Here is a 90,663-nt window from a genome sequence, read left to right as displayed (position 1 = left end):
TGAGCCTTCTGAACCAGCTGAGCCTTCTGAACCAGCTGAGCCTTCTGAACCAGCTGAGCCTTCAGAACCTGCAGAGCCTGCAGAGCCAGCTCAACCTGTACAAACTCATGAAACAGTCCAGCAGTCTCACAAGAAACTTGCTTACACTGGTTCACATGTAACAGGTCTTGCTCTATCAGCCCTCTTTATGACTGCAGCAGGCGGAGTGCTCATTGCTCGCTCACGTCGTCAAACTCGCTCATAAAATCTAAGCGTTAAGGCATAAAAGTAAAGAGCCCTTGTTGTGATGAACATAAATGTTCATCACAACAAGGGCTCTTAAGTATCCGTTATACAGTTCTTCTAAAATGTACTTGCAGAACCAGCAACGTCACCGGTTGAAACCACAAAATCCCACGGATCAGTATTTAGCTCAGAAACATAGAAAGAGATACTATACCCCTGATTAGCTAATCTCTGCTGAAGGAGTTCTCCAGCGCCTTTCAACCAAAGACTCTCACTAGCGTAGTGAGAACAATCAATAAGGTACGGTGTGCCCCCTGATAAAGATGCACCCTCACGGAATTCTGATGCTGGATGATGCCTCAAATCAGCAGTAATGTACACATCAGCCTCATGTTTGAGAACCTCACCTAACAGAGAATCCCCAGCACCAGTACACAACGCAATTTTTTGTACTTGTGCCGTCTTCGGCCCAGCTACACGTAAACCACCTGCCGTTGCAGGAAGAAAATGAGCAATACGACAGGACAGTTCCTCTAAAGTAACAGGTTCTGATAACTCTCCCACACGGCCAATCCCCACTGAATGTTCGTGTCCATCAATATTGATATTTTGAGAGTCGCTCAGTACTTTTGCCTCGTTGATTCCTAGCAATTTCATAAAAACGTCATTCGTTCCCAGCGGAGAAGAATCAACATTTGTATGTGCTCCCAATAAAGCACATTGACCCTCGATAAGAGTCTGTAAGACTTCTCCTTTATACGTATCATCCGCTATAAAATGCACAGGTCGTAACAGCAAAGGATGATGAGTGATCAACACATCTGCTTTACGCTGTACAGCTTCTTGAGCCACAGCAACAGTAGCATCTACAGCAAGCCCAATAGAACGAACCGGTTGTTTCAACCTTCCCGTAATGAGGCCGCTAGCATCCCAACTTTCAGATAGTTGAGGAGGAAAAATCTCATGAAAAGTACGAACCACATGTTCTAGCGAAGGTATTTTTTGCTCTGTCATATCTTCATCGTCTCATGAGTTCCTCTGATGCCGAAATAACGTCCCTAAGAAACCTCAGAATCATATTTCTGTCTCCGGCGCTACACTAGAGTGTAAGCATTCGATTTAAGGTGGTAACTTTGCAAACTCTCGTTCTTGGTGGCGGTTGTTTCTGGTGTTTAGAAGCAGTTTTAAGAAATTTCCGAGGAATTACCGATTGCGTTGTTGGATACACAGGCGGAGAATTGCCTTCTCCCACATATCCTCAAGTATGTGACGGGAATACTGGGCATATTGAAGTAGTCAAAGTACATTTTGACCCTCAGATAATTCCAGCAGATATTATCCTTGATATTTTCATGGCTTCTCATAACCCAACCAGTTGGGATCAGCAAGGAGCAGATGTTGGTTCACAATACCGTTCTGCGCTATTTTATTCGACAGATGAAGAATATCAGCTAATAAGTCAGGCTATCCAACGGGCACAAGGCTTCTGGGATTTACCTATCGTCACAGTTGTTGAACCCTTAGGAGTCTTTTGGGAGGCAGAAGACTACCATCAAAATTATTATGCGAAGAACCCAGAACAAGGGTATTGCTCAGCCGTTATTAATCCAAAAGTATCTAAAGCTCGACAAGCATTTTCCTTATATCTCAAAGACCAATAATAACGTTACGATATGTTTCATAGTTGATATAAATCTATGAGTCACCCCGTAAAGTGATACATACGTGATAGAACTTCTCAAGAAAACCAGAAGAGGACCTATGTCGAAGATATACCAGAACGTTACAGAAATTATTGGTGGCACTCCCCTCATCAAACTTAACCGTCTTGATGCAGATTTACCAGGCAATGTTGCTGTCAAACTCGAATTCTATAACCCTGCAAATTCTGTAAAAGACCGTATCGGCAAAGCAATTATTGATGCTGCAGAAAAATCTGGGCAACTGCAACCTGGCGGTACCATTGTTGAAGGTACTTCTGGTAATACAGGTATTGCTCTGGCAATGGTTGGTGCAGCTCGCGGGTACAAGGTTATCCTCACCATGCCAGAGACCATGTCTAATGAACGCCGCGTTATGCTTCGTGCCTATGGTGCAGAAATTATTTTGACACCTGGTGCTGACGGTATGCGTGGAGCGGTGGAAAAAGCTCAAGAAATTGTTGAACAAACAGAGAACGCAATTCTTGCTTCGCAGTTCTCAAATAGCGCTAATCCTGAAATTCATTACAATACAACCGGCCCTGAAATTTGGGAAGACACCGCAGGAAAAGTCGATATCTTTGTTGCTGGAGTTGGAACAGGAGGAACTGTCTCTGGTACAGGAAAGTTTCTGAAAGAGAAGAACCCCAATATTCAGGTTGTAGCTGTTGAACCAGAAGATTCTGCACTCTTATCCGGTGGTACTGCTGGACCTCATAAGATTCAAGGTCTTGGAGCGAACTTTGTTCCTGATACTCTAAACCGCGATATTTATGACCGAGTTGTTCCGGTAAGCACTCACAATGCAGTTTCTACATCACGAGCGCTTGGAACACAAGAAGGCATTCTTGGTGGTATCTCTGCTGGTGCAGCTGTCTGGGCGGCGTTAGAAGAGGCGAAAAAATCTGAAAACCAAGATAAGCTTATTGTTGCTGTAGTTCCAGACTTTGGTGAACGCTATATCTCCACCATCTTATATGAGGACATCCGTAGCTAATATAAAGCTCCTCTAAAATAGCCTATCTGCAGGGAATCATATGTTTGGCGGTTCCCTCAGGTAGGCTATTTTTGTGGAATATCCTAAAAATATTAGTCTTGGGGAATAACCTGTTATAGTACAACAGTTGTACTGAACGTACATATTTCATCATTTCCAGAAAGACGTTCATTGAGCTTTATCAAACGGCTACAAGAAGATATACAAACAGTGCGCACACATGACCCTGCAGCACGCAATACCTTAGACATTATCCTTAACTATTCAGGGATGCACGCAGTGTGGTTTTATCGTATTGCTCATCGTCTCTGGCAAAAAGAACATACTAAGTTAGTAGCTCGTACACTCTCCCAGTTTGCACGGTTTCTTACCGGTGTTGAGATACACCCTGGTGCTACTATTGGGCGTCGTTTCTTCATTGATCACGGCATGGGCATTGTTATTGGAGAAACAACTGAAATTGGTGACGACGTGATGCTTTATCACCAAGTAACTTTAGGGGGACGTTCGTTAGAGAAGACTAAGCGTCACCCAACGATTGGTCACAGAGTCACTATTGGAGCTGGAGCAAAAGTTCTTGGCCCTATTTATATTGGTGATGATTCTGCTATTGGTGGTAATGCGGTAGTTGTTCACGACCACCCAGCAGATTCCATCATTACGGGTATTCCCGCACGTTCTAAGCCTCGTACTCCAGAGAAGAAGAAACCTTTAGTTGACCCTGTAGAGTACATTGATCCTGCTATGTGGATCTAGATACCTGTTATAGAAAAGTTAAGTTTAAATGTCTGAGGTTCCGCACCATTTGATGGTGCGGAACCTCAGACGTTTTTCAGGTTATATGCCTGAACTTTGTGAAGGTTTGATAATACCTAATGGGTATGGGAGTCAGCTGCGTTAATCTCAGAACGGTCGCCGCTCCATAGAGTGTGCCACATGCCTTCACTGTCTACTCGGGCGTAAGTATGTGCCCCAAAGAAGTCTCGCTGCCCTTGAATGAGAGCTGCAGGTAGGCGGTCTCGTCGTAGTCCATCATAGTATGAAAGTGATGAGGCAAAGACTGGGACGGGGATGCCTAACGCCGTTGCCTTAGAGACGACCCGACGCCACGATGGGAGCAAGGACTCCATGAGAGATTTGAACCCTGGTGCCAAGAGCATGTTAACGGGCTGTTGTTCTTGAGAGTATGCTTGCATAATCTCACCAAGTAGCTCTGCACGAATAATGCAACCAGCACGCCATAAGCTAGCGATTTTATCGAGTTGAAGATCCCAGCCGTATTCTTTTCCGGCGGCAACAATTTGGTCTAGACCTTGAGCGTAAGATACCAGTTTTGATGCAAAGAGCGCTTTACGAACGTCTTCGATAAATTCAGGGTCTCCAGCAGCGATTCCTGTTGTGCTGATAAGCCCTGCAGGAAGTTCTCTCTGTGCTTCTTGACGTGCTTGAGTGTTAGAAGAAGAAAGTGCACGTGCAAAAACAGATTCTGCGATGCCAGTAACAGGTGAGCCGAGGTCTAGAGCGGCTTGAACAGTCCAACGTCCTGTTCCTTTCTGACCAGCTTCATCAACAATAACGTCAACTAGAGGTTTACCTGTCTTAGCATCAACCTGAGCTAGAACTTCAGAAGTAATTTCAATGAGGTAGGAGTTTAATTCAGTGTTATTCCATGATTTGAAAATTTCTGCTTGTTCTGCAGGTTCTACTCCCGCTACTGAGCGGAGGAGGTCATAGGCCTCTCCGATAACCTGCATATCGGCATATTCGATACCGTTATGAACCATTTTCACAAAGTGGCCGGCACCATCGGTAGAAATCCAAGAACAGCAAGGGGTCCCGTCAGGAGCTTTTGCTGCGATACTTTCAAGTAGCGGGCCGACAGATTCATAGGATTTAGCAGAACCACCAGGCATGATAGAAGGCCCGAGAAGTGCCCCTTCTTCACCGCCAGAGACACCAACACCAACAAAGTGTAGACCTTTTTCAGCAAGTTCTCGTTCACGACGCATAGTATCGGGGAAATGGGAGTTACCGCCATCAATAATAATGTCGTCTTGATCTAGGAGTGGAACAAGTTGGGCGATAACCGCATCAACAGGAGCACCTGCTTTAACCATGATGAGGATGCGACGCGGAGATTCCAAGGAGTCAACGAGTTCTTGCAAGGTTTCTGTTCTGATGAATGAACCCTCGTCACCATGTTCTTGAAGAAGTGCGTCAGTTTTTTCAACAGAGCGGTTGTGCAAAGCCACAGTATATCCGTGGCGAGCAAGGTTTCGAGCAAGATTTGCGCCCATCACAGCAAGACCTGTGACGCCGATTTGTGCCTTCTGTGCAGCATTTTTTTCAGTCATAGCTTAACTCTAAGCTCTCGACGGTGCAGATGGGTACTTATTGACTTCACTTTTTTGCAAGCGAACACTGTTACCCCTATGTCAGCACTCTACATGCACAAATTTTTGAGAGTGTTATCACTCTATCCGGTCGGTCAGTAGCACCCAGAAAGATAAGACGCACCAGAGGGCGGAGAATACTGCAAACATTGACCACATGGCCGTGTAGGTATCTTGAGTAAGAAAGTATAGGGAGATAAGAAGCCACACGAGGCTCATGATAACGGCACTGAGATGACGTGGTTTATAGGAGTTCACAGCATGTTCCTTAAGATACAAAAAAGACCCTGCTATAAGCAGGGTCTTGATTTTGTGGGTCCTACCGGGATCGAACCGATGACATCCACGGTGTAAACGTGGCGCTCTACCAGCTGAGCTAAAGACCCTTATCACTACGATTTCTTATCTCTCGCGGCGACATATAAAACTATACACAGAAAGATCCTTAGGGTGCAACTCAAAACAGCATGTTCTAGCTCACATTTACCCAAGTGTCCTTAAAACACTGTTCCACAAGCCAAAACAATCGATTCTTTAAACAAGAGCGAGGCAGGCGCTTCCTCAGCGCAACTACCTCGCTCACCAATAAAATCTAATGCCGCCTCGCAACCAAGCGCGTAGCAATCCAATCAGGCCCAACCGTAACACTAGACGTCGGGCGCAAACCAGCAATTCCGCTCAAAGGCCGAATCTCCGCCGGATTGAGATGCCCCTCTCTGCCAGGTTTAAGAGTGAGAAGCCAAACGACTCCCCCTTCATCTAGGTTCACTAACGTATCAACGAGGGCGTCACTTAAAGACAAGTCACCGAAGCGTTCTTCGCGCCACCAAACGAGAATCCCATCAACAACATCTTGATCATCCTCATCAAGAAGATCCGAGCCAATATGATCCATCAACGCATCTCGTAGATCAAAGTCCACGTCATCGTCATACCCAAATTCTTGGATGAGATCCCCATCCTTGAAACCAAGTTGGACAACTGCTTGTTCCGCAGCGGTCTTGGTCTCGTTCACTGACATCCTCCTGAAAATAAACCGGACACATATCCGTCATGTACTTATCAGAATCAGCTCAATATAGTCGAAACATATACCACCAATTCCTAAACACAACTGAACACGGCAACGAACAAATAAGCAACTAAACACGCTAATTTTCGCCACATTTCTTAGAATCAAGCAACGATGTGACTTAAACTACCCAGCGTTTTAGTGGAAGTATCCCCCCACAATGGCTAAAAAACGGTGCAGGTGTGACAACATAGAAGAAGAAAGTATCAGACCTTCGAGAACTCGAGAGTCTGTGCCGAGGAAGGCAGGAACTGTGCTAACAGTTCACACGCCACACCCTATAAACATCAACAAAGAGAGGTTGACTAGTGGGACCCTCCAATACAAACGACCATGTCTTAAGCGCACTCACCAATAGCTTCAAAGACACCGACGCCGAAGAGACAGCCGAGTGGCTAGAATCTTTCGACGAACTGGTAGAAACCCAAGGCACTGAACGTGCACAGTTCATCGTTCGCTCTCTATTGCAGCGAGCAGGCAGCCGCAGTGTCGAGGTGCCAATGGTCACTACTACTGACTACATCAACACCATCCCCGTTGACCAAGAGCCTGAATACCCTGGCGACGAACAGATGGAACGCCGATACCGCGCATACCTACGCTGGAACGCAGCAATCATGGTTCAGCGCGCGCAAAAATCAACTATCGGCGTTGGCGGACACATTTCATCCTATGCTGGCATCGCAACCCTATACGAAGTTGGTCTTAACAACTTCTTCCGCGGACCAGAACACCCCGGCGGAGGCGACCAAATCTTCTGGCAGGGACACTCATCCCCTGGTAACTACGCGCGAGCATTCCTCGAAGGACGCATCACCGAAGAGCACCTCGACGGATTCCGCCAAGAAAAAACCAAGGGCGATAAAGGTATCCCTTCATACCCACACCCCCGTTGCATGCCAGAATTCTGGCAGTTCCCAACCGTTTCACTCGGTCTAGGTCCTATCAACGCTATCTGGCAGGCACAGTTTAACCACTACCTCCACGACCGCGGCGTCAAAGACACCTCAGAACAGCATGTCTGGGCATTCCTCGGTGACGGCGAACTCGACGAAGTCGAATCACGTGGCGCACTACAGGTTGCGGCAAACAACAAGTTGGACAACCTCACCTTCGTTGTCAACTGTAACCTCCAGCGTCTTGACGGCCCTGTGCGCGGTAACGGAAAGATTATCCAAGAGCTTGAGTCCTTCTTCCGTGGCGCAGGCTGGCATGTCATCAAAGTTATTTGGGGTCGTGAGTGGGATTCACTCCTCCAAAAAGATAAGAGTGGTGAACTCGTTCGCATTATGAACGAAACCCTCGACGGTGACTACCAGACCTATAAGGCAGAAGACGGTGGCTTCGTTCGTGAGCACTTCTTCGGCAAGACACCCGAAACCAAAGAACTCGTTGCTGATATGACCGACGATGAGATCTGGGCACTCAAGCGAGGCGCACACGATTATCAGAAGGTCTACTCCGCATACAAGGCCGCTTTGGAGACCAAGGGTAAGCCCACCGTTATTTTGGCTCAGGGCATTAAGGGATACGGTCTCGGTACTCACTTTGAAGGCCGTAACGCAACCCACCAGATGAAGAAGCTCACGATGGAAGATCTCAAAGCTTTCCGTGACCACCTTCGCATCCCCATCTCTGATGAAGAACTTGAAAAAGATCTTTACAACCCTCCTTACTACCACCCTGGTATGGACGCCCCCGAAATTCAGTACATGCTCAAGCGTCGCCAAGAGCTAGGCGGTTTCTTGCCAGCACGTCGCCAGATTCAGCCAGAGATTGAACTCCCTGGTGAAAAGGCATACAAGGGCGCCAAGAAGGGCTCCGGTAAGCAGATGGCTGCTTCCACCATGGCTTTTGTTCGCTTGATGAAAGACCTCATGCGCGAAAAAGACTTTGGTAAGCGCATCGTGCCGATTGTTCCTGATGAGGCACGTACCTTTGGTATGGATTCTTTCTTCCCCTCTGCAAAGATTTACAACCCCTTGGGTCAGAACTATCTTGCAGTAGACCGTGAGCTTATGCTTGCATACAAGGAATCTCCTGCCGGTCAGATTCAGCACGTTGGCATTAACGAAGCCGGCGGCGTTGCTGCATTGACAGCGGCGGGCTCCTCATATGACACCCATGGTGTTCCTATGGTTCCGATTTACATCTACTACTCGATGTTCGGTTTCCAGCGCACTGGTGACGCATTCTGGGCAGCAGCTGACCAGCTTGTTCGTGGCTTTATCGTCGGCGGTACGGCAGGTCGTACGACCCTTACCGGTGAGGGCCTACAGCACATGGACGGGCAGTCACCTATCTTGGCGTCACAGAACCCATCTGTGATTCATTATGACCCAGCATATGGCTACGAAATTGCACACATCGTTGAGCGCGGTATCGAGCATATGTACGGTCAAAAAGATGAAGACCATGACGTCATGTACTACCTCACCGTCTACAACGAACCCATTATTCAGCCTGCAGAGCCTGAGAATGTTGACGTTGAAGGCATCATCGGTGGTATCTACCGAGTCAAAGAAAGCCAGCTTGAAGGACCTCGAGCACAACTACTAGCTTCTGGTGTTGGCGTTCCTTGGGCGATGAAAGCATCTGAGCTTTTGGCTGAAGACTGGGGAGTTTCTGCAGACGTTTGGTCTGTCACTTCTTGGACTAACCTCCGCCGTGACGGTATCGAAGCAGAGCGTGAAGCGTTCCTCAGCGGAAAAGAACCTCGCGTACCATTCGTTGCGCAGCAGCTTGATGGTGCGACTGGCCCTATTGTTGCAGTGTCTGACTACAACTCTGATTTGATGGATGGCATTCGCCAGTATGTTCCTAACGATTTCGCAACCCTAGGAACAGACGGCTTCGGTTTCTCTGATACCCGTGCTGGCGCACGTCGTTTCTTCAACGTTGACGCAGAGTCCATTGTTGTACGCACACTACAAATGCTTGCAAAGCGTGGAGAAGTTCCTGCAGAAGCTCCAGCTCAGGCCTTTGCTAAGTATCAGCTCGACGTTAATGCCCCAGCAACGCTGGCACAAAACGCTGAGTAACAGTGAACAGGTGTTAAAGGTTCATTTCTTTGAGACCTTAGTTCATTAGTCAAGGCGGGCTGTTCTCTATCGTGTTCAGGTAGAGAACAGCCCGCCTTTTATCATTTTTTATCTCTGACATCGTTCTTTATGAGCTTCCTTCACCATGACCTTTCAAAGGCTTTAGTTGAACGGTGAGTCTAAAGAGCTTAAAAAATATCCATCAGAATACGAAATATCTTGCTTTTATACAGGTAATAGGCACTCTTTTGTTCATATAACATGGGTAGGATTTTGATGAGAGCGTGTTGAACATTTTCTTGTATCAACACAGATTTTTAGAGGAAAGGGACTCCATGATTGCAGTTCTCTGCCCCGGACAGGGCTCACAAAAACCAGGCTTTCTTCAACCATGGCTAGAACTTCCTGGGGTGCAAAACCATCTTGAGAAACTTTCTGACGCTGCAGAACTCGACCTCATCCATTACGGAACGGTCGCTGACGAACAAACCATTAAAGATACTGCTATCGCCCAGCCTCTTATTGTTGCTGCTGGCATTATTGCTGGCACACGTTACCTAGAAGCCACATCTAACCTTCAAAAAAATATCGTTTTTGCAGGTCACTCCGTTGGAGAGATTACAGCTGCAACCCTCAGCGGCGTTCTGACAGAAGAAGAAGCAATGGCTTTTACTCGAGTACGCGCGCAAGGTATGGCTCAGGCTGCCGCCGAAGAAAAAACAGGCATGGCAGCGGTTCTCGGCTCAGACGAGAAAAGCATCACTGAAGCCATTAAGGAAGCATCATTGTATGTTGCTAATATGAACGGTGCCGGACAAATCGTTGCCGCTGGTGCAGAAGAACATCTGCAAAATTTAGCGCAGAATCCACCAGCAAAGACCCGTGTTATTACGCTCAAGGTCGCCGGAGCATTCCACACCCCCTATATGGAGCCAGCACAAACACCGCTCAACGAATACGCACAGACTATTAGCCCGTCAGCCCCACAAGGAATCCTTATCTCAAATTACGATGGGTCAACCTTAGACACCGGAACAGAATGTATCGAGCGTCTTATCAGACAAGTAACAGCTCCTGTTCGGTGGGATTTGTGCATGGAAACCCTTAAAAAGTGTGGTGTTCAAACAGCTGTTGAGCTGTCTCCGGCAGGAACACTTCTTGGTCTAGTACGTAGAACTATTCCTCAGGTTTCTCGCGTAACGTTGAACACCCCAGAAGAATTAAAACTATTCGTAGAGGCTTCACAGTCCTAAAGCAGCATAGGTGCAAAAACTTTTATGACAACTCTTAACCAGTACCAACCACAACAATTTTCGCGCATTCTTGGTTACGGAGCTTTTCGCCCTGACCTATCGGTACCCAATAGTGAACTTGTTGAAGCCATCGACTCTTCAGATGAATGGATTAAACAGCGCACCGGCATCTGCACACGTCAACGAGCCAGCGAAGCAATCTCAGTACAAGACATGGCTTGTGGCGCAGCAGCTGACGCTCTTAAAAATGCACAGGTCGCGGGAGAAGACATTGATACTGTTATTGTTTCAACTATTTCGCATCCTTATGCAACTCCCTCATTAGCAACTCTTGTAGCCGATAGCGTAGGTTCAAAAGCACCTGCCTATGATATTTCAGCTGCTTGTGCAGGGTTTTGTTATGGTGTTGCACAGGCAGATGCTCTCGTCCGTTCGGGGATGGCACGAAACGTCCTCGTCGTTGGTGTCGAAAAATTGACTGACTTTATCGATAACACGGACAGATCTATTTCTTTTCTCTTAGGAGATGGTGCAGGAGCAGCCGTTATCGGCCGTAGCGACGTTGCAGGGATTGCGCCCACTATTTGGGGTTCAGATGGTTCCCGATGGGGAACCGTCGGAATGACACATTCTCTACTCGAATTGCGTAACCGAGATTTTGTGAAAAACCCTATACAAGAGGGCGAAAAAATTTGGCCAACCCTCCGACAGGACGGTCCATCAGTCTTCAGATGGGCAGTCTGGGAAATGGCAAAAGTTGCGCAAGAAGCAGTCAAAGCTGCAGGGATTACCCCAGAAGATTTAGGCGCTCTTATCGCTCACCAAGCAAATGAACGCATTCTCGATCAGCTCGCAAAGACTCTTAAACTTCCCGAACACGTCATCGTTGCTAAAGACATTGTCGAAGCAGGAAATACTTCTGCGGCTTCAGTTCCGTTAGCAGCTCATCGGCTTCTCTCCGAACAACCAGAGCTCTCTGGAAAGTTTGCGTTACAGATCGGCTTTGGTGCAGGTTTAGCCTTTGCAGCTCAGGTTGTTATCCTCCCCTAGCCCCCATAGTTTTCGTATGCGCTACGGTGCAGACGATGTTATTCCCTACATCAGGGAGAAAACCGCATTCATGATTACCATGATTGCCTACCAATAGTAAAAGGAGCCACCATGGCTAACACAGAAGAGATTCTCGCAGGTCTTGCAGAAATTGTTAACGAAGAAACCGGTGTTGAGGTCGCTGATGTACAGCGTGAAAAGTCCTTCACCGAAGATCTCGATATCGACTCCATCTCTATGATGACCATCGTTGTCAACGCTGAAGAAAAATTCGGTGTTACTATCCCCGATGAAGAAGTACAGAACCTCGTTACCGTAGGCGATGCTGTTGATTTCATCGCGAACGCAAGCTAATTAGCTCATATCAAAAGATGGACGCGGTTCGTCCTCAGGTGATGTTCCGCGTCCGTCTTTTTCTATGAACTATCCAATTCTAGAAGAAAGTATGCACATGTCTCGAAAAATCGTGGTCACCGGTTTAGGTGCGACCACTCCCATCGGCGGAGATGTTAGCACCACTTGGAACAACGCTCTCAATGGGGTTTCGGGTATTAAACAGCTTGATAAAGATTGGGTAGAACGCTATGAACTGCCTGTCTATATTGCTGGACAAGCTGCAACAGCTCCCCTCGATTCAGGACGTTTGACGAAAGTTGAAGCAAAACGTCAAGACCCATCTGCACAATTTGCTCTTGTTGCGGCTCGAGAAGCCTGGGAGGACGCAGGCTTTAGTGCAGAGAACACAGCAGACGCCCCCGAACTTGACCCCGAACGTGTTGGAGTTGCCTTTGGTACCGGAATCGGCGGAGTCTGGACTCTTCTTGATTCTTGGGACATTCTCCGTGAAAAAGGCCCTCGTCGAGTATTGCCGTTAACCGTTCCTATGCTTATGCCTAATAGTTGCGCGGCAGCAGTTTCTATGGCGTTAAACGCTAGAGCAGCAGCACAAACGGTAGTTTCTGCGTGTGCTTCTTCGACCGAAGCGATGAGCCTTGCTATCGAAATGATTCGCAGTGGAAAAGTTGATGTTGTCATTGCCGGCGGTGCAGAAGCAGCTATTCATCCGCTTCCTTTGGCAGCTTTCGCTAAGATGCAGGCTCTTTCCACTCGCAATGATGATCCGGCTGCTGCTTCACGTCCTTATGATGTGGATCGTGATGGTTTTGTGATGGGTGAAGGTGGGGCAGCTCTGATTCTTGAATCAGAAGAACATGCCCGTGCCCGCGGAGCACGTATTTATGCTGAGCTAGCGGGAACCGGTGTTTCTGCTGATTCGTATCATATTACGTCTCCTGATCCAGAGGCTCTGGGCGCAGTCCGAGCGTTGAATCAAGCGTTAACAGACGGCAATATTACTCCTGAACAAGTCGTTCATGTCAACGCTCATGCAACGTCTACCCCTGTAGGAGACGTTCCGGAGTCTTCTGCTTTACACCAAGTTTTTGGTGAGCATACGCAACGTATCGCAGTCTCTGCAACAAAGTCTATGACAGGGCATCTACTTGGAGCTGCTGGCGCATTAGAAGCTGTTTTGACGGTATTAGCAGTTTTCCACCGTAAGGCACCATGCACTATTAATCTTGAGCATCAAGACCCTCAGATTAACTTAGATATTGTGACTGATGCACGTGATTTGCCAGCTGGTGAGATTACAGCTCTTTCTAATTCGTTTGGGTTTGGTGGTCATAACGCGGTAGTTGCGTTCCGATCTGTTGAGGCATAAAGTCTTATCCTCATAAAAGTACGCCGGTTCTTTAGTAGCTGTTCTATGATGCATAGACGCTAAAGAACCGGCGTATTTTTGTACTCTTTTCTTCGACAGAAGAATCTACATATTGATACGTCGTTCTAGGATGATAGGTTGTTGAAGGTCTGCAGTGCTTTCCCGAAGCGGTTCAAGTTCGTTATTCCATGGTTCACCGAGTGCTTGGGAGAAGAGTTGTAAGAGTTCGTCTGGTTCTCCACCACTTTGTTCATAGATAGAACGTACACGGTCTTCGCTAATGAGAAAGTTTCCGGAAGTATCAGTAGGTGCATAGAAAGTTCCGTGTTCGGGAGTGTGCATCCACCAGCTTGGTAATTCTTGCTCATCACCGTAGAAGCTCAGTTCAAACCAGATTTTTTTGAGAGGGATAAGAGCTGAGATGATTTGTGCAGCTCGTTCTTCTGAGCCTTTCCATTCTAGGGTGGCACAGTAGTGCTCGGGTTTTTGAGTTTGTTCGTCCCACGTGACGGATGAGATACCTTCGATAAGGTTTTCTAAAGACCATTTTAGGTGTGGCATAGCCACAGCAGGTACAGCATGGATATAGAGTATTCCCCCGCTTGTCATCGGACACTTCCCGTAGACGGTATTTCGTTTAGTAACAGTAGTAGAGTACCTCAGTTTATGAGCGAGGGTGCGCTTTTTCGTAGATTGCTGTAAGTCTTTCCATGGAGACATGCGTATAAATCTGTGTGGTAGCTAAAGAGCTATGCCCTAAAAGTTCTTGCACTGTGCGAATATCAGCTCCAGCATCAACCATATGTGTTGCTGCACTATGGCGAAAAACGTGTGCACCACGAGCATTGGTGTTTTCTAAAAGATCTAAAAGCTGGTTAATGCATTCGCGTAGTTGTCGAGGATTTGCGCGAGCACCTTGCGGCCCGATAAAAAGGGCTTCTTCGATGGGTGCTTTTGAATTTTTGAGCCATTGTGGACGCCCGTAACGTATCCATTGTTCGATGGCTTCTAGTGCGGGTTTCCCGAAGGGGACAATTCGTTCTTTGTTGCCTTTACCGATGACTCTTAGGGTGCGTTGTGTTCTATCGATACTCGAGAGGTTGATGCTGCATAGTTCGAAAATTCGTAGGCCGCTAGCGTAAAGGAGTTCAACAACGGCGTGGGTTCTTAGCGTATGCGGGTCATGGGGGTTTTGTGCCAGTCGTTCTTCTATTTTGTTGAAGAGTGTTTGAAGGTGTTCTTTGGTGAGGACGGTGGGAAGTCGGTGTTCTTTTTTAGCAGTGGCTATAGCGAGTGTGGGGTTCTGTTGAATGTATTTTTCTTCTTGTGCCCATGAGAAAAATACTCTCAGGGTAGATAATCTTCGGGCAGTAGAGTTACGGGATTGGCTACGTTCGTGTTGGTGAGAGAGCCACGAGCGGAGGAATGTGAGGTCTATGTCGTTGATGTTGTGTAGGCGTTGTTCTTGGACATATGTGAAGAAGGCTTTGAGGTCGCTTCGGTAAGAGTTGATGGTGTTTTCGGAACGAAATTTTTCGTAGCGTAGGTATCGGGTGAAGTTCTCAATCAGTTGTGAGAAGATTTGTTCTTCTAAATGTGCAGAGTGTTCCAGAGGTAGGGTTTCCGCTGTTTCAATGGGTTTAGTCTTCTCCATGTGCGGGGTTCCTTTCCTGTTGGGTGTCTTCTGTTGATTCTACCGTTTCTTTTTACGCCAGAGTTGATTGGTGTTTTCGGCGAGGTGGTGGTGGCTGAGGTAGCCGAGTGCGCTCATAATATTTCGTGGGTTTGTCCCGATGAGTGTGCTAATTTTTTCGATGTCTATTCCTTGGTGTAGTGGTAGTACATCCCAGATTCGTTGGTGGAGTTCGGTCAGTAGCAGGTTTTCTACCGGTGGTGTTTCGTCGGTGTTGCAGTCGGTGTTGAGGTTTTCTAGGTGTAAGTCATCAATGATGTCTTGGGCGCAGCTGATAGGTTGTGCTAGTCCTTCGCGTAGTAGTCTGTGACAGCCTTGTGAGGTGGGGCTAAAGATTGATCCTGGTACGGCTCGTAGCTCCCGACCTAGTTCTAGGGCATGGTGGGCGGTGTTTAGCGCGCCTGAACGCCAGCGTGCTTCGACGATGACGGTGAGTTCGCTAAGTGCAGCAATCATGCGATTCCGCTGAAGAAACCGCCATCGTGTGGGTGGTGTTCCTAGGGATACTTCGCTCAGGAGTAGTCCTCGGTTGATGATGTGTTCAAGAAGTTGTTGATGTTGTTTGGGGTATGGACGGTCTACTCCGCAAGCCATCAGTGCGACAGTGGGTAAGTTGCTCGGTGAGGTTTCTAGGGCTGTGCGGTGCGCGATGCCGTCTATTCCTAGTGCTCCCCCAGAGATAATAGGTGTTTGTGTGGGTGCGAGGTCTTGAACGAGGTGGCTAGTTACACTATGCCCGTATTGAGTTGGTTCTCTGGAACCAACGATGGAGATGGCAGGTGTGTGTTGTAGTTCTTGTAGTCGTTCGCGGTCGCCTCGTCCCCATAGTGCGTAGGGACGTGAAGTGTCTAGGTCGTTGAGGGTTTCGGGCCAGTCTTCGTCTTCAGGTATGCATATCCAGCTGTTGAGACTTTGTGCAGAGCGGTGTTCTTGTTCGGGGCTAAGGGTTTCGGCTCGCTGAGACCAGCGCTGAATTCTTTCTTGTAATGCTAGGTATGTTTCTTCGGCGCTTTTGTTGAGTGTTTCACTAATAGATGAGGGATTTGTTCGGAGGGCTTGTTTCCATTCTTTAAAATCTAGCGATTTTTTACCGCTGAGGATGTGTGCTGTTTGAGGAGCTCCTAAGACTTCAAGAGCGTGGTGGATATGGGGGTCTTGTGGTTCTGCAATGCGCAGGATTTGGGCGTAAGCGTAGTGGTATTCCATCAGTAATTTCCTTGGTCGGTATTCTATGCGTTGAGGTGTTCTTGGCTGAGGTGTCGGAAGTATAGTGCGGTGTCAATATGGTGTGTTGTGGGGCTGCTGGTGCCGTCAAGGTCTGCTAGAGTCCATGCTGTTCTGAGGATTCGGTCGTATCCGCGAGCGCTCAGATTGCCTTGGTCCATAGCACGGTTAAGTCCGCTGGTGAGTCGGGTATTAAGTTTGAAGGTGCCGCGGAGTAGTTGGCCGTTCATGTCAGCGTTGGTGAGTAGCCCATAAGGTGCTAAGCGTTCTTTTTGAAGGTTGCGTGCTTGTTGTACTCGTGCGCAGATAGTTGCACTGTCTTCAGGTTTTTGGTGGTGGTCTAATTCGTGGGAGAGGACTTTAGGTATGGTGATGTGTATGTCTATTCGGTCAAGTAGTGGTCCCGAGAGTTTTCCGAAGTAGTTTCTTCGTTCTTTAGAGGTACATCTGCACTCTAGTCCTTGTCCAACGTTGTGGCCGCAGGGGCAGGGGTTTGCAGCGAGAATGAGTTGGAAACGTGCGGGGTAGGTTGCTGTTGCTGTTGCACGGTGTAGGGTGATTTCGCCAGATTCTAGTGGTTGTCGGAGGGCATCGAGGACTGTTCTTTTAAATTCGGGGGTTTCGTCGAGGAAGAGCACTCCCCTATGTGCTTTAGAGATACTTCCGGGGCGTGGTATTCCGCTGCCTCCACCTAGTATTGATGCTGCTGATGCCGTATGGTGTGGTGCTTGGAAAGGTGGTGTTCGGATGAGTTCTTGGCAGGGTTGTTCTCCCATATCTAAAGAATGTATAGCGGTAACTTCCATAGCGCTGATGTCATCTAGTGGAGGCAGGATGGTTGTTAGCCGTTCAGCGAGCATTGTTTTGCCAGAGCCTGGCGGTCCTTTGAGGAGTAGATGGTGTCCACCTGCAGCTGCAATTTCTAAGGCAAGACGGCCTTCTGCTTGTCCTGCGATATCTGCCATATCTGCTGTGAGCTGGGGTTTTTCTGTGGTGTTGGGGCGTTCTTTGGGCGGTGTTGGTGGTGTTTCTTTAAGTGTTGTAGGGTCTGCTCCTAGGAGTGCGAGAACTTGTGCAAGGGAACGGCATGCGGTGATGTGAGCGCCTGGGATAAGTTGGGCTTCTTGGGCATTTTCTTCGGGAACGACGACGTGGGAGAAGCCTGCTTCTATTGCGGCTTTAACAGATGGGAGAACTCCAGGTATTCTTCGGAGCCTACCGTCTAGTCCGAGTTCGCCAAGGAATACAGTATCGGAGATATGACGTATTTTTTGGTCTGCGGTTAGTGCTGCTATGGCCATGGCTAGGTCAAATGCTGATCCACGTTTAGGTAAAGTTGCGGGGCTGAGGTTTACCGTTATCTTTCGTTGTGCTAGTGACATTCCCGAGTTTTTGACAGCAGAGCGTATTCTGTCTTTCGCTTCGTTTAAAGAGTTATCGGGTAAGCCTAAAAGGACGAAGGCAGGCAAGGCTTGGGAGATGTCAGCCTCAACTTCGATGAGGTGTCCGTTGATTCCTACTAATGCAACAGAATAGGTTTTTGCGTATGCCATCAGCTGACCTTTTTGAGGTGTTCGAAGGTGAACTTTTCTGGGGTGCCAGTGATGGCTACGGCGTCTAACTGAATATGTGCGATATCGTGCATTTCGTGGGTGGCGCACCAGTGGTAGGCAAGCTGTTTGAGCTTTTTTGTTTTGCCGTGGTGAATCGCTTCAAAGGGGTGCCCGTAGTGTTGTGTGGTACGGGTTTTTACTTCGAGGAAGATGAGGTTTGTTTCGGTGTCGAGTAGAACGGCGTCTATTTCTCCACGTAGTGGTGGTTCTCCGGGAAGGGGCTGTGGCCGCCAGTTTTTCTCGAGAAGGGTGTAGCCTTGGCAGGTGAGTATTTCAAGGGCAAGACGTTCGCCCCATGCTCCGGTGAGTAGGTGCTGTGTCATGAAGTATCTGGTATCCGTTCATTGCAGGTATGTTTTCTTGGATACCAGCATGCAATAGTAGATACTCTTACAGCGTTAACAACAAGATTTTGGGGATAAGAGAGCCTTCGATAGGGGTTGAGGAGTTTCTCCACAGCCTTATGGTGTGTGGTTTTATCGTAGTTTTAGACCGCGATACGGGGTACTATTCTTCACCAAAACCAGGGATGTGTGGAACAACAAGCTCAGCATCCGCAAGACGCTCTTCAACATTTACGTCTTTGAAAGAATAAACGTGTACATTTTTGACGAAACGTGATGATCGGAAAAAATCCCATACCCATACGTCGTTCATCATCACCTCAAAGTAGACGCTTCCCTGTTGTATATGTGGGGTAACTTCTACGCTATTAGCTAGATAGAAACGACGGTCGGTCTCGACAACATAGCGGAAGAGTTCAAAAACTTTCTGGTATTCCTCATATAAGGCTAGTTGTGCCTGAGTTTCGTATTTTTCGAGATCTTCTGCACTCATAATGTTTCTACCATTCGTTGTATATATGCCTCTTTGAGTTGTTGCGGTTCAAGGCCTAAGTTCCAGCTAAGCCGATGATGAGCACTTGCCCCGTATGCAGCTAATGCTTCACGATGTGCTTTTGAACCATAACCTTTGTTCTTGTCCCAACCATACGAGGTGTTTTCTTGTGCTAGTTTTTCCATGAGATGGTCACGATGAACTTTCGCTATTACTGATGCAGCTGCAATACATGCGCAACGGTAGTCACCTTTAACAATTGTTGTGACCGGTATGTTCCAAGGCTGTTGGTTTGGATATTTTGAGGCGACGTGTTCGTTCCAGTTCTCGTCAGCAAGTTCTTGGTAGAGCTGATGTGCTTCATCTAATGCACTCAGTAAGTCAGGCGGGTGAGGAGTAAACCAGTTATGAGAACCGTCTAAAAGAATTTGCGAGGGGAAAGAGCTAACTCGTGGGTCAAGAAGAGCCTGAGATAAAGCTCGTTGCCCCGCTAGGCGTAAGGCCAGCGTCATGCCCATCGCATCAATCTCTTGAGCAGAAGAATATCCAAGACCGGTAGCACACCAGTTTTTGATGATAGGTACGAGAGCTTCTCTTTTTTTGGCGCTGAGGGCTTTAGAGTCAGTTAGCCCTTCTACGATATGGTGTTGTTGAGCTGAAAGAAGTGCAACACCAACACCAACCGGCCCAGCTAGAGAACCTCTACCGACTTCGTCCATACCCACGATGAATTGAACACCTTCAGAGAAATATTCTTGTTCAATATCGAGTGAGGCAGTTTGCGGGATAACACTCACTTTTCTGAAGCTTTATTTCCGGGGACGTCTGCAAAGACATCATGTGCTCCGCCAATAAATTCGAAGCGGTTAAGCGGCCATGCACGCACAAAGACTTTGCCTTCAACGTCGCTATCGCTAATAAATTCATGACCATCTTCGATGTGGTATCGAGAGTCTGCTGAATTATTGCGGTGATCGCCAAGAACAAAATATGAGTTTTCAGGGACGATGACGTCAAATGGAATGTCAGAAGGCTTTGCACCTGGATAAAGGTATGTTTCGTCGATAGCTACACCATTGACCATGATTCTGCCATTTGCAGAGCAACAGACAACATGGTCACCTCCAACACCAATGACACGTTTGACAAGATATTTATCGGAGCTATCAGGAAGGAGACCGACGAAGGATAGTGCATCGGCAATGGGGTTAGAACGATGAGGAGAGGATTCAATCCACCCTTGAGTGTCTTTGAACACGATAATATCGCCTCGTTCAGCTTGGCTAAACATTGAACCAGCAACATTTACAAAGACACGGTCGTTGATTTCGAGGGTATTTTCCATTGATCCAGAAGGAATGTAGAACCCTCGAGTAACGAATGTTTTGAGAATGAAAGCAATCACCAAAGCATAGAGTATAACTGTAGCGAATTCTTTGACTTGTCCGATGAATCCGGTGTGCCCTGCAGGGGGAACGTTCTTATGTAAGAGTGATGCATCGACATTACCCTCTGCATTGTTCTGCGGTTGAGATTCTTCATGGTCTGGAGACTGAGACATACCGTTCTTTCTGCCTTCTATAAGATTATTAAAATTAAGGATACGGGAAAACTCTTGGGCAATAGGCCCATATTTAGAAGGATATTTACTGAAAATCCGCTGTATATATTGGGTTAATGAGTTGCTATGTGTTCAAGAGCTCCAAAATGTTGGAGGGGAAGAATACGGTAAATGGGTTTACCGATAATTTTTTCTTCCCGAATCATACCTCCGCCCGGTGCCGCTAACAAAGCACGAGAATCTTCTGATACTGAACGGTGGTCCCCCATCACCCAGATACGCCCCGATGGCACAATAACATCAAAGTTGACGGTGGAAGGGTCATCTCCGGGAAAAAGATAGGGTTCTTCAAGTTCTTGACCGTTAAGCAACAAAGTACCAGTATCTGAACAACAAGTTATTCTATCTCCGGCAACACCCACTACACGTTTAACGTAAATAGTTTGGGAGCCTTTCAAACCAACCCATTGCCCTAAAGTTCCTAGAGGGTCATGTAGCCAAGGATTTGTTCCACGATAGGGGTCGAAAGAGCCTGTTCCATCGAAAACAACGAGGTCTCCTCGTTGGACTGATGTATCGAGTCTGCTGACGAGAATACGATCACCAGGTTCTAGAGTCGGTTCCATCGATGAGGAAGGTATATAAAAAACATCGAAGAGGAAGGCTCTGATAAGAATGACGCAGAGAATCGCTATCGAAAAAATAACAGCGAACAGGCGCCGCCACCCATAACGGATGGGGCGCCTGTTCGTTGGTTGTGACCTTAAAGTATGGTCCATCCGTGAAAGATTACGCGGTCTTTTCGCGCTTTTCGCGGATACGTGCAGCTTTACCGTGGCGATCACGCATGTAGTAGAGCTTTGCACGGCGAACGTCACCGCGGGTAACAACCTCAATTTTGTCGATAACCGGGGAGTGTACTGGGAAGGTACGCTCAACACCAACACCGAAGGATACCTTGCGGACGGTGAAGGTTTCGCGAACGCCAGCACCCTGACGGCCTACAACGAATCCCTTGAAGATCTGAACACGAGAGCGGTTACCTTCAACGATGTTAACGTGAACGTTGAGGGTGTCGCCGGGGCCGAATTCGGGGATGTCGTTACGAAGTGACTTGTTGTCAATGAAGTCAAGAGTCTGCATTGAGTTCTCCATGAGCTACCAGCCGTAGGTCTAATAGTCTCGTGATACTTCTGTCTACTATCTACATATCTGAAGTGACAGAGTTCCAAAATACGTAGACACCGTTAGGTGGAGTCTACGGTTCATTTTGTTATGGTCGCTCATCCCCCTACGGCAGGGGCGTACCCAAAATGAACACGAAAAATAATTATGACATAAATACGGCTCTACGACCAGAACTTTAGAGGATTAACATATCAAGAGCTCATAAAAGATTTTTTAGTTTTGCTCTCGTAATTTTTGGAGTAAGGATAAATCCTGTGTATCTAATTGTTCTTCGGACAACGACTCAATCATGTCATATCGGCGGGTAAATGTCCGTCTTAGTTGTTCATCTCTGCGCCACCGAGCGATCATCGCATGATTACCAGATAATAAAACATCTGGAATATCATGCCCACGCCATTGAGCAGGTTTTGTGTACACGGGGTACTCTAGCAATCCGCCTGTATGTGATTCTTCTTCTAACGATTGGGGGTTGCCCATTGCCCCAGGGAGCAGACGAGTAATCGCTTCAATCATCGTAAGAACAGCAACTTCTCCCCCATACAGCACATAGTCTCCAAGGGATACTGGCATTACGTCGAAGGAGGTTTTTGCCCAGTCAAAGACTCTCTCATCAATCCCCTCATAGCGGGCAGGGGCAAACACGAGGTGCTCACGCTCTGAAAGTTCTTCAGCTAAACGCTGGTTAAAAACTACTCCAGCAGGAGATGGCACTAACAGCAGAGGACGCTCTTGTGACGTTTTTGTTGTTAAAACATCTTCTAAAGCTAATGCCCAAGGTTCTGCTTTCATGACCATCCCGGCACCACCACCGTAAGGGGTATCATCTACAGTTTTGTGGCGGTCAAAGGCGTAGTCACGAAGATGGTGAATACGTATATCGACAATTCCCTGTTCTTGAGCCTTGCCCAGAAGTGATAAGCGTAGAGGCTCAAGGTATTCAGGGAAAATGGTGACAACATCATAACGCATTCTATTGATCCTCTGATTCTTCACTGCCTAGGGTTAAAAGACCTTCTGGCGGATCAATCAAAACAAATCCTTCTTCGATATCCACTTCAGGAACAATCTGTTCAACGAAAGGAATCATTGTTTCTTCGCCATTGTGTAATCGTACTAAGAGTAAATCTTGAGCTGGCATTGTTTGTAATCCGGTAACAGTGCCAATGCCTTCACCTTCGGGAAGTTCCCCCTCAGGAATGTCATGATATAAGTAGACGGGTAAATCTACTACATCATGTTCGTAGTATCCTTCTGAAGAATCTACCTCAGAAGCATCAAAAGTTAACCGTGTATTTCGTAGGGTTTCAGCTTGGTTGCGTGAAGTAACCTCTTCAAAACGAACAACCAGAATTTTCTTATTCCACCGGCTTTGAGCCACCGTCAAAACCCCTTCAGGTGCGATAGCTCCTACGGGAGTTTCAGGCTGATAATTTTCAATACTCAATTGCTCTCCGCGAGCAAAACGTTCTTGAGGAGAATCAGTAAAAAGTTCTACGGTTACTTCTCCGCGGATGCCGTGTGGCTTACCGATACGCGCAACTAAAATTTGCATGAGGTTCTCCTCGAATGGTCTGCTCAATAGCGGTGAGCGTTAAAGTGTCAGTTCTTGGGTTCTAGTCTATCGTGTTTGAGCTATAACAGCTCTACGCAAAGGAGTCCCAAGCCTAGTTCAGGCTTGGGACTCCCCGATAAACATGCTTTGTTTATAAAATTTTTAGCGTTGGCGATCAGTATCGACGACGTCCACACGAATGTGGTCGCCATCGTTGATTGCGTCAATAACGGTGCGAATATTATTCGCGGTGCGTCCTTGACGCCCAATCACACGACCTAGATCATCAGGGTTAACCCGAACCTCTAGGAAGTCACCACGACGACCGCTACGAGAACGAACTTTAACGTCGTCGGGGTTGCTGACTATTCCTCGAACGAGGTGCTCAAGGGCATCGGCCAACATAATTACTCAGCTGCTTCCTCAGTAGCTTCTTCAGCTACCTGAGCTTCTTCTTCCTTAGCTTCAGCCTTGGGGGTGATAGCTTCAGGGAGAATGACGGAGCCCTTTTCAGGGACAACGAACTCAGGCTTAGCGTCTACAGGCTTTACAGCAGATTCTGCTTTTTCACCCTTGAATGCTGCTAGGTCACCGGTGAGCTTGAGCAATGCGCGTACCTGTTCGGTTGGCTGTGCGCCAACAGATAGCCAGTACTGAGCACGCTCAGAATCAATCTGGATAAAGGAAGGGTTCTCGGTCGGATGGTATAGACCGATTTCTTCAATCGCACGACCGTCACGCTTAGTACGTGAGTCCATAACGACAACACGGTAACGAGGATCGCGGATCTTACCCATACGCTTCAGACGAATTTTAACAGCCACTGTAGTGGACTCTCCTGTTTCTTTGTTTCAGGCGAAATTGTATTTCTGCTCCGGTGGGGCCGGCCGTCCATACAATCTCTAAAATGAACACAATACGATGCGGTGAGAGGCCCGCACCTATCGGGTACCTGTGCAAGTATGCCAGAGCTGTGAACGTTAATCCAGAACTTCGCAGGTATTTTCACGATGTTATTGATAAAGTCACAAACTATTTCTGTTCTTTTTTCAAAAGAACTTGCTTCCACGTAGCGGCACTGCCCGAACGCATCACTTGATGACGATAAATCTTGGCACCCCACAACGTCATACCCCACGTCGCTACCAGCGCAAACACCAAAGACAATATTGGCTCCCAGAAAAAGACGTCTTCTCGCAGCATCCTCATGGGCATTGCAATAGAAGAAGCAATAGGAAGATAGGAGACAACAGTTAGGATAACCCCCGAAGAGTAAATACCAGCAAAAAATGCAGCCATCAGAATAATCGTCAAAGGAGAAGCTAACGAACCGATATCTTCCACGCGCGAAGACATTGCACCAACAGCAGCCCATATCGTCGCAACTGCCGCAAAACCGACCACGTAGAACACCGCAAACCAACCGGCAGAGGGAAGAATCCACGCATATTCCTGAGCAATACCAAAGATGTTCAGACCCGTTAGAGCAACAACTCCGTAGAGCAGCATTTGCCCAACTGCAAGAATAACGTTACCAAGAACTTTTCCCGCCAAAAGTTGAGAAATAGGAATTGCCGTAGCAATAATCTCAACTATACGATTCTGTTTCTCCTCAACCACGCTCATGGCAATCAACTGACCAAAAATCAGTGACGACATATAGAAAACCATGGCAAAGATAACGCCAACCAGCAAAGCAATACCGTGATTATCGGATTCCTTAAGCATGGAAACTTTCAGCGAGGTCCCCTGCTGTAACTCTTGCCAAGAGATACCGGCTTGAGCAGCATTCTGTTCTATTTGTTGCGTAAAAACAGTATCTTCAAGAACACGCGTCAACGTATTCTGCGCAGAATCCTTATAGACCAATTCCCATCCCTGTTCAGAGGAAAGCTCTTTGAGGTACGCATCAACATCATCATCTTCTACCGCATGCTGAGCTAACTGTTCAGAGTCAAAAAGCTGAGCAGTTAAAGAACCGTCAGGGTCTTGGTCCTGAATAACTTTCGTAGAACTTTCCACTAATTGTTGAGCTTTTTGGCTAGTAACAGCAACAGTGTAGTGACTATTTTTCTGCCCTAACCATATGTTAAGACCCATGCTGAGGACAATAATCACGACAGAAAAAAGCGTACTAATGATAAAAGTTTTATCTCGAAGCTTTGTGCTTATTTCACGAACCATAACAATGCGCCACGGCGCAACGGACTTATTCATTGTTCAGTTACTCCTCGATAGATATCCCCTAATGTTGGCAATATACGCGAAAACTCCGTCATCCCTCGTTCTATAGCATGACGAAGCAACTCAGGACGCACCTGTTCAATAGGATGTATAAACTCTAAAAGGGCCTGAGTTCCTTGGAAATCAAGCACATGGACGCCTTCATAATCTCGAAGCCAGCCCAACTCTGTTGTTGCCTGCATCTTAAAACGTTTCGGGGTGTCTTCACGCAGTTGCTGAGCATCGCCCGCAGCACGGATAGTCCCCTGATGCAAAATCACAACTTCTTCACATAATCTGTCGATCAAATCTAGCTGATGTGAAGAGAACATTACTGGAACACCAGAGCGAGCGATTTTATACAATAGCTGAACCATATTTTCTACGCCCTGCGGGTCAAGGCCAGAGAATGGCTCATCGAGAATTAAAGCCTGCGGATGATGCAGGATGGAGGCAATAATTTGTACACGCTGTTGATTGCCCAATGAAAGAGATTCAAGTTTGCTATTGAGATGCTCTCCTAATCCCATAAATTCAAGGTAATCGGTAGCTTCGCTCTTTGCCGTGCTAACATCCATTCCGTGCAATTGTCCCAAGTACACCAGCTGAGACAGAAGAGGCTGTTTAGGGTATAGACCACGTTCTTCTGGCATATAACCAAACGTTTTACGGTGCTGGCTGGTCATCTTCTCGCCACGATAAAGAATTTCACCTTGAGAAGGCTCTAGAAGCCCCATGATGATACGCATCGTTGTTGTTTTACCAGAGCCGTTCGCTCCCAAGAAACCGGTAAGAACGCCAGCATTAATGGTGAAATTAATGTCTTCTAGTACTTTTTTCTCTCCAAAACTTTTACTCACATGAGAAATTTCAAGAGATCCATTAGGCGGTATATGAGTGCCTAAATATTCGACCATAGTGAACCTTTCGTTGTGCCATCAGTAGCTTTCACAAGAAGCCACATCTGATGTGACTAATCACTATTAGTCTAAAAACTTCCGTCACGGAAGAACTCCCCCATCAGACTGATTTATTGAGGGGATTTACTGTTGTATTACTCCACGAGACCGGTACGATACGCAAAAATAACCGCGTTAACTCTATCTCGAGAATGAGTTTTTGCCAGAATATTAGACACATGGGTTTTAACGGTGGAGGCCCCTAAAAACATTTGTTCTGCAATCTCTGCATTTGTCATACCTTTTGCTAAATAGTTCAGGGTTTCCCGTTCACGAGTTGTCAAAGACTCAATGCATAATTGGTCTTCTGCAGAACATTCTGGTGACGACACAATAGAACCAGCTACAGCCCCTGAACGCGTACTTGATGTTGAAGGTTCAGCAGCGGCAATAATCTTTTGAATTACCGGTAAAGTCACCTCTGGGCTGAGCAAAGCTAAACCTCCGTGAACTTGTTCAATAGCTTCTATCAGTTTTTCTGCAGTGCAGGTTTTCAGCAAAAAGCCACTCGCCCCAGCATTAAGCGCCCCAAAAAGATAGTCATCACGATCGAAAGTCGTCAAAACAAGGACTTTTGAATCAGTCCGCTGAACAATCTGTGAGGTTGCGCTGATACCGTCAAGGACAGGCATCTGCACATCCATTAACACGACATCAGGTTTGAGCTGAAGGCACAAGTCTAAAGCTTCTTGACCGTTGTGAGCCTCCCCCACCACCTGAATATTCTCTTCGACAGAAAGAATCATCGAAAAACCATTACGGACAAGGTCTTGATCATCTGCTAAAAGCACTCGAATAGTATCTACACTCATGTGTTCTCACTATGTCTTTCTGGTATACGAATGTACACGAACCAACCCTGAGCATTAGTGCGGTGTCCGTAAGTTGCTGAGCCACCTAAGGCTTCAGCGCGTTCTTTAATACCACGTAGCCCATAACGTGAAGAAGGTATATCGGTATGTTCCTTCTTCAAACATCCATCGTCAATGATTTCTATTTCGATCCACACTCGATAATTGACCTCGACAGAACGAACAATGACGTGCACTGTACGAGCAAGAGAGTGACGACGTACGTTGTTTAGAGATTCTTGAATCATCCGGTAGATGGAGCTCTGTGTGCCCTGCGGAATTTTTGTTAAAGACTTTTCCTGATGTTCGGACGTTAAATACTCTACGTGAATCCCCGAGGCTTCAACTTCGATAAAAAGTTGTTGCAATTGTTCTAGCGTCGGTTCATTATAGGTCAGGTTTCCTTCAGCCTGTGAATGTTCCCCATCATGACGTAGGAGACGCACGATAGAGCGCATCTCTGTGATGGCTGTACTGGCGCTTTGTTCAACGTTCTGTAATGCTTCAGTGGCTTTATCAGGATATTTATGGAGCAGGCACCGAGCAGCACCAGATTGAAGTGAAATAACAGATATATGGTGACCTACCGAATCATGAAGTTCGCGTGCTACACGTAAACGTTCACGAACAACTCTATCTTGTGCGAGTTGTTCGCTTTGTTGTTCTAGCTCATGACGCTGATTTTCTAATATTTCACTTTGGTAAGCTCGAATCCATGAGATACGCCCCAAAGCAATACCTGAACCAAAGTACAGCCCATTATTTATGCATAAGGTCAGCAACGTGGCAAGTGAAGTATCGATAGGCCCGTTCTGCGCCATCTCGTTGACGTTAAAAAGTGCAACGCCCTGAAGAGTCCACGCAATAGTAATCCACACAATCGTCAAGAAAATCACGATGTAGACAGACATCCACACAAGTTTTCGGTCTTGTCCCCATGCAATCACCGTATATAGCAGGAATAAGTAGGTTCCTTGAAAAATTAACGTGAAATATATCGGTGGTGAAACCGTTAACGACGGTGGAACAAAGAATATCAACGTTGCAACAGCAAAGGCCGTCAAAGGGTAGCGTCGTCGAACGGTCAAGGGTAGCACCATCAGCTGAGCCAAGATATAAGACCACAAAATTTCTTGATGGTTATCACCAAAAAGACCTAAACTCTGATAGCTAATAGACGACACAAAAGCCAATAATGAGGTAGCAAGGCACAGCCAGATGTCGTAGCGTAACGACCTTTGGGACGGAGTGGGACGTTGCCAATCAGGATCAATATCGATGCTCTTTCGAACATACTGAGAAATGCTGTGTTCCATCAGTTCTCCGACGATCGTGAACGTACGGAACGGAATATTTTTTTATTAATATATTGTTTCGCCCCTGACAGTTGGTTCTGTTTTTTCTCCTGACGCTGTTTTTCGACCTCAAGAGCGTATTCTCGTAGTTCTTCGAGAACAGATTTTTGAGGTTGAGACACCTCATCATCCTGCTTTGACTTCTGCCGGTCTAATTCTTTCTGCTGTAGGTACTTCTGCCCCCAAAGAAGTTCCGCTGTGCCCACCCCAGCACCGGCTAAGGAAGCTAACATTTTCAGAGGTGCAGAGCCCCCATGTTTCTTGTCACGATAAGCTAAAATTCCGAGAATTGCTGAAATGCTCAATGTCAGAGCAGCATCTGCCCGTAGTATCCAAGGGTTCTGTTGAAGTATCTCAAACACATCTTTTTCTTCGATGTCTTCTTCCGGCTCCGAAGAAGATTCAGATTCAGCTGGCGAATCCTGAATCAAAAGAGAAAGAGACTCAACTATTTTTTGAGTCTCTAACTCATTCATCGGTTCAGCCATCACCAGAATTGCTTGTTGAGAGTCCTCTACCGTTGGTGTTCTCTCATGTTGATGTTCATGAGCACTAAAAAATGTTGCATCAGATATCTCGCGAAAGAACTCTTGCAATTCTGCTGGAGCGCATAAAAGTTGTATCACTGATTCAGCACTCAGCAAAGACCCATAATCTTGTAAATATAGGTGAAGACGGTGCATAAAATTCTCATCAACATGGTATGCCCACATGAATTGTTCAAGATGCTCTAAGATACGTTGTTCTTGAAAAGAATCAGGAAGAACACCAGACAGTCGTTGTACCATCTCCGCTAAGAAAGTACCCCTCGCATACAAAGATTCTGGAAGATGAGGGTTAATAGTTTTCGACGGCCCCCAGAAGAAGTCAACTAAGTGCCCTTCTGTCGTATCAATGAGTGGAAGAGGCATTTTAAAACCGTCACGCAGTTTCTCAATCCACGTATCCCATAGCTGATTATGCCAATCATGGTTTTCCTTTTGTTCAGGAATAAAACACGCCATATGTACCCCATGGGCAGATGAGGTTACCATGATTGCCGGATACTGTAACTGACGTATCAGTTGAGCAATCAGAAAAGAATTTCCCCATACGATAGACCAACCAGATTCGCAGTCTTTAACTTCAAGCTGTTCTGTTGCTGAGAGCAGACGTATCTGTTCTTGAAGAATCTCAGAAGATATTGGAAAAGTAGCAGCCGTACCTACCGCAAAAGTGTTAATATCTAGGGTCTCTCCTAAAGAAGTTAGCTCTATGGAATAGTCACGGTCTCGAGGTAAAACGATGCTCATCATATCAGCCTCGATACGTTCTTGGATTTTTTGAGCGTAGTTCTCAAGGGTTTCTCCCCGTAAGAATACCCCATCTTGTTGAGGTACTAGTACACGAAGAACGTCAGTATTTTCAGAATCATCGGGTGTACACAGTACGTGGGCAACTACTGCCGTAACAGTTTTTTCATAGACAATGATTTCTGGCAGGTCCCCCAGAATATTGGTGAGTTGTTGAAGAATTTCTTCATCAGCATAGAAGAGGTCTTCGTCTTCTGTTGTGTTCTCGGCGCCATCTTGCTCACGTTGTTGTTCTATTTCTTGTGATGAAAGCTGTTCAGCGTCAGGAATTTTGACCTCATCACATTTTAAGGAGAAGAGTTCGGTGAGTTCTTCATAGGTTATTCCGGCGTCGATAGGACCGTTTTGGTCGATACCATATTCTCTCTCGCCATCAAGGGCTACACAGTAGCTGAGATGAATTTCTGCCCATATAGCGTTCTCTCGTCCCCAAGGCACGTTTTCTTCTGAATTTTCAGGGAAATTGTTCGACATCATCACGTCCTTTCTACGCACACCTGTGATGGCTAAAGCACCTTCTGATAAGGATACCGTGAGAACATAGCTTCTACGAATCTTCAGAACTCAGTTCAATCATCTCTCCAGATTCTAAAGCCTCATAACAGGTACGAAGGCGGTCTGCTAAAGAATGTTTAAAATATTGTGAAGCATCTTCTAATGCCACCCAACGGTACCCTAAAAGTTCTTCCGACTGCACGTTGATAGGAGTATCAGAGTCAATGACACCACCATCATAGAAATAATATGAAGAATCACCCCACACACCCATTTGCAGTCCATGAAAAATGACCAGTAAACGCCCTGGCTCAAGTTCTAAACCGACTTCTTCAAGAACTTCACGGAAACAACCTCGTTGAGGGGCTTCTCCCGTTTCAATAGTGCCGCCAGGAAGAGCCCATCCGTCACGGTAATTGGGTTGTACAGCAAGAAACTCATTCTTCTCATTACGAATTAACGCGCCAGCAGCCATACGCCGTGTCGGTAAAGTCGCAATAAATTGGATGAGTTCTTCTTCAGAAAGATAAGTATCAGCCATCATCTTCTCCTGACCCTTAGCCATAAAAACCCTCACGTGAGTTTTTATCGGTATCTATGTCTTAGGCATAACACTACAGGGATTCTCCCTAAGCTCTCTTGTTTTATCACAAGAATAACGATTCTTATTTTTCTGGTGTACCCCAAGAAACCAAAGAGTACGATGTCACGCCATACGTAGTGTTGAGGCAACAGGAAAAAGCACAGAAGTCTTTAGTGCTTGATAACCGCACACAATGATTTTTGAGCGCTAAAGACTTCTGTACGAGCTACGTAACCGTAGCTCACATATGGTCAAGAAACTTTATTTATCTGAACCTAAGAACTTCTCAAAACCTTTAGGAAGGTTCAGCTCTGAGGCGTCAAAATCTTGTCCGGTGTTTCCAAAGGCAGAACCAGCAGGTGCACTCTGTTTCTTCTGAGCTGCCGCTAATTGCTGTTCGCGCTTTGCGGGATTACCAGAACGAGCCTTCTTCGCATTCTTGCCCTTCTTCTTATTCGCTTTACGTGCAGCGCCGGCAGCAGCTGCCATTCCAGGCATTTGCATTCCACCGGGCAGACCTGCCATATTGCCGGAGGCAAGTTTCTTCATCATCTTTTGAGCTTGAGCAAAACGCTCCATGAGCTGATTGACTTCAGAAACAGTGACGCCTGCACCGCGAGCAATACGAGCCCGTCGTGAACCGTTAATAATTTTGGGGGCAACACGTTCATGCGGGGTCATCGAACGGACGATTGCCTCAACACGATCAATTTCACGTTCGTCAAATGCGTCGAGTTGCTGACGAATCTGAGCAGCACCAGGCATCATCATCAACAGCTTTTTCATAGAACCCATTTTGCGAATCTGCTGCATCTGAGCGAGGAAGTCTTCAAAGGTGAAGTCCTCTTGGTCAGCAAATTTTTGGGCCATGCGGTCAGCTTCAGCCTTATCCCAGCTGGCTTCTGCTTGCTCAATGAGAGTGAGCACATCGCCCATATCCAAGATACGAGATGCCATACGGTCAGGATGGAACTGTTCAAACTCGTCAAGGTTCTCACCAGTTGAAGCAAACATAATGGGTTTGCCCGTTACCGATGCAACAGAAAGTGCCGCACCACCACGTGCGTCACCATCAAGTTTTGAAAGGACAACACCCGTAAAGTCGACGCCCTCGTTAAAGGCAAGTGCGGTGTTTACAGCATCTTGACCAATCATCGCATCAATGACAAAAAGAACCTCATCCGGTTCAATCGCGTTGCGGATGTCTCGTGCCTGTTGCATCAATTCAGCATCGACGCCGAGACGACCTGCGGTATCGACAATGACCACGTCATGCAATTTTGCGCGGGCCTCTGCCACACCATCGCGAGCAACTTGTACAGGGTCGCCAGTGGGTACATCAAATTCAGAAGTGACACCGGGATGTGGAGCATAAACAGGAACTCCAGCGCGTTCACCAACAACTTTTAGCTGGTTAACGGCGTTAGGGCGCTGAAGGTCAGAAGCCACCAACATGGGTGTGTGTCCTTGGCTTTTGAGCCAGTGAGATAGCTTCCCCGAGAGAGTGGTTTTACCAGCACCTTGAAGACCGGCAAGCATAATGATGGTAGGCCCAGACTTCGCCATATTGATTCGACGAGTCTGACCGCCCAAAATGTTGACGAGTTCTTCGTTAACAATTTTGACGATTTGCTGGCTGGGGTTAAGCGCTTCAGAGACTTCTTGACCCAGTGCACGTTCTTTAACGTGAGCGGTGAACTCTCGTACCACCGGCACTGCAACGTCAGCGTCCAAGAGCGCACGACGGATTTCCCGTACGGTAGCGTCAATATCGGCTTCGGAGAGGCGACCTTTGCCGCGGAGGTTTTTGAAGGTTGCTGTCAACCGGTCAGAGAGTGAATTGAACACGAGTCGTGAACCACTTTCGCTATTTGGGTAGATCGAGGAGGACCTCGTAATTTTTCTGAATCAACTTCTAAGGATAACGCACTTAGAGAGGATGTGCCCTCTCATCATTCATATTCTGGTGAAGAACTTATACCAGATAGCAAAGAATCTTCACTACCTCATACGGTAGTGAAGATTCTTTGTCTTAGATAAACCGAGTTTTAATCTAAGAGTGCGTTGACGAATTCTTGTGCGTCGAAGGGGGCAAGATCGTCGGGGCCTTCGCCCAATCCAACAAGTTTGACAGGAACGCCAAGCTCTTCTTGAATAGCGACCACGATGCCACCTTTAGCGGAGCCATCTAATTTAGTCAGCACAATACCGGTGATATCAACAACGTCGGAGAAGACTTTTGCTTGCATCATACCGTTTTGTCCGGTTGTTGCATCAATAACGAGTAGCACCTCCGTTACGGGTGCTTCTTTTTCGACAACTCGTTTAATTTTACCGAGTTGATCCATCAGTCCAGCTTTATTTTGTAGACGTCCAGCCGTATCAATCATCACGGTATCTACGGCACGAGAAACGCCCTCACGGATTGCTTCATAAGCTACTGAAGCAGGGTCGGCACCATCTTTTTCAGAACGTATCGTCTCGACGCCAACTCTATCTCCCCACGTTTGCAGCTGGTCGGCAGCCGCTGCACGGAAGGTATCAGCAGCACCCAATAAGAGTTTTTTCTCTTCAGCGACCATCACACGAGAGAGCTTTCCGACAGTGGTCGTTTTGCCAACACCGTTGACTCCCACCACAAGAACTACACCGGGTTTACCGTTTTCTCCTGTGGTCTGTAGAGAGCGGTCAGTATCAACACCAACAATCTTTAGCAGTTCTTCGTTGAGCATCTGCTTGACCTGTGCAGGGTTTTCGGTACCTTCAATGCGTACGCGCTGCTGCAGGTTTTCAACGAGTCGTCCGGCGGCGTCAGCTCCTAGATCTGCAAGAAGTAAAGTTTCTTCTACTTCATCCCACACGTCTTGATCAATTTTGTCACGTGAAAGAAGAGAAAGAAGACCTTTTCCAAGGAGGTTATTAGAGCGAGCCAGACGGGCACGTAACCGTACGAGACGTCCAGCAACTGGTGCCGGACGGTCAATAGTAGGTTGTCCGCTAGTGTCTGCAGGTTCAAGGTCGTTCACGTCTCGTGTGGAATCGTAGCCTTCTGGTGGGGCCTTTGGCCCACGCAGTAATACCGCTAAAACACCGGCGAGGACAAGAACACCGAGGACTATGTACAAGATAAGAGTCAGGGTATCGTTCACCCTTCTAGCTTCTCACATGTGCCCCATCCATCGGAAAACTTCACCATAAGTTTTCATAAAAAATATTGGGAGGGGCATAGCCCTGTCACGGTATCTCACAGTTTTTATCGGCCGGTGTACCCAGTTTCAGCGAGTTCTTTCGGGAAACGTGGAGAACGCCAAGGTAACCATCCAAGCATCATCACCAGCAATAGTGCACCCGAGATACCAAATGCCCAGTTATATCCCCAATGGTCGGCAATCCATCCTGCAAGTAGTGGCCCGACAATTTGTCCAAGGTCGGCGAACATCTGATAGGTTGCAAGGACTGTACCGCCAGAGCGTTCATTACCGACGATATCGGCGACAGCGGCCTGTAACGATGGTCCGAGCACTCCCGTGCCGATACCCGTGGTGATAGAGAAGATGATAAAGAGTACGGGGGAACCAGAAAGTCCCACTAAAATCGTAGAAACTCCGGCAAGAAGTAGACCATAGAAAATGAGGTTTCGGCGGCCGTGTTTATCAGAAAAACGCCCCGAAATATTTTGGGTGATGGCGTTACCGCCAGCATAAAATGCCATAGCCAAACCGGCAAGAACAATTCCGCCATGATCAGGGTCGTAATGTTCTCCCTGATGGTAACTCGTTAAAAGGGCTACAGCAGCAAGAGGCATTAACGCCACCCGCAAACCTAACGCCGCCCACCCGATGGCAAAGTTTGTGCCTAGACCAGCACGAAAGTTCGTGAACTTCCACGCATCTTTGAGGGATAGCTCGGGTTGTGTTTTAGGCGGAATGGAACCAGCATATTGGGCTTCTTTAAGGTAGAAAAACACCAGAATACAGGCGATGAATAGCACGACCGCATAGATAACGAAGGGCAGACGCATTCCTAGTCCGACCATAAGAGAACCTACTACTGGCCCTAAGATGTTACCGATGAGGAAGGCGGTTGCGTAGTAACCAGAAATTTTTCCGCGCAGATGAGCAGGAGAATAACGTACAAGCAGTCCCATGGCAGAGACGGTAAACATGACAGAGCCGATACCGCCCAATGCACGAAATGCCATCAGAACGGGGTAACTCCACGAGATGGCAACGCCCAGTGAGCCTAAGGCAACGATGATAAGACCCGCCATATAGATGGGCCGCTCCCCCCAACGAGAAACAAGTTTTCCAGATGCTGGAGCGAATAATAGACGAGTTGCAGCGAACATGCTCACCACAGCAGAAGCTGCTTGTACACCCACATCAAAGCTTGCCGCGTATCGAGGAAGTACTGGGGCGATGAGTCCAAAACCTAACGCAATCACAAACGCAGCGAGAATAAGAACTTTCAAAGGCCCCGGGATGGGAGTTTTTGAACGTTTCTGAGAAGTGCTAGTTTCAGAAAGATTTTGATATTGGCGAGCTGCTGTAGGGTGCGCCGCCGTGATAGGAATTGCACCAGTATCAAGATGATTATTACGTTGGTAGGAATCAGACATGGTTCTTTATCTTACTCTCCTTAAAAATATTTAGGACGATGTGAAGTGTATAAGGCGGCGGCTCTTCACTCTCTAGGATTCTAAAGCATTGCGAATCGCTTGAGCATCTTGGCTTATCACATTACTGATGCCTTGGAACATGGTGATACCGTAGAGGGTTTGGGCAATTTCCATGGTACGAGGTTTATGCGTAATAATGAGCAGTTGGCTTTTCTGACCTAGACGTTCAAAAACGGGTAGTACGCGTGAGAGGTTACGGTCATCTAAAGCAGCTTCTACTTCGTCAAGAACGTAAAACGGTGCAGGTCTAGCCTCAAAAATTGCGGTGACTAATGCCAAAGAGGCTAGCGCCCGTTCCCCTCCAGAGAGCAGGGAGAGTCTTTGCACTTTTTTATCGGCAGGGCGTGCATGAATCTCTATTCCACAGTTAAGTAAGTCTTCGTCGTCGGTGAGAGCTAAGGTGCCTTCACCACCGGGGAATAATTCTGCAAAAATCCTTTCAAAGGCGTCTTTTGTTTGTTCGAAGGCTTCGACAAAGGCGGTTTTCATGTGACGGTTTAGCTCTGCAATGAGAGAGCGCATTGCTGCTCTCGACTTTTTCATATCAGTAATTTGTGTGTGCAGGTATTGTTGACGTTCGTCTAAGGCTTGGTATTCTTCCAAAGCCAGAGGGTTGACGGTTCCTAGTGCTTTGAGACGTTGTTGTTCTTGGTGCAGGTTCTTCTCAAGTTCTGAGGTTTCGGGTGCATGATGGGCAAGGTAGTCGTGGTGGGTTTCGATGAGTTCTTCAAGGGTGCAGCCGAGTTCTTCTCCGATACGTTGATTGAGATTTTCATAGCGAATACTACTTTGAGCTTGTGTGAGGGTGAGTTTTTGTAAGGTATTGCTCAACGTTTGATGTTGGTGTGTAATATCTGCTAACTGGTCTTCAACGTTTTGGCAGGTGTGGGTGAGAGCTTTGAGCTCTTCGGTGATAGCACGGTATTTTTGCTCTTGATTGTTGCGTTCTTGGGTGAGTTTTTCTAAGAGTTTTTGGGCGCATCGTGCCACGGTATGCGCTCGTTGTTGTTGGAGTAGGCGTTGTTGTTCGTGGTGTTGTTCTTGTGCGGTGTGTTTTTGAAGTGTGTTGAGGTGTGTTTCTAGCTCTTGGCGTTTCTCGCGGTTCAGCAGCAGATACCGTTGGGTGTGGCTGAGTGAGTTTTGAGCAATGGTCCGTTCTTGGGTGAGGTGTTCGAGCTCTTCTTTGAGGGTGTTTTGCTCTTCGAGTTGTTGCGGGTTGTCAGTAGGTTGTTGTTTTTGTAGTGCAGCAATGTTGTGGTTGAGTTGTTCTAGTAATTGTGCGTGTTCTTGTTCTTCAACACGGTATCGTGCAAGTTTTTTCTGCTGGTATTGGTATTGTTCTTGTTCGTGCTGGTGTTGTGTGGTGAGCTGAGCCTGTTCTGTTTCTAAGCGGTGAATAGTTTTTTGGGTGTTTCCGAGACGTCGTGCAAGCTCGTGTTCTTGCTCTTTGAGTTGAGTAAGTTTTTGGGTGTGGGCGCGGTGTTGTTTTTGGGCTTCTTCTTCTAGTATTTCTGCTTCTTTGAGTTCTTGTGTGAGTGTTGTAACCCGTGCTGCTATTTCGAGGTGATTATCTTCTAGCTCAGCGGTGTTGTAGCTGTAGTTACTGTAGCGTCGCCCACGAATATCGTAGATGGTGATGTGCGGGTGTTCTTCTAGCAGTTGTTGATTTTCTGTGGTGAACTCTTCGGTGAGGTAGATATTAGCTAGTGCTTGTTGGAGTACGTGTTGTGCGGTGGTATTTTCTGTGGTCACGTATTGTATGGCAGGTGTTAGCCCCTTGAGGTTTTTTGTGGGAGGCGTTGGAGAACTGGGGGTAAAGATGGTGTTGTGGGCGGTGTTGTAGGTGGGTTTTTCGTAGAGGTAGCTTTGTGCGTAGGCTCCTAAGGCGTGAGCTATTGCTCGTTCTTGCCCGCTTTTAATGTGTATGAGGGTGTGCAAAGGTTTGCCAGTATGTTCAGGTTTGCTCTCGTGGTGTGTTTGTAGGAGCTGTTCAAGGCTGGCAATACTAGCTTGCAGGGTATGTACGGTGATGGAGCGTTGTGTGCAAAGGTTTCTACTCTGTTCGCTTTTGTGAGCGTATTCTTCGCGTTCTACACGGAGCTGTTGCTGTTGTTTTTCCTCATCTTGAAGAGTTTTTGTGTGCTCTTGCAGGGTGTGTGTGAGCTGTTCAAGTTTTTGGGCATAGTCTTGGCGCTGTGTTTGAGCATTGTCGAGTTCTTCTCGGTAGCGTTGATGTTCGGCGCGGATTCTTTCATATTTAGCGCGTAAGCTGGCTCGTTCAGTAATGTTTCGGGTGAGCTGTTCTTGATGCTCTTTTTGACGTTGTTGCTGTTGTTGTATCTGTTCTTGGCACTGTTCTAGTTTTTGGTGTTGTTGTTCGTATCGTTGTGTGAGCTCTTGTAGGGTGTGTTCCAGTTCTTCACAGTGTTGGCGTAATTGCTGTTCTTCTGCTTTTTCGTGGGCGATGGATTCTTCGGTGCGTTGAAGATGTTGCTGGTAGCTTTCAAGGGAGTTATTTTTCTCGGTGGCGCGACTTCTCTCCTGTGCGAGCGCTTTGAGGGATTGTGCTGCTGCCATGATTTTTTCGAGTTCTTGGAGGTTCTCGTAGTGTTCTTGGCGGTGTTGGTCTAGTTCTGTGCGCAGGGTGTGGTGTTGTGTTTTCTTGTTGTGGCAGGTGTTGAGGGTTTCGGTTAGTTTTCGGTGTTGGGTGTGTGTTTTTTGGTAGAGCTCTTCGTGTTGGGTGTGTTCTTGGTGTTGTGTGAAGGCTTGGTGCGCGAGAAGTTTTTCGCGTAGTTCTCGTATCTGTGCTTGGATTTCATAGGCGGTGCGGGCGTTAGTGGCTTGTTCGCCGAGCGGTTTGAGCTGGTTGGTGAGTTCTTTGTTGAGGTCTTCGAGACGGTTGAGGTCGACTTTCATCGCGTGGAGTTTGCGTTCTGTTTTTTCTGCTCGGCGACGGTAGGTGAGGATTCCGGTTGCTTGTTCGATGAGGGCTCGTCGTTCGGTAGCTGAGGATTGTAGGACTTTGTCAATGTGTCCTTGCCCGATGATGGAGTGTTCTCCTTTGGCGATGGAGGCTGTGTTGAAGAGTTCTTGGATGTCGCTTAGTCGTACGGTGGCACCGTTAATTTCGTATTCTGAGCCGCCTCCTCGGAAGAGGGTTCGTGATATTTCGACAGTGCTGTGTGGTAGGGGTAGTTCGTGTTCTGAGTTGTCGAGGACGAGGGTAACTTTGGCTCGTCCGAGTGGACTTTTGTGTGTTGTTCCGGCGAAGATGACGTCTTGCATGGCGGAGCCACGGAGGTTTTTGCTGCCTTGTTCTCCTAGTACCCAGAGGAGCGCGTCTACGACGTTGGATTTACCTGAGCCGTTAGGTCCGATGATGGCGTTGATGCCGTCGTTGAAGTTAAAGACCGTGGTTGAGGCGAAGGATTTGAATCCGCGTAAGGTCATAGAGATCAGGCGCACAGGATTCCTTTCTCCAAGGTGCTAGAGGTTGGTAGTGTTCAGAAAATTTCATTCTTTACTAGTACATATAGTGTGAGATTATCCTTTGAGCTAAATATGTACTAGAGGTGTTTTTGACACCTAGAATGTTCTCATAGGTTGCCATCAAGGGTTTCCTCTCCCCTGGTGTTTGTTGTGGGTTTATGAGATGTTCTTTTCATAGATAAGTCTAAGACATACACCCCGAACGTGGACGAAAGCAAGTATCGCATTGACCGCTAACTCTGATATCCGTCATTCTGATGTGGCGTTATTATCCATTGAACATGAGATTCCTTCTGAGGTTGTTACCTCAACCTATTTTGATGAGAAGCTCTCTAAAACGTATCAACGTTTGAAGTTGCCGAAGGGGCTGTTAGAGCGTTTAGCGGGTATTTCTGAGCGTCGTTCATGGGGTGCGCAGATGACCTTTGAAGATGGTGCTGTTTCTGCGGCGCAGAAGGCGTTAGATGCTGCTGGTATTTCTAGCGAGCGTATTGGTTTGATGATTAATGCTTCTGTCACCCGAGACCATTTTGAACCGGCCGTTGCTGTGGGCATTCATGATCGTTTAGGGCTTCCGGCACACGCCTTAGAGTTCGATATGACTAATGCGTGTTTAGGGTTTGTTAACGCGATGACGGTTGCCGCTACCATGATTGATGCTCATGCTATTGATTATGCGTTGGTAGTTGCGGGGGAAGATCCTTCACCGTGGCATGAGACAGCATTACGGATTTTAGATAAGCCTGAGACAACGCGTGAGGACGTACTCGCACAATTTGCGACGTTAACTCTTGGTTCGGGGGCGGCGGCAGCTGTTTTAGGTCGCCATAGTTTGCACCCTCAGGGGCATCGACTGGTAGGTTCTGTTTCTCGTGCTGGTACCCAGCACCGTCATCTTTGTATCGGTGGGAATGCTGCTGAGGGGATGAACACTGACGCAGCTGGACTGTTAAAACACGGCTTAGAATTGGTTGCTCAAACATGGGAAGAAGCTCACCGTCATGGGTGGGATTGGACTGATATGGATTCTTATGTGACACATCAGATTTCTAATGCTCACACAAACGCCATTATTGAGGCTGTCGGTATTGATTCGGCAAAGATTCCGATGACGTTCCCGTATTGGGGCAATGTTGCGGCGGCTGCTTTGCCTATGACGTTAGCGCAAGAAGCACCCACTTATCGTGCTGGGGATCGTATTTTATGTATGGGTGTTGGTTCTGGGTTGAATACGTCGTTAATGGAAATTAACTGGTAGTTCTGCCCTGTTCTTGTATCGCAAAAAGAATAATAGTTTTCTATCCTTCTCCCCCGTGAGGAGGCTCCTCTTTCCCTACATAGCTGGGGTGAAGAAACTCCATGAAAGGTTCTGCTACCGTGACTCATTCTCTTTTTCCTTCTGTCGAACAATGGCCCGGTGTTGATCCTCAATGGTTGCATCGTCTTGAGGTGTGCTCTACTGCCCCTGTAGATAGTGGTCAGGTACGTTCTTGGAGTTATCTGGATAATCTTCCAACGTTGGAGAAGAATTCTTTAGAGCCGGTGGGCACAATTCTTGCCGTTCATGGAAATCCCACATGGTCATATCTTTGGAGGGATATCCTTCAAACCGGTGCTCTGCCTGAGAATAGGTGGCGTGTTATTGCTGTTGATCAGCTAGATATGGGCTATTCAGAGCGTACCGGCACGGTGCGCCGTCTTGAAGACAGGGTGCAAGACCTCTCAGATTTTACAAGAACAATCGGATTAGATGATACGACGCAACCGGTAGTGACTCTTGCCCATGATTGGGGTGGTTTAGTCTCTTTGGGGTGGGCTTTAGAACACCAAAATATTTTGAGTGGAATCTTATTAACCAATACTGCGGTCTTTCATGCAGAAGGTTCAGTTATTCCAGCACCATTACAGGTTGCCCTTGCTCCAGGTGTACACCGTTGGGGAACACAAAAAAGTACCGCGTTCTTAGATGTGACGTTATCGTTGGTGGGGCAAAACCAGTTATCTAAGCAGGTTCGTGCAACGTACCGTTCGCCTTATACGTCGTCGAGTCTTCGTGAGGGTATCCGCAATTTTGTTGCCGATATACCGGCAACACCTCAAAGCCCCTCCTATCTGATAATGCAACGTATTGCAGAGGGTATCCGGCATCTTCACGTACCCGCATTTTTTCAATGGGGTGTTCAGGATCCTGTCTTTACACGTCATTATTTGGCAGATTTGATGCACAGAATGCCGCATGCAGATGTTCATTGTTATGAGAATTCTTCACATTTGGTGATGGAAGACCAAGATGTTGCTACCCCATTTTTTGAATGGCTTCATGAACATTTCGTGCAGGAACACACGTTACGTCAGCAGCATGTTCAACGCCGTGCGGAGCACGTTCATGCTGAAAGTTTTGTTCCCATGGGTGCACAACTGGAACAACGGCGTGAAGAAAAGACGCTAGCTGTTGTCGATATGCACCCTAAAGATTCTACGCGCATAGCACGCCACTATACGTGGGCAGAACTTGCTCAGAATGTAGAACGTGTTGCTAATGGGCTTGAAGATTTAGGTGTTCGACCTCAGTCACGAGTGAATTTGATGATTCCTCCCGGCGCACTACTGACAACCTGCATTTATGCGTGTTTGAAAATTGGGGCTATCGTTGTTGTTGCTGATACTGGTCTTGGGACCAAAGGCCTGACTCGGGCGCTGAAGGGGGCAAGACCAGATTATCTGATTGGTATTCCTCAAGCGTTAGCAGCGGCAAAGGCTTTCGGTTGGCCAGGGTTCAGAATCTCGGCGGAGCCACTCACCGGTGTGATGAAAAAAGTTCTTGGTGTTAGAGCGACTCTGGAAGATTTTACCGATACTAGTGTTCGGTCTCGCCCCGTTCGAGATGCTCAAGAGCATGCAGCAGTGCTATACACTTCGGGTTCAACAGGGCCAGCTAAGGGAGTGCTCTACACTCAACAACAGTTGAGCGCGATGCGAGATGCTATTATGAGCACTTATCATTTGCACCAAAATACGGGACTTGTTGCAGGATTCGCACCCTTTGCCTTATTAGGACCAGCCCTTGGCATTACGAGCGTGACTCCTACGATGGACGTCACCCAACCTAAAACTCTTACCGCCTCAGCATTAGCCCACGCGGTAGAGGCAATTTCAGCGCAAACGGTGTTTCTCTCCCCTGCCGCATTAATGAATGTGGTCAGAACCTCCACCTCATTAGGTGAACAAGAAAAGCATGCCTTAGCTCAGGTACGTACCGTACTTTCTGCTGGTGCCCCATTGAGCACCTCGCTCTTAGAAGCTGTTCATGCGATTCTTCCACATGCAAGTATTCACACCCCCTACGGTATGACAGAGGCTCTACCCATCACAGATATATCCTACGAACAGATACAGCAGGCAAATGCCGACGCCCTCTCCAAGAATGTTGTCGGTACAGGAAATGGTGTCTGTGTTGGTACGCCGATAGCGGGTGCACAGGTGAGTATAGCTCCGCTAGACAAAAACGGTATAGCGGGAGTAGAACATCATCAAGACCCCGGTGTGACCGGTGAGATTCTTGTGCGTGCGCCTCACATCAAAGACCGCTACGACAGACTGTGGATCACAGAAAACCAGTCAATAGCAACACCGGGCTGGCACCATACCGGAGATGTGGGCCATTTAGATGCACACGGTAGACTATGGGTTGAAGGAAGACTCTCACACATTATGTTGAGTGCTCAAGGGATACTCACCCCTGTAGCTGCTGAGCATGCCGCCGAAAAAATTATGGGCGTACGACGTGCTGCGGTCGTGCCTGTTGGCCCTGCCGGTTGCGCTCAAGCTGTTGCGGTGGTGGAGACAGACCCACAGACCCGTAAAAATGGTCTTGCCAGTGTAAAGCTGACACAAAAAATTCGTAACCGAGTGTTTGAGGAAACCGGAATTAGCCTCTGCGCGGTACTTGCCGTGAAAGAGCACCCAACCGATATCCGTCATAATTCAAAAATTGACCGTACGTTACTGGCACAGTGGGCAGAGAAGGTTCTCTCTGGAGAGAAAGCGAAAATATTGTGGTAAAAACACCGGTTTCTTTACGTCCCTTACCACACATTGCGCCGGTGAGAGAACGTCAAGAGCGTGTCCTTGTGACCGGCGCTTCAGGGTTGTTAGGTCGAGAAGTTGCCCTCGACTTTTTACGACGCGGATATCAAGTACGTCTTGTTCAACGCCGCGATGCGCAACTTCATACATTTTTACCCGAAGCTTTAGCTCAAAACCTTTCACAAGTACGCACCGATTTAAGTGATAAGAACCGTTTAGAAGAAGCTATCAACGGTTGTGATGGGGTGGTTCATCTAGCTGCTAAAGTATCCTTTACAGGAACGTGGGAAGAGTTTTATCAGACGAATGTTCAAGGCACACAGAACCTTCTTCAAGCCGCGGCACATCACCCAATCACCCGTTTTTTGTATATTTCTTCGCCCTCCGTAGCTCACACGGGAGTATCTTTTATGGGTGCAGATAATACTGCCGCCGCCCCAGAACACACCAGAGGATATTATGCGCGGTCAAAAGCTATTGCCGAACACCTCGTACTCGCAGAAAATAGTGAACGCTTCCACACGGCAGCGCTACGACCACATATTGTGTGGGGCCCATCCGATACACAACTTGTTGAACGGGTTTTAGAACGAGCTGCAGCAGGAAGGCTCCCCCTGCTGAACGACGGTACAGCACTCATTGACACCACCTATATTGACAATGCGGTAGACGCTATCGTCACCGGATATGAACGCTTAGAGAATATTCAGGGACAAGCACTCGTGATTACTAACGGACAGCCGCGACCGGTAGCAGAAATCATCCACCACATGTGCACGGCCGTGGGTATTGAACCACCCAAGCGCTCTGTACCAGCAACATTAGCCCGCGCCCTCGGTAGCATCATCGAGAAAGTATGGGAAAAATACCCTGGAGAAGACGAACCACCCATGACACGTTTCTTAGCAGAACAGTTATCAACTGCTCATTGGTTTGACCAACGGCGAACCCAAAAACTCCTCGATTGGGCACCCAAAGTATCGTTAGAAGAAGGATACGAACGGTTAGCGCAGTTCTATCAAGACCGATACCGACACTAAAAAGTGCCCTGAAGCGTATCTGCTTCAGGGCACTTCTCTACGATGAAGTTTTCTTTTGACGCGGGGCACGTTGGCATCTCGGGCAACGATAACAGCTCCGTTTCATCATCACCTCACGAATGATGGTGCTCTCTACCCCATTTTCTTGGCACCGGTAGCACAGCTGACCTTCACGCCCATAAGCGTTTAAAGAACGATCAAAATACCCAGATTCCCCATTAACGTTGACATAGAGGGCGTCAAAACTGGTTCCTCCAGCTTCTAAAGCCTGTGAGAAGACCTCTTGTATTGAGTGAACGAGTTCTCGGGTCTTTGCCATGCTCATAGTTTTCGCTGGTTTCGCGTAGTGAAGACGCGCTCGCCATAGCGCTTCGTCAGCGTAAATATTGCCAACTCCTGAAATAGTTGATTGGTCCAGTAGTAGACGTTTGATGGCGGTAGATGTTTTGAGCATTTTCTGTCGCAGCTCGTCAATATCAAAATTCGTGTCTAAAGGATCTCGTGCAATATGGTTCAGACTTCGCGGAATATACGGTAACGATAATGTGCTTGCGCTGGATGCGGATACAGGGTGTTGTTGTGTATCCGATACGGGTACGAGCGTATCAAGATACATTCCACCAAAAATTCTTTGATCCACAAAACGTAGCTGTTCAGTAGCAGGTTCTGCTATGGAGTGATGGTCTTGATTCCCTAGAGTTACCGTGATTTTGAGGTGTTTTTCTGGCGGGAACTTTGAGGTTTTAAAAAGGACTTGACCGCTCATACCTAGATGTATGACAAGAGCTGTTTGAAGACGGATACCATCAGCGTTTTCGAGGATAATCCAGAGGTATTTTCCGCGTCGTACGACGTCAGTAATGATGGTGTCTTTGAGCGTGCCCGTAAATTCTTCAACGGTATGCTCACTACGGCGAATAGAGCGGGTGTCATGAATACGGACGTCTGTAATACGTTTGCCGAGGGCGTGTGTGAGCATTCCACGACGTACGACTTCAACTTCGGGTAGTTCAGGCATCCTGCTAGTTTGGTCGTAGTTCTTTACAGGTTTTTTGTGCAGCTAGACGTTCTGATTCTTTTTTGGAGCTTGCGACACCTTGATCGTAGGTGGTGCCACCAATATGAACGGTAGCAGTATATTCGGGTGCGTGTTCTGGACCAGATACAGACACTTCGTAGCGGATATCCCCGAGTTTTTGGGATTGTACAATTTCTTGAAGTTCGGTTTTCCAGTCTCGTCCGGCGTCAAGAATTTCTTGGTCATCGAGCATGGGTGCGATGAGTTCAAGGACGAGGTCGCGGGCACGGTCACGACCGAGGGTGATATAGCATATTCCAAAGATGGCTTCGAGGGTGTCGGCGAGAATGGAGTCTTTATCTGCTCCGCCAGTTTTTTCTTCGCCTTTTCCTAACCAGAGGTAAGACCCGAGGTTCAGGGTTCGTGCAACTTTTGCTAGTGCCCACGATGAGACAACAACATGGTGTCGGCGTACAAGTTCCCCTTCGGGTTCGTTGGGGAAACGACGATAAACATCTTCGGCAATAGCCAGTGAAAGGACGGAGTCGCCAAGGAACTCTAGTCTTTCGTTGTGGGGTGTTCCAGGGTTCTCAAAAGAGTAGGAACGGTGTACGAGTGCTTGCTGAAACGTCTCGGTATCAATATTGAGACCGAGACGTTTCAACAATTCTGATGAATCAGAGTTATTCATACTAACTTTACGCGTCAGCTACCTTGCGACCCTTGTACTCGTAGAACAAGGCGTTACCTGCAGAGTCAGTAACTAGCTTTGCCTGGTGAGGCAAAGAATAGGTTACGCGACCGTTTTCAACGGTCTTAACCAGCTGAGGTACGGACGCCTTCCACTGGGAACGGCGTGCGCGGGTGTTAGCACGGGACATTTTCCGCTTGGGAACAGCCACAGCTATCTCTCTTCTCTAGAAAATACGGTTATTAAGTTTATTTATCCTCGTTGAACATGCCTGTTAAAGCACTCCAGCGCGGATCAAGCACCTCATGGTGATGCCCCGGCTCTTCTTCCAGGCGGATTCCGCATTCGGAACACAATCCCTGACAAGAGTCCTTACAAAGGGGCTGGAACGGCAGTTGTAAAATGACTGCGTCCCGTAGAGCCGGTTCAAGGTCGATATAATCGCCCTCTACCGTGTACTGCTCATCTTCTTCATCTTCTGGGCCACCAGCGGGTGCCTTCTCAAAGACGAAGAGCTCTTGAATATCTGCTGACACGGTTTCAGAAACCGGATCAAGGCATAAACTGCAGTCACCGCTCATGTCGGCGGTTGCAGTGCCACTAACCAGAATACCATCTACAACGGATTCTAGTCGGAGATTGAGCTCAATGTCCGAACCTTCTTCCGCTCCGATCAGAGCATTGCCAAAATCCTTTGGCGCTGGTATCACTTTATCGAGGGTTTCCATGGTCCCAGGTTGATGACTCAGGTTCCGAACAGAAACCTTCAGGGGCGATGAATCTTTTCGTGAAATGACGAACTCCCTTATGATAAGTTTTGACCAACTACAAACTCTAGTTGCAGTTCGGCTACATAGCAACTATTCCAGCTTCACAGATTCTATTCAAGCACCATTAATGTGCTGTTAAGCTCACTTTTCTTGTGATATTTTCTGTGTTAAAGCACGCTGCACCGGCACAGGCACAAAAGAATCAAGCTGTCCCCCATAACGGGCAACATCACGAACAAGCGTCGACGACAGCTGAGAATACCGCGAATCCGAGACCAAAAAACTTGTCTCCACACCACTTAGATGACGATTCATCACAGCCATCTGAGACTCATACTGCCAATCTAAAGAATTACGGACACCTTTAACGATTAAATGCGCGCCACGAGACTTCGCATAATCAGCAAGGAGCATAGAAGGCATCAACTCCACACTCACGCCGTCCAAAAAACCAAAAGTCTCTTGAACCAGCGCCACACGCTCCTCATCGCTAAAAAGATACGACTTCGCAGAGTTACGGGCAACAGCAACAATCACGTTGCCATAGATTTTAGCGGCACGAGTAATCACATCAACATGCCCGTTATGAATAGGGTCGTAAGAGCCGGGACAAATAACTAGTTGCATACCCTATAGCCTAACAGTGAGAGCACCCATGAACAGTATCGAGAAAACTCTCTACGATACTAATTGCACGTAGTACAGAATAGTCTCACCATATTTTTTCTGGCGGAACTCCTCTAACCCAGCAGGAACCTCTACCGGCTCCATACGTGAAGAACGCTCAACCACAACAACCGCATCATCACTTAGATGCTCTTTGATGAGAGATAAAAGTGTGTGCACCTGCTCATTAGGCATCTCATAAGGCGGATCCACAAAAACAACATCCCACGGCTCCCCCTGATAACGCTCCAAAAAATGTTGGGCATCCGATGTATAAATCATGGTGGACGCAGCAGAACTCAACCCTTGAGAAACGCGCGCCACATTTTCACGAATCGTCGCAAGAGCCGTTGAAGACGAATCTACAAAATCTACATGGCGAGCACCACGACTTAGGGATTCACACCCTAAAGCACCAGAGCCACCAAATAAATCAAGTACACGCCCCTGCGATAAAACTTCGTACCCCTCTAAACGAGAAAATAAAGACTCTTTCACACGGTCTGTTGTCGGACGCGTCTTATTCCCTGGTACGTGTGCCAACGTCAAACTACCGCATTGACCAGCAATAATTCTGCTCATGCTCTTCTGCCCTCCATAACTTAAACCGTAGACGTACATCAACCATCATATAAAACCCTCTTGAGTTATCCTCGTGAGAGGAATTGTTCATGTTCAGCACCCACAAAACGTTCAATCCATCGAGCAACATCAGGATGTTTACCTAGCGTAGGGTCTTCTTCAATGAGTGAACGAGCATCTTCACGAGCTTTTTCAATAATGTCGGCGTCATCAATAGCTCTTAACAATTTGAGGGTACTCTTTTTGCCCGATTGGGCGGCACCAAGAATATCGCCTTCACGACGCTGACGTAAGTCAATCTTTGAAAGCTCAAAACCGTCTGTTGTAGAAGCTACCGCATCTAAACGATCTCGTGACGGGCTCCCCTGCTCTTGCTCCGTGACCAAAAGACACGTTCCCGGAAGCTGTCCACGCCCAATACGTCCACGAAGCTGATGTAAACCGGAAATACCAAAACGATCCGCATCCAAAATAATCATCAGCGTCGCATTCGGGACGTTAACACCAACTTCAACAACAGTAGTACACACTAGAAGCTGAATATCGCCGTCACTAAAGCTCTGCATCACATGAGCTTTTGTCTGAGTATCCAAGCGCCCATGCAGCATATCGATACGCACACCAGAAAGTACCGGCATATGAGAAAGTTTCTCGAGAACCTCTATCGCAGAATGAAGTTTCTTCTGAGAACTACCCTGATCTGTCGAGAAAAGATGTTCAGCACCAGAAGATGCCTCATCATCAGGGGTATCCTCACCAATTTTAGGAACAACAACGTATACCTGATGTCCAGCATCAATTTCTTCGCGAGCGCGCTCCCAGAGGCGTTTTTCCCAGCGTGGATGTTCTGTAAGAGGAACAACAACACTTTTAATTTTTTGGCGTCCTGCTGGTAGTTGGTCGAGTACAGAAATATCGAGGTCGCCAAAAACTGTCATGGCAACGGTTCTCGGAATGGGTGTTGCTGTCATGACTAAACGGTGTGGTAGTTCTCCGTCTGCGTTGCGTAAGCTATCACGTTGTTCGACACCGAAACGGTGTTGTTCGTCAACGACAGCTAAACCTAATCGTGCAAAATGTACGTCAGTGCTCAGCAGGGCGTGCGTTCCAATGACGATGTCCGCTGCACCAGATGCGATGTCAAGAAGAACCTGTTTTTTCTCGGCGGCAGGCATGGACGCTTTGAGCAGACGCACGTGAACAGGTGGTTTATCGTTGTTGTGGCTGGTGAGCGGGCGTAGGATTTCGCACACAGATTGGTAGTGTTGTTCGGCAAGGACTTCTGTGGGGGCAAGCATTGCGGCTTGTCCGCCGGAGTCTATGACTTGGAGCATGGCCCGTAGTGCAACAACGGTTTTTCCGGAGCCGACGTCGCCTTGTAGCAGGCGATTCATGGGGGTGCGTTGGCTGAGGTCTTGACGTATTTCTTCTCCTACTTTTTTTTGCCCGTCTGTTAGTTGGTATGGCAAGAGTTCGAGAAGACGTTGTGCGTACCCGTTTTTGAGGTATGGCCACGAGTCGGTGGTGTGTTCTGCGCGTTGAGCGCGGATACGAGCTAGTGCGCTTTGGAGGATGAAAGCTTCTCGATAGCGTAAGGAATGTTGGGCTTGTTTCCAGGTGTCGTCACTATCGGGGGTATGTAGAGCACGGTATGTCCATGCCAGTGTGGGTATTTTTCGTTTGTGTCGTGTTTCTGGTGGGAGTGGGTCTTCTAGTTCAGATAATGGCGCGTGGTCAAGGAGTTCTGCGATAGCGGCGCTGATTCTATCGGTTGGAAATTTAGCGTTTGCGCGGTAGACGGGAATGGGTGCGTGTGCTTGAGTGTAGGCGTGTGATGAGACGTTGTCTCCGGTAGCACGATGATATTCGCTGATCACAGCATAGTGGGGGTTGGTGAGGGTCAGTTCTCCTTTGTAGGCACCTACTTTTCCAGAGAAGAGGACGTGGTCTCCTGTTTTCATATCGCGTGCTGCAGACCACGCGTTGAAGAAGGTGAGGGTCATACGGTGGGCGTTACTGGGGTGAGCGTATCCGTGTAGTTGGTGTGCTGGTGAGGGTAACGTACCGTAGCTATCAGAGTATCCGCTGGCAGAACCTGTGAGTAGCGGATGGCTGGGTTTTTGGGTTCGGTAACTGTAGACGGTGCCAAGGGGCGCTTCGTCGTTATGGTCTTCTTCGTCAGAGAGTTGGTCACTAATAATAATTTCGGTGATAGAACCTCGGCGAGAGCGCATGGATCGAGTACGGACGTCAACCACTTGTGCCATGAGGGTGACGTCTTGTTCGTATTCTAGTTCTGAGAAGGGCGTGAGTTTGCCTCGTGGGAGGTATTTTTTGGGGTGGTAGTTGAGCAGTTCTTCAACGGTGTGAACGCCGAGGTGTTTTGATAATTGCGCGGCAAGAATTTTTCCGAGGTAGACGCTAAGTTTTGTGTTCTCTAGGCGTGCTTCTTGGTGGTATTTTTGGTGAATTTTTTGGGTGAGTTCTTGCTGTTCGTTGGGTGTTTTAGTCATAGTGCTAGAATTTCGAGGTTCTCAACGGTGCCGTATTGTTCGAGCAGTTCTTTCACCTGTTGTGGGTCTTTCACGTGAATGTGGATACGCCAATGAGGGATGTGCTCTGTTTGATCAATCATAGCGATAGCCAGACTCTGACCAGATACTTCTAATTGTGAACGCAAAAACATCATTTTTTCGAGGGGTAACACTATTTCGCAAAGGAGTTCGCGCAGTTCATCAGACGGTGTATCCGGCTCACCGAGTAGTTCGGCAGGTATTTGGAACAGTTCGTTCGTCGTTGTCTCGTCGATGCTTTTTCCGTTTAACACGCTACTGAGCGCGTTGATAACCAAGAACAGTCCGACTGCCCCAGCATCTGCACTACCGTGCACGTGGCGGGTTGAGGCGGCGCTCTGATAGGCGCATTCGGCGAGGAAGAACACGTGTTCTTCAATATGCGAGGTTGCAATAGGTGCCCGCGCAATATCCGACATGACCGTGAGCATAGTTGCTTCGGCAGGTTCTATCATGGTGGCGTGGGCGTGTTCTTGAGCGATAAATAATCCAAGATGCAACGCTTCGGGTGTGAGTTCTCCGTCGTTTCCTAGTGAGCGGGTTAGAGCGTTGAACCATGCTGAGAGTAATGTTCCGGAGTTGCCACGGCTTGTCCGTAAGGTTTCTTGTGTGGCGTGCGTGGGGTCGCATCCGTTGTGTAGATGTTCGCAAAGAGTACGGCAGGTAGCTAGTAGGTTAGAACCAGTATCGCTATCAGGAACGGGGAAGAAATTAATGTCGTTGAGTTGTTGGCAGTATCTGCTCAATATTTGCGTAGATTCTTGACACCATTGAGGCCACACAGACATGACGTTGAGAGTGTTCTTCATCGCGCTCATTGACTCTTCCTCAAGTGTGGATGGTGCGTTATCTAAGAGACATTATAGAAACGTATCAGGCAGAACCATAATCTTTATTTTCCATAAGGTGCAAGGTTATGAGAAGTGATCCCACCCGTATTCTGTTGCAGGTTCGTGATTAATAAAAATTTGTGGCGTGGAGGTGGCAATAGTGCATGTGCCAACGGCTCTAAAACCTTGAGGGAGCTTTTCTAACGATGAAAAAGTTGCCAGCATAGAGTGATTTTCTCCCCCGTATAGAACCCATTGCTTCGCCAGATGCTCGGGGGTGTACGTTGCGTATTTTTGAGTATGTTGGCAGAGCCACTGGGCGGCAGGGAGAAGCTTCTTCAGGTCTTTTTCTAGAAGGTCAAGAGAGAAATCCATCGAGACTTTTGACGCTTTGGCGATACGTTGCCCGTCACGGATAAGCCCATCTGAAATGTCCATCATGGAATGAGCAGTTTCTGCAGATAACCCAAGTGTTAGAGGCGTGCTGGGACGTTTTTGGGTATATACAAGGTCTAATAATGCAGGGTTATTAACCCCTAAAAATTCGGGACTATCAAGGAGAGCAAGCCCCGCAGTGGCAGTGCCAAGTTCACCAGCAACGGCGATAATGTCGGCAGGACGTGCGTTATTGCGTCGTACCGGTTCGCCTAGGCACCGTCCTACCGCGGTGACGGTAATAGATATTTCTGTTGATGCGCCAAGGTCTCCCCCAGAGATTGTGCATTCTTCAGCTTCGTGATGAGATAAAGCATCGACAATTCCATGTGCGCAGTCTTGTAACCATTGGCAAGGCGTCTGTGGTGGAAGGCTAAGACTTATCAATAGCGTTTGAGGTACTGCACGCATGGCCACAATATCTGCAATGTTTTGGGTGGCGAGTTTCCAGCCGACATCGTATCCGCTACTTTGGTGGCCACTCACCCATTGGGTGCGAAAGTCTTGATTCTCTGTTTGAGTATCAACACTCATCACGGTTAGCCCCTGGTTAAAAGAGAAGATGGCGCTGTCATCTCCTGCACCAAGAATACAGGGGTTCGGTTTGTGAACCTTTTCGAGTCTTTGTGCAACACGTTGGTTGTGTTCTTCAAAGATGGGTAAGAACATGTCTAAGAGTTGTTCTTCGTTAAAGTCTTTGACGTGCGAGGTAAGGTTCATAAGTCTTTAGATGTTGATTCACGCATAAATTGACGGATGACGTAGAAGATTCCGCCAAGCCCAAAAAGAGAGAATAGGACGGTGGGTGTGTACCCTTCGATGATGGCTTTACCGCGGGTGCGTGCACTTGAAGCAGTCACCGTATTTGAGCTATGTTCTGCAGATTCAGTGCCGAATACGCCTAAACGTTGAGCGTTCTTTTCGGTATAAGCAGTTTTATGGTTGTTATTGAGGTAGTCTTTCACCCATTCTGCGGTGCTAGGTTGAGCGTTTTTTCGGTCATTAGGGGAAGAATTCGGCACGTTTTTTCCGGTGGAGTTTGTTTCTGCCGAAAACGACGGTTCTAGTGGTGTTCCTAAGCTATTGAGCTGTTCTTGCATAGAGAAGGTTCTGCCTTGAGTAGCTTCTTCAAGTAGCTCGTTGTGAGGTGTGTTGTTAGGAAGTTCGGGTGTAATAGTCTCGTATTGGTGAAGCTGTTGGGTGGCTTCCTCGGTATGAGGTATGACCTGTTCTTGTGAGGGGTCTGGGGTGGTGTTCTCTTCTTGTCCACGAGTTGGCAGATCGTTGTGCTCGGGTGTTGTTGTTTCAGCTGGTGAGGGTGTGGCTGTTGGTTCTGAGGTTTGGGGCGGTGCAGGGGTAATGTTTGCGCCTGAGCCGATTCCATCATCAGGATTTTGTGGTGTTGGTGGTTCTTGAGGCTGGCTGGGTTCTGTTGGTTCACTCGGTTGAGTGGTTTCAGGTGTTGGTGGTTCTTGAGGCTGGTTAGGTTCTGTTGGTTCACTCGGTTGAGTGGTTTCAGGTGCTGGTGATGAAGTTTCGGGGAAAGGAAAGTCGTCGCCATCAGAAGGTGCAGATGGTGTTGTTGTCGGTTCGGTGATTACCGGTGGTGCAGGTTGTTCGCTGACAGGTGTGGTGGGTTCTTCGGTGGGATTATGTATTATAGGCGGGTTGAGTGGAATCAGTGGTAGCTCTGTGGGGGATGCAGAGGGTTCAACAGTAGGAGGTAAAGCGTCTTGGGCGTCTGCTGGGAACGTCATAAAAGACATAGCTAATGCGCATAAAGTACCGACGCTGATCATCACAATATTGTGTTGTTTAGACATGTGAACCTCCTTCACTCTCTTGATAAGTTCTCAAGCTTTTACCCACACTATCAGGTGTCGGGGAGGGTACGCGAGTAGTGTGAAGAGGTATTTTCTTGAGCACAACGATAGAATGAGAACGTGAGTATCTTGAAGAAAACCTCTGTTCGTATCACCTCTGCACTCTGTTTAGCGACGATGCCGCTCAGTGGGTGCGGTGCTGGTGCGGTGTACCTTACTCCTGCAGAAGATGCAGCCAACCCACGTTGTGCCTATGCGATGGTGGCGATGCCTCAAGAAATTGGTGGTTTTTCTCAACGTGAGACGACTGCTCAAGCAACAACAGCGTGGGGCGATCCCAGTGTTGTTGTCCTCAAATGTGGTGTGAGCGTACAAGAGCCGGTGTCAGATCCTTGTGTATCTGTCAATGGCGTGGATTGGATTCTTAAACCTGCAGAAGAGCAAGAACAGGCTCAGCAGTCGGTTCAGCAGGCAACTGGAACGTGGGATGCTACAACTTTCGGGCGTTCACCTGCTATACGTATCACTTTTGACGCCGACAAAATTTCTTCTTCAACGTTATTAGTTCACCTTAGTTCTGCGGTCAAGCAACTCCCCCAAACTAAGGCGTGTACGAATCTTAGCGATGAGCTTCGTTTAGAATCTTAAACGTTATCAGGAGTTTGGCGAACTTTTTGTGTTCGCCAAACTCCTGATCAGTAGCGTATTAGCTGTTATCGTGGCACGCTTTATTTTTAGCGTAGACCGAGTTCGCGTTCAAGTGCTAATTTGATGAGACGATCTACGAGTTCTGTGTATTTGAGTCCAGTTTTTTCCCACATGATTTTGTACATGCTAATAGGGGTAAAACCGGGCATTGTGTTCACTTCGTTGATGATGAGTTTTCCTTCTTGAGTGTAGAAGAAGTCTGCACGAGCAAGACCTTCGCAATCTAAGGAGAGGAAGGCTTGAACTGCTAGAGCACGAAGACGTGTTTGAGCGTCTTCATCTAGTTCGGCAGGGCACACTGTTTTGGTTTTACTTTTAGGATCGTATTTTTCTGTGCTGTCGTAGAAGGTTTGACCTTCTTTGACGATTTCTCCGACGCATGAGCTGATGGGCTGTTCTGCAGAAGATACTTCAAGTACGGCACATTCGAGTTCTCGACCGTCAATACCTGCTTCAATAATAATTTTGGGGTCGTGTTTTTGTGCTTCGGCAATAGCGGCGTCTAGGTCTGCTTCACGGTCAACTTTACTAATTCCGTAGGAGGAACCAGCACGCGCTGGTTTGACGAACACGGGGTATCCGAGTTTGTTAATCTCTTGTCGAGCCTGTTTGGGGTTCATTGCCCATTGGCGGTGTGTTACTACAACGTAGGGTCCAACATCCAGTCCAGCAGATTCAAACGCAACTTTCATGAAGTGCTTATCCATACCGATAGCAGAAGATGCAACACCACATCCAACGTATTTGAGGCCTGCACTTTCGAGGAGACCTTGCACCGTTCCGTCTTCGCCAAAGGGTCCGTGCAGGACGGGGAATACGACGTCGATGCTAGGGCCTAGACGAAATTCTGTGGCGCCTTCTGAGCATAGACGAAGCTTTGAGTCGCCTTCACCGAGGGGTAGGAAGACTTGTTCTTGTGAACCGCGGAAGTACGCTTTGACTTCTTTGCCTGTTCGAGCTGTTTCTTGTGCCGCTTCGTTTACGAGTTTGTTGATTTCTTCAGGGGAGCTTAAATACCAGCGGCCTTCTTCGGTGATGCCGATAACGACAACATCGTAGGTTTGAGTATCGATGGCGTTGAGTACACCCGATGCGCTCACAAGAGACACGGAATGTTCTGAAGATGTTCCACCGGCAAGTACTGCAACGGTGGGTTTGGTGATGGTGCTATTAGACATGTAACTCTCTCAAAGTCTCTTTTAGGTGTGTCGGGGAAAAATAACAACACTTATTCTAGCGTTGTGTATGGTTTTCGTGCTTGAGGGTTCTGCCAAGGAGTCGTGGGGCAAGAGTTTCAACGGTCAGGGTGCCGTTCAATACTGCCACGACAGCTTCACAGATAGGCATTTCAACGTGGTGTTGATGGGCAAGTTCGACGACGGCTGCAGCCGATTTGATGGATTCTGCAGTTTGCGTCATCACTTCATTGAGTTGTTCTGGTCGTACTCCCTCAGCCAGTAGTCGCCCGGCGGTGTGGTTTCGTGAGAGAGAAGAGGAACAGGTTGCGATGAGGTCGCCCATGCCGGCTAGTCCGCTCAAGGTTTGGGGGTCTGCGCCGAGTGCTACTGCTAAGCGGGTAGTCTCAGCAAGGCCACGGGTCATCACTGATGCTTTGGAGTTATCTCCGTAGTCTTTTCCTTCGCAGATTCCCACGCATAAGGCGATAATGTTTTTGACAATTCCGCCTATTTCTACACCAATAATATCGGTTCCTGTGTAGGGGCGAAAATATGAGCAGTTGCATAGTTCAGCCAGTAGCGCCGCGGTAGTTTCGTGGTGTGCGGCGATAACAGAAGCTGTTGGTTGTTCTGCAACAATTTCTCGGGCGAGGTTGGGGCCTGAGAGCACAGCTACGCGTTCGATGGCGTGCGGGTCTCCAGCTTCTTCAAGAACTTGAACAATCACTTCGGACATTCTTAGCCCAGTGTTTTGTTCTAACCCTTTAGCAAGTGATATCAGAATCGCATGTGGAGGGATGTGTGTGATGAAGTTTTTGAGCTGTTCACGCAATGATTGTGCTGGTATTGCTAGCACAATGATGTCGGCGCCGGCTAAGGCTTCCAAGATGTTGGAGGTGTACTCTAGGTTCTCCGGCAATACGAGTTGTGGGAAGTATGCGGTGTTCATCCGTGTAGTACGGCATTGTTCCATACGTTCGGGGTTTCGGCCCCAGAGGATGGTTCGTATTCCGTTGTTCTTTTCACGTGCGGTGTCTGCGGTGATTTTAGCAAAAGCGGTGCCCCAGCTACCGGCACCAAGAACAGCAATTTTGTGGATGCTATTGGTGTTTTGGGCTGTGGTAGCTGGGGCAACACTCATGGTTCTCCTAATGTTTTTCTCCGGGTAGTTCGCGCCGTCTGGTGATGGGGTTCCATCGCCCTTCAGGCTCTTTTTCGCCTCGTATGTCTTCTAGCAGTGCGGTAATGGCTGAGACCATACGGTCTGTAGCGATAGTGAGGTCTTCCCTAGTGGGTGCCGCTGCAGGGCTGCTTCCTTGAAGGTCAGAGAAGTCGATAGGGTCACCAATTTTGACCTGCACTTTTTTACGAGGGAAAGGGCGGAACTTACCTGTTGGGGATAGAAATTCTTGGTCTCCCCAATGGGCAATGGGGTAAACCGGAACTCCTGTTGCGAAGGCGAGTCGTGCGGCGCCGGTTCGTGCTGCAATCATCCACCCTTGGGGGTCTTCGGAGAGAGTTCCTTCAGGGTAGATGACCACCGCTCCCCCAGATTCGAGCACGTTTTGCGCGGTCTCTAATGATTTACGCGCGTCGATGGATCCTCGTGCCACGGGGATGTGAGCAAGTTTGCGAAGAATCCAGCCGATGACGGGTGCTCTAAAGAGTGATTCTTTTGCGAGGAATCTGGGTAAAGTTCCGGTGAGGAACACAGGGTAGGCAATCGTAATGGGGTCTACTTCTGAAAGGTGGTTAGAGACGACGAGGTATCCGCGGTCTCGTGGGAGTTTTTCAATTCCCTCAATTTTCAGTCCCATTAAGCAGTGGTAGAGCACTCGTGCACTGTGTCCTAGTACGCGGTATAGTGCGTCACCAGAAGGAGTGGGTTTAAGTCCTGTCAATGCTTGCCGCGGCTGTGAACCTGCCATCTTAGTCGATAACCTCAAATTTTGCGCCAAGGGCGGTGAGCTTGTCACCAAAGTGTTCGTAACCGCGGGAGATAACAGATACTCCGGTGACGTTTGAGGTGCCTTCTGCAGCAAGTGCAGCAATAACGTGAGAGAAGCCACCGCGGAGGTCTGGGACGTTGATGTCTGCACCACGAAGTTTTGATTTTCCGGTGATGATTGCGGAGTGACGGAAGTTCTTATTTCCGAAACGGCATTCGGTAGGTCCAAGGCAGTCGCGGTGAACTTGTACGGTTGCACCCATCTTGATGAGTGCGTCGGTGAAGCCGAAACGGTTTTCGTAGACGGTTTCGTGAAGTACGGAGACGCCTTGTGCTTGGGTCATCGCAACGACGAGAGGCTGTTGCCAGTCTGTCATGAAGCCGGGGTGAACGTTGGTTTCGAGGAAGAGCGGGTTGAGCTCAGTACCGGGGTGGTAGAAGCGGATACCGTCGGTGCGGATGTCGAGGCCACCACCCATTTTGCGGAAGACGTTGAGGTAGGTGCTCATGTCTTTTTGGTGTGCGCCACGGACGAAGATGTCTCCACCGGTTGCAAGAGCGGCGGATGCCCATGATGCTGCTTCGTTGCGGTCTGGTAGTGCGTCGTGCGTGTAGCCTTCGAGACGGTCGGTGCCTTCGATGATGATTTGTCGGTCTGTTTCGACGGTGATGACAGCACCCATTTTTTGTAGGACGGCGATGAGGTCCATGATTTCTGGCTCAACGGCAGCATTTTTAAGCTCGGTTTTACCTTGTGCGAGGACAGCGGTGAGCAGAACTTGCTCGGTGGTGCCTACAGAAGGGTAGTCGAGTTTGATGGTGTTACCTTTGAGACCGTCTTTAGGGGCTTTAATCGAAATGCCGTTTTCTTGCTTATCGATTTTTGCGCCGAAGTCTTGAAGTACTTTGAAGTGGAAGTCTACGGGGCGGTCGCCGATACGGCAGCCGCCAAGGTCTGGGATGAAGGCTTCGCCGAGGGTGTGTAGTAGTGGTCCGCAGAGCAGGATGGGGATGCGGGAGTCTCCTGCGTGCGCGTGGATGTCTGCGTTTTCGGCGCGGGAGACGTTGCTTGGGTCGAGTGTTAGTTCACCGGTTTCGCGGTTGTGTTCGACGGTGACGCCGTGTAGTTCTACGAGGTCGGTAACGACCTTGACGTCTTTGATTTCTGGAACATTGCGCAATAGAGAAGGTGAGCTGCCTAAGAGAGCAGCAACCATTGCTTTAGGTACGAGGTTTTTAGCTCCGCGTACTTTCACTTCACCTACTAGTGGGGTTCCACCTTCAATTCGCAGTGCGCTGATCATATGCTTCCAATCGTATAAGTAAGAACCGGATGTTCTTTATGTGCGAGCGATCCGGCATAGCTTGGTGCTGTGCCTATGTTTTTGGACTCTCGTGTGAAGAGTCGTCCACATAAAACTACAGTGAACTTTACTTAACAATAAGTCATGAGAGCCCTGTCTTTGTGTTTAGTTTGAGTGTTCAATATCAAAAAGCGGTTCTCATGACATTTTTTCACGGGTTTTTAGGGGTTTTGGGTGCTATTCGGTACACTGTGAACTTTATTAAGAGGGTAAAGGTTGTCCCCTTTTATGTTGGCACAAAATGGTGTTACCCATTTTATTGGGTTTTAGGTAGCCATGCTGGACGGTTTTTTTCGTATTCGGTGATGGCGTCCTCGTGTTGGAGTGTGAGCCCGATATCGTCGAGCCCTTCCATGAGACGCCAACGGACGTAGTCGTCGATGTGGAAGGGTACGGTCAGTGCCCCGCAAGTAATGGTTTTGGTTTCAAGGTCTACGGTAATTTCTGCACCGGGTTCGTTATCGAGGGTTTTCCAGATAAGTTCAACGTCGTCTTGACGTACTTGGGCGGCGACCAGTCCTTGTTTTCCGGAGTTTCCGCGGAAGATGTCGGCAAAGCGTGCGGAGATGACGACTTTGAACCCATAGTCTTTGAGTGCCCATACGGCGTGTTCGCGGGAGGATCCGGTGCCGAAGTCGGGGCCTGCAACTAGTACGCTGCCGTTCTTGTAGGGTTCTTGGTTGAGGATGAAGTTTTCGTCTTTGCGCCAGTTGGCAAAGAGTGCGTCGTCGAATCCTGTTTTGGTGACGCGTTTGAGGTAGACGGCGGGGATGATTTGGTCGGTGTCTACGTTGGAGGCGTGTAGTGGTACTCCGATTCCGGTGTGTTTGATGATGGGTTCCATCGGTGTTGTGTTCCTTGTGTGTTGGGCGGCTTTGTTGTGTGGTGTTGGGGTTAGAGGTCGCTGGGGCAGCTGAGTGTGCCGCGGATGGCGGTGGCTGCTGCGACTAGTGGTGAGACGAGGTGGGTGCGCCCACCTTTGCCTTGGCGTCCTTCAAAGTTTCGGTTGGAAGTGGAGGCGCAGCGCTCCCCTGGTGCGAGTTGGTCGGGGTTCATGCCGAGGCACATGGAGCATCCGGCAAAACGCCAGTCTGCACCGAAGTTTTGGAAGATTTTGTCGAGGCCTTCGGCTTCTGCTTGTGCACGTACTTTTTGGGAGCCGGGGACGACCATCATGCGTACACCGGGGGCAATTTTTTGTCCGTTGATAATGTCTGCTGCGGCGCGTAGGTCTTCGATGCGGGAGTTGGTGCAGGAGCCGAGGAAGACGACGTCTACGAGGATGTCTTTCATGGGGGTGCCTGCGGTGAGTCCCATATATTCGAGGGCTTTCGCTGCGGCCACTTTGTCGTTTTCTTCTGCGAAGTCTTCGGGGTGTGGCACGTTGTGTGATAGTGGTACACCTTGCCCAGGGTTGGTTCCCCAGGTGACGAAGGGTTCTAGTTCGTCTGCGTTGATGAAGATTTCCCGGTCAAAAACGGCGCCTTCGTCGGTGGGTAGGGTTTTCCAGTAGGCGAGCGCTTCTTCCCAGTTTTTTCCGGTGGGGGCGTGTTCGCGTCCTTTGACGTATTCGAAGGTGGTTTCGTCGGGGGCGACCATTCCGGCGCGTGCTCCGGCTTCGATGGACATGTTGCACATGGTCATGCGCCCTTCCATCGAGAGTGAGCGGATGGCGGAGCCGCGGTATTCGAGGACGTAGCCTTGTCCTCCGCCGGTGCCGATTTCGGCGATGACGGCGAGGATGATGTCTTTGGCGGTGACTCCTGGTTTGAGGGTGCCTTCGACGTTGATGGCCATGGTTTTGAAGGGTGCTAGTGGCAGTGTTTGTGTTGCCATGACGTGTTCGACTTCTGAGGTGCCGATACCGAAGGCGAGTGCGCCGAATGCTCCGTGGGTGGAGGTGTGGGAGTCACCGCAGACGATGGTCATTCCGGGCATGGTGAGTCCGAGTTGGGGGCCGACGACGTGGACGATGCCTTGTTCGATGTCTCCGAGCGAGTGGATGCGTACGCCGAATTCTTGGGCGTTTTTGCGGAGTGTTTCGATTTGGGTGCGTGAGGTGAGGTCGGCGATGGTGGTGAAGATGTTTTCGGTGGGGGTGTTGTGGTCTTCGGTGGCGATGGTGAGGTCGAGTCTCCGTAGGGGGCGTTGTTCGAGTCGTAGGCCTTCGAATGCTTGGGGTGAGGTGACTTCGTGGACGAGGTGGAGGTCGATGTAGAGTAGGTCTGGTTTTCCGTTGTCTCCGGTGACGACGGTGTGGGCTTGCCATACTTTTTCTGCGAGGGTGCGGGGTGTGTGTATGTGGGCGTCTGGGGTGCTTTCTTTCATGGTTTTTCCTTGTGCTGTGGTGATGTTGTTTATATTTTGTCGAGAAAGAGTGGAACTTTCCATAAAATGAACTTGCATATCACATATTGAGAATGTAATAATTTTACCTACACATGCATAAATATCTATCATGGTGCTGATTATGTAACCTCTACTCATGAAGCCCATCGAGCGTCCCCACGCTACACACTTGGAGGAATCCATGACCAACGACACAACACCAGAACTCAAAACATCCTCAGGGGTAGGAGTTCTCGACAAAGCAGCAGCCATCCTCAACCGACTCGAATCTGGCCCTGCATCCCTCTCCCAACTCGTTGAAGCAACCGCGCTCGCCCGCCCCACCGCACACCGCCTAGCAGTAGCACTCGTCCACCACCGACTCGTCTCACGAGACTCCCAAGGACGATTCGCCCTCGGCCCACGTATTGGCGAGCTCTCCTCCGCCTCCGGCGAAGACCGCCTCATCAGTGCCGCCGGCCCTATCCTCAACAACCTCAGAAACGTTACCGGCGAAAGTTCTCAAGTGTACCGCCGTCAAGGAGACTGGCGTGTATGCGTCGCCTCAGCAGAACGCCCCATCGGACTACGCGACACCATCCCCGTAGGAACACAACTTTCCATGAAAGCAGGCTCCGCCGCACAAATACTCACCGCATGGGAAGAGCACTCTCGACTTCTTGAAGGCCTACGCAACGCACGCTTTACAGCCACCATGTTAGCGGCAGTTCGCAGACGCGGCTGGGCACAATCCGTAGGAGAAAGAGAACGCGGCACAGCCTCAGTTTCGGCACCTGTACACGGGCCAACCGGTAAAGTCATCGCCGCTATCTCTATCTCTGGCCCTATTGAACGTCTCACCCGTCAGCCGGGGCGACTCCACGCAGAAGTTGTCTGCCAAGCAGCAGCACAGCTAACCGACGCGCTACGCAACGCCTCCTAAAACACTACGAGACAAAAAACTACGGCACCCCAAGGGCGTATCTTCCAAGAAACTTTCACAAAGGAAAATACACACCAACAGGGGTGCCGTAGCGTTATCAAAAAGTTTTAGCACACCTCTACATATTCGACGAGGTCTCAGGTTGTAGATTCAATTCATAGCCACGCACCTCATGGATACGGTAGCTAAGCCGCTCTAACTCTTCACGCGCCTCACAAGGGGCCTCAAAGTTCAGCGAACGAATATGCGGAAGATACTTCCACGAATCTTCAATACCAGGTAGCAAGTCACTCATCTGTCCCTTGCTCATAAGACCCCGCGCAAACACATTCAAATGCGCGGTAAATTGCTCAAATCCTTGAGCACGATACCAAGAATTCGCAGGCACATCATCTTGAGTCCACGCTTGAATACGAAAAACACCGGCAGCACGTAAACGTCCACACGCAAACTCAAACATTTTCGTGGCAACACCCATCTGCCGGTATTCTGGCAAAACACCAAGATGCCACATCACACCGCCACGCTCCCCCTCGGTGCTACACACTTGCCCAGCAACTTCTTCATACTCAATATCTAAAAATCCCACAACGTGTTCACCACAAGTAGCAACCACACAGACAGCAGGGTTTTCGTAGAGTTCACGGTAGCGGTGTACGTCGTCAAAATAACTGCAATCTAAAAAGGAAAGGAGACGACAACGCACCCAAGAAAGCTCATCACGCTCTTCATATAAGCGGATAGAAAGCTCCTTCGGTAACGTTATCTCTTGTTCAGGCACGACGGCTCCTCAATATTTTTTAGCGTTGCCCCTGCTCTAAAGATTCACAGAACAAGGCATGTCTGCTGACCTCCGAACGTACAGGATCAACAATGTACTCTTCAGAGACATGGGCAATGTTACCAGCAATCTGACGAGACACTTTTCGCGCATAGAACTTCTGCCCTATCCACGAGAAGAAACGCCCCAATAACCCAACACACAAACCCAAACCAACACCGGTCAACACCAATAATGTGGGGAGCGGGAACGGGAACCCTTCCACATAGGGTGGGGCTGGTAAGCGTAGCTGAAAATATCCGGCACACGCTAAAACGGTAAGCCACAGCAGACCAGCAACCGCACTAAAGAGCGCAAGCCACTGCACCATGTTCAGCAGATGCCACCACCACTGTTTTTTCTGAGCCTGATAGTCAGTAGTGGCAATACACCGTTCAAGCGCTTGAGGAAGTTCTTCTTGACGGGAACGAGCCGCTTCACGAATACTATGACTCCACGGCTGCCCAACCCCTTCCGAAACACTATCTGCAAAACGGCGAATCCCCGAACTCATCACTGACTTTTGCGTCTCATTCATCGGTGGCAACGATGAACGGGTGAGCGTTTTCTCTTCACCAGCACGATGCAAGTTGAGTCGTTTGAGAGGGTCTGGTTTGAATTTGAGCATCCAACGGGTTGCAATCCAACCGGTATGTGCGCTTGCGTGCAGTCGATAAGATTTTTCAGCAACTTTCACAACAGCAGGTGCACCACTAGCCTCATAGAGCGCATGATCTAGCAGACGCACACCGGTGCCGGTCACACCGTCGGGGTATCCTCCGCCGTCGTATTCACCAAGTTTTTGGTGGACGGTATCGAGGTCTGCGTCAATACGTTCTAGAGCCGCTGATTTTTCGGCGGCAACTCGCCCAAGCGCCCCGCGTAACGATTCGATACCACAACCGGTTCGTGCCGAGACCGCCAAGGGTTTGCTCAAGAGTGAACGACTCAGCCCGTCTTCTGCAAGCAAACGTTCAAGAGAGTCAAGAACAGCAGGTATTTCTTCAGCATGTAGCTTATCGGACTGGTTCATCACAGCCATCATGACCGCACCGTGTTCTGCCATGGGTGCAATGAACTCGTGGTGAATGACGGCGTCAGCATATTTTTGTGGATCAAAAACCCAGACAAGCACGTCCACGCACCCTGCCATACGTTCCACGATACGGCGGTTCGCTTTTTCGACGGAGTCAAAGTCTGGTAGGTCAAGGAGGATGAGCCCGCCAGAGCGTTTTTCGGTGGCACTTTTACCGATGGCAGAGCGCACTTTATTCCACAGCCCGTGCGATAGCGGAATATCGGCTTGGTTGAGTGCTTGAACAGCATGTTCGGGGTGGGTGTCCATCACAACGCGGTGTTCTACTTCTAGCCAGTTCAGTAGTTGTTCGCTGCCTTCTTCACCCCAGATAGCTGCTTGCGCGGTGGAGGTGGTGGGTCGTCGTGCCGCGCTAAGGGCAATATCTTCACCAATGACGGCATTGAAAAGGGATGACTTTCCCGAACCTGTTGCCCCAAAGAACCCAATGACGGTGTGTTCTGAGGAGAGTTCTCGGCGGCGTTTAGTGCGGTCGAGAACGTCTTGGGCGTAGGTAAGCGTTTCGGGGGCGACCCTTCCGGCGCCTTGTTCTACAGCATGGTTGAGTGCGTCAACTCTAGCGGAGAGTGTGGTCATGTGGTTTTCTCGTGTTGCGGGCATCGTTTAGCGTCCCCTTTTGAGTTCTTGAGCAACCTGCGCAACAGTGTGTGCGGCTTCCTGCACTTCGTCGGTGGGTGCTCCAAGGTGGTTCTCATCAATTTTTTGAATGAAGGTGGTGGCGTGTTCTGAGAAGATTTTTTGGATACGTAGTTCGAGGTTTTTACGTGCCCCTTGAGCCATACGTCGTACGGCGTCTTCTCCGAAGACTGCTTCAAGGAGTTTAGTTCCAACCACACCAGAACCGCCGGCAATACCGGCCTCAATTCCGGTCAGCCCGCCGGTCATAGAGAAGACAGCAACCATGAGAATAACGGCTGCGGCGTTGATTCCAAGGGAGAGGAAGCGGGCGCGTTGCCGTTTGCCTGCGCCTTCTTCTGTCATCATTTTCATGATGTCTTGTTGCCATTGGCGGATTTCTTCGGCAACAGTTGCGGGGAGGTCTTCAGGGAGTTTTCCGAGGTCTTCTCCGGCAAGGAGTGCTCGCCCTGCGCGTTCTTCGTTCCAGCGGCGTTGCACGTTTTCTGCCGCTTGTGCGCTCTGTTCTACGATCACTGAGTGCAAGCCGACTTCGAGTGCTTGTTCAACGACGATGGCTTGGCTGGGTTTTCCTCTGAAGAAGCCTGAGACTCTATCGCGCAGTCGTCCGATACTGGTTTCGATGTTGCGGAAGAATTCTCCGGTGCCAACGAAGTCTTGCCAGCGTGAGAGTACTTCTCCGCGTAGGAGCGCGCCGTCTTGTGTTGATTCGATAACGTTTTTGACGGCTTGAATATAGGAGTCTTCAACTGCGTAGGTAAGTCGTTGAGCGGTGTCGTGTTGTTGTTCTTGGGCGTGTGCGAGGGCTTCGATACGGGTGGCGGCTGTTCGTATCGCTCCTTCGAGGGTTTGTTGTGCGATGCGGGTGCGTTCTTCGGAGTTTGCGCCGAGTTCGCTGAGCCAGTAAATCAGTGGGGTGATGCTCATGCGTGAGAGCATGCCCTGTTCGTCGCGTTCTTGTTCGTTGACGGTTAGTAGGTGTGCTGGGGTAATTCCGGCACGTTGTAGCATGTGGCGGAGGTCTTCTTCAATTTCTTGTTCTGCGCCTTCTGGTACACGGTTGAGTACGACCGCGATGGTGATGTCGCGTGCGGCGGCTTCGGTGAGTAGTTCCCAGGGTACGGCGTCGGCGTAGCGGTTTGCGGTGGTGACGAAGAGCCAGAGGTCTGCGGCGGAGAGCAGTTGTTTTGCGAGTCGGCGGTTGTCTTCGCTGACGGAGTCTACGTCGGGTGCGTCAATGAGGGCGATACCGGCGGGTATGTTCTCTGTTTGGACGGTGTAGATTTGGTCGGTGAGTGTTGGGTCTGCGCCGACGAGTTTTCCGTCGTGGGTTTGGATGCGTTCGAGGTGTGGCAGGATGCGCTCGGGTGTGAGTGCTGGGGCGTCTTCTTCGCGGTGGATGAGGACGGGTTGGCGTGTGGTGGGGCGTATTGCGCCGGAGCGTGTGATGGGTTGCCCGAGGAGGGTGTTAACTAGTGTTGATTTGCCGGCGCCAGTGGAGCCGCCTACGACGACGGTTAGTGGTGCGTCGAGTGTGGCGAGGCGTGGTAGTACGTAGTCGTCGAGTTGGGTGCGTGTTTTTTTCAGTAGTGCACGGTGTTCGTCGATTTCGGTGGTTTCTAGTGGCAGCGTGATGTTTTCGAGTGTGTCTCGTGCTCGGCGCATGGCGTCGAGTTCTGCTGTGATGTTTGGTGCGGTGCGAGGTGTTGTGTTTGTTTTTTCCACAGCTTTATCTTACCGGCTGTTGGGTGTTCTGCTGTGGTTCTTGGGTGGAGGTTTTTTGTTTGTTAAAACATATAAGAAAAACCCTCCAACCATAGGGTTGGAGGGTTTTAGCCTGTGACCCCAACCGGATTTGAACCGGTGTTGCCGCCGTGAGAGGGCGGAGTACTAGGCCGCTATACGATGGGGCCGTATGGTCTGTGACCTACCTGTGTAGTCTACTAGGTGTTTTGTGTTTGCTACAACTCAAACCATCATGAACTGCATCACAGGGTGATAGGTGTTTTGAAGAGTGCTGTTTTGGGATATAGAAAAACCCTCCAATGAGAACATTGGAGGGTTTTAGCCTGTGACCCCAACCGGATTTGAACCGGTGTTGCCGCCGTGAGAGGGCGGAGTACTAGGCCGCTATACGATGGGGCCGAAAATATTTTCTTCCACGAGGGAAGAAAATATCGCTGGGATACCAGGACTCGAACCTAGAATGACGGTACCAGAAACCGTAGTGTTGCCAATTACACCATATCCCATTATGTACTACTCAGATGAACTCATCTTCGCAACGAGTAATAACTCTATACGAGTTTTTCTACTCACGCAAATTAAAGAACATAGACATGTGTCACATTTTAGCGTTGAAAGGGTACACCCCTTCCATAGCAGGAGCGCCCTCACACCAGTATTGGCATGAGGGCGCGCTCCCCTATTGCCCGCACACATTCAGTGCGCCGTGCAATAGGTGCGGTTGCGTTTTTATGCGCTGAGGTCTGTGTGTAAAGCACGCAAACGATTCAACGAAGATTCTTTACCAAGAATCACCATTGACTCAAACAATGGTGGGCTAACACGCGCACCCGAAATGGCGGTACGCAACGGACCAAACGCCAAACGAGGCTTAATCTCAAGGCCCTCAACAATGGCTTCACGAAGCACCTGCTGAATGTTCTCCGCGGTAAAATCTTCGAGAGGTTCGAGCACATCTAGCGCAGCCTGCAACACGGTGGGGGCAGACTCTTTGAGCTGTTTACGAGCGTCCTCAGCAATAGTGACCTGCTCATCAGCAATGAACAAGAACCCGAGCATACCGGGTGCTTCACCGAGCAGCTGCATACGCTCTTGAACCAGTGGTGCAGCTTCGGTCAAAATGTTCTGCTGTTCTGCTGAAAGCTCTGCAAACGTTTCAACAGGTAGCACTCCCCCCGCATGTAGGTATGGGACGAGTCGGTGGCAGAAGTCTTCGGCATCGAGACGGCGAATATGCGTACCGTTAATGGACTCAGCTTTTTTCACGTCAAAACGTGCCGGGTTAGCGAGAACATCTTTAACGTCGAAGTGTTCTACGAGCTGATCAATAGTGAAAATGTCTTCATCGTGTGAGAGTGACCAGCCAAGCAGGGCAAGATAGTTGAGTAGGCCTTCTTTGATGAAGCCGCTATCGCGTAGCAAGAACAGGTTTGATTCTGGGTCTCGTTTAGAGAGTTTCTTATTGCCTTGACCCATCACGTATGGAAGGTGCCCAAATTCAGGGATAAACTGTGCCACACCAACCTGCACGAGCGCACGATAAAGCGCAATCTGACGTGGCGTGGAAGAAAGCAAGTCTTCGCCACGAAGCACATGGGTAATACCCATAAGAGCGTCATCAACAGGGTTAACGAGGGTGTAAAGCGGTTTGCCGTTGGCTCGAACCACCACATAGTCGGGTACGGTGCCGGCTTTGAACGTGATTTCGCCACGTACGAGGTCATTGAAGGTGATGTCTTCATCGGGCATACGCAAACGCAGAACAGGCTGGCGCCCTTCGGCACGGTATTGCTCTTTTTGTTCTTCAGTGAGGTTGCGGTCAAAGTTGTCGTACCCAAGTTTTGGGTCTTCACCGCGTGCACGGCGACGTTCTTCTACTTCTTCTGGAGTGGAGAAATCTTCATAAACGTATCCGCCATCTACAAGTTTTTTGATGACGTCTTGGTAGATTTCTCCACGTTCTGACTGACGGTAGGGTGCGTGCGGGCCACCGACACCAACACCTTCGTCCCATTCGATTCCGAGCCAGTGCAAGGATTCGAGTACTTGGTTGAAGGATTCTTCGGAGTCGCGTGCAGCGTCGGTGTCTTCGATACGGAAGATGAGTTTACCGCCGGTGTGGCGTGCGTACGCCCAGTTGAATAATGCGGTGCGCACCATACCGACGTGGGGTGTGCCTGTTGGTGAGGGGCAGAATCGTACGCGGGTTTCGGCGGGGTTGTTGAGTTTGACGGTCATATCTGTCATGGGGTGTTTTTACAGTTCTTTCTTAGTCGATACAAGATGGTGAATATACCGCGAACAGTGTGTGTTAGCGGCGAACGATGTTAATCAGTGAGCCGATACCTTCGACTTCAATCTCAATTTCGTTTCCTTCGTGCAAGGTGCCAACTCCTTCGGGTGTTCCACTGAGGATGACGTCGCCGGGTAGGAGCGTGAACATTTCAGATGCTGCACAGACGAGTTCGGTGGCTGAGAAAATCATGTCTGCGGTGGTGCCGTCTTGTTTGAGGTCTCCGTCAATCCACGTTTTGATGGAGAGTGCGTCTGGGTCGAGGTCGGTTTCGATCCATGGGCCGAGTGGGCAGGAGCCGTCGAATCCTTTGGCGCGCGCCCATTGCAGGTCGGTTTGTTGTACGTCGCGGGCGGTGAGGTCGTTAGCGACGGTGTACCCGAAGATGACGTCACGTACACGTTCTGGGGTTACAGATTTGGCGATACGCCCAATGATGATGGCTAGTTCCCCTTCGTAGGAGACGTCTTCGGACCATTCTGGCAAGGTGATGGGGTCTGAAGGGCCAATGACGGAAGTATTGGGTTTGAGGAAGAATTGCGGGCTGGTGGGGGTGTTGTTGCCGAGTTCGGTGGCGTGGTCGTGCCAGTTTCGGGCGGCACCGATGATTTTGGAACGCGGAATGATGGGTGAGAGTAGGCGAACGTCTTGAAGCGGGTAGCTGGTGTTAGAGCGTTCGATTCCGCGGTAGAACGGGTCTCCGAGGAGTTCGGTGATGGTTTCTTCTCCTTCGGCGCCTTCTACGACGCCGAAGTGTAGTTGGTCTTCTTTGGTGTATCGAGCAATGCGCATAGTTTATAGGCTACCGCGTTTGGGGCGTGTGCGCATAGTGCTACGAGTTTTGAGGAGGATTATTCTTCTATATCTTTTTGAATTTTTAGGGCTTTTTGGATGAGGTTTTTGAGGTCTTGGTCTTCTTTGCTATGGTCAGACGGACCAAACTGCCAATCTCTCGTTTGGATAGATTCGATGTTCTGAGCTTTCGCCAGTTGCTCAGCGGTAAGTTCTTTTACCTTATAAAGGCGTGCGTTCTGAAGGTCTGCTCCGAAAAGTTTTGCGCCCCTAAGGTTTGCATCTTGAAGGTGTGCATTCTGAAGGTTTGCGTCCTGAAGGTTTGCGTCTTGAAGGTATGCGCGCTGAAGGTGTGCATCCTCAAGGTGTGCATCCTCAAGGTGTGCGTCCTGAAGGTGTGCGTCCTGAAGGTATGCGCGCTGAAGGTGTGCATCCTCAAGGTGTGCATCCTCAAGGTGTGCGTCCTGAAGGTTTGCGTCCTGAAGGTATGCGTCCTGAAGGTATGCGTCCTGAAGGTATGCGTTCTGAAGGTATGCGCCCTGAAGATGTGCGAACCAAAGGTCTGCGGACCAAAGGTTTGCTTCCTGAAGGTTTGCGTTCTGAAGGTTTGCGTTCTGAAGGTTTGCGTTCTGAAGGTTTGCGCGCTGAAGGTTTGCGCCCTGAAGATGTGCGCCCTGAAGATGTGCGCCCTGAAGATGTGCGCCCTGAAGTTCTGCGTCCTGAAGGTTTGCGTCCTGAAGGTTTCTACCTTGAAGGTTTGCGTCCTGAAGTTCTGCACGCTGAAGGTTTCTACCTTGAAGGTGTACGTCCTGAAGGTTTGCGCCCTGAAGTTCTGCACGCTGAAGGTTTGCGCCCTGAAGATGTGCGCCCTGAAGATGTGCGCCCTGAAGATGTGCGCCCTGAAGTTCTGCGTTCTGAAGGTTTGTGCCCTGAAGTTCTGCGTTCTGAAGGTTTGTGCGCTGAAGTTTTGCGCCCTGGAGTTCTGCGCCCTGAAGTTCTGCGTTCTGAAGGTTTGCGCCCTGAAGATGTGCTCCCCTAAGTTTTGCGCTCTGAAGTTCTGCGTCCTGAAGATGTGCTCCCCTAAGTTTTGCGCCCTGAAGGTGTGCGTCCTGAAGTTCTGCGCCGGTCAAATCCGCATGAGATAAATTAGACCCCACAGGAAAAAACACACTCTTAAAGTTCAACCCCGACAAATCAGCATACTGCAAATCAAAAGGCTCAAAAGACTCTTTATACTCATCAGTATCACTGACCTTCGGAAAAATATCAGCAATAACAGAATTCAAAGTCCTTATCTCAAGAAAAGAACGTTTAGCATGCTCTTTTACCTTCTTAGGAAGAAAAGAAGACTGGACTTGAGCACTATTCTTCTGAGCACATTTTTTAGTTTCGGCATTTTCGTCAGGTGCGGTACCAAAAATCAGTTTCAAAATATTTTTCTGCTGAACCTTCCGCTGAGCCTCAATAATTACAGAGTTCTTCCCCAGTAGCCCCCAGTCTTTATATAGCCCTGCTAACTGGAAGTAGCTTGAAGTGCGCACATTCTCATCGGTGCTATGCCTATTTTTTAGAATCTCATGCAAGCACTCATTAAGATCTTTAATCGTCTCGTTATCGCGCCGAGCGTTCTCTATTTTTTGTTCAGCTTTGCGTCGTTTACGTTCTATCTCAGATTGGATGTTGCGGTTTTGTTCATGGTTTTCGTAGTTTACGGCGACTGTTACAAAAACACCGATAGCACCGATAAGACCAGCAAATACAGTAATAATTCCTTGCTGGATATTTGACCACGTTCCATCATATTTTGACCAGATAAGAGTCCAAATACCGATAGAAATAATAAAGGTGAATAGAGGAACTATGTAGTAAATAATTTTACCAATATAGTTTAGTTTTTCTTTTTGCCTTATAAAGAATAATTGTAGAGTACATCCTATAACACCAAGACATATAATCCGAATGTCACTAAACCAAAACTGCCAGTCAGACCACGGTTTTTGATTTTCTCCACCCCTGCTGGAGAATACCCATATTCCCCCTATAAGAATTCCACTAATCGAGGATAGAAACGCATAGAAAATATAAGACAGCTTTATCTTACTAAAAGCCTTTTTTATCCACAGAACAGGGTTCTCTTTGAAGTTTTCGTACTTTTCTTTTATTGTTTTACGAATTTTTTCTACCATGGTTTTATTTTCTACGTATCAGGCTGACTATTTTTACGTTGTTTTTGGATTTCTAAGGCTTCTTGAATGAGGTTTTTGAGGTCTTGGTCTTCTTCGCTGTATTCACCAGTCAACAAATCCCATTTTCGTGTTTCGATAGATTTGATATTCTGCGCTTGTGCAAGCTGTTCAGCAGTAAGATTTTTTACATTGTAAAGGTTTGCGTTCTGAAGTTTTGCATTCTGAAGGTTTGCGTCCTGAAGGTTTGCGTCCTGAAGGTTTGCGTTCTGAAGGTTTGCGTTCTGAAGGTCTGAGAGCCAAAGGTTTGCACCACAGAGGTTTGCGTTCTGAAGTTTTGCATTCTGAAGGTTTGCGTTCTGAAGGTTTGCGTTCTGAAGTTTTGCATTCTGAAGGTTTGCATACTGAAGATCTGTGACCTGAAGTTTTGCGTTCTGAAGGTTTGCAGCCCAGAGGTTTACCTCCTGAAGGTTTGCACCCCAGAGGTTTGCGTTCTGAAGTTTTGCATTCTGAAGGTTTGCGTTCTGAAGTTTTGCGTTCTGAAGTTTTGCGTTCTGAAGGTTTGCGTTCTGAAGTTTTGCGTACTGAAGATCTGTGACCTGAAGTTTTGCGTACTGAAGGTCTGCACCCTGAAGATCTGCGACAATTAAATCCGCATGAGATAAATTAGACTCCTCAGGAAAAAACACACTACCAAAATTCAGCCTCGACAAATCCGCATACTGTAAATCAAAAGGTTCAAAAGATTTCTTGTCTTCATCGGTGTCGCTGACCTTCGGGAAAATATCAGCAATAACAGAGTTCAAAGTCGTTCTTTCAAGAAAAGAACGAGTATTCTTCTTTTGTTCTTGTTCTCCCTGTGGAACAGTACCAAAAATTAGCTTAAGAATATTCTTCTGCTGAATCTTCCGCTGAGCATCAATAATCTCCGAATTTTTCCCCAGCAGTCCCCAGTCTTTATATAATCCTGCTAGTTGAAAGTAGCTTGAAGCGCGCGCATTATTGTCTTCACTATTATGCCTGTTTTTGAGAATTTCATGCAAACGCTCATTGAGGTCTTTAACAGTGGTGATGTTCCGGTTTTGTTCATGGTTTTCGTAGTTTACAGCGAGTGTTGCAAAAGCACCGATAACACCGATAAGACCAGCAAATACAGTAATAATCCCTTGGCGCACGTCACGCCAATGTTCGTTGCCGTCAGCGGTTGCCCAAATAAGCACCCAAATACCGATAGAAATAATAAAGGTGAATAGAGGAATTATATAGTAAATAATTTTTCCAATATAATAATTAATTCGGTCTTTAATGAAGAAAATCAACGATAGCTGCACGATAGACCCCATACCAGCAAGCCACCAAATGCTATCATCACTAGACCAAAACTGCCAGTTAGACCATGGATCTTGACCTTCTCCACGCCTACTAGAGAATACCCATATTCCTCCTATAAGCATTCCACTAACATAAGATAGAAGCAGATAAAAAATATTAGATAACGAGAAGAATTTTTTTCTACTTCTATGGCTATTTTTTCTAGAAGTTTTAGCATTCATATTAGAATTTTCCTGTAGGTATTAGTTCTAAATATTTTTCTTTTGTTTTTGAATTTCTAAGGCTTCTTGAATGAGGTTTTTGAGGTCTTGGTCTTCTTCGCCATGACCAAGCCCAGCGAGATCCCTGCGGATTTCAATAGATTCAATACCATCAGCCTGAGCAAGCTGCTGAGAAGTAAGCGCTATAGCTTTATAAAGGTTTGCATCCTGAAGTTTCGCGCACTCAAAATCTGTATATTGTAAGGATGCCTCTTCGAAGATTGCACCGCGAAGGATAGCATTGTGAAAAACTGCGTACCAAAGGTGGGCACCTTGAAGATCTGCATCCTTAAGGTTTGCGTCCTTAAAGATTGCGCGGTCTAGGTTTGCGCCGCATAGGTTTGCAGATTCAAGATTTGCACCCTTAAGGTTTACATTCGAGAGGCTTACACCCTCAAAGTTTGTTTGTTGAAGGATTGCACCGGTCAAATGCGCATTAGATAGATTAGACCGCTGAGGAAAGAATACTTCACTAAAAGTCAGCCCTGACAGATTAGCATACTGCAAATCAAAAGGCTCAAAAGACTCCTTATCCTTGTCATAAATATTCGGAAAAATATCAGCAATAACAGAATTCAAAGTCGTTATCTCAAGAAAAGAACGTTTAACATGCTCTTTTACCTTCTTAGGAAGAAAAGAAGACTGGAATTGAGCACTATTCTTCTGAACATATTTTTTAGTTTCGGCGTTTTCGTGAGGTGCGGTACCAAAAATAAGCTTCAAAATATTCTTCTGCTGAACCTTCCGCTGAGCCTCAATAATTGCAGAGTTCTCACCCAGTAGCCCCCAGTCTTTGTACAGCCCCGCTAGTTGAAAGTAGCTCGAAGCGCGTACATCATCATCGCGATCATGCCTATTTTTGAGAATTTCATGCAAACGCTCATTAAGATCTTTAATCGTCTCGCCATCGCGCCGCTCTTGTTCTGTTACATATTGTTGTTCTCGCAACTTACGCTGCTCTTCAAGCTGTTTTTCTACATTTTCTGCTTGAGAGATACGGTTTTCTTCATGATTTTTATAATTGACTGAAACCGTTGCGAGAACACCTACCGCGGCAACAAGACCCGTAAATCCAGTGATAATCTCTGAGCGCACATCACGCCACTGTTCATCGCCACCATAAGTTGCCCAAATGAGCACCCAAACACCGATAGAAATAATAAAGGCAAATAGAGGAACTATATAGCAAATAATTTTACCAATATAGTTTAGTTTTTCTTTCTGACTTATAAAGAATAATTGTAGAGCAAAACCTATAACACCAAGACATACGACACGAATGTCACTAAACCAAAATTGCCCGTCATACCGTGATGTTTGATTTTCTCCACCCCTGCTGGAGAATAACCATATTTCTCCTATAAGAATCCCACTAATTAAGGATGGCAACGCATAGAAAATATAAGACAGCTTTATCTTACTAAAAGATTTTTTTATCCACAGAATAATATCCTCTTTAAAAGTTTTAATCTTACCTTTAAAGTTTTCGTACTTTTCTTTTATTGTTTTACGAACTTTTTCTAACATGGTTTTATTTTCTAAGTATCAGGCTGACTATTTTTATGTTGTTTTTGGATTTCTAAGGCTTCTTGAATGAGGTTTTCGAGGTCTACGTCTTCGTCGCCAGGTTCTTCGTATTCACTTCTAGTAAACCAAATCGGTTCTCGTGTTTTGATAGATTCGATGTTACGAGCTTGCGCAAGCTGCTCAGCGGTAAGTTCTTTTACCTCATAAAGGTTTGCGTTCTGAAGGTTTGCGTTCTGAAGGTTTGCGTCTTGGAGGTCTGCATCTTGGAGGTCTGCGTTCTGAAGGTTTGCGTTCTGAAGGTTTGCGTTCTGAAGGTTTGCGCGCTGAAGGTTTGCGCGCTGAAGGTTTGCGCGCTGAAGGTTTGCGCGCTGAAGGTTTGCGCGCTGAAGGTTTGCACCTTGAAGGTCTGCGCGCTGAAGGTTTGCGTCCTGAAGGTTTGCGTCCTGAAGGTTTGCGTCCTGAAGGTTTGCATACTGAAGGTTTGCATACTGAAGGTTTACCCTCTGAAGGTTTACCCTCTGAAGGTCTGCACCCTGAAGGTTTGCGTCCTGAAGGTTTACCCTCTGAAGGTTTACCCCCTGACGATTTACCCTCCGAAGGTTTGCCCTCTGAAGGTTTACCCTCTGAAGGTCTGCACCCTGAAGGTCTGCACCTTGAAGTTTTACTCTCTGAAGGTTTACCTCCTGAAGGTTTGCATCCTGAAGGTTTGCACCCTCAAGGTCTGCGTCCTGAAGGTTTACCCCCTGAAGATCCGCACGCTTAAGGTTTGCACCTTGAAGGTTTGCATCCTGAAGGTCCGCACGCTTAAGGTTTGCACCTTGAAGGTTTGTGTCCTGAAGTTTTGCATGCTGAAGGTTTGTACCTTGAAGGTTTGCACCTTGAAGGTTTATATTCTGAAGGTCTGCACGTTGAAGGTCTGCACCATTTAAAACTGTCCCAGTTAAAACTGCATCTGTTAGTATCACAGTAGTTAAATCGACTTTAGTAAGATCTGCCGAAGTCAGATTTATATCTTTTGCTACCACATCTTTCAAAATTGCCTTTGACAAGTTTGTCTCAGTTAAATCCGCTTCAGTTAAATCTGCACCAGTTAAATCTGCGCCAGTTAAATCTGCTTTCACCAACCTTGCTTGACGTAATTCCACGTTAGTTAGATTTGCTTCAGTTAAATCTGCGCCAGTTAAATCTGATTTAATCAATATTGCGTCAGATAAATAAATACCAGACATTTTAGCATTAGACATCTTAGTGTCAGATAAATCAAATCCGTTTAATTTAGCTTTTTCTGCACTTAAGTTAACTAGATATAAACCACTTAAGTCTTTGTTGATTTCACTAGAAAAATCTCTTCCATGTAAATCCAGATCATTCCACTTTATTTTTTTCTTGAGAAGCTGAGACAAGCTCTTCTTAGATAAACTTTTAACCACTATAAAAAAAGATTTATTATTATCAACCATTTCACACACAGGCGCCCCATACCAACGTGCTTTATCTAGGTTTAGCACTGAAGCATAGTGTCTGCCACTGTCCTCATCGCCAATATTTATTCCCGCTATCTCGGCACAATCAAAATTTGTATCTACCAGTGTAACGCTCGTTAAATCTACGCGAGTTAAATTAGCACGAGTTAAATTAGCACGAGTTAAATTAGCACGAGTTAAATTAGAATCGGTCAAATCAGCATCGGTTAAATCAGCATCGGTTAAATCAGCATCGGTTAAATCAACTTCAATAAGTTCAGATTCAGCAAGAATTGCGTTTTTAAAATTTTTCATGTTAATCCCCATTTAAAATTTAGTATCCTTATCAGCTTTTATCCCTCTTAGATTAGCGCTCTCATAGGACGAGCCACTTAAATCAGTTCCAGTTAAAATAGCTCCTGAAAAATCAGCTCCTGAAAAATCAATATTTTTTAAAGAACGTTCAGAAAAATCTAATTTAGAAAAATTCATATATTTAAAGTCGAATAAATCTAAACTAGCCAAATCATCGTTTTCGCCTTTGATACTTTTAGAATCTTCAGTTCTCTTTGGAAAAATATCAACAATCACTGAATTCAAATTTCTGATTTCGAGAAAAGAACGAGAAACCTTATCTTTAGAACGAAAAGGGTATTGAAGTGAACCTTGTCTGTTATTATTCTCGTGTTTTTTTTCCTTGAGTGAGGCGCCGAAAATAAGTTTCAGAATGTACTTCTGCTGAGTAGCCCGTTGCTTCTTGATAATTTCGGAGTTCTTCCCGAGTAATTCCCAATCTTTATGCAGTCCAGCTAACTGAAAATAACTCGATGCGCGTACTTTCTCCTCTTTGCTATTTCTGTTTTCAAGAATATTATGTAAACGCTCATTCAAGGCTTTAATAGTCTCATAGTCACGTTTATCATTCTCTATCTTTAAGTCATTTTTATGTTTTTTCTCATTAGTTTTATAGTTCACAATAAGCGTTAAAAGTGCAAAAGTACCACCAACAATACCTGCAACACCAGTAATAATATTAGGAGTTAGTTCCTGCCATTCCTTTATTCCGCTAGTATTTGCCCAGACTACCAAACAAACACCAACCGAAATAATACATAGGACTATAGGAGAAACGTATCTACATAACTGTTGGATAAACTGTTGAGGAGGTTCTTTGGAAAGAAAACACCATTGAATACCACCACAGAAAATTGTTATTATGCCCAATAAAAGTAAAAGACAATAGGGATATTCACGAGGTTGTAGACCCAAGAACACAAAAACAATAAGACCAGAAGATAATAGACCAGTTAGACCGGACATAAAAGAATAAACAACTTTAGTAAGTTTAGACAGTGTTTCCAGTTTTTCCTCACTTTGAGGTTGGTTCGATTCTTTACTCATATGGATGTCCCTCGTAGTTACTTCTTTCCAAGCACTAGTCCAGACAAACCAATGCTACAGATGTATTTATTATCAAAATTATGAACTAGAAATAATTATCGCCCACCACCAGCAAAAACACCACATATTTTCACCAATATGACGCATAAAAATGTGGTGTGCCCTTGCCACCCCTTCAGTCACAAGAACACACCACAAACCTCACACAGCACCCTCCCCCAGCAGAAGGGTGCTATTACTATTTTTGGGTGTTATACCAAACGTGTTAACCAACCATGACGGTCCTCAACCACACCAGTCTGAATACCCACCAGCTCCTGACGCAAACTCAACGTCACCTCACCAGCAGCACCATCACCAGGGGCAGCAATCACACCATCAGCAGACTTCAACGCACCCACAGGAGAAATCACCGCAGCAGTACCACACGCAAAAATCTCAGAAATAGCGCCAGAAGCAACACCCTCACGCCACTGATCAAGAGTAAACTTACGCTCCTCCACCGTCATGCCACGGTCTTTCGCCAACTGAATAATCGACTGACGAGTCACACCCTCAAGAATGGTGCCTGTCAGCTCAGGGGTCACCAGCTTATTTTCATCACCAAAAACAAAGAACACGTTCATGCCACCCAGCTCCTCAATCGCGTCATCACGGTGAGGATCTTTAAAAATGACCTGCTTGCAACCATGCTGTTCACCCTCAAGTTGAGCAATCAACGACGCAGCATAGTTACCGCCACACTTAGCGGCACCCGTACCACCCACACCAGCACGCGCATACTGGGTGGACAACCAAATATCTACCGGCGCAACCGTACCAAAATAGTTGCCCACCGGAGAACCAATCACCAAATACTTCACCTCATGGGCAGGGCGAACACCCAAATACGCCTCGGTAGAAATCATGAATGGGCGCAAATAAAACGCCTCACCCTCACCGCGAGGAACCCACTCACGGTCAATGCTCACCAGCTGTTTCAAAGACTCTACAAAAAGCTCTTCGGGTAGTTCTGGCATGGCAAGGCGACGAGCAGAACGCTGCAAACGTTGAGCGTTAACTTGCGGGCGGAACGTCCAAATAGAACCATCGGCATGACGGTACGCTTTAACGCCCTCAAAAATTTCTTGCCCATAATGCAACACGCAAGAAGCAGGGTCAAGGCTCAACGGTGCGTACGCGCTCACCCGCGCGTTAGACCACTCGCCGCCGTCAGCGTATGTGCCTTTCCAGTCAATGCTGACCATGTGGTCAGAGAAAAAGTCACCAAAACCAGGGTTAGCGAAGACTTTTTCGCGGTCAGCTTCGGTAGCTGGTGAAGGGTTGGGTTCAATACTAAAAGTTAAAGACATCGTCGTTTCTCTTCTCTCAAATTATTCTTCATGCCACACCGGCAGTTAGTCTGCTCGTGTGAGGGGTTGTAGGTTCTTCACGTTCACAAGCGGAGGACGCCCTGTGCGAAGTGCCTCACATGCGGTGTGTTCTCTCTATCAAAGCACACCGCACCTACTCAACACTAGATTTTCTCTAAAGCCGTCACAATATCTGCACCAATCACATCCGTGCCACGGGCCTGACCAGTATGTTCTGCCAAGTCATGCTCCACTGCCTGTTCAATACGCACCGCAGAATCCTCTAACCCAACATGGCGTAACAACATGGCAGCAGCAAGAATCGTTGCCGTAGGGTTCGCAACATTCTGCCCCGCAATATCTGGTGCAGAACCATGCACCGGCTCAAACATGGACGGGTACTGCCCCGAAGCATTAATATTTCCGCACGCCGCATACCCAATACCACCGGTAATAGCACCAGCCTGATCAGTCAAAATATCACCAAAAAGGTTATCGGTTACTATCACATCAAAACGTGACGGGTCAGTTGTCAAAAAGATAGTTGCCGCATCCACATGGCAATAATCCACGCTCACCTGCGGGTATTCGGCACTCAACTGTTCTAAAGTGCGAGTGTATAAACCGCCAGCATGCACCAGCACATTATTCTTATGCACCAGCGTCAGCTTCTTGCGTTCACGCCGTGCCGCCAGTTCAAAGGCATAACGCATTAGCCGTTGCACACCATACGCCGTGTTCACCGACACTTCGGTTGCAATCTCAGCATCCGTACCAGCACGAATCACACCACCATTACCCACATACGGGCCTTCAGTGCCTTCACGTACCACCACAAAATCAATGTCACCAGGGTCAGCTAAAGGAGAGCTCACACCCGCAAATAGTCGTGAAGGGCGCAGATTAATAAAATGGTCAAACGAAAACCGTAATTTTAGGAGAATCTCACGTTCAATCAGCCCAGAAGGCACCTGAGCAGAACGAGGGTCGGCACCTACCGCACCAAAAAGAATCGCATCATGCCCACCTAGTTGCGTCAACATCTCGTCAGTGAGAGTTTCGCCGGTGGCAAGCCAATGCTCTGCACCTAAAGAATACGTAGTTTTGGTGAGGGTAAAACCGTCTCGTGTAGCAACAGCGTCAAGGACGCGTTCTGCTTGTGCCACAATTTCTGGGCCGATACCGTCGCCCGGAATAATCGCAAGGTTGAGGGTGCGTTGTTCAGTCATACTACTTAAAGTAGTACGCCGGTTCGTAGCATGGCAGAATACCCACCCAACGTTTCATAATATGAAACAGCACGAACCGGCGCACCCACACGAAGTAAAAAACTACACCCTAAAAATCAGCACCAAGACACTGCACAATATACTCCTGCACCGTCTGAACACTACACGGCATATCCTTCACACGACGCTCAGCCTCAAGAATAGAGGAAAAACGTTCAGGAACCTCCGGCTCCGTACCAGTCGCCTCATAAATCGTCTCAGCAAACTTCACCGGCAACGCCGTCTCAAGGCACACAATCGGAGTAGACACCTGCTCACGAAGCCCGCGAGCAACCTTCACACCGTCTGCCGTATGCGGGTCAAGCAGCACACCGTAGCGTTCATAACAATCACGAATCACCGCAATACGATCCTCATGAGTAGACTTCCCAGAAAGGAAACCATAACGGCCACTCACCTCAGAGAACGCCTCATCATCAGCAAGGCAGAACCCGCCAGAAGCAACAGCCGTACCAAATAACTCCCCAACCCTTGCCGAATCACGGCCCAACACATCAAAGATAAAACGCTCAAAGTTCGATGCCCGAGAAATATCCATCGACGGGCTAGAGGTCTTATACGTATCAGCCGAAGAACGCACACGGTACTGCCCCGTACGGAAAAACTCGTCTAATACGTCATTCTCGTTGGTTGCAACGATAAGACGGTCAATAGGTAGCCCCATCTGACGGGCAATATGACCGGCACAAATATCACCAAAATTACCGGTTGGTACGCAGAACGAAACACGCTCAGTGTTCTGGTCGGTAAGGCGAATCCAACACGAAACGTAGTACACAATCTGAGCCAGAAGACGAGCCCAGTTAATCGAATTGACCGCACCAATACGGTACTTCTCTTTGAACGGCGCGTCAGCAGAAATTGCTTTGACAATATCCTGACAATCATCAAAAACACCATCGAGCGCAATATTAAAAATGTTCGGCTCATCAAGACCAAACATTTGAGCCTGCTGAAACTCTGTCATACGTCCAGCAGGAGTCAGCATAAAAACGTTAATGTTCTCACGACCACGCATCGCATACTCGGCAGAAGAACCCGTATCCCCCGAGGTTGCACCCACAATGCTCATGCGTTCGCCACGGCGTGCAAGCTCATATTCAAAAAGCTCACCCAAAAGTTGCATTGCTATATCTTTAAACGCCGCCGTTGGCCCCTGAGACAAATGCCCCAAGAAAATACCGTCTTCTAACGTAGAGACAGGAACAATCTGCTCATCAGAAAACTTAGGGTACGTGTAGGCGCGGGCTGTGATGGCACGAAGATCCTTGGCAGGAATATCGTCCACAAACAGTAGAAGCACCTCAGCAGCAAGTGCCGCATACCCTTCGGTGTTAAGGACGGTACGCCAACGGGTCAAGGTGGCATCATCAAGCTGTGGGTATTCGGTGGGTAGGTAAAGCCCACCATCAGGTGCTAGCCCGCTAAGAAGAATATCGGTAAAACGGGCAGGAGTTCGGGTGGTATCTCGCGTCGATATGTACTGCATAGTCTCAAGTCTAGGGGTTTTTATCAGGTTTATGGGTTCTCTTATCTCTATCGGTGAGATATTGCGTTGCATGTCGTGAGGTTACACGCCCCTTGCAAGAGCCACTAACCGTGTGCAGTAGCAGAAGCACCCGCTGAGGCAGTATCAGGCTGTGCCGTAGTATCTGTCATGCTGCTACTTGGTGTTGGAGAAGGCTGTTCAATCGGAGAAGAATTCTGAGGATTCTCACGGTCATGAGCAACATTCTCTAACGCTCGCTGGTGAATCTTTTTAATCTGAGAAGACACCTGCTTAAGACGCTGATACACCGCCTCATAATACCCGTTCTCAATATCATGAGTTTTCTGATCATAACTAATATCGGTACGGCATCGGGCGTCAGCTTGCGCAATATCTTTTTGTTGCTGCTCAGTACTAGAAGACGCTACATCTTCTGCAGCCTCTACCGTATGCAAATCAGCATACCCAGCTTTTTCCATGCACGCAGACCACTGTTCCACCAGTTTTTGATAGTCCTTATCCTGATGGACATCATCACGAATAGTCTGCGCAAAAGTAGGTGCTAATAAGGCAACATTCATGCCATCTTGAACGGTGCCATAAATATACTGGTAGCTTTGCGCCATGCACCCGTCACGAGGAATATCCCCACTGTGATAGTCCATAAAATCGGTGCTAACCGTACCATTTTGAGCATCCCCAAAGAACGCCGCTTTACCAGCCGTATCATAGTGTGCTTGCGCTAATTCTTGTGAGCTTGGACGGTAGCCACGTTCGCTAATTTCTTGTGCTGTCAGTCCCCCAGCAAAAGATATTTTAAGTTGGTATTCTCGTGCTGGTTCTTCGTACACTCCGCCACGTGCTTGCACGCATCGTGCCGTAAATTTACGGCGTGCCTGTTCTGCTTCGTGAGGAGGGAAAATCCACTCTTTAAGTTCGTTGAGGTGTTCTTCTTGAGCTGGAGTATATTTCAGTTCTTCAAAATTTTGTGGTGGCGGTGTACAACCAGTTAAAACCGTTAGTACAATAGTAGACAGGATGATAAGGCTTCGTTGTGAAGTCTTAGGGTTTTGGGACACGCTCACTCACTCTCAAAAATTTTTACTATCTTAGTATAGTGACAAACTCATTCCGAAACATACTACTCACACCCATAGAAAGGGTGCTTTAGGCAATACCTATGCACAATACACCAGATTTTTCGTCCTCTCGTCGAGGTTTGTTCCGTATGGGCGCACTAGGTGGCGCTGTCGCTGGGGCAACTGTTCTCACAGCCCGCAGTGTTGCACCCGCACAAGCTGCACCTACGGCACACAACTTCCCTGAGAAGTTCATCTATCCGGCTATTGCAGGCCCCTCCTTAGCGTTATGGGGTAGCTCCTCTATTGAGGGGGCACGAGCCACAGAAGGTGTTGTTGCCGGTTACGATGTGCGCCTGAGCACCCTACTCACCCGATACCTTCAAGTACCCGTCCTCAACTTTGGTCAAGGCTCCGAAACCTCCACCAACATTCTGGCGCGTCGAGGTGCACCACGGTTCACCATGACACTCAAATTCCCTGAAGACCTCATCCCCGCAGAAGGTTCTGTCACCGTACAACAAACAGAATCTACCGCCATCGAATGGAATGACGCCTCCTACTACCCCGGCTATGTTCAAGACATCCCCGGCACATTACAAGCCATCAAAGGCGCACCCGGCTCATATACGTTCACACGCACCATCGCCGGAGAACCACGCTACGCACCCGCAACAGTAGCTAAAGCCTCAGTATTTTCCTCTTATCAGCAGATGATTTCTTATTCATCGCACCACCTTGTGCAAATAGGACGCAACAACATCACCGAACTCGACCGCATCAAAGAGCACACCCAAATCGCTGTTGATATGGCACCAGAACGCACCATCATTCTCGGGCATTTCGCGGTAGATGGAGACGGCCCCGACTCAGGGCGCGCCAAAGCAGTTCGCGCATACAACGAGTGGGGACGTCAAACCTACGGTAACGCATTCATCAACCCCCAAGAATACCTACGAGAAGTCACCCAACAACCATGGCTACGCTACGGCGACTTGAACGGCTCTGGGGTGTGGAACAGCAAAGAAGACGCCGACGACTACCAACAAGGCAGACTCCCCCGCTCCCTCTACGCCACCGACGGTATTCACCTCAACGGCTGGGGCTATCTCGCATTAGCCCGACAAATTCAAGCTGTAGTCACCGAACTCAAATGGTTTAGCGCCTAAACCCCACATATTAAAAGTATGGTGTCTCTCATGTTCTAGAACATGAGAGACACCATACTTTCTACGAGCTTTCTATTGCCAGCACTTTACTCTTTATCGTCCTCATAACGAGGGAACACAGGAGAAGGCTTCGGCAACTGAGCACCAGCAACCAGCACCTGATCAAAGAAACTAAAAGTACGCTCCGACTCGGCAACACCCAAAAGGTCAAGCATTTTAGACATCGACTCTGGCATCACCGGCTGAACCAACAACGCCACACGACGCAACGTCTCAGCTGTCACATACAAAACAGTGTTCATGCGTTGCGGGTCAGTCTTCTTCAACTTCCACGGCTCTTCAGCAGTGAAATAACGGTTACAATCAGCAACAACTTTCCAGATACTCTCCAACGCACGGTGGAAAGCCTGCTCCTCAAAATCAGCACGCACACTCTCATATAAAGCAGCAGCATCATCAAGCATCTTCTGGTCAGTATCCGAGAACTCACCAAATTCAGGAACACAACCGCCACAATTCTTTGCAATCATCGACAAAGAACGCTGCGCCAAGTTTCCTAAATCATTCGCCAAATCAGCGTTAATACGGTTCTTAATAGCCTCAGGAGAATACGAGCCGTCCTGACCGAAAGACACCTCACGCAACAAGAAGAAACGGAACGGGTCAAGACCAAACGTCTTCACCAAATCAGCAGGGCCAACCACGTTACCAACAGACTTCGACATTTTCTCACCATCAACGAGCAAGAACCCGTGCGCAAAGACACGCTGTGGTAGCTCAATACCAGCAGACCACAAGAAAGCAGGCCAATAAATAGCGTGGAAACGAGAAATGTCCTTACCAATCATGTGAACGTTAGCAGGCCAATACTTTGTGAACATCTCGCTATCAACGTCGGGGAAGCCTACACCTGTCAAATAGTTGGTGAGAGCGTCAACCCACACATACATCACATGTCGATCATTACCGGGGACAGGAACACCCCAGTCAAAAGTTGTGCGAGAAATAGAAAGATCGTTCAATCCCCCACGAATAAAGCTTGCTAGCTCATTACGACGAGTCTCAGGATAAATAAAACCTTCATTCTCATATAGTTCAAGCAAACGATCCTGATACTTAGACAATCGGAAGAAATACGACTCTTCTTCCGTCCACTCCACCTCAGTGCCAGTCGTCTTCGCATAACGCTGACCGTCACGAAGCTCCGTCTCGTCCTCCGCATAATAGGCTTCATCACGCACAGAATACCAGCCAGCATATTTATCAAGATAAATATCGCCATTTGCTTCCATACGCTTCCAAATAGCCTGTGAAGCCTCATAATGGTCTGCGTCAGTAGTACGAATATAACGGTCATACGAAACGCCCATCATATCGTCCATCGCACGGAAACGAATAGCGTTCTGATCAGCAAGCTCTTTAGCGCTCATACCAAGCTTAGCTGCAGTAGTCTGCATCTTCTGACCGTGCTCATCAGTACCAGTCAAAAAACGGACGTCATAACCGTCAAGACGTTTAAAACGCGCCATGGCGTCAGTGGCAATATGTTCGTATGCGTGACCAATATGAGGGTCACCATTCGGGTAAGCAATAGCAGTGGTGATGTAATACGGGGTTGAACTCATACCCATTACTTTATATGGCGCTACAGATAAAACGGAACTTTTCACAGTCTTTATCCATAAATAGCCCATAATTCACATCAATATACAACAGCACCACCAACACAAAGAAGGGGTGAACACCCAAAATGGTGCCCACCCCTTCTACTGCTAACGCTTAGCTATTGTGCAAGGTTCACACACGCAGCACGTGAAGCATTCACAATATTCTTAATGCTATTGACCACTTCTGCACTAGGAGCAGAATCAAGCGCCAACACAGCCACCGCCTGATCGCCCTTATCCCCGCGAGAGACCTGCATACCAGCAATATTGATTGACGCCGTACCCAAAAGCGTACCCATCGCAGCAATCATGCCCGGGCGATCTTCATACTCAAGGATGAGCATATAATCCGTAATCGGAATCTCAAGGTCATAGCCACCAATATTTGTCAGCTTCTCAACAAGTTTAGGACCAGTAACCGTACCCGAAACTTTAACAGTGCTACCTGATGCAAGTACCGCCGAAAGAATCGTCTCATTACGGAAGTATTCTGTCTCCTCAGTAGTAGTAAGCTCCACCTCAATACCACGTTGTTGAGCAATCATCGGCGCATTCACATAAGACACCTTCTCCGAAACAACATCAGTGAAGACACCCTTCAACGCCGAAAGCTTCAACGAAGTCACATCTTTTGTAGCAATTTCTCCAGCAACCTTAACCTCAACATGAGTCATCGCCTCACCACTGCTAAGCGCCGTCACAATACGCCCAAGCTTCTCAGCCAAAGGCACACCTGGGCGCACATCCTTATCGATAGCGCCACCGGCAACGTTAACAGCGTCAGGCACAAGGTCACCTTCAAGAGCAAGACGCACCGAACGAGCCACCGACACACCAGCTTTTTCTTGAGCCTCCGCAGTAGACGCACCCAAATGCGGAGTACACACCACGTTCGGCAGCTCAATAAACGGAACGTTCTTTGCAGGTTCTTTCACGAACACGTCAATAGCGGCACCAGCAATCTGGCCAGAACGCAACGCAGTATCTAACGCAGCCTCATCAATAAGCCCACCACGAGCAACGTTAATGACGTAGGCGGTGTTCTTCATCTTCTTAAAAGACTGCTCATTAATCATGCCCATAGTCTCTGGTGTACGTGGCATGTGAATCGTCAAAAAGTCAGCACGCTCTAATAGTTCATCTAGCTCAACGAGTTCAACACCCATGGTTGCTGCACGAGAAGAGGTCACAAACGGATCGTACGCGATTAATTCGGTACCAAAACCTTTAAGACGTTCTGCAACGAGACTGCCGATACGTCCCAAACCAATAATGCCAATAGTCTTTTCGTAAAGTTCTACACCAGCATATTGCGAGCGCTTCCATTGGCCTTCTTTCATGGAGGCAGATGCTGGTGCGATGTTACGTGCTAGTCCGAGGATGTGTCCGACGGTGAGTTCTGCGGCGGAGATGACGTTTGAGGTGGGTGCGTTGACGACCATTACGCCGGCGGCTGTTGCTGCTTTGATGTCGACGTTGTCGAGTCCTACTCCGGCGCGTGCAATCACTTTGAGGTGTTTTCCGGCGGCGATGGCTTCGGCGTCGACGTGGGTTGCTGAGCGGATGAGGATGGAGTCAACGTCGGCTAGTGCTTTGAGTAGTTCAGGGCGGTTGGTTCCATCGACGGTTCGGATGTCGAAGTCGGGGCCGAGTGCTTCGATGGTTGCTGGGGAGAGTTCTTCTGCGATGAGAACGACGGGTTTATGAGTCACGAAAATGTTCCTTAAGGGGTATTCAAGGCAGTCTTGAAGGGGCGGTACCGTTCACCCGATACGGCGGTAACGCTCATGGTATGTTGGTGAGCTTTTGCGCTCATTTTGTTGTGGAGGCGGTGCTGTCAGTTCACCCTGACGGCCAACAGCGCCGGTTAGTAGACTATCTTACCGTTGAGTTTCTTGATGGTGCTACTGTGTCTTAGCCGTTACGTGGGATGTTGCCAAGACCATGAGTAGAGCCGATGAGGGCGGTGGCTCTCATCGGCTCTACTTTTTGGGGTGTTTATGGTGTGTTAGCGTTGGGTGCTTCCGTCGGTGTAGTCGTCTTGGACTTTGTTCCATGAGAAGAGTTTGCGTAGTTCACGTCCGGTTGCTTCGATGGGGTGAGCTTCGCCTTTGGCACGTAGTTCGAGGAATTCTTGTGCGCCGTTGGCTTGGTCGTCCATGAAGCGTTGTGCGAAGGTTCCGTTTTGGATGTCGTTGAGCACTGCTTTCATGTGTTCTTTGGTTTCTGGTGTGACGACGCGTGGGCCGGAGACGTAGTCGCCGTATTCTGCGGTGTCGGAGCAGGACCAGCGTTGTTTGGTGATTCCGCCTTCGTTGATGAGGTCAACGATGAGTTTGAGTTCGTGGCAGACCTCAAAGTAGGCGATTTCTGGTTGGTATCCGGCTTCGGTGAGGGTTTCAAAACCGTATTGGATCAGTTGTGATACGCCGCCGCAGAGTACTGCTTGTTCGCCGAAGAGGTCGGTTTCGGTTTCTTCGGTGAAGGTGGTTTCGATGACGCCTGCACGGGTTGCGCCGAGGCCTTTTGCGTAGGATAGTGCTAGTTCTTGGGCGGTTCCGGATGCGTTGACTTCAACGGCTACGAGTGCTGGTACGCCACGTCCGGTTTCGTATTCGCGGCGTACGGTGTGGCCGGGGCCTTTGGGTGCGACCATGGCGACGTCGACGCCTTGTGGTGCTTGGATGTAGCCGAATCGGATGTTGAATCCGTGTGCGAAGAAGAGTGCGTCGCCTTCTTCAAGGTTGGGTTCGATGTCTTGGGTGTAGACCTGTGCTTGTACTTGGTCTGGGGTGAGGATCATGATGACGTCTGCGTCTGCGGTTGCTTCTGCAACGGTCATGACGGTGAAGCCTTCTGCTTCTGCTTTGGCTCGTGATTTGGAGCCTTCTGCTAGGCCGATGCGTACGTCGACGCCGGAGTCGCGCAGGTTTTGTGCGTGTGCTTGGCCTTGGGAGCCGTAGCCGATGATGGCGACGGAGCGTCCTTGGATGATGGATAGGTCTGCGTCATCGTTGTAGAAGATTTTTGCTGCCATGAGAGGTGTTCTCCTTGGTGTTAGTGTGTGGTGACTGTTCTGGTGTTGAGCAGTCATATCTAAAAATTTGTGTCGGGGTGTGCCCGTGTTGGGGTGCCCCTGTGGTGGTGAGCGGTTTAGCTTCTGAGGGCTTTTTCGCTCATGGAACGTGGCCCACGTGCGAGTCCGAGTGTTCCGGCTCGGATAATTTCTCGGATTCCGAAGGGTTCTAGCACGTCGAGTAGGGCGCTGAGCTTTTCGGCGGATCCGGTTGCTTCGATGATGACGGACTCTGTAGAGACGTCAACCACTTGGGCGCGGAAGAGGTCTGCTGCTTGGGTGACTTGCAGACGTGTTTGTGCGTCAGCTTTAACTTTGACCATGATGTGGTCTCGTTGCACTGAGGTTTCTGGTGTGAGTTCAACAATTTTGAGGACGTGAATGAGTTTATTGAGCTGTTTGGTCACTTGCTCTAATAGGTTTCCTTCGGCGTCTACCACAATGGTAATACGTGAGATGCCGGGAACTTCTGTATTACCGACGGCGAGGGACTCAATGTTGAACATTCTTCGGGCGAAGAGTCCGGAGACTCGTGCCAGCACGCCGGGTTTGTCTTCGACTAAGACGGAGAAAGTGTGGCGACTCATGGCTTAGTCCTCTCTTTCAAAGATGGGTGAGGTGTCTTTGGCGATTTGGATGAGGTCGTTGGAGACTCCGGTGGGCACCATGGGCCAGACCATGGCGTCGGGGCTGACGGTAAAGTCTACGACGACGGGGCGGTCGTTGATAGCTAGTGCTTGTTGGATGGTTGCGTCAACGTCGGCGTCTGATTCGCAGCGTAGTCCGACGCAACCGTAGGCTTCTGCTAGTTTGACGAAGTCTGGGATGCGTACGGTGCCGGCTCCTGTGTTGAGGTGGGTGTGTGAGTAGCGTCCGTCGTAGAAGAGGTTTTGCCATTGGCGTACCATGCCCAGTGAGGAGTTGTTGATGATGGCAACTTTGATGGGGATGTTGTTTTGTGCGCAGGTGGCTAGTTCTTGGTTGGTCATTTGGAAGCAGCCGTCTCCGTCGATGGACCAGACGATTGCGTCGGGGTGTGCGACTTGTACGCCCATGGCGGCGGGCACGGAGTAGCCCATGGTGCCGAGTCCTGCCGAGTTGATGAAGTGGCGTGGTTTTTCGTGTTTGAGGAAGTGGGCGCTCCACATTTGGTGTTGTCCAACGCCGGCAACATAGTAGGCGTCGGGGCCGCTCAGCGCTGAGATGCGTTCGATGGCGTATTGGGGTGAGCCGAGTCCGTCGTCGGTGGTGGTGTATCCCAGCGGGTAGTTTTCTTTGAGGGCGTTGAGGGTTTGCCACCATGGTTCGAGTGGGCTGAGTTCTGTTGCGTAGTCGGTTTCGAGGAGGCTGTTGAGTTCGGGTAGTACTTGTGCGAGGTCTCCTACGATGGGTACGTCTGCGTAACGAATTTTTGAGATTTCGGCGGGGTCGATGTCGATGTGAATGACTTTCGCTTCGGGTGCGAAGGATGAGAGGACGCCGGTGACGCGGTCGTCGAAGCGTGCTCCGAGTGAGAGCAGTACGTCAGCTTTTTGGAGTGCGGTGACTGCTGGTACGGTGCCGTGCATACCGGGCATTCCGAGGTTTTGTGGGTCGGAGTCGGGGTATGCGCCGCGTGCGGTGAGTGTGGTGACGACGGGTGCGTGGGTGTTTTGTGCGAGGCGTTTTAGTTCTTCTGGTGCGTTGGCGCGTACCATTCCCCCGCCGACGTAGAGTACGGGGCGTTGTGCTTGTGCGAGCAGTTTTGCTGCTTCACGGATTTGTTTGGAGTGTCCGCGGGTGACGGGTGTGTATCCGCGGATTTCGATGGTGGGTGGCCATGAGAAGTCCATCATGCCTTGTTGTGCGTCTTTGGTGATGTCTACGAGCACGGGGCCGGGGCGTCCGGTGGAGGCGATGT

Annotated in this window: 77 protein-coding genes and 4 tRNA genes (1 of these 81 cut by a window edge); 15 read left to right on the top strand and 66 right to left on the bottom strand. The window is 48.3% G+C overall.

The window, feature by feature from the left end:
- Positions 1–244, top strand: a 244-nt coding sequence (locus ACN081_RS03785; RefSeq protein ID WP_419107001.1) for a hypothetical protein, incomplete at its 5' end; no start/stop codon positions are given.
- Between the two features lie 98 nt (positions 245–342).
- Here the strand turns inward: ACN081_RS03785 and ACN081_RS03780 are convergent.
- Positions 343–1,239: a Nif3-like dinuclear metal center hexameric protein gene (locus ACN081_RS03780; protein ID WP_419103666.1), complete on the bottom strand. Its 897-nt coding sequence runs from the start codon at positions 1,237–1,239 to the stop codon at positions 343–345.
- 119 nt (positions 1,240–1,358) lie between these two features.
- Here ACN081_RS03780 and msrA point away from each other — a divergent pair, with 119 nt between their 5' ends.
- From msrA to epsC, 3 genes are all read left to right on the top strand, one after another.
- Positions 1,359–1,886, top strand: a complete 528-nt coding sequence (gene msrA / locus ACN081_RS03775) for a peptide-methionine (S)-S-oxide reductase MsrA (RefSeq protein ID WP_419103667.1) — start codon at positions 1,359–1,361, stop codon at positions 1,884–1,886.
- 100 nt (positions 1,887–1,986) lie between these two features.
- Entirely contained in the window at positions 1,987–2,922 is a 936-nt protein-coding gene (gene cysK / locus ACN081_RS03770; protein WP_419103668.1) for a cysteine synthase A, read from the top strand.
- Between the two features lie 171 nt (positions 2,923–3,093).
- A complete protein-coding gene (gene epsC / locus ACN081_RS03765) occupies positions 3,094–3,678 on the top strand; it encodes a serine O-acetyltransferase EpsC (RefSeq protein ID WP_419103669.1) in 585 nt (194 codons plus the stop codon).
- 116 nt (positions 3,679–3,794) lie between these two features.
- On the opposite strand, the gene gndA is transcribed toward epsC, so the two are convergent.
- From gndA to ACN081_RS03750, 3 genes are all read right to left on the bottom strand, one after another.
- A complete protein-coding gene (gene gndA / locus ACN081_RS03760; protein ID WP_419103670.1) occupies positions 3,795–5,276 on the bottom strand; it encodes an NADP-dependent phosphogluconate dehydrogenase in 1,482 nt (493 codons plus the stop codon).
- A 352-nt stretch (positions 5,277–5,628) separates the two neighbouring features.
- A tRNA-Val gene (locus ACN081_RS03755) sits at positions 5,629–5,701 on the bottom strand.
- A 206-nt stretch (positions 5,702–5,907) separates the two neighbouring features.
- Positions 5,908–6,330: a DUF3052 domain-containing protein gene (locus ACN081_RS03750; protein WP_419103671.1), complete on the bottom strand. Its 423-nt coding sequence runs from the start codon at positions 6,328–6,330 to the stop codon at positions 5,908–5,910.
- 365 nt (positions 6,331–6,695) lie between these two features.
- On the opposite strand from ACN081_RS03750, the gene aceE reads away from it, so the two are divergent.
- The 5 genes from aceE to fabF all read left to right on the top strand — a co-directional run bounded on the left by aceE (position 6,696) and on the right by fabF (position 13,454).
- Positions 6,696–9,428 (top strand): pyruvate dehydrogenase (acetyl-transferring), homodimeric type, encoded by a 2,733-nt coding sequence (aceE, locus tag ACN081_RS03745; RefSeq protein ID WP_419107000.1) that lies wholly within the window; start codon positions 6,696–6,698, stop codon positions 9,426–9,428.
- A gap of 335 nt (positions 9,429–9,763) precedes the next feature.
- The gene (locus ACN081_RS03740; RefSeq protein ID WP_419106999.1) at positions 9,764–10,681 is read left to right on the top strand and encodes an ACP S-malonyltransferase; all 918 of its coding nucleotides are present in this window, start codon (positions 9,764–9,766) and stop codon (positions 10,679–10,681) included.
- Positions 10,682–10,705: 24 nt separating this feature from the next.
- Positions 10,706–11,731: a beta-ketoacyl-ACP synthase III gene (locus ACN081_RS03735; protein WP_419106998.1), complete on the top strand. Its 1,026-nt coding sequence runs from the start codon at positions 10,706–10,708 to the stop codon at positions 11,729–11,731.
- Positions 11,732–11,842: 111 nt separating this feature from the next.
- Complete coding sequence (locus tag ACN081_RS03730) at positions 11,843–12,085, top strand: acyl carrier protein (protein WP_419101377.1); 243 nt, start codon at positions 11,843–11,845, stop codon at positions 12,083–12,085.
- A 97-nt stretch (positions 12,086–12,182) separates the two neighbouring features.
- Complete coding sequence (gene fabF / locus ACN081_RS03725) at positions 12,183–13,454, top strand: beta-ketoacyl-ACP synthase II (RefSeq protein ID WP_419106997.1); 1,272 nt, start codon at positions 12,183–12,185, stop codon at positions 13,452–13,454.
- 105 nt (positions 13,455–13,559) lie between these two features.
- Here the strand turns inward: fabF and ACN081_RS03720 are convergent, their stop codons facing one another.
- The 24 genes from ACN081_RS03720 to smc all read right to left on the bottom strand — a co-directional run bounded on the left by ACN081_RS03720 (position 13,560) and on the right by smc (position 39,086).
- The gene (locus ACN081_RS03720; RefSeq protein WP_419103676.1) at positions 13,560–14,063 is read right to left on the bottom strand and encodes a DUF3145 family protein; all 504 of its coding nucleotides are present in this window, start codon (positions 14,061–14,063) and stop codon (positions 13,560–13,562) included.
- Positions 14,064–14,118: 55 nt separating this feature from the next.
- Positions 14,119–15,108: a tyrosine recombinase XerC gene (locus ACN081_RS03715; protein WP_419106996.1), complete on the bottom strand. Its 990-nt coding sequence runs from the start codon at positions 15,106–15,108 to the stop codon at positions 14,119–14,121.
- Positions 15,109–15,147: 39 nt separating this feature from the next.
- Positions 15,148–16,353 (bottom strand): DNA-processing protein DprA, encoded by a 1,206-nt coding sequence (gene dprA, locus ACN081_RS03710; RefSeq protein ID WP_419106995.1) that lies wholly within the window; start codon positions 16,351–16,353, stop codon positions 15,148–15,150.
- 23 nt (positions 16,354–16,376) lie between these two features.
- Positions 16,377–17,924 (bottom strand): YifB family Mg chelatase-like AAA ATPase, encoded by a 1,548-nt coding sequence (locus ACN081_RS03705; protein WP_419106994.1) that lies wholly within the window; start codon positions 17,922–17,924, stop codon positions 16,377–16,379.
- Positions 17,924–18,307 (bottom strand): YraN family protein, encoded by a 384-nt coding sequence (locus ACN081_RS03700; protein ID WP_419106993.1) that lies wholly within the window; start codon positions 18,305–18,307, stop codon positions 17,924–17,926. The genes ACN081_RS03705 and ACN081_RS03700 overlap by 1 nt, the downstream gene beginning before the upstream one ends.
- Before the next feature lie 184 nt (positions 18,308–18,491).
- Entirely contained in the window at positions 18,492–18,821 is a 330-nt protein-coding gene (locus ACN081_RS03695) for a DUF2469 family protein (protein ID WP_419103681.1), read from the bottom strand.
- The gene (locus tag ACN081_RS03690; RefSeq protein ID WP_419106992.1) at positions 18,818–19,618 is read right to left on the bottom strand and encodes a ribonuclease HII; all 801 of its coding nucleotides are present in this window, start codon (positions 19,616–19,618) and stop codon (positions 18,818–18,820) included. Before ACN081_RS03690 ends, ACN081_RS03695 begins: the two co-directional genes overlap by 4 nt.
- Positions 19,615–20,382, bottom strand: a complete 768-nt coding sequence (gene lepB, locus ACN081_RS03685; protein WP_419103683.1) for a signal peptidase I — start codon at positions 20,380–20,382, stop codon at positions 19,615–19,617. The genes ACN081_RS03690 and lepB (ACN081_RS03685) overlap by 4 nt, the downstream gene beginning before the upstream one ends.
- A gap of 113 nt (positions 20,383–20,495) precedes the next feature.
- Complete coding sequence (gene lepB / locus ACN081_RS03680) at positions 20,496–21,161, bottom strand: signal peptidase I (protein WP_419103684.1); 666 nt, start codon at positions 21,159–21,161, stop codon at positions 20,496–20,498.
- A 10-nt stretch (positions 21,162–21,171) separates the two neighbouring features.
- Positions 21,172–21,525, bottom strand: a complete 354-nt coding sequence (gene rplS / locus ACN081_RS03675; RefSeq protein ID WP_419103685.1) for a 50S ribosomal protein L19 — start codon at positions 21,523–21,525, stop codon at positions 21,172–21,174.
- Between the two features lie 258 nt (positions 21,526–21,783).
- Positions 21,784–22,542 (bottom strand): tRNA (guanosine(37)-N1)-methyltransferase TrmD, encoded by a 759-nt coding sequence (gene trmD, locus ACN081_RS03670; RefSeq protein ID WP_419103686.1) that lies wholly within the window; start codon positions 22,540–22,542, stop codon positions 21,784–21,786.
- 1 nt (position 22,543) lies between these two features.
- The gene (gene rimM, locus ACN081_RS03665; protein WP_419103687.1) at positions 22,544–23,125 is read right to left on the bottom strand and encodes a ribosome maturation factor RimM; all 582 of its coding nucleotides are present in this window, start codon (positions 23,123–23,125) and stop codon (positions 22,544–22,546) included.
- Positions 23,126–23,287: 162 nt separating this feature from the next.
- Positions 23,288–23,530 carry an RNA-binding protein gene (locus ACN081_RS03660; RefSeq protein ID WP_419103688.1) on the bottom strand — a complete coding sequence of 81 codons (243 nt, stop codon included), beginning with the start codon at positions 23,528–23,530 and terminating at the stop codon, positions 23,288–23,290.
- 2 nt (positions 23,531–23,532) lie between these two features.
- Entirely contained in the window at positions 23,533–23,949 is a 417-nt protein-coding gene (gene rpsP / locus ACN081_RS03655; protein WP_419103689.1) for a 30S ribosomal protein S16, read from the bottom strand.
- Positions 23,950–24,157: 208 nt separating this feature from the next.
- The gene (locus tag ACN081_RS03650; protein ID WP_419106991.1) at positions 24,158–25,342 is read right to left on the bottom strand and encodes an ABC transporter permease; all 1,185 of its coding nucleotides are present in this window, start codon (positions 25,340–25,342) and stop codon (positions 24,158–24,160) included.
- Positions 25,339–26,208, bottom strand: coding sequence for an ABC transporter ATP-binding protein (locus ACN081_RS03645; RefSeq protein WP_419106990.1), 870 nt, complete (start codon positions 26,206–26,208; stop codon positions 25,339–25,341). The genes ACN081_RS03650 and ACN081_RS03645 overlap by 4 nt, the downstream gene beginning before the upstream one ends.
- Positions 26,209–26,402: 194 nt before the next feature.
- On the bottom strand, positions 26,403–27,119 hold the full coding sequence (locus tag ACN081_RS03640; protein WP_419103692.1) for a response regulator: 717 nt from the start codon (positions 27,117–27,119) through the stop codon (positions 26,403–26,405).
- Positions 27,116–28,474, bottom strand: coding sequence for a sensor histidine kinase (locus ACN081_RS03635; RefSeq protein ID WP_419106989.1), 1,359 nt, complete (start codon positions 28,472–28,474; stop codon positions 27,116–27,118). Before ACN081_RS03635 ends, ACN081_RS03640 begins: the two co-directional genes overlap by 4 nt.
- Positions 28,474–30,342, bottom strand: a complete 1,869-nt coding sequence (locus tag ACN081_RS03630; protein ID WP_419106988.1) for a hypothetical protein — start codon at positions 30,340–30,342, stop codon at positions 28,474–28,476. The genes ACN081_RS03635 and ACN081_RS03630 overlap by 1 nt, the downstream gene beginning before the upstream one ends.
- A 70-nt stretch (positions 30,343–30,412) precedes the next feature.
- Entirely contained in the window at positions 30,413–30,901 is a 489-nt protein-coding gene (locus ACN081_RS03625; RefSeq protein WP_419103722.1) for an NUDIX domain-containing protein, read from the bottom strand.
- A 303-nt stretch (positions 30,902–31,204) separates the two neighbouring features.
- The gene (gene ffh, locus ACN081_RS03620; RefSeq protein WP_419103695.1) at positions 31,205–32,791 is read right to left on the bottom strand and encodes a signal recognition particle protein; all 1,587 of its coding nucleotides are present in this window, start codon (positions 32,789–32,791) and stop codon (positions 31,205–31,207) included.
- 200 nt (positions 32,792–32,991) lie between these two features.
- Positions 32,992–34,092: a signal recognition particle-docking protein FtsY gene (ftsY, locus tag ACN081_RS03615; RefSeq protein WP_419106987.1), complete on the bottom strand. Its 1,101-nt coding sequence runs from the start codon at positions 34,090–34,092 to the stop codon at positions 32,992–32,994.
- Between the two features lie 104 nt (positions 34,093–34,196).
- A complete protein-coding gene (locus ACN081_RS03610; protein WP_419103697.1) occupies positions 34,197–35,561 on the bottom strand; it encodes an MFS transporter in 1,365 nt (454 codons plus the stop codon).
- A 72-nt stretch (positions 35,562–35,633) separates the two neighbouring features.
- A complete protein-coding gene (gene smc, locus ACN081_RS03605; RefSeq protein ID WP_419106986.1) occupies positions 35,634–39,086 on the bottom strand; it encodes a chromosome segregation protein SMC in 3,453 nt (1,150 codons plus the stop codon).
- 250 nt (positions 39,087–39,336) lie between these two features.
- Between smc and ACN081_RS03600 the strand changes: the two genes are divergently transcribed.
- The 3 genes from ACN081_RS03600 to ACN081_RS03590 all read left to right on the top strand — a co-directional run bounded on the left by ACN081_RS03600 (position 39,337) and on the right by ACN081_RS03590 (position 44,236).
- Entirely contained in the window at positions 39,337–40,368 is a 1,032-nt protein-coding gene (locus tag ACN081_RS03600; RefSeq protein WP_419106985.1) for a 3-oxoacyl-ACP synthase III, read from the top strand.
- A gap of 119 nt (positions 40,369–40,487) precedes the next feature.
- Positions 40,488–43,172: an alpha/beta fold hydrolase gene (locus tag ACN081_RS03595; RefSeq protein ID WP_419106984.1), complete on the top strand. Its 2,685-nt coding sequence runs from the start codon at positions 40,488–40,490 to the stop codon at positions 43,170–43,172.
- The gene (locus ACN081_RS03590; RefSeq protein WP_419106983.1) at positions 43,166–44,236 is read left to right on the top strand and encodes an NAD-dependent epimerase/dehydratase family protein; all 1,071 of its coding nucleotides are present in this window, start codon (positions 43,166–43,168) and stop codon (positions 44,234–44,236) included. The genes ACN081_RS03595 and ACN081_RS03590 overlap by 7 nt, the downstream gene beginning before the upstream one ends.
- Before the next feature lie 37 nt (positions 44,237–44,273).
- Here the strand turns inward: ACN081_RS03590 and mutM are convergent, their stop codons facing one another.
- The 10 genes from mutM to ACN081_RS03540 form a co-directional block, all read right to left on the bottom strand.
- Positions 44,274–45,254 (bottom strand): bifunctional DNA-formamidopyrimidine glycosylase/DNA-(apurinic or apyrimidinic site) lyase, encoded by a 981-nt coding sequence (gene mutM / locus ACN081_RS03585; protein ID WP_419106982.1) that lies wholly within the window; start codon positions 45,252–45,254, stop codon positions 44,274–44,276.
- 4 nt (positions 45,255–45,258) lie between these two features.
- Entirely contained in the window at positions 45,259–45,945 is a 687-nt protein-coding gene (gene rnc / locus ACN081_RS03580; RefSeq protein WP_419106981.1) for a ribonuclease III, read from the bottom strand.
- A gap of 7 nt (positions 45,946–45,952) precedes the next feature.
- Positions 45,953–46,156: a 50S ribosomal protein L32 gene (gene rpmF, locus ACN081_RS03575; protein ID WP_419101406.1), complete on the bottom strand. Its 204-nt coding sequence runs from the start codon at positions 46,154–46,156 to the stop codon at positions 45,953–45,955.
- A 37-nt stretch (positions 46,157–46,193) separates the two neighbouring features.
- A complete protein-coding gene (locus ACN081_RS03570; protein ID WP_419103704.1) occupies positions 46,194–46,673 on the bottom strand; it encodes a YceD family protein in 480 nt (159 codons plus the stop codon).
- A 183-nt stretch (positions 46,674–46,856) separates the two neighbouring features.
- Positions 46,857–47,342 (bottom strand): pantetheine-phosphate adenylyltransferase, encoded by a 486-nt coding sequence (gene coaD / locus ACN081_RS03565; protein WP_419103705.1) that lies wholly within the window; start codon positions 47,340–47,342, stop codon positions 46,857–46,859.
- Between the two features lie 51 nt (positions 47,343–47,393).
- The gene (gene rsmD, locus ACN081_RS03560) at positions 47,394–47,963 is read right to left on the bottom strand and encodes a 16S rRNA (guanine(966)-N(2))-methyltransferase RsmD (RefSeq protein WP_419106980.1); all 570 of its coding nucleotides are present in this window, start codon (positions 47,961–47,963) and stop codon (positions 47,394–47,396) included.
- 65 nt (positions 47,964–48,028) lie between these two features.
- On the bottom strand, positions 48,029–50,476 hold the full coding sequence (locus ACN081_RS03555; protein WP_419106979.1) for an ATP-dependent DNA helicase RecG: 2,448 nt from the start codon (positions 50,474–50,476) through the stop codon (positions 48,029–48,031).
- Entirely contained in the window at positions 50,473–51,354 is an 882-nt protein-coding gene (locus ACN081_RS03550; protein WP_419106978.1) for a DAK2 domain-containing protein, read from the bottom strand. Before ACN081_RS03550 ends, ACN081_RS03555 begins: the two co-directional genes overlap by 4 nt.
- Before the next feature lie 96 nt (positions 51,355–51,450).
- Positions 51,451–52,521 (bottom strand): thiamine-phosphate kinase, encoded by a 1,071-nt coding sequence (locus tag ACN081_RS03545; protein ID WP_419106977.1) that lies wholly within the window; start codon positions 52,519–52,521, stop codon positions 51,451–51,453.
- On the bottom strand, positions 52,518–53,624 hold the full coding sequence (locus ACN081_RS03540) for a hypothetical protein (protein WP_419106976.1): 1,107 nt from the start codon (positions 53,622–53,624) through the stop codon (positions 52,518–52,520). The genes ACN081_RS03545 and ACN081_RS03540 overlap by 4 nt, the downstream gene beginning before the upstream one ends.
- Positions 53,625–53,744: 120 nt before the next feature.
- On the opposite strand from ACN081_RS03540, the gene ACN081_RS03535 reads away from it, so the two are divergent.
- Positions 53,745–54,272 carry a DUF3515 domain-containing protein gene (locus ACN081_RS03535; protein ID WP_419106975.1) on the top strand — a complete coding sequence of 176 codons (528 nt, stop codon included), beginning with the start codon at positions 53,745–53,747 and terminating at the stop codon, positions 54,270–54,272.
- 86 nt (positions 54,273–54,358) lie between these two features.
- On the opposite strand, the gene ACN081_RS03530 is transcribed toward ACN081_RS03535, so the two are convergent.
- The 6 genes from ACN081_RS03530 to leuC form a co-directional block, all read right to left on the bottom strand.
- Entirely contained in the window at positions 54,359–55,510 is a 1,152-nt protein-coding gene (locus ACN081_RS03530) for a D-alanine--D-alanine ligase family protein (RefSeq protein WP_419106974.1), read from the bottom strand.
- A gap of 55 nt (positions 55,511–55,565) precedes the next feature.
- A complete protein-coding gene (locus ACN081_RS03525) occupies positions 55,566–56,651 on the bottom strand; it encodes an NAD(P)H-dependent glycerol-3-phosphate dehydrogenase (protein ID WP_419106973.1) in 1,086 nt (361 codons plus the stop codon).
- 7 nt (positions 56,652–56,658) lie between these two features.
- Positions 56,659–57,438: a lysophospholipid acyltransferase family protein gene (locus tag ACN081_RS03520; protein WP_419106972.1), complete on the bottom strand. Its 780-nt coding sequence runs from the start codon at positions 57,436–57,438 to the stop codon at positions 56,659–56,661.
- A 1-nt stretch (position 57,439) separates the two neighbouring features.
- Positions 57,440–58,762, bottom strand: a complete 1,323-nt coding sequence (gene murA / locus ACN081_RS03515; protein ID WP_419101418.1) for a UDP-N-acetylglucosamine 1-carboxyvinyltransferase — start codon at positions 58,760–58,762, stop codon at positions 57,440–57,442.
- 316 nt (positions 58,763–59,078) lie between these two features.
- A complete protein-coding gene (gene leuD / locus ACN081_RS03510) occupies positions 59,079–59,666 on the bottom strand; it encodes a 3-isopropylmalate dehydratase small subunit (RefSeq protein WP_419103716.1) in 588 nt (195 codons plus the stop codon).
- 50 nt (positions 59,667–59,716) lie between these two features.
- On the bottom strand, positions 59,717–61,150 hold the full coding sequence (gene leuC, locus ACN081_RS03505; RefSeq protein WP_419106971.1) for a 3-isopropylmalate dehydratase large subunit: 1,434 nt from the start codon (positions 61,148–61,150) through the stop codon (positions 59,717–59,719).
- Between the two features lie 202 nt (positions 61,151–61,352).
- Here leuC and ACN081_RS03500 point away from each other — a divergent pair, with 202 nt between their 5' ends.
- A complete protein-coding gene (locus ACN081_RS03500; RefSeq protein ID WP_419106970.1) occupies positions 61,353–62,093 on the top strand; it encodes an IclR family transcriptional regulator in 741 nt (246 codons plus the stop codon).
- Between the two features lie 118 nt (positions 62,094–62,211).
- Here ACN081_RS03500 and ACN081_RS03495 read toward each other — a convergent pair whose 3' ends face one another.
- The 17 genes from ACN081_RS03495 to ACN081_RS03415 form a co-directional block, all read right to left on the bottom strand.
- On the bottom strand, positions 62,212–62,874 hold the full coding sequence (locus tag ACN081_RS03495; RefSeq protein WP_419106969.1) for a GNAT family N-acetyltransferase: 663 nt from the start codon (positions 62,872–62,874) through the stop codon (positions 62,212–62,214).
- Positions 62,875–62,893: 19 nt separating this feature from the next.
- Positions 62,894–64,609 (bottom strand): dynamin family protein, encoded by a 1,716-nt coding sequence (locus ACN081_RS03490; RefSeq protein WP_419106968.1) that lies wholly within the window; start codon positions 64,607–64,609, stop codon positions 62,894–62,896.
- 3 nt (positions 64,610–64,612) lie between these two features.
- Positions 64,613–66,370 (bottom strand): dynamin family protein, encoded by a 1,758-nt coding sequence (locus ACN081_RS03485; protein ID WP_419106967.1) that lies wholly within the window; start codon positions 66,368–66,370, stop codon positions 64,613–64,615.
- Between the two features lie 115 nt (positions 66,371–66,485).
- A tRNA-Glu gene (locus ACN081_RS03480) sits at positions 66,486–66,558 on the bottom strand.
- A 159-nt stretch (positions 66,559–66,717) separates the two neighbouring features.
- Positions 66,718–66,790: transfer RNA gene (locus ACN081_RS03475), tRNA-Glu, on the bottom strand.
- Between the two features lie 35 nt (positions 66,791–66,825).
- Positions 66,826–66,897, bottom strand: a tRNA-Gln gene (locus tag ACN081_RS03470).
- Between the two features lie 223 nt (positions 66,898–67,120).
- Positions 67,121–68,638, bottom strand: coding sequence for a glutamate--tRNA ligase (gene gltX, locus ACN081_RS03465; RefSeq protein ID WP_419106966.1), 1,518 nt, complete (start codon positions 68,636–68,638; stop codon positions 67,121–67,123).
- 64 nt (positions 68,639–68,702) lie between these two features.
- Positions 68,703–69,476, bottom strand: a complete 774-nt coding sequence (locus ACN081_RS03460) for a fumarylacetoacetate hydrolase family protein (RefSeq protein WP_419103870.1) — start codon at positions 69,474–69,476, stop codon at positions 68,703–68,705.
- A gap of 59 nt (positions 69,477–69,535) precedes the next feature.
- Entirely contained in the window at positions 69,536–71,662 is a 2,127-nt protein-coding gene (locus ACN081_RS03455) for a pentapeptide repeat-containing protein (protein WP_419106965.1), read from the bottom strand.
- 11 nt (positions 71,663–71,673) lie between these two features.
- Entirely contained in the window at positions 71,674–73,002 is a 1,329-nt protein-coding gene (locus ACN081_RS03450) for a pentapeptide repeat-containing protein (protein ID WP_419106964.1), read from the bottom strand.
- Between the two features lie 237 nt (positions 73,003–73,239).
- Complete coding sequence (locus ACN081_RS03445) at positions 73,240–74,778, bottom strand: pentapeptide repeat-containing protein (protein ID WP_419106963.1); 1,539 nt, start codon at positions 74,776–74,778, stop codon at positions 73,240–73,242.
- An 11-nt stretch (positions 74,779–74,789) separates the two neighbouring features.
- Positions 74,790–76,556 carry a pentapeptide repeat-containing protein gene (locus ACN081_RS03440; RefSeq protein WP_419106962.1) on the bottom strand — a complete coding sequence of 589 codons (1,767 nt, stop codon included), beginning with the start codon at positions 76,554–76,556 and terminating at the stop codon, positions 74,790–74,792.
- Positions 76,557–76,568: 12 nt separating this feature from the next.
- Positions 76,569–77,642: a pentapeptide repeat-containing protein gene (locus tag ACN081_RS03435; RefSeq protein ID WP_419106961.1), complete on the bottom strand. Its 1,074-nt coding sequence runs from the start codon at positions 77,640–77,642 to the stop codon at positions 76,569–76,571.
- Between the two features lie 251 nt (positions 77,643–77,893).
- Complete coding sequence (locus ACN081_RS03430; protein WP_419106960.1) at positions 77,894–78,994, bottom strand: branched-chain amino acid aminotransferase; 1,101 nt, start codon at positions 78,992–78,994, stop codon at positions 77,894–77,896.
- Between the two features lie 164 nt (positions 78,995–79,158).
- Positions 79,159–80,223 (bottom strand): 3-isopropylmalate dehydrogenase, encoded by a 1,065-nt coding sequence (locus ACN081_RS03425; RefSeq protein ID WP_419106959.1) that lies wholly within the window; start codon positions 80,221–80,223, stop codon positions 79,159–79,161.
- Between the two features lie 109 nt (positions 80,224–80,332).
- Positions 80,333–81,772, bottom strand: coding sequence for a threonine synthase (thrC, locus tag ACN081_RS03420; RefSeq protein WP_419106958.1), 1,440 nt, complete (start codon positions 81,770–81,772; stop codon positions 80,333–80,335).
- A 104-nt stretch (positions 81,773–81,876) separates the two neighbouring features.
- Positions 81,877–82,851, bottom strand: coding sequence for a hypothetical protein (locus ACN081_RS03415; RefSeq protein WP_419106957.1), 975 nt, complete (start codon positions 82,849–82,851; stop codon positions 81,877–81,879).
- A 101-nt stretch (positions 82,852–82,952) separates the two neighbouring features.
- Here ACN081_RS03415 and ACN081_RS03410 point away from each other — a divergent pair, with 101 nt between their 5' ends.
- On the top strand, positions 82,953–84,020 hold the full coding sequence (locus ACN081_RS03410; protein ID WP_419103876.1) for a hypothetical protein: 1,068 nt from the start codon (positions 82,953–82,955) through the stop codon (positions 84,018–84,020).
- A gap of 86 nt (positions 84,021–84,106) precedes the next feature.
- On the opposite strand, the gene metG is transcribed toward ACN081_RS03410, so the two are convergent.
- From metG to ACN081_RS03385, 5 genes are all read right to left on the bottom strand, one after another.
- A complete protein-coding gene (gene metG / locus ACN081_RS03405) occupies positions 84,107–85,645 on the bottom strand; it encodes a methionine--tRNA ligase (RefSeq protein ID WP_419106956.1) in 1,539 nt (512 codons plus the stop codon).
- 158 nt (positions 85,646–85,803) lie between these two features.
- The gene (serA, locus tag ACN081_RS03400) at positions 85,804–87,399 is read right to left on the bottom strand and encodes a phosphoglycerate dehydrogenase (protein ID WP_419106955.1); all 1,596 of its coding nucleotides are present in this window, start codon (positions 87,397–87,399) and stop codon (positions 85,804–85,806) included.
- Between the two features lie 296 nt (positions 87,400–87,695).
- Positions 87,696–88,724, bottom strand: coding sequence for a ketol-acid reductoisomerase (ilvC, locus tag ACN081_RS03395; protein ID WP_419105967.1), 1,029 nt, complete (start codon positions 88,722–88,724; stop codon positions 87,696–87,698).
- 116 nt (positions 88,725–88,840) lie between these two features.
- Complete coding sequence (gene ilvN, locus ACN081_RS03390; protein ID WP_419103880.1) at positions 88,841–89,350, bottom strand: acetolactate synthase small subunit; 510 nt, start codon at positions 89,348–89,350, stop codon at positions 88,841–88,843.
- Positions 89,351–89,353: 3 nt separating this feature from the next.
- On the bottom strand, positions 89,354–90,663 hold the 3' portion of the coding sequence (locus ACN081_RS03385; protein WP_419106954.1) for an acetolactate synthase large subunit. The gene runs 523 nt beyond the window's last position; 1,310 of the gene's 1,833 nt are visible here — the last part of the coding sequence; the start codon falls outside the window, past its right edge; its stop codon occupies positions 89,354–89,356.

Source organism: Rothia sp. P13129 (genome assembly GCF_048512865.1).
Classification (GTDB): Bacteria; Actinomycetota; Actinomycetes; order Actinomycetales; family Micrococcaceae; genus Rothia.
This window is presented reverse-complemented; position numbering and strand designations above follow the sequence as displayed.

Excerpts from the sequence above, each read along its gene's own strand:
- thrC (WP_419106958.1), bottom strand. The coding sequence starts at position 81,772 with ATGCAGTACATATCGACGCGAGATACCACCCGAACTCCTGCCCGTTTT.
- ACN081_RS03520 (WP_419106972.1), bottom strand. The coding sequence starts at position 57,438 with ATGGCAGGTTCACAGCCGCGGCAAGCATTGACAGGACTTAAACCCACT.
- ACN081_RS03730 (WP_419101377.1), top strand. The coding sequence starts at position 11,843 with ATGGCTAACACAGAAGAGATTCTCGCAGGTCTTGCAGAAATTGTTAAC.
- gltX (WP_419106966.1), bottom strand. The coding sequence starts at position 68,638 with ATGACAGATATGACCGTCAAACTCAACAACCCCGCCGAAACCCGCGTA.
- ACN081_RS03630 (WP_419106988.1), bottom strand. The coding sequence starts at position 30,342 with ATGATGTCGAACAATTTCCCTGAAAATTCAGAAGAAAACGTGCCTTGG.
- ACN081_RS03425 (WP_419106959.1), bottom strand. The coding sequence starts at position 80,223 with ATGACTGAACAACGCACCCTCAACCTTGCGATTATTCCGGGCGACGGT.
- ACN081_RS03780 (WP_419103666.1), bottom strand. The coding sequence starts at position 1,239 with ATGACAGAGCAAAAAATACCTTCGCTAGAACATGTGGTTCGTACTTTT.
- dprA (WP_419106995.1), bottom strand. The coding sequence starts at position 16,353 with ATGGAATACCACTACGCTTACGCCCAAATCCTGCGCATTGCAGAACCA.
- ACN081_RS03435 (WP_419106961.1), bottom strand. The coding sequence starts at position 77,642 with ATGAGTAAAGAATCGAACCAACCTCAAAGTGAGGAAAAACTGGAAACA.
- ACN081_RS03715 (WP_419106996.1), bottom strand. The coding sequence starts at position 15,108 with ATGGAGAAGACTAAACCCATTGAAACAGCGGAAACCCTACCTCTGGAA.
- ACN081_RS03625 (WP_419103722.1), bottom strand. The coding sequence starts at position 30,901 with ATGGCTGATACTTATCTTTCTGAAGAAGAACTCATCCAATTTATTGCG.
- ACN081_RS03455 (WP_419106965.1), bottom strand. The coding sequence starts at position 71,662 with ATGGTAGAAAAAATTCGTAAAACAATAAAAGAAAAGTACGAAAACTTC.
- rsmD (WP_419106980.1), bottom strand. The coding sequence starts at position 47,963 with ATGAGCAGAATTATTGCTGGTCAATGCGGTAGTTTGACGTTGGCACAC.
- ACN081_RS03430 (WP_419106960.1), bottom strand. The coding sequence starts at position 78,994 with ATGTCTTTAACTTTTAGTATTGAACCCAACCCTTCACCAGCTACCGAA.
- mutM (WP_419106982.1), bottom strand. The coding sequence starts at position 45,254 with ATGCCTGAACTACCCGAAGTTGAAGTCGTACGTCGTGGAATGCTCACA.
- leuD (WP_419103716.1), bottom strand. The coding sequence starts at position 59,666 with ATGGAACCCATCATCAAACACACCGGAATCGGAGTACCACTACACGCC.
- ACN081_RS03445 (WP_419106963.1), bottom strand. The coding sequence starts at position 74,778 with ATGTTAGAAAAAGTTCGTAAAACAATAAAAGAAAAGTACGAAAACTTT.
- ACN081_RS03500 (WP_419106970.1), top strand. The coding sequence starts at position 61,353 with ATGACCAACGACACAACACCAGAACTCAAAACATCCTCAGGGGTAGGA.
- ACN081_RS03650 (WP_419106991.1), bottom strand. The coding sequence starts at position 25,342 with ATGAATAAGTCCGTTGCGCCGTGGCGCATTGTTATGGTTCGTGAAATA.
- ACN081_RS03740 (WP_419106999.1), top strand. The coding sequence starts at position 9,764 with ATGATTGCAGTTCTCTGCCCCGGACAGGGCTCACAAAAACCAGGCTTT.
- ACN081_RS03555 (WP_419106979.1), bottom strand. The coding sequence starts at position 50,476 with ATGACTAAAACACCCAACGAACAGCAAGAACTCACCCAAAAAATTCAC.
- ACN081_RS03450 (WP_419106964.1), bottom strand. The coding sequence starts at position 73,002 with ATGGGGTCTATCGTGCAGCTATCGTTGATTTTCTTCATTAAAGACCGA.
- ilvN (WP_419103880.1), bottom strand. The coding sequence starts at position 89,350 with ATGAGTCGCCACACTTTCTCCGTCTTAGTCGAAGACAAACCCGGCGTG.
- trmD (WP_419103686.1), bottom strand. The coding sequence starts at position 22,542 with ATGCGTTATGATGTTGTCACCATTTTCCCTGAATACCTTGAGCCTCTA.
- ilvC (WP_419105967.1), bottom strand. The coding sequence starts at position 88,724 with ATGGCAGCAAAAATCTTCTACAACGATGACGCAGACCTATCCATCATC.
- lepB (WP_419103683.1), bottom strand. The coding sequence starts at position 20,382 with ATGTCTCAGTCTCCAGACCATGAAGAATCTCAACCGCAGAACAATGCA.
- ACN081_RS03700 (WP_419106993.1), bottom strand. The coding sequence starts at position 18,307 with ATGACACAGCACCTACTCACCGGAGCATGGGGCGAACGTCTTGCCCTT.
- fabF (WP_419106997.1), top strand. The coding sequence starts at position 12,183 with ATGTCTCGAAAAATCGTGGTCACCGGTTTAGGTGCGACCACTCCCATC.
- cysK (WP_419103668.1), top strand. The coding sequence starts at position 1,987 with ATGTCGAAGATATACCAGAACGTTACAGAAATTATTGGTGGCACTCCC.
- ACN081_RS03550 (WP_419106978.1), bottom strand. The coding sequence starts at position 51,354 with ATGAGCGCGATGAAGAACACTCTCAACGTCATGTCTGTGTGGCCTCAA.
- ACN081_RS03570 (WP_419103704.1), bottom strand. The coding sequence starts at position 46,673 with ATGGAAACCCTCGATAAAGTGATACCAGCGCCAAAGGATTTTGGCAAT.
- coaD (WP_419103705.1), bottom strand. The coding sequence starts at position 47,342 with ATGCAACTAGTTATTTGTCCCGGCTCTTACGACCCTATTCATAACGGG.
- ACN081_RS03460 (WP_419103870.1), bottom strand. The coding sequence starts at position 69,476 with ATGCGCATTGCTCGATACACCAAAGAAGACCAACTACACTTCGGCGTC.
- rnc (WP_419106981.1), bottom strand. The coding sequence starts at position 45,945 with ATGAATAACTCTGATTCATCAGAATTGTTGAAACGTCTCGGTCTCAAT.
- ACN081_RS03530 (WP_419106974.1), bottom strand. The coding sequence starts at position 55,510 with ATGTCTAATAGCACCATCACCAAACCCACCGTTGCAGTACTTGCCGGT.
- ACN081_RS03525 (WP_419106973.1), bottom strand. The coding sequence starts at position 56,651 with ATGAGTGTTGCCCCAGCTACCACAGCCCAAAACACCAATAGCATCCAC.
- ACN081_RS03695 (WP_419103681.1), bottom strand. The coding sequence starts at position 18,821 with ATGAGTGCAGAAGATCTCGAAAAATACGAAACTCAGGCACAACTAGCC.
- ACN081_RS03410 (WP_419103876.1), top strand. The coding sequence starts at position 82,953 with ATGCACAATACACCAGATTTTTCGTCCTCTCGTCGAGGTTTGTTCCGT.
- rplS (WP_419103685.1), bottom strand. The coding sequence starts at position 21,525 with ATGCAGACTCTTGACTTCATTGACAACAAGTCACTTCGTAACGACATC.
- lepB (WP_419103684.1), bottom strand. The coding sequence starts at position 21,161 with ATGGACCATACTTTAAGGTCACAACCAACGAACAGGCGCCCCATCCGT.
- ACN081_RS03660 (WP_419103688.1), bottom strand. The coding sequence starts at position 23,530 with ATGTTGGCCGATGCCCTTGAGCACCTCGTTCGAGGAATAGTCAGCAAC.
- rimM (WP_419103687.1), bottom strand. The coding sequence starts at position 23,125 with ATGCAAATTTTAGTTGCGCGTATCGGTAAGCCACACGGCATCCGCGGA.
- leuC (WP_419106971.1), bottom strand. The coding sequence starts at position 61,150 with ATGAAAGAAAGCACCCCAGACGCCCACATACACACACCCCGCACCCTC.
- ACN081_RS03490 (WP_419106968.1), bottom strand. The coding sequence starts at position 64,609 with ATGCCCGCAACACGAGAAAACCACATGACCACACTCTCCGCTAGAGTT.
- gndA (WP_419103670.1), bottom strand. The coding sequence starts at position 5,276 with ATGACTGAAAAAAATGCTGCACAGAAGGCACAAATCGGCGTCACAGGT.
- ACN081_RS03640 (WP_419103692.1), bottom strand. The coding sequence starts at position 27,119 with ATGAGTGTAGATACTATTCGAGTGCTTTTAGCAGATGATCAAGACCTT.
- ACN081_RS03735 (WP_419106998.1), top strand. The coding sequence starts at position 10,706 with ATGACAACTCTTAACCAGTACCAACCACAACAATTTTCGCGCATTCTT.
- ACN081_RS03705 (WP_419106994.1), bottom strand. The coding sequence starts at position 17,924 with ATGGCATACGCAAAAACCTATTCTGTTGCATTAGTAGGAATCAACGGA.
- metG (WP_419106956.1), bottom strand. The coding sequence starts at position 85,645 with ATGAGTTCAACCCCGTATTACATCACCACTGCTATTGCTTACCCGAAT.
- ACN081_RS03540 (WP_419106976.1), bottom strand. The coding sequence starts at position 53,624 with ATGTCTAAACAACACAATATTGTGATGATCAGCGTCGGTACTTTATGC.
- murA (WP_419101418.1), bottom strand. The coding sequence starts at position 58,762 with ATGATCAGCGCACTGCGAATTGAAGGTGGAACCCCACTAGTAGGTGAA.
- ACN081_RS03440 (WP_419106962.1), bottom strand. The coding sequence starts at position 76,556 with ATGAAAAATTTTAAAAACGCAATTCTTGCTGAATCTGAACTTATTGAA.
- ACN081_RS03610 (WP_419103697.1), bottom strand. The coding sequence starts at position 35,561 with ATGTCTGATTCCTACCAACGTAATAATCATCTTGATACTGGTGCAATT.
- ACN081_RS03635 (WP_419106989.1), bottom strand. The coding sequence starts at position 28,474 with ATGGAACACAGCATTTCTCAGTATGTTCGAAAGAGCATCGATATTGAT.
- ACN081_RS03545 (WP_419106977.1), bottom strand. The coding sequence starts at position 52,521 with ATGAACCTTACCTCGCACGTCAAAGACTTTAACGAAGAACAACTCTTA.
- ACN081_RS03720 (WP_419103676.1), bottom strand. The coding sequence starts at position 14,063 with ATGACAAGCGGGGGAATACTCTATATCCATGCTGTACCTGCTGTGGCT.